The organism is Sinorhizobium psoraleae (genome assembly GCF_013283645.1).
Taxonomy (GTDB): domain Bacteria; phylum Pseudomonadota; class Alphaproteobacteria; order Rhizobiales; family Rhizobiaceae; genus Sinorhizobium; species Sinorhizobium psoraleae.
Window position 1 is genome coordinate 276,852 of sequence record NZ_JABEKV010000003.1, and the last position, 115,343, is coordinate 392,194.

Here is a 115,343-nt window from a genome sequence, read left to right on the forward strand (position 1 = left end):
CTTCTGGGTCCGGCGCTTCCTGAGAATCGCGCCGCTCTACTATGTCCTCCTGGCTGTTGCCTTCATGCTCGGCGCTTGGCTGTTCGAGTCGAGAATGGTCATCGACGCCTTCCTCGAAAGAACGCCGCAGTCACCCCAGCGCTACCTCGACAACGGCGTGAGAAACGGGCTGATGCATGTCAGCTTTCTTTTCGGCCTCTCTCCCGACTACGCCTACCGGACTCCCCTGCCGGACTGGAGCATAGGGCTTGAAATGCAGTTCTATGCGGCCTTTCCCTTCATCATGCTCTTGCTCAAGAAAGGCGGTTGGCTGAAAGGCGCGCTCTTCACGGCCGTTATTGCCCTCGCGATTGTGTCGACGTTGAGCCTGTTCGGCGTTCACTTTCCGATGCCGGCCTTCCTGCCGTTGAAGATGCATATCTTTCTCAGCGGAATGCTGTTGGCGCTTAGTCTTCACGCGGACGGGCCGAAGGCTGTTCTCCATGGCGGCGCTGCCATGGCGCTCGCTCTGCTGCCGATCGGCGGCGATATGACGATGACGAAAATGCTGATGCGGGTCATGCTCGTCGCCGTCTTCTTCGCGCTGCTCTATCATCGGCTTGCCGGCGATGGTTTGGGCGCGCGGCTTCGCGCGGTTTCCTCGTCCCTCGGAAACAGGTTTTTTCATTGGCTCGGGGAACTTTCGTTCGGGGCCTATCTCTGGCACCTCATCTTTCTGCAGCCGATTGCTGCCTATTTCATCGGCGCCTTCGGCGACACGATGACAGCGCCTGTGCGGTTCGCCGTGGTTACCGCCATTCTGGTGCCGTTGGTTTACACCGCTGCCTGCATGACTTTCTTCGCAGTCGAAAAACCTGGCCAGAGGCTCGCCAAGCGTTTGATCGACAGGCGAAAGCCTCAGCCGGTCGGGGCATGATCCTTCGAAGGAGAGCCGTCAGACGTTCTCAGGCGTAAACGTTGGAAACCGGCCGGAGACCGCGACAGGCGGAGGCACCGCGGCCGTGCGCGATCGCCAGCCGTTCAGGTGCTATTGATCATTCCGTTCATCCCGTTCGGGTAAAAGCCACCCTTCGTCGCGCCCTCCTGATCAGTGAGATACACGATGCGCAACACCTCTTGCGGGGTCCGGGTAAAGGCTATCGCATCCGGCGTCGAAGGAACGATATTGGCCGTGCCGTCCATCTGGATGCCTTGATCCTTATCTTCCGATCCATCGATTTTGTCACGAGCATCAGAAACTGCATTCGCCGCTTTCCAGGCTTGCTCGCCCATTCTGTAGAGCGTGGATCGGGCCATCCCCATGTGATAGGCCTCCACAGCCAGGATACCGGCGGCAGCGGCCAGAAAATCCTTGTTCTTCAATACTGTCGCCGCGCCGGCATAGGCGGTAACGCCGACGTCTTCGAACAGCATCCCGCCAAGCACAAAGTTCATCTCGTTACCGAATGGATCAAAGTTCTCGCCGAGGCCCGCCGCTTTTGCGACCGCTGTAAAGCCCGCATCGAAATCGATGGCCGGTCTGGGCACCGCCTGGTCTCCGAGAGTCTTGCGATAGAATCGGACATGAGCGAGTTCGTTTTCCGCCACCTCGCGCATGAACTCACCGATGGCGGGCGTATCGAAGGAAACCTGGCTGCCACCGGTTACAGGGCCAGCTTCCGCGCCCGCATCAGAATCATCGATCCCTTTCCCGGTCGTTCCTCGCAGGTAATATTCGGCTTCCATGTACTCCAGGTTGAGCGCGAACTGGAAAATATCCTCGTCCATAACGCCGCCCGGCTCGTCGGCACGCGAAACCGGCGCGAGGCCTGCGCTCGAGGCGAGCGTCGCTCCAAGGCCCAACTGCAAGAGGAGACGGCGCGGAAGAAAAAGTGAAGGCACCGGACGGATCATGGCTTTCTCCTTGAAGCCCGCCCGGCGTCAGTTTTGGCGCCTCGATCACGCGGGCCAATTAACGTCCAACATCATCAAAGACCAAATGTTCCGGACCTCAATGTTCTGGAAATGCCGGAGCTTTTTAGGCCGGCCGTTTGGGTTCGAAAGCGGCCGTTCAGCGCGCCCTTGGCATAGTTTTGAGACATTTGTTATTCTGGCGAAGTAGATCCCCTCATCCACCTGCCGGTGCCTTCTCCCGTAAGCGAGAGATCTAGCGCCGCGCGTCTTACCAGACGCGCAAAGGTCGGCGTCGCACTTTGAAATGCTGCATGTCTCCGTCCTTGAATCGAGGTCGATTCAAGGAGACATGCAGTAGGATGAGTGGCTTAGCCCTGAACCGCTCAAATCATAAGGACTTCTGGTTCTCCACAAAGGTCGCGTGCCATTTCGCCAGCATCGACACCGCTTCCTTGAGGAAGGCCGGGTGGGTGCCCGGCAGGAACTCTATTCTTGGGGCTTTTCCGTCAAGCCTCAGCCGTGCGAAGACACGGCCCGCCTCGTCTCTTAGTTCCTCAGGCTTCTCCGGCTCCGGCTTGTCGCTCTGCGACAGGCGATTGAAGACGAGCTGGAAACGCTGGTCGGTGTCTGCGGCGCGGAACTGCGGCGAACCGACTTCCTCGTCCGCCAGCCCGCGGGCCTCTTCCCTTTCGAGTAGCGTGGCAATCGCCGTCCACCGCTCGCGTCCGGCTTTCGGCGCCGGGCCGATCGCCCGCACTAGATGATGCGGTACGCTGTCGGCCACCTGCAGCAGGCGCGACAGCTCGCTCTTCTGCACGGCAAGCGCGTCGCCGATCACCTTGCGGTCGAATCCGCGCGCGGCGAGCGTCGCGGCGAAAAGCGCGCGCTCGATGAAGGAAAGATTGCGCCGCTCCGCGTTTTCCTTGCCTTGGGCGAGCACCAGTTCGTCGTCGGAAAGGGGCCGGACGATCGCTTTCACCTGGAACTCGAGCCGGCGCACCGCCTTCAGCCGGCGATGGCCGTAGGCAGTCTGGTAATGGCCATGCTTTTCCGGGTGCGGCCGCACGAGGATCGGCGATTGCTGGCCGTTCTCGCGGATACTTTCGACGAGCGCCAGAAAGTCGGGATCGTCCACTTCGCCGTCGGTCAACCGGTCCTCGACGAAGGAGGCCTCAACCAGGATAGGATCGAGCGCAACCACCCGCTCGCCTTGCGTGAGAGCCTCCCGCAACACGCGTGCTTCTTCCGCCTCGCGGGTAATGTTGCCGAGCGAAAGCCCCATGGCCCGGACCGCTCCGGATGCCGCGCGTGGCGCATCGGCAGCCGTCTGCCGGTTGACAGGTGTCAACTCGCTCGGGCTGGTCTGTTCCGAAGGTGCCGCAGGAGCACCACCTGCAAACAGCGCCCGCAATTCGTTTTTCCTGTTGTTGCCAGCCATGTCTTAGCGCCCCCAGGCCGCATGAATGAGAGCCTCGATTTCGCCGTTGACGGCGTTCAACGATTCGATGGCCCGGTCGTAAGTCGCGCGGGTAAAATTCTCCCGGCCCACCTCGTAGAGCGTCTGTTTCGTCAGGCCGGCATCCGAGATCGCCGTCGATTTCACCATGGCGGACGTCAGCACCCGATCGCCAAAGAGAGAGCGCATGAAGCCGACGATCTGCGCCTGCGGCCCGTCATTAGGCTCGAAGCGTGTGACGAGATAACGCAGGAAATCGAAGTTGAGCTCGCCGCCAGCCTCGCGCACGACGCTGAGGAGGTCCGAGGTCATGTAGAGGAACTGGTTCATCGAGGCGACGTCGAGCATCTGCGGATGCACGGTGACGATGACCGAAGTCGAAGCGCAGAGCGCCGAAAGCGTCAGGTAGCCAAGTTGCGGCGGGCAGTCGATGACGACGACGTCGTACTCGTCGGCAACGGTCGCAAGCGCCGTCTGAACGCGGGCGAAGAAGAGCGGTCCGGCATCCGCGCCGCTCTGGCGTGCGCTCAGCGCCTGCGGCGTCGTATGCTCGAACTCCTGCAGTTCGAGATTGCCCGGCACGAGATCGAGCCCGTCGAAATAGGTCTTGCGGATGATGTCCCTGAGCGGCCGCGCCTCGGAATCATAGCGGATGGCGCCGTAGAGCGTGTCGTTGCCGGTCAGGTCCAGTTCCGGCTGGTAGCCGAACAGCGCCGAAAGCGAGGCCTGCGGGTCGAGATCGACCGCGAGAACCCGATGGCCGGTCAGGGCGAGATACTGGGCGAGATGGACCGACGAGGTCGTCTTGCCGGAGCCTCCCTTGAAGTTGGTGACGGAAACGACCTGCAGATGCTCGCCCTTCGCGCTGTCGCGCCACTTCAGGTAGCTGCGCGCCTTGGCGCCGTTGCCCTTGACCAGCGCCTGGTCGGCAAGATGACGACGAAGCGCGTTGATGTCGGAAAGCGAATAGGAGCGCCGCCCGCCCGCACCGGTGTCGGGCTGGGGGCCCTCGCCTGCCAGCGACAATTGCCGAAGATAACCGTCGGAAACGCCGATCAGCTTGGCGGCCTCGCCGGACGTGAAGCTGCGGAGCGTCTTCATCGCCGTCGGCGCGAACAGACGGTCGCGCATCGCTTTCAACTGCTCGGAAAGCGCGCGTGCATCCGCCGCGATCGCCTCGTCCGCCGGTCGCCGATATGACGTTCCGCTCAAGCCCCCCGCTTCTCCGGCCGCCGCCGTCGATCCCGCCATATCCATTCCCAAATGCCCTCTCTCGCGTTTCGCATCGCATTTACGGCAGCAATCAACCGGCAACAGCATCCGTTCGACGGTCGCGCAAATGCGCCCGCAACGTCTTCTAACAGGCCGGCCGCTGAACTACGCTGAAATGCGGAATATGCGATCTATTCCGTTAGAAGGTGATTCATCCTCTGATTCGCGTCAAGCCATTTTGGGGAAATGGTGAGAGCTTCACCGGTTTGGTGGGGCGCGACCATAGAGGAGCAGCATCACGATGATGACGACACCGTAAACGATCTGGCGGCCCGCTTCCGGCATTTGCATCACCGAGAGGATCGATTGCAGGAGCGTGATCAGGATGACGCCGGCGACCGTGCCCAGATAGGAGCCACGCCCGCCAAGGATTGAGGTGCCGCCGAGCACGACGGCCGCGATTGCCGGCAGCAGATAGGCGTCACCCATCGCTTGCGCCGCCTTCGATGCATAGCCAGCGAGCAGCACGCCGCCGAAGGCGCTGAGCGCGCCCGAAATCGCAAAGGCGATCATGACGATGCGGCGCGTATCAACACCCGAAAGATAGGCTGCGCGTTCGCTGTTGCCGATCCCGTAAACGGCTCGGCCGAAGGAGGTGCGCGTGAACAGGAACACCATCATGGCGCTGATCGCCGCCCAGACGATGATGGCGTTCGGCAGGCCAGGAATGACGAATCCCGTGGCGAGCCAGCGTATGGCCGGCGGTGCCGAATCCTGCGGCGAGAAGCCGCCGGTGTAAACGACCATCAACCCTTGAGCGACGACATTGCTCGCAAGCGTCACGATCATCGACGGGATGCGCAGATAGGCGACGCCGAAGCCGTTGACGACTCCGAAGGCAGCCCCGCAGAGCACGCCAATGGGAATGGCGATGATCGGTCCCACGCCACCGAAGCCTGCGGCCGCGCAGGCCATCATCGCTCCGGTCGTCATCACCCAGGGAACCGAAAGATCGATATGGCCGAGAAGGATCACGACCATCATGCCGGCGGCCACCACCCCGAGGAACGAAGCGACCTTGAGTTGCTGCAGGAGGTAGTTGAGCGACAGGAAGTTGCTGGAATAAAGGCTGCTTAAGAAGAGCAGCAGCAGGATGCAGCCGAAAGCGGTGAGCACGGCCGGATCGGCCCGGCGAAGAAATGCCGGCAGGCGGGCCCTGATCGAGATGCGGTTCTCTGAAGTCTCGCTCATAGGAACCAGTCCAGACGGTTGCGCACCCGCAGCAGAGCCAGGGAACCGATACTCACGGCGATCATCAGGACGACGCCCTGGAGCAACGGTTGCCATAGCGGATCGACGTCGAAGACGAACAGCATATCACCGGTCGTTCGGGCGGCGAAAGCGCCGAAGATCGCGCCGATGGCACTGCCCCGGCCGCCATAGAGCGAGACCCCGCCGAGCACGACCGCCGCGATCGACCAGAGCGTGTAGCCGCTGCCGCTGGCATAGGCTGCCTCGCCGGTATAGGTGAAGAAGGTCAGGAACAGTCCGCCCATCGCGGCGAGCAGGCCCGCGAGCGTGTAGGCCGCAAACTTGCCGCGCCGGATCGGCATGCCGGACATGAAGGCCGCCTGCTCGGACGAGCCCGCCGCAAAGGCTGCCCGCCCGATCTTAGATCGCCGGAAGGGCAGCCAGACGAGCAGGACGGCGGCTGCCAGCAGCACCAGGCTCGATGGGATCACGCCAAAAAGACGGCCCGTAAGCGCGTCTGCAAGGTCCTCGTTGACGGAGCCGCCGGGAAAGGGTCGCAGCAGCAGCGCAAGGCCGAAATAAATAGCCCCGGTCGCGATCGTCGCGACGATCGGCTGCAGCCGCCCGTAGATCACCAGGAGCCCGTTAATGGCGCCGCAGACCATGCCTGCGACGAGGACGGCCACGACACCCAGGGCGGTCGGCAACGGTTCGCCGACGACGAGCCAGGATGCCAGGCAATTGGTCAGCACGAAGATCATGCCCACGGACAGATCGATGCCCGAGGTGATCACGACCAATGTCTGGGCCATGGCGACGAAAGCAAAGAGCGCCCCCTTGTTGGCGGCGGTCTGGGCCACGTTGGCAGTCAGGCCGGCCGGGTGGTTGGCGATATAGACGGTAAACATCAGCAGAAAGATCGCGAGCCCCATCAGCGTGCCGCGCTGTTCGTTCAACCAATAGCGCCACTCGCTCATGCCGTCGTTCCCTCTTGATCACTATCGACGTTGAGAGCGCTCGCGATCAGCGCGTGCTCGGTGATGCCTTGGCCTTCAAGCTCGCGGACGATGCGGCCGTCATAGAGAACCAGAACCCGGTCGCAGCAACCGATCAGCTCGTCATAGTCCGTCGAATAGAACAGGATCGCCGCGCCGGCATCGGCCAGCCGGCGCAGAAGCTGGTACATCTCCTGCTTCGTGCCGACATCGATGCCGCGTGTCGGGTCGTTCAAGAGGACGATGCGCGGCTTGCGCATCAGCCACTTGGCAATGACCACCTTCTGCTGATTGCCGCCAGACAGCGCCCCGACCGGTATGTCGAGGCCGGCAGTCTTGATCGCGAGCAGCCGCACCATTTCATCGATCAATTGTTCTTCTGACGTACGATCGATGATCCCGCCCCGCGAAACACGGTCGAGCGCCGCGAAGGACAGGTTTTCCCGCACCGTCATCGGCAGCATCAGCCCCTCGGTCTTGCGGTCTTCCGGGATCAGCGCCATGGCGCTGCGCGAAGAGCGCGCGGCAGCCGGGCTGCCGATCGCCATGGGCGTGCCATCGATGAGCACGGACCCGGTCGTTCCGCGCAGCACCCCAAAAAGGGCGAGCAGCAGGTTGCGCTGACCCTGCCCGTCCAATCCGCCGAGGCCCACCACCTCTCCCTCGCCGACCGACAGAGAGATGTCGCGCAGCCGGGCGCCCCAGCCGAGATTCCGGCATTCGAGGATGGGCGGCTTCGACGACGGCGCACGCTGCGGCTTAGGCGGGAAGACGTTACTGTATTCGCGCCCGATCATCATTTCGACGACTTCGTCGTTGGTGCGGGTGCCGGCGCGAAAGCTCGCGACATTGCGGCCGTTGCGGAACACGGTGCAGGTGTCGGCGAGTTCGGCGATCTCGTGCATGCGGTGCGAGATATAGAGCAGGGCCAGACCTTCTGAACGCAGGCGTTTCAGCACCGCGAACACCTTGGCGACATCGCCGGCCGTCAGCGCCGAAGTCGCTTCGTCGAGGATCAGGATGCGTGGCTTTGATGCCAGCGCCTTGGCGATCTCGACCATCTGCCGGCGGGAGAGTGGCAGGTCCTTCACCGCCGCACGCGGATGAATGTCCTCCGCGCCGGCCCGCGCCAGCGCCTCTTCCGCAAGCGCCCGCTGGGCCCGCCGGTCGATCATGCCGAAGCGGCACGGAGGATGGGAGATGGCGATGTTGTCGGCGACGCTGAGATCAGGCACCAGGGACAGTTCCTGGAAGACGCAGGCAATGCCTGCCGCGGAAGCCGCGGCCGGCGAGCGGAACACGACGTCCCGGCCATCGAGCAGCATCCGCCCTTCGTCCGGCGCCACCACGCCCGCCATGATCTTGATCAGCGTCGACTTGCCTGCACCGTTCTCGCCAAGAATTGCATGAATATGGCCCGATTCAACGTCGAGCTCGGCATTTTCCAGGGCGCGCACGCCGCCATAACGCTTGGACACGCCTTCCATCCGGAAGAGCGGGGACGTCGCCTGTGTCTCTGCCGTTGTCATCCGTCGCCTCGGCTGCCGGTTTGTCACACATGCCGCGTGCGGGCGCACGCGGCATGTAGTTCAGGAACGCCCACCGCGACCTACTGATTTTCCTTCGTCTGCCCCATGATCTCCTGGGCGGTGAAGTTGATGCCGCAGGTCGGGAAGGCGTTGCCGACGAAGAAATTGTCCGACTGGTCGGGATAGAAGTCCTGGCCTTCCTTGAAGTTCGGATCTTCGACGATCGCCAAAGGAAGCTTGATCGATTGCGGCACCACCTGCCCTTCCAGCGCGGCGATCGCCGTCTTGATGGCAACCGCGACCTGGGCCGGGCCGGTGCCCGCCGACGAGCACTTCAATCCCTCGCCGGCATGCTTGGCGCAGAACTTGCGGAAGCCGTTCTCCGTCTCGCCGCCGAACGGAACGAAGGGATGGCCGGCATCGATCATCGCCTGCACGACGCCGGTGTCGCCACCCTGCGCGGTAATGCCGTCGAATTTCTTGTGAACGGCAATCGCATCGGCCGTCGCCTTTTGTGCGGTCGGATCGTCCCACTTGCCCAACACCTCGACGACGTCCCACTTCTTGCCCGTGGCGGCAAATGTCTCGTGAATGCCGTTATGACGGTCGGTGTCGACCGACGTGCCGGCAACGCCGCGCACTTCCAGGATCTTGCCGCCCTCAGGCAGGTGCTTGGCAAGCCAATTCGCCCAGAGCACACCGAGCCCCTTCTGGTCGACGTTGACGTTGATCGCGTCTTCGGTGTCGAGAATATTGTCGAAGGCGACCAGGACCACGCCGGCTTCCTTGGCGCGCTTGATGACTGGTCCGAAGGCGGTGGGGTTTTGGGCATTGACGACGATCGCGTCATAGCCGGAATCGATGAAGTTGTTGATCGCCGAAATCTGCGCCGGCACATCCTCGCCGGTAGAAACCACCTTGAATTCCTTGAGCTTGGCAGCGACGTCCGGCTGCGCCGCATAGGCCTTGGCGGTCTGGATCATCTGAATGCGCCAGGTATTGGCGATATAGCCGTTGGCAAGCGCGATCCGATAGGGTCCGTCCTTTTTTGGAAACTTGAAGAATTTGGTTTCGGCCGTCCACGGTACGAAACAATCCGGTTCGGCCGCGGGGCCGCTGACGACCTCGGGTTCGGCATGCGCAGTCATGGACAGAAGTGCAAGTGCAGCGGCCGCGAGAATGCCGCTGACGAATGTTCTGGTCATCGAATTCCCTCCCATTTTGTTGAAATGCCGGGACAAGGCATCGAAACAGGGGGCCGTTAGAGCATCCCGCTTTGGGTGGAATCACGAAAAGCGGACGGGAATGCACTAGAATCAACGTGCTGGAGCGCTCGTTGTGCGTCCACTACAGCGCCGTGCGCCTTATCAGACGCACAAAGGACGCTGTAGCGCTTGAGTTGCTGCATGTTTTCGCCCCTAAATCGACTACGGCTTAAGGAAACATGCGGTGGAACCCACAAGACTCCAGACGTCGAGCATTCGACACAGACAACGTCTGCGCTGATTGCCGATCCGGCATGACATGTCGATACGCGAGTCCGGTGACGTCAGACAGGTCTCCTCCCGAAACGTCACAGGCAGGAATGGTAGCGCTACCAACTGGCAAAGTAAAGCGTCGCATTCTGGCCGCATTGCGCTCAGATCGCGGGGATCGCCGCGCGCATCGTGCTCTCGCGTATCTTCAACTCGAAGCCGAGATCCACGATTGTTCGATGCGGCCGCTCGCCTGCAATGGCGACCCGTGCCATGGCAATGGCGCGCCGGCCGATCTCGTATCGGGGGGTCCGCACGCTGGTGATGGAGGGCGACGCGACCTCCATCATTTCGAGATCGTTGAAGCCGGCTATGGCGATTTGCGCCGGGATCTTCAGACTTGCGCGATGGCAGGCGAAAAGCACCCCCAATGCCAGGTCGTCGTTGTTGCAGATGACCGCGTCGATATCCGGGGTCTTTTCGAGCGCCTTGTGAAACAGGCCGGCACCCATCGACACGCTCGAGGGCAAAATGGTCGTCGTCACGAGCGCTGCGTCGAAACGGCCGGCCTCGCGCATCACCGTCTCATAGCCTGCGAGGCGCCGCCGCGAACGCGGGTCCATGCGCGCGCCGAGAAACCCTATGCGCTTGCAGCCGACATCGACCAGGTGCCGCGCCACCGCCTTGCCCGCCTCCAGGTGGGAAAAGCCGATCATCATGTCGATCGGGTCCGGCCCGATTTCCATGATTTGCACGACCGGGCAACCTGCCTCTTCCAGCATCTGCCGCGTCGTCGGGGCCTGATCGATGCCGGAAACGATCAACGCGGACGGGCGCTGGCCGAGAAAGACCCTCAGCAGCCGCTCTTCCTCCTGTTCGGAATAATGCGTGTTGCCGAACTGGATCTGCAGCGGGCAATCCCCCAGGCCGTCGTGGATGCCGCGCAAGACCTCGGAAAAGACATTGTTCGTCAGCGACGGAACGAGCACGCCGATGACGTCGGCCCGTGCCGACGCCAGCGCACGCGCACTCGGGTTCGGCACGTAGCCCAGCTCGTCGACGGCCGCGGCTATGCGCTGGCGCAGTTCCGGCGATACGCGCTCCGGATCCCGCAGCGCGCGGGAGACCGTGATGCTGCCGACGCCGGCGAGACCCGCAACGTCCGCAAGGGTCGGACGGCCGCTGCCCCGGCGCGATCGATTCCTGACTTCGCTGTCGTTTGACGCCACACCCCGCCTCAATTCGGCCACCGGCGCTGCGCGCCGCTGCTTGTTATATCTGCTCGGCGCGAGGAAATTGCCGCTCCCTCACCCGACCATCTTACGGTGCGTCGTATGAAATGAAAGAACTCTCAGTCGTACAGGCATCGGCCGAAGACAGACGGACGCACAACGAAACAGCGCGGCACGACAGCCGCGCTGTTTGCGCAATCAAGCCTCGGCGCTGTCACTCAGCGTGAAGCCGCTGATTGAAGCGGTCAACAAAAGTTTCGACCGAACCGCGACCGAAGCGCCTCAGGCGGCGCCTGACCAGAACGGACATGACGCGGGCCGCGGTGGAAAAGGTCATCTCGTCAAGCGGTCCGCGGCCGCTCCATGGCTTGCTCAGCCGGTCGGTGACGATACCGATCATGTTGGCAGGCATGATATCAGTGCAAGGTTTCATCCAGTCGAAGACGTCGCTGATCGGCAGCATGTTGCCTTCATAGGAAACCATCGGTTCAGGCATCCCCTCATCCCAGTCTTCATAGGCCTCGAGTGCCTCTCGAAACAGATTCTGCAGGGTGATCGGGGCGTGCCCTTCGTAAAGGGCGGGCAGGAAATTCGTCATTAGGGTCTCCTCCGATTGGGTAGGCCGGAAACGCGAAATGGCCAATTCCGTCAGCGGTAACGGATTGTGATGTTCCTTCATAAAGCGTGCGGCGGCAGTATGGTTCAAAGCAACAGGCAGCGCAACACAATCGATTAAAACACTGTATTTTTTGCCGTACTCCGAAGGCAAAGCATCCTTCGAGAAGCGGGCAAGCGGCTGAATTCCTGGAATATTTTACCCCTGTGGAAAACAATTACACGGTCAAATGCCGGCGTGCCTCCGCCGTATCCAGCGTTTCCGCCGGCCCCTCATGCACGAAGGCACCGCGATCCATGATGTAGACGTGGTCGGCGAGATCGCGGCAGAAGTCGAGATATTGCTCGACGAGCAGGATCGCCATGCCGGTCGAATCCCGCAGGTATTTGATCGCCCGGCCGATGTCCTTGATGATCGACGGCTGGATGCCCTCGGTCGGCTCGTCGAGCACGAGGATTTTTGGACGCGTGACAAGCGCGCGACCGATGGCAAGCTGCTGCTGCTGGCCGCCGGAAAGATCGCCGCCGCGCCGGCCGAGCATGGCTTGCAGCACCGGGAACAGGCTGAAGATGTCCTCTGGGATCGAGCGGTCGGCCCGCTTCAGCGGCGCATAGCCGGTTTCGAGATTCTCCCTGACCGTGAGCAGGGGAAAAATCTCCCGCCCCTGCGGCACGTAGCCGACGCCGAGCTTCGCCCGGCGAAAGGGCGCCAAGCCGTCGAGCGGGGCGCCGTTGAAGGCGATCGCGCCGCTGGTCACCGGATGCTGGCCGGTGATCGCCCTGAGCAGGCTCGACTTGCCGACGCCGTTGCGCCCCAGCACGCAGGTGATCTTTCCCATCTCGGCCTTGATCGAGACGTTGCGCAAGGCCTGCGCGGCGCCGTAGTGAAGGCTGACGTTTTCGACGGTCAACATGGTCCAGATTCCTTCCGCTCGCCTCGCTCATCGGCCGAGATAGTTTTCGATCACCTTCGGATCGCTGCTGACGAAGTCGATCGAGCCCTCCGCCAGCACCGAGCCCTCGGCAAGGCAGGTCACCTTGACGCCGAGATCACGAATGAAGCCCATGTCGTGCTCGACGACGACGACCGAGCGCGTCCTGGCGATTTCCTTGAGCAGCACGGCCGTCTCGGCCGTCTCCGCATCGGTCATGCCGGCGACCGGCTCGTCGACGAGCAGCAGTTCCGGTTCCTGCGCAAGCAGCATGCCGATCTCCAGCCATTGCTTCTGGCCGTGCGAGAGGTTGGCGGCGATATCGTCGCGCCGCGCCGTCAGGCGCACGGTCGAAAGGATTTCCTCGATACGGGACCTATCCTCCGTCGTCAGGCGGTAGAACAGTGTCGCGAAGACGCCGCGGCTGCGGTTCAGCGCCAGTTCCAGATTGTCCCAGACGGTGTGGATTTCGAACACCGTCGGTTTCTGGAACTTGCGGCCGATGCCGAGCTGGGCGATTTCTGCCTCGTCCCTTCGGGTAAGATCGATATCGCCCTTGAAGAAGACCTCCCCTTCGTCGGGTCGGGTCTTGCCCGTGATGATGTCCATCATCGTCGTCTTGCCGGCGCCGTTCGGACCAATGATTGCTCTCAGCTCGCCCGGTTCGACCACAAAAGAAAGCGAATTCAGCGCCTTGAAGCCGTCGAAGGAGACGGAGACGCCGTCGAGATAGAGCAGGCTCCTGGGTTTCTTCTCATTCATGACGATCACTCCGCAGCCATCGGTTCTGCAGCCGGCAGGCCTGCCTCTTTGGCACTTACTCTTTCTTTCCGCGCGGCCTCGCGATAGGAGCGGCGTCGGGCAAGGTGGTGCTGTGCCGTGCCGACAATGCCCTTCGGCATGAGCAGCGTGACGAGCACGAAGAGCCCGCCAAGCGCGAAGAGCCAGAATTCCGGGAAGGCCGCGGTGAAGATGCTTTTTCCTCCATTGACGAGGATGGCGCCGATGATCGGGCCGATCAACGTGCCGCGCCCGCCGACCGCCGTCCAGATGACCACCTCGATCGAATTGCCGGGTTCGAACTCGCCGGGATTGATGATCCCGACCTGCGGCACGTAGAGCGCGCCGGCGACGCCGGCCATCATCGCCGAAACCGTAAAGGCGAAGAGCTTCAGGTGCTCGACGCGGTAGCCGAGAAAGCGGGTGCGGCTTTCCGCATCGCGCAGCGCCACCAGGACCTTGCCGAACTTGGAGCGCACGATCCCTGATGTGACGACAAGCGAAACGGCGAGGGCCAGTGCGGAGGCGGCAAAAAGCACGGCGCGGGTTCCGGCCGCCTGGATGTTGAAGCCGAGAATATCCTTGAAGTCCGTCAGCCCGTTGTTGCCGCCGAAACCCATGTCGTTCCTAAAGAAGGCGAGCAGCAGCGCGTAGGTCATCGCCTGGGTGATGATCGACAGATAGACGCCGTTGACCCGCGAGCGGAAGGCGAACCAGCCGAAGACGAAGGCGAGCAGGCCCGGCACGACGACGACCATCAGCGCCGCGAACCAGAACATGTCGAAGCCGTACCAGAACCACGGCAGCTCATTCCAGTTCAGGAAAACCATGAAATCCGGCAGGAGCGGATTGCCATAGGAGCCGCGGGCGCCGATCTGGCGCATCAGGTACATGCCCATGGCATAGCCGCCGAGCGCGAAGAAGGCGGCGTGCCCGAGCGAGAGAATGCCGCAAAAACCCCAGACGAGATCGAGCGCCAGCGCCAGCAGCGCGTAGGTCAGATATTTTCCGAACAGCGAGACCAGATAGGTCGGCACGTGCAGCGGGTGATCCGGCGTCGTCAGGAGATTGAGCGCCGGAATGACAAGCGCGAGGCCGAGCAGGATCGCGACGGCGATGATGATCGTGCGATCGAGAGACTTGATGAGGAAAGAGGTGATCATGCTTCCACCGCCCGGCCCTTGAGTGCAAACAGCCCGCGCGGCCGCTTCTGGATGAAGAGGATGATCAGCACGAGCACGAGGATCTTGCCGAGCACGGCGCCGGCATAGGGCTCGATGAATTTATTGAGGATGCCAAGCGAGAAGGCACCGACGAGCGTGCCCCAGAGATTGCCGACGCCGCCGAAGACCACGACCATGAAGCTGTCGATGATGTAGCCCTGGCCGAGGTTCGGCGAGACGTTGTCGATCTGCGAGAGCGCCACGCCCGCCATGCCGGCGATGCCGGAGCCGAGCGCAAAAGTCAGCGCATCGACCACGGGCGTGCGTATGCCTATCGAGGAGGCCATGCGCCGGTTCTGCGTGACCGCGCGCATCTGCAAGCCCATCGGTGTTTTCTTCAGGAGGAACAGGAGACCGGCAAAGACGGTGAGCGCGAAAACAATGATCCAGAGACGGTTCCAGGTGACCGTCAACCCGCCGAGGTCGAAGGCACCGGACATCCACGACGGATTGCCGACCTCCCGGTTGGTGGGACCGAAGATCGAACGCACCGCCTGCTGCAGGATCAGCGATATGCCCCAGGTGGCAAGCAGCGTTTCAAGCGGGCGACCGTAGAGGAAACGGATGACGCCTCGCTCTATCGCCAGTCCGACGGCACCGGTCACCAGGAAGGCGAGCGGCAGCGCGATCGCCAGCGACCAGTCGAAAAGACCGGGAAAGGACGTGCGGATGATCTCCTGCACGAGAAAGGTCGTATAGGCGCCGAGCATCACCATCTCGCCATGCGCCATGTTGATGATGCCCATGACGCCGAAGGTGATCGCAAGGCCGATTGCGGCGAGCAGCAGCACCGAGCCGAGGGAGAGCCCGTACCAGATGTTCTGGCCGGCAGCCCAGAGCGCCTGGCTTTGCTCGATGCTGGCGAGCGCCGCCTCGATATCCGCCTTCAACGTCTCGTCGGCCGTGCCTAGGGCGGTCGAGAGAATGGAAAGCGCCTCGCGGCTGCCGCCTTGCTTCAGAATTTGAACGGCCTGTCGCTTCTCCTCGCCGGGACGGTCGGAGGTGAGGATCGCCGTCGCGCGCGCCTCTTCGAGCAAAACACGGATAGCCGCATCCTTCTCGGAGGCGAGCGCGTTTTCGATGGTCGGGAGCGCATCCGCGTTGGGTGCCTGCTTGATAGACTGCGCGGCCTTGAAGCGCTGATCGCGATCGGGGCTCAGCAGCGTCAGGCCGCCGAGCGCGGTGCGCACGGCACGGCGCACGCTGTTGTTCACCTTGATCTTCTGCAGCGCCCCCTTCGGCGCCTCGCCGGCGCTCTCGCCGGAAAGCGGATCGGTCAGCGTCAGGTTCGCCCCGTCTTCACGCGTCAGGAATACCTGGCCGTCGGCCTTGCGGGCATAGAGGTTGCCGTCGCCCAGCGCTTCGAGGACCGGCACTATCTTGGGATCGCCGCTCTTTGCGAGTGCCGCGATATGTTCGTCCATGTTGGAGAGCTTCGCCGTGCCGAGCGCGTTCACCAGGTCGCGCAACGACTCGTGCGCCCTCAGTCCCGCGGTCGGGGTCGCGGTCAACAGGATCAGGGCCACAAGCACGGTTTGTAAGATGCGATACATTCGCCCCTCGCACGGTTTCCGCGTCGGTTCGCGGCGCGGCATCGGTGAAAATGCCCCTCCGTCCGAATGGACGCTTTCGGACGGAGGGTATTTCGATCTATCGGTTCGTCATGAAAACGGCGTTGTCGAAGAAGGCCGATATGGTCTTTTCCGAGAACAAGTGCTTCGTCATGAAATCAGGAACCCTTGCCGCCGCATTTTCCCGTGGCGATGTTGAAGTTGCCGCAGGACATCGGCGCCCGCCAGTCGGCGATAAGATCCTTCGAATCCGGCAGGTAGTCCGACCACTCGTCGCCGACGACCAGGCCGGGCGTCTCCCAAACGGTTTCGAACTGACCGTCCGACTGGATTTCGCCGATCAGCACCGGCTTGGTGATGTGGTGGTTCGGCATCATGGTGGAATAGCCGCCGGAAAGGTTCGGCACGGAAATGCCGACCATGGCGTCAAGCACGGCGTCGGTGTCGGTGGTGCCGGCCTTTTCGACCGCCTTCAGCCACATGTTGAAGCCGATATAGTGGGCTTCCATGGGGTCGTTGGTCACCCGCTTGTCGTTCTTGGTATAGGCCTTCCAGGTCTTGATGAATTCGGCATTGGCCGGATTGTCGACCGATTGGAAGTAGTTCCAGGCGGCAAGGTGGCCGACGAGCGGGCCTGTGTCGAGGCCGGCGAGTTCTTCCTCGCCGACCGAGAAGGCGACGACCGGAATATCTTCGGCCTTGATGCCCTGATTGGCGAGCTCCTTGTAGAACGGCACGTTGGCGTCGCCGTTGATCGTCGAGACGACGGCGGTCTTCTTGCCGGCCGAGCCGAACTTCTTGATGTCGGAAACGATCGTCTGCCAGTCGGAATGACCGAAGGGCGTGTAGTTGATCATGATGTCCTCGGGCTTCACGCCCTTGGAGATCAGATAGGCTTCGAGGATCTTGTTGGTGGTGCGCGGATAGACGTAGTCCGTGCCGGCGAGCACCCAGCGCTCGACCTCTTCGTTCTCCATCAGATAGTCGACGGCTGGGACCGCCTGCTGGTTCGGCGCCGCGCCGGTGTAGAAGACGTTGCGCTGGCTTTCCTCACCCTCGTACTGGACCGGGTAGAAGAGGATAGAGTTCAGTTCTTCGAAAACCGGCAGCACGGATTTGCGCGACACGGACGTCCAGCAGCCGAAGACGGCCGAAACCTTGTCGACGGAGATCAGCTCGCGGGCTTTTTCGGCAAAGAGCGGCCAATCGGAAGCGGGGTCGACGACGACCGCCTCCAGCTTCTTGCCGAGAATCCCGCCCTTCTTGTTCTGCTCATCGATCAGCATGAGCATGGCGTCCTTGAGCGTCGTTTCGGAGATCGCCATGGTGCCGGAAAGCGAATGAAGAATACCGACCTTGATCGTGTCGTCCGCCGCAAAGGCGCCATTGAACGCGGTCGTCGAAAGGGCGGCAGCAAGGAATGCGCCGCAAACGCGTGCCCTGATAGTCATCGGATTGAACCCCTCTTGTTCTGGTCGCGCAACGGGACGGTCGTTCTCCTTGGCCGTTGCTTGAGGGATCATCGACGAGTGGAGCTGCCCTGCACATACGTCATTCTACGTAGGTGCAGGGGGGAAGAAGGAAGTCGTGGCAATTCCGACGCAGGAGGTGTCTGCCGCGGATCGCCACCGTGGCAGACACGAGAAATGTGAGGGCAAGCGGTGGTTCGGACCACTCACAAAAAGCTCGTCACCGCCGGTGGCCGGTCCCAGGCATCGTTTCGCCCGTCCTCGTAGATGATCGGGGCATTCGCCAGCTCCTCGTCGGTGGCATCGTCGAGGCAGGCGATATTCACCGCGTGGAACGGGCCGCCCAGCATCTCGAAATCGGCGCTGGCGAACGGGTGGACGCCGCAGTGCCGGCAGAAAACGTGGTGGATCGAGCGCTCGCCGAAGCGATATTCGGTGAGGGCCTCCTCACCGGAAAGCAAGGAGAAATCCTCAGGCGTGACGAAGACTTTCCAGAATCGCGTCTTCAGACAAAACGAGCAGTTGCAGCGGAATGTCGACGTCCACCACACGCCGGGCCGCGCCGGCGTCGAGCGCTCCCTTTCCGGCGCAAGGTCGAGATTTGCGGAAAAGCGTACTGCCTGGCATTGGCAGCTCCCGTGATAGGTCTTCTTCATTCCATGGCCTCCTTCTGGGCAAAGACATAGGCAAGAAGCCGGTCCATGCACTCGCCCCAACCCTCCATGTGAGAATCGCGGCTTTCGACGGTCGGGAATGGTGCCTGGTGGAAAGTAAGCCGCGTGCCGCTCTCGACCTCGTCGAAGGTGACCGTAATCAGTGTGTCCATCGCGTCCTCCTCTTCCCAGGCGAAAGTGAACACGATGCGGCTCGCCGGCACGATCTCCCGGTAGGTGCCGTGCGCCCAATAGTCCTGCCCTTCCGGCGAGCGGATGCAGCTGCGCCAGGTGCCGCCTTCACGGAAATCCGCGGTGATGCTGGGGACGGTGAAGTCCTTCGGACCCCACCAACGCGCCAGATGTTCGGTTGCGGTCCAGACCTTGAAGACAAGGCTGCGAGGCGCGGCGAAAACGCGCGTGATGGTAAGGGCAATCTCTTGCTTGCGGGACGGGGCATTCATCGGCTTCTCCCTTCGTTAGCAGCTCTGGCGTCAGTCATGACCGGATTTGCCGTTGCGCTGGAGTTCATGGAGATAGCTGTCGAGCCGGTCGAAGCTGCCCTCCCAGAACTGGCGGTAGCGCTCGACCCAGTCGGCAATTTCCTTCAGCGGCGCCGCCTCCAGCCGGCACGGGCGCCATTGGGCGTTGCGGCCCCGCGATATCAGCCCCGCGCGCTCCAGCACCTTCAGATGTTTGGAGACGGCAGGCAGACTCATGTCGAACGGGGCCGCCAGCTCGTTCACCGTCGCCTCGCCGGCGGCAAGGCGGGCGATAATGGCGCGGCGGGTCGGGTCCGCCAATGCCGACAAGGTGCTGCTCAACCGGTCCATACTTATTTAACTCAGCAGTTAATTAACCTAACGGTTTATTGCAGGAGAGCAGCCTGCTGTCAAGGGCGGCGCTATCACCGACGCCGATCCTGGAGGCGGCGATGTTTTCCGCAATGCAGCAATTTCGCGAGCCGTCCGTCTGTGTTACCAAAGCAAGACGGCGCTGCCGGGAACAGACAAACGACACGAGGCACCATGGCGGCACGCCAGCGCATCATTCCCGTTCGACGAGAATACAATCGCTGGGTCGCCAACCAGACGCTCGAAGACTACGCCCTGCGCTTCACAGCGAAAAGCGCGCGGCGCTTTTCCTCCGAGCGCATCTCGCAGACGGCGATCGGCGCGATTTCCTTCCTTGCACTGGAAGCGATCGGCGGCGCGATCACCATGTCCTACGGCACGACGAACGCGATCGTCGCGATCCTGGTCGCGAGCGTGATGATCCTGCTCGTTGGCCTGCCGATCAGCCGCTATGCCATCCGCCACGGCGTCGACATCGACCTTCTGACCCGGGGTGCCAGTTTCGGCTATATCGGCTCGACGATTACGTCGCTGATCTACGCAAGCTTCACCTTCATTCTCTTCGCGATCGAGGCGTCGATCATGTCCGGGGCACTGGAGCTTGCCCTCGGGATCCCGCTGTGGATCGGCTATATCGTCAGCGCTGTCGTGGTTATCCCGCTCGTGACACACGGTGTCCGCCTCATCAGCAGGTTCCAGCTGATGACGCAGCCCTTCTGGATCGTGCTGAACATCCTGCCCTTCGCCTTCATCGCGTTCGCCGATTGGGAAAAAGTGGGGCTCTGGCTTGCCTATTCCGGCATCCACCACACCTCCGGTCCGTCCGGCACCGTCGCGCCGTTCAATCTCCTCGAATTCGGCGCCGCCTCCGCTGTGATCTTCGCGCTGATGGCGCAGATTGGCGAACAGGTCGACTTTCTCCGCTTCCTGCCGCCGGACGGCCAGAGGAAGCTGCATCACCGCATCGCCGTCTTTCTCGCAGGCTCCGGCTGGGTGATCGTCGGCGCGCCGAAGCTGCTGGCCGGTTCGTTTCTCGTCGTGCTGGCGCTCAGCGCCGGCGTACCCTCGACGCGCGCCGCCGATCCGGCGCAGATGTACTACACCGCCTTCGGCTACATCTTTCCGTCGGATACGGCCGCACTCCTGCTGATGGTCGCCTTCGTCGTCATCTCGCAACTGAAGATCAACGTGATGAACGCCTATGCCGGGTCGCTCGCCTGGTCCAATTTCTTCTCGCGGCTGACCCACAGCCATCCCGGCCGCGTCGTCTGGCTGGTCTTCAACGTCGCGATCGCGCTCCTGCTGATGGAACTCGGCATCTATCGCCTGCTCGAGGAAACGCTCGGAATCTTCTCGATCATCGCCATGGCCTGGCTCTGCACGATTTCGGCCGATCTCTTCGTCAACAAGCCGCTGGCCTTGTCACCACCCGGCATCGAGTTCAAGCGCGCCCATCTTTACGACATCAATCCCGTCGGCCTCGGCACCATGGGTATCTCGGCGATCCTCGCGCTGACAGCCCATTTCGGCGCCTTCGGCGATATCGCCGCCTCGCTTGCCCCCTATATCGCGCTCGTCACCGCCTTCATCGTCTCGCCGCTGATCGCCTGGTGGACGGAGGGCAAATTCTATCTCGCCCGCAAGCCACGCAAGAGCTGGTTTCGCGAAAGCGAGATCACCTGCTCGATCTGCGAGCACCCGTTCGAGCCGGAAGACATGGCCTGGTGTCCGGCCTATGCCGCGCCGATCTGCTCGCTCTGCTGCTCGCTCGACAGCCGCTGTCACGACATGTGCAAGCCGAAAGCGCGGCTGAACACCCAGATCGCGACGGTCGCAAAGGCGATCCTGCCCGAGGCGGTGACCCAAAAACTCGCCACGAGGCTCGGCCGCTACGCGATCTCCGCCGTCCTCTCGATCACAGGCATCGGCATCATTCTTGCGATGATCGCCCATCAGACGACCGCCGCCTCGCCCGAGACCGCCGCCGTCGTCGAGCGGACAGTGGCGATCGTCTTCTTCGTCTTCGCCATCTTTGCCGGCGTCGTCTCATGGTTCTATGTGCTCGCCCACGACAGCCGCGTGGTCGCGGAGGAAGAGTCCTCCCGCCAGAACACGCTGCTCCTGAAGGAGATCGCCGCGCACAAGAAGACCGACGCGGCGCTTCAGAACGCCAAGGAGGCGGCGGAAGCGGCAAACCGGGCGAAGAGCCGCTATGTCGTGGGCTTGAGCCACGAACTGCGCACGCCGCTCAATGCCGTGCTCGGCTATGCGCAGATCCTCGAACGCGACGAGACCATACCGCCGTCAAGGCAGGGGGCGATCAAGGTAATCAAGCGGAGCGCCGATCACCTCTCGGGTCTCATCGACGGCCTGCTCGATATCTCCAAGATCGAGGCCGGCAAGCTGCAGGTCTATTCCAACGAGATCAACATTCACGATTTCCTCGACCAGATCGTCGATATGTTCCGCCCGCAAGCGCAGGCCAAGGGCATTGCCTTCGAACACAACCGCGTGGCGTCACTGCCGCGATACGTGCGCGCGGACGAGAAGCGGCTCCGACAGATCCTCGTCAATCTCCTGTCGAATGCGCTGAAGTTCACCGAACGCGGCCGCATCCGCTTCGACGTCGGCTACCGCAACCAGGTTGCCACCTTCACGATCGAGGATAGCGGCCGCGGCATCAGCGACAAGGACCTGCCGCGAATCTTCGATCCGTTCCAGCGCGGCGAGGCTGAACATCGCATGCCCGGGCTCGGGCTTGGCCTGACCATCACGCGCCTCCTGACGCAGACGCTCGGCGGCGAAATCTCCGTGACCAGCGAAAAGGACAAGGGCACAGCCTTCAGGATCCGCCTGATGCTCTCCGCCGTCGACCGGCCAGCGGCGCTCAACGACCCGGTGCGCCGAATCCGATCCTACAAGGGCGCCCGCCGCACCGTTGTCGTCGTCGACGACAACGCGGATCATCGCGATCTGATGCGCGAAGTGCTGGTCCCGCTCGATTTCGTGGTGCTGGCGGCGGCAGGCGGCCAGGAGTGCCTGACGCTCATCGAAGACATCAAACCCGACCTGTTCCTGATCGACATCTCCATGCCGGGCATGAACGGCTGGGAACTGGTGACGCAATTGCGTGAAAGCGGCCAGACGGCACCGGCGATCATGCTGTCGGCCAATATCGGCGATGGATCGACCGCCGGCGCCGCAGGCGGCCACAACGACACGCTCGCCAAGCCCTTTGGCGTCCGCCAGCTCATCGACAAGCTGGCGATCCATCTCGGCCTCGAATGGATCCATGAGGACGATGGCAAGAACGCCAACGGCAGCACCGATCCTGTGACCAATCCCGGACACCACCACGTGGAGGAGTTGATCCGGCTCGGCGAAATCGGCTACGTCAGGGGCATCGAGGCGAAGCTGACGGAGATTGCCCTGAACCCGGAGAACCAGGCCTTTGCCGAGGCGGTACGCGCCTATGTGCGGGCCTTCGACCTCTCGGGCTACGACGCCTTCCTGAAACGGCTGACGGCAGAGGAGGCCGGCACACGTGGCTGACCCCGCCAATCCTCGCGATATCGTTCTGCTGGTCGACGATTCGCCGGAGGCCCTGGGCTTCCTGACTGAAGCACTGGAACAGTCCGGCTTCTCCGTGCTGATCGCCACGTCCGGCAACGCCGCCTTGAATATTGCCGACCGCATCACCCCCGACATTATCCTGCTCGATGCCGTGATGCCTGGCATGGACGGTTTCGACACCTGCGTCAGGCTCAAGGCGAACGCCTCCGTCTCCCAGGTTCCGGTGGTCTTCATGACCGGGCTCACCGAGACGGAGCACGTGGTGCGTGCACTTGAGGCGGGCGGCGTCGACTATCTCACCAAGCCGATCAATATCGATGAACTGAGGGCCCGCATCCGCGTCCACCTCTCCAATGCGCGTTCCGCCCAGAGCGCGCGGGTTGCGCTCGATGCGGCCGGGCGCCACCTGCTTGCCGTGCGCGGCGACGGCGGCGTCCGCTGGTCGACGCCGCAGGCGACGCGCCTCGTCAATGCCGCCACAGGCAGCGACGACGGCCTTGCGGTCGTCACCGCGCGCATCGCCGAATGGATGCTGCAGCGCGAAAAGCATGGCTCCGGTCAGGCCAGCTTCACACTACAGCAGGCGGGGCAGACGGGCTTGCAGATTTCCTATCTCGGCGCCGTTGGCTCCAACGAATATCTCTTCCGCCTGACCGCCGAGAACGGCATGAGCGACGACGAGATGTTGCGCCAGCATTTCCTGCTGACGCAGCGCGAATCCGAGGTGCTGCTGTGGATCGCCAAGGGCAAATCCAATCGCGACATCGGCGAGATCCTCGGCTTGAGCGCCCGCACCGTCACCAAGCATCTCGAACAGATCTACGTGAAGCTCGGCGTCGAAAACCGAGCCTCCGCGGCGGTCAAGGCGACGCAGGTCCTGCACGGGATCTGATGGCGGCCAGCAGCCGCGATTTTCCAAAAAAGAGCGCGGTCTGCGAAAACAGACCGCGCCAAACTGCACTTGCGTGCAGGCTTGCCCGGGAGGCAACTTATTCGGCGGGCTGGACGACCGCCGGGATGGTTTCGACGGCAGGTGTTTCACCGCCGAGCACGGCAGCAAGCTGCCCGCGGTCCAGTTCGCCTTCCCACTTCGCCACGACGATAGTGGCGACCGCATTGCCGATGAAGTTGGTGATCGCCCGGCATTCCGACATGAAACGGTCGATGCCGAGGATCAAGGCCATGCCGGCGACGGGCACGGCCGGAACGACGGAGAGCGTTGCGGCGAGCGTGATGAAGCCAGCGCCGGTGATGCCGGCAGCCCCCTTCGAGCTCAGCATGGCGACGAGCAGCAGCAGGATCTGGTCGCCGAAGGAGAGCGGAATATCGGTCGCCTGCGCGATGAAGAGCGCGGCAAGCGTCATGTAGATGTTCGTGCCGTCGAGGTTGAAGGAATAACCGGTCGGGATGACGAGGCCGACGACCGAACGCTTGCAGCCCGCCTTCTCCATCTTGTTCATCAGGCCCGGCAGCGCCGCTTCCGAGGAGGACGTTCCGAGCACGAGCAGCAGTTCTTCCTTGATGTAGCGGATGAGCGCGACGATCGAGAAGCCGTTGTAGCGTGCGACCGCGCCGAGCACGAGGAAGACGAAGAGGAAGGAGGTGAGATAAAAGGTACCGATAAGCATGGCGAGGTTGGCGATCGACGCCACGCCGTACTTGCCAATGGTGAAGGCCATGGCGCCAAACGCGCCGATCGGGGCGGCCTTCATCAGGATCGCCACCAGGCGGAAGATCGGCAGCGTCAGGGCATGGAGGAAGTCGACTACCGGCTGGCCCTTGTCGCCGACCATGGCGAGCGCGATGCCGAACAGCACCGATATGAACAGCACCTGCAGGATGTCGCCGTCGGCGAAGGCCGCGACAAGCGTCGTCGGAATGATGTTCATGAGGAAGCCGGTGATCGACTGCTCATGTGCCTTTTCCGTATAGGTCGTGACCGCCTTCATATCGAGCGAGGCGGGGTCGATATGCATGCCGGAGCCAGGCTGGACCACATTCGCGACCACGAGACCGACGACGAGCGCGAGCGTGGAGAAGGTCAGGAAGTAGATCATCGCCTTGCCGGCGACGCGCCCGACCTTGGCAAGATCGGTCATGCCCGCAATACCGGTCGCGACCGTCAGGAAGATGACCGGCGCGATGATCATCTTGACGAGCCTGATGAAGGCGTCGCCGAGAGGTTTGAGCTCCGTGCCGATATCCGGATAGAAATGCCCGAGCAGAATGCCTGCGGCGATCGCCGCGAGGACCTGGACATAAAGATGCCGATACAGGGGTGTCTTGCCGCGGACCTCCGCGGAATGTTCGATGATCATGATATCCTCCACGAGGGCCCAGTCCGGCAACGCGCCGGGCCTCCCAGGCCATTTTCCGAAGAACGACAGCACCCGGCTGCCATGCGGAGGTAATTGCAACGGGCGTGCCAGATTCGGCGCGCACGAATAACGTCTTGATTCTTAACCCGTTTATATTTGACCCTTGGAGAACTCACGCCTGGATGAGCGGAAATCCGCACAGACGAATTGGCACGCTGAGCGAAAAGATGCACAATGCCGCGATGACTGTTCCCGACAAAAATGAGCTCGGCATTCTTCAGCGTCGCGCCCGGAGACTCTGGCTCGCCTTTACAGTGGTAGCGCTCGCGCTCCTCTCGCTCGGCTTCCTGGCGGCCGGCAAGTACGGCCGCTCGGAGGCGCTCCGTGTCTTGGCCGACCAGAGCCAGATCGACGCCAGCCTCAAGGCGGCGCTGTTGCGCGCCGTCGTCGAAAAACAGCGCGCGCTGCCGCTGGTGCTCGCCGACGACACGGCGATCCGTCAGTCGCTCCTGTCGCCCGACGCGCGCTCGCTCGACCAGATCAACCGCAAGCTGGAGGAGCTTGCCGCAAGTGCCGGCGCCGCGGTCGTTTATCTGATCAGGCTGGACGGCATCGCGGTCGCCGCCAGCAATTGGCGGGAGCCGACGAGCTTCGTCGGCAGCAACTATGGCTTTCGCGACTATTTCCGGCTGGCTATCCGCGATGGCAACGCGGAGCATTTCGCCATGGGGTCGGTCAGCAAGCGCCCGGGCCTCTATATTTCCCGCCGGATCGACGGACCGGCGGGCCCGCTCGGCGTCATCGTTGCCAAACTCGAATTCGACGGCGTCGAAGCGGATTGGGCAAGCGCGGGCAAGCCGGCCTATGTCACCGACCGCCGCGGCATCGTCCTCATCACCAACCTGCCGTCCTGGCGCTTCATGACGACGAAGCAAATTCCCGACGAGAGGCTGGCGGCGATCCGCGAAAGCCTGCAGTTCGGCGACGCGCCTCTGTTGCCGCTGCCGTTCCGGCAAGTCGAAGCCGAGGCCGACGGCTCCTCCACCCTCAGCGTGCTGCTCCCTGGCAGCCGCCCCGAGATGTTCCTGCGTGTCGAGACGATGGTGCCATCGACGAATTGGCGGCTGGAACAATTGTCGCCGCTGACCGCCACGCTGTCCGGGGGCGCACGCGAAACAAGGCTGCAGATGCTCGCGATTCTGGTGCCGCTGTTGGCGCTTGCGGCCTTTCTCATGCGCCGGCGCCAGTTGGTCGCCTTGCGTTCGGCGGCCGAACGCGCGGCACGCAACGAGCTCGAGGCGCGTGTCGAGGAGCGGACGCGCGATCTCACCATGGCCCGCGATCGCCTTCAGACGGAAATCGCCGACCATCGGCAGACGACCGAAAAATTGCAGGCGGTTCAGCAGGACCTCGTGCAGGCCAATCGGCTGGCGATCCTGGGGCAGGTCGCCGCCGGCGTTGCGCATGAAATCAATCAGCCCGTCGCGACGATCCGCGCCTATGCGGATAACGCCCGCACCTTCCTCGATCGCGGCCAAAGCGCGACAGCGGCGGAAAACCTGACCAGCATCGCGGAACTTACCGAGCGCGTCGGCACAATCACCGACGAGCTGCGCCGCTTCGCCCGAAAGGGAAACTTCGTCGCCGAGCCGACCGAAATGCGGGATGTCATCGAAGGGGCCATGCTCTTGCTTCGCAGCCGCTTTGCCGGCCGCATGGATACGATCAAGATCTCTCTTCCTCCGAACGGCCTGCAGGTCATGGGCAACCGCATCCGTCTGGAACAGGTGGTGATCAATCTTCTCCAGAACGCGCTGGAAGCACTCGGCGACGCCGAGAACGGCGAGATCAAGGTACGCTGCACAGAGACCGACGGCCGCATCGAGCTGGCGGTTGCCGACAACGGCCCCGGTATTCCGGAGCATGTTCGCGATGAGCTTTTCACACCCTTCAACACGTCGAAGGACGAGGGGCTCGGCCTCGGGCTGGCGATCTCCAAGGAAATCGTCGCCGACTATGGCGGCGACATCGCGGTCGAGACCAGCACGTCCGGAACGACGTTCACAGTCCATTTGAAGAAGGCTCAAGCGCAATGAGCGACGCCGCTTCCGTTTTCCTGATCGACGACGACCGCGACCTGCGCAAGGCGATGCAGCAGACCCTGGAGCTTGCTGGCTTTGCCGTCTTCCCCTTCGCCAGCGCGGTCGAAGCCCTTGGCGCCCTCAGCCCCGAATTCGACGGCGTCATTATCAGCGACATCCGCATGCCGGGTCTCGACGGGCTGGCCTTCTTCCAGAAGGTGGCGGCGCTGGATCCGGACCTTCCCGTCATTCTGGTCACCGGGCATGGGGACATTCCGATGGCGGTCCAGGCCATCCAGGATGGGGTCTATGATTTCATCGCTAAGCCCTTTGCCGCCGATCGGCTCGTCCAGAGCGCGCGGCGCGCCGAGGAGAAACGCCGCCTGGTAATGGAAAACCGTGCGCTGAGACGCGCGGCGGAAGCGGCCTCCGACAGCCTGCCGCTGATCGGCCAGACGCCTGTCATGGAGCGGTTGCGGCAGACGTTGAAACACATTGCCGACACCGATGTCGATGTGCTGGTCGCGGGCGAGACCGGCAGCGGCAAGGAAGTGGTCGCGACGCTCCTGCACCAATGGAGCCGGCGCAGGACCGGCAATTTCGTGGCGCTGAACTGCGGCGCGCTCCCGGAAACGGTGATCGAGAGTGAACTCTTCGGCCACGAGCCGGGCGCCTTCACCGGAGCCGTCAAGAAGAGGATCGGTCGGATCGAGCATGCAAGCGGCGGCACGCTGTTCCTCGACGAGATCGAGGCGATGCCACCGGCGACCCAGGTCAAGATGCTGCGCGTTCTGGAGGCGCGCGAAATCAACCCGCTCGGCACCAACGAGACACGCCCGGTCGACATCCGGGTCGTTGCCGCCGCCAAGGTGGACCTTGGCGATCCCGCCGAGCGCGGCGACTTCCGCGAGGATCTCTACTACCGGCTGAACGTCGTGACGCTTTCGATTCCGCCGCTGCGCGAACGACGCGAGGACATTCCGCTGCTCTTCTCGCATTTCCTGACGCGCGCCGCGGAACGTTTCGAACGCGACGTCCCGTCGATCTCCCCGGCTGTCCAGCATCACCTCATGTCACATTCCTGGCCCGGAAACGTGCGCGAACTGTCGCATTTCGCCGAGCGCGTGGCGCTCGGGGTGGAGGGAAATCTCGGCAACCCGGTCCCGCCGGCAGCGGAGGCCGGCGCATCGCTTCCCGAACGGCTGGAACGCTACGAGGCCGAGATCTTGAAAGAAGCCCTGACGGCGCATCGGGGCGACGTCAAGGAAACGCTTGAAGCGCTCGGCATTCCCCGCAAGACCTTCTACGACAAGCTGCAACGCCACGGGATCAACCGGGCGGATTATGCCGGGCGAACATTGGCCAAGGATGGTGAATTCTAGACTACGATGATCTGGGGTCGGGTCGACCTAAGATCATAATCGTGATCGAATCTAATAAGCTGGAGCGGGATAGGGGTGGAAACACACACTTTTCCGCATCCCGCTCCAGTGGCCGAGCTTACCGCAATATCGGTCCCATCGTTTCGGCGCGCGGCTTCACGCGCGTGAGTTCGGTCGCGCCGAACGGCAACGGCGACAGCGGTCTCTTCGTGACCTTGCCGTCGGCGATGGCGAGCACGTTGTCGTAGAATTGTTTGCCCGTCTTGGATTTCGGCGGGACGGCGGCGTGCATGATGCTGATGACGATTACACCGGGGCACTCATCCTTGATTGTTTGATGGAACGTGATCGCCGCCTCGCCGTCGAGGGCGCTGGTCGGCTCGTCCAGGAACAGCAGACCCGGACGATGCAGGAGGATGCGCGCAAGCACGAGCTTCTGTTTCTGGCCGCCGGAAAGAAGCTGGTCCCAGGTTTGCGTCCCACGCCCCTCCCCGGCGAGATCACCGGCGAAATCGAAAAGGCCGGCCCTGGAGAGCGCCGCTGCGACTTCCCGGTCGTTATGGGCATCGCCCTCTTCGGGCAGGCAGATCAGTTCCTTCAATGATATTGGCGGCAGCTTGACCTCCTGCGCGGCGAAAAGCGTCCGCACGTGTCTGGGCAGTGCGACCGAGCCGCGGCCATGCGGCCACAGACCATTGATCGCCTTGAGCAGGGAAGACTTGCCGCTGCCGGATCTACCGACGAGAAGTGTCCATTCGCCTGGGTTGAAGTGAAGGTAGCCTGTCGCAAGGAAGGGCAAGTCGGCGCCCGGGTGCATCAGTTCGAGGCGCTGGATGGTCAAGCCAATCTCGCGATTCTGCCGGACGCAGCTTAGCTCCGACCGGCCGGTGCGGGCATAGAATGCGCACGGCTGCTGCACGTCCTCTATCGCCTTTGCGAGATCGGTGATGCGCCCTGCATTGGCCCTGAGCCGGGCTATGTCTGGCATGACATGAATGAACCACGAGCAATCGTTGATGATGGCATTAGCGAGCTCCGCCCCTGTCACATAGCCGCGCAGGCTGATCTTGCTCTCGGCATAGGGCAGCAGACCGGGCGCATAGGCGATGACGCGCGAGCCGATGAAATTATAGACGAGCTCGAAGCCCATATAGCAAGCCGTCAGAATGTTCAGGCTCGACCAGGTTTGGTCGATTTCGCGATAGCGCCGGCTGTGGATGCGCTTCTGCACTCCCTCACCTCGCGAGGCCGCGACATGGAAGCTGCGGTGGAGCAGCGTTGTGAGCTCGCGGCGGTAGCTGCCTTCGGCCGATTGCATTCTGACGTCCAGCCGCTGCTGAATTGCACCGATCTTGACTGCGAGAAACGTGCTGATGGGAACATAGGCCGCGACGGCGGCAAGTGTCAGACAGGCGCTGCCGTAACTGCCAAGGAATTCCAGTCCGCCAACCTCGGTGGAGCTTTCGATGATTCTCCCACCAACGAAGAAAAGCGACAGGGTGACGCCGCCGATGCCCATCGCCAGTCCGATGGCCCCGCCGGTCATGCCCTTGATCGACTCCTGGATGCGCTGGTCTATGTTATCCGGCATCCCTCCGGCCATCGGAGTCGCCTCGGACGCGCCGCGCAGCAAGTGAAGATGTGTATGGTTGCGGCTGAGCAATGCGTCGTTAAAGCGCTCGTCAAGCCAGGCGCGCCATTTGCGATGCAGCATCGTCGAGAGGAAGTGCCGGACCGCGGTGAACCCGGCTTCCTTCAGCAGGACGATCGAGACCATCGTCGCCGCGCTTGCGAGAATGGAACGGAGTGTCGTCGGATTCTGCGGATGGTGGAGAAAGGCAATCGCATTGACGAGTTCGCCCGAGGCATCGGCAAACCAAACGCTCGACAGCGCCGAAAACGCCGTCAGCACGACGATGATCGCCGCCAGGGCCCAAGCTTCCCGCCACCTGTCGGAGAACCAATAGGCCCACATCAGACCCCAAAAGCTCCGCATTTGCGACACGGGAGTAAGCTGCGGTTGCTTCTTCCGCTTGCGGCTCCGCCAATGCGAGGCCTTCTCTCCGAGCTCTGGAATCAGGACACTCTCCTTATTCAGTACAGCTAATATTCACTAGACTGCACAGAAGCGCACCGATGCCGAACGGTTTTCCACAAGAATAGCCTTAGGCGCATTCGTGATCCGATTTAGCGCGCGCCGAATAAGAACCGCCCGCCGAAGCTCAAAAAACCATCTTGACGCCACGCCGATAACCGGCACTATTTGCACCATTCACCAGGGGGGTCCCGGCAAGGGGCTGAGATACTGCTAAAGCGCGCAGTGACCCGTTGAACCTGATCCAGTTCATACTGGCGTAGGGACGGTGCGGACGTGCGACAGCCAGGATTCCGATTTTCGCGATCCATCGGCGTAGCGTCTTTTCATCCTTCCGGCTTCAGAACTGGGTCTCCAACGCATAAACTTTGGAGCCTCACGATGAACATTATCAATCCGCCGCGCACGACGCCCTCGGTCACGCAGGGTCCGCTTCCCGCCTCGCAGAAAGTCTACAAGGCCGGCGAGATCCATCCGCAGATCCGTGTGCCGATGCGCGAGATCGCGCTGCATCCGACGTCCGGTGAGCCGCCGGTCACCGTCTATGATTCTTCCGGCCCCTATACGCTCGACGATGCGGATATCCGCATTGATCGGGGCCTGCCGCAGCTTCGCCGCGACTGGATCCTTGGACGCGGTGACGTCGAGGCCTATCAGGGTCGCAGCGTCAAGGCGGAGGACAACGGCTTTGCGACGGGCGAAAAGCTGACCCCTGAATTTCCCGTTCGCCGGGAACCCTGGCGGGCAAAGGCGGGACAGGCGGTCACGCAGCTCGCCTATGCCCGCGCCGGCATCATCACGCCGGAAATGGAGTTCATTGCGATCCGCGAGAATCTCGGCCGCAAGGCGGCGAAGGAGGCGCTGACGCGCGACGGCGAAAGCTTCGGCGCTTCGGTCCCCGATTTCGTCACGCCCGAATTCGTTCGCCAGGAAGTGGCAGTTGGTCGGGCAATCATTCCGGCCAACATCAACCATCCGGAATCCGAACCGATGATCATCGGCCGCAATTTCCTGGTGAAGATCAACGCCAATATCGGCAATTCCGCCGTCACCTCGTCGATGGCCGAGGAAGTGGAGAAGATGGTCTGGGCGACGCGCTGGGGCGCGGACACCGTCATGGACCTTTCGACCGGCCGCAACATCCACAACATCCGCGAATGGATTATCCGCAATTCGCCCGTGCCGATCGGCACCGTCCCCCTCTATCAGGCGCTCGAGAAGGTGAACGGCATCGCCGAGGATTTGACCTGGGAGGTCTATCGCGACACGCTGATCGAGCAGGCCGAGCAGGGCGTCGACTATTTCACCATCCATGCCGGCGTGCGGCTGCACTACATTCCGCTGACCGTCAACCGCGTCACCGGCATCGTCTCGCGCGGCGGTTCGATCATGGCCAAATGGTGCCTGCATCACCACCGCGAGAGCTTCCTCTACGAGCATTTCGAAGAGATCTGCGACATCTGCCGCGCCTATGATGTCTCCTTCTCGCTCGGCGACGGCTTGCGTCCCGGCTCGATCGCCGATGCCAACGACGCCGCGCAGTTCGCGGAACTCGAAACGCTAGGTGAACTGACGAAGATCGCCTGGGCAAAGGACTGCCAGGTGATGATCGAAGGCCCCGGCCACGTGCCGATGCACAAGATCAAGGAAAACATGGACAAGCAGCTTGCCGTCTGCGGCGAGGCGCCCTTCTACACGCTGGGGCCGCTGACGACCGATATCGCGCCCGGCTACGACCACATCACCTCGGGCATTGGCGCGGCGATGATCGGCTGGTTCGGCACCGCGATGCTCTGCTACGTGACGCCGAAGGAGCATCTGGGGCTGCCCGACCGCGACGACGTGAAGACGGGTGTCATCACCTACAAGATCGCGGCGCATGCCGCCGACCTCGCCAAGGGTCATCCGGCGGCCCGCATTCGCGACGACGCGCTTTCCCGCGCGCGTTTCGAATTCCGCTGGGAAGACCAGTTCAATCTATCGCTCGATCCGGAAACCGCGCGCAGCTTCCACGACGAAACCCTGCCGAAGGAAGCACATAAGGTCGCACATTTCTGCTCCATGTGCGGCCCGAAATTCTGTTCGATGCGGATTTCCCACGACATCCGCGCCGAAGCGCAAAAGGAGGGCCTCGAGGCGATGGCAGCCAAATACCGCGATGGCGGCGATCTTTATATGCCGGTCGGCGAAGAAGCGCAGCCAGGAGAATAGGATGACGGTATTGATCAAGGGAGCCGGGGTCGCCGGGCTCGCCGCCGCCTTCGAACTCAGCCGCCGCGGGATCGCGGTGGAGGTGTTGGACGCGGCGGAAACCGTCAGAACCGGCGCATCCAGCTATGCCGGCGGCATGATCGCGCCCTATTGCGAACGCGAAGCGGCCGATGAAGCAGTGCTGACACTCGGGCTTTCCGCCGCCGACTGGTGGGAGGAGGCTGCCCCCGGCGAAGTGTTCCGCAAGGGCACATTGGTGATCGCCGCAGGACGGGACAGCGGTGAGCTCGACCGCTTCGCCGCCCGCACCCGCGGATACGAATGGGTCGGCGGCAACACGATCGGAGAACTCGAACCGGACCTTGCGGGCCGGTTCGACCGCGCGCTGTTCTTTCCCGAAGAAGCCCATCTCGATCCGCGAAAGGCAATGGACGGCCTTTATGCCGCGCTCGTCGAGAGAGGCGTCCGCTTCCATCTCGGGAGCACCGACCTGCCGTCCGATACGTCCTTCTCGGCAGTGGTCGAATGCACAGGCGCGGCGGCGATCGCCGCTACGCCCGGCCTCCGTGGTGTGCGGGGTGAGATGCTCTTTCTGGAAACATCTGAGATCAGCCTCTCAAGGCCTGTCCGCCTGCTTCATCCGCGGCACCCGCTCTATATCGTGCCGCGTGACAACCATCGTTTCATGGTCGGCGCGACCATGATCGAAACCGATGATGACGGACCGATCACCGCCCGCTCGGTAATGGAGTTCCTGAACGCCGCTTACGCCGTACATCCTGCGTTCGGCGAGGCTCGCGTCGTGGAGATGGGCGTCGGTGTCCGGCCTGCCTTTGCAGACAACCTGCCACGCGTGCTCGACCGCGACGACGGCTTCGCGATCGCCGGCATGTACCGCCACGGCTTCTTGCTTGCGCCCGCCATGGCACGGCAGCTCGCAGAAAAGCTCTGCGGAGCGGAACATCCGCCATTCTCCCCCAATCCTTCTTTCCGACAGGGAGCAAGCCAATGACCTACATCGTCAACGGCGAGACCTTGGAGAGCAGCGCAAAGACGCTGTCGGAGCTGCTGCTGGCGCTCGAATACGAGGGCGATTGGCTCGCAACCGCCGTCAACGGCGAACTCGTTCACCGGACCGAGAGAGCGCGCCATCGGCTCAATGACCGCGACCGGATCGAAATTCTCTCGCCGATGAAGGGAGGCTGAACATGCTGACATTATACGGACAGGAACTCGGCTCGCGCATGCTGCTCGGTACGGCGCGATACCCCTCCCCCGCCATCCTCGCCGATGCCGTTCGGCAGGCGGGCACCGAGGTCGTCACGGTATCGCTCCGACGTGAGACGGCCGGCGGCCGGCAGGGCGGCGCCTTCTTCGAACTCATTCGCGAGCTTGGTGTGCGCGTTTTGCCGAACACTGCCGGCTGCCACGCGGTGTCGGAAGCTGTGCTGACGGCGAAGATGGCGCGCGAGGTCTTCGGCACGAACTGGATCAAGCTGGAGGTCATCGGCCATCACGACACACTTCAGCCGGACGTCTTCGGGCTCGTCGAGGCGGCGCGCATCCTTGCCGGCGAAGGTTTTGAGGTCTTCCCCTATACGACCGACGATCTTGTCGTTGCCGAACGGCTGGTCGAGGCGGGCTGCAAGGTGCTGATGCCCTGGTGCGCGCCGATCGGCAGCGCCATGGGGCCGCAGAACATCGGGGCACTTAGAGCCATGCGCGCGCATTTTCCCGATGTGCCCCTGATCGTCGATGCCGGCATCGGCCGGCCCTCGCATGCCACGACCGTAATGGAGCTCGGCTACGACGCGGTGCTGCTCAACACCGCCGTTGCCGGCGCGGGAAAGCCGGCGCTGATGGCCTCAGCCTTTGCGAAGGCGATCGATGCCGGCCGCGCCGCCTTCGAGGCGGGCATGCTCGAACCGCGCGACATGGCTGTTCCCTCGACTCCCGTCATCGGAAAGGCAGTCTTCTCATGAAGCTCGATCCCTTCTATCTCATCGTCGACAGTGCGGCCTGGATCGAGCGCCTCGTGCCGCTCGGCGTAAAGCTGGTGCAACTTCGGATCAAGGATCGCCCCGAACCGGATCTCAGAAGCGAGATCCGCCGCGCCAGGGGGGTCTGCGCCGCCCATGGCTGCCAGTTGATCGTCAACGACTATTGGCAGATCGCAATCGAGGAAGGCTGCGACTTCGTTCATCTCGGTCAGGAGGACCTCGCCGGGGCCGATGTCGCGGCGATCCGCACGGCCGGGCTCAAGCTCGGCCTCAGCACCCACGACGAAACCGAACTGGAAACCGCGCTCGCCGCCCAGCCTGACTATGTGGCGCTCGGGCCGATCTATCCGACGATCCTCAAGAAGATGAAATGGCAGCCGCAGGGACTTTCCCGCATTTCCGCCTGGCGCGAGCGCGTACGGCCGCTTCCGCTGGTCGCGATCGGCGGATTGAACACCGACAGGCTCGAAGGCGTCTTCGCCCACGGAGCAGACAGTGCGGCCGTCGTCACCGACATCACGCTGAATGCCGACCCGGAAGGCCGGACGCGGGAATGGATCGAAAAGACCGCGCGCTGGCGCTGAGCCCGACTACTGCATGAATCCTTAAATCAGAGATCACGCCGCGCGATCTGCGCCTTCAGCGGAAGTCAGCTTCGGATTCTGAGCGTAAACCAGTCCAGGCTGGACGATCCATTCCCCAGTCTGGAGCGACTGGACATCGAAACGGCCTCGCTGGTCGCGCGGTGCAACACCGACGAACCGATACCGAAGCCCATCACCGTCGACGACAGTCTCGCGGATCGGACGGCCGGCGAGATGCCCGATGACTCGTCCTTCGAAGTGCACATTCGCCAGGATGAAATACTCAATTGGCAGATTTCGGCTGGTCTTCCAGGTGATCCTGAAGCCATTCTTGATCTTCATCGTCTCTTAACTCACTGCAAACATCGGCCGCCATGGTTGGCCGATACTCGCATCCGGGTCGGGCGAGCGGTCCCGCTTGACGCAACAACTATGGAATTCTGAAGGCAACGCTGCGTGAAAACGTTATCCCGTTCCATGTCACCTGACCCGAAGTCGCATAGGAAATCGATACGGAACTCATGCCAAAGACATAAGGAACGCATAAGTTCCCGGCATGCCTGTTCCGGTCACCTTCCTTTCGCGTGCCTATTCGGTAAGAGCGACCGTCTGGCGGACGCTTTTCCGCCTCATCCCTGTGCCTGTCACAGGGATCCAGCAGCGCCGCGTCTGCGGCGCGGAAGAGTCTTTTCAGACCAAGGACTTGGGCTGGCTGGATTCCTGTGACAAGCACAGGAATGAGGTTGGGAGGAGACGCTTTGCCGTGACCGCGACCGATGAGGTCGCGGATATGTTGGCGCGCTGACGGTCTTCCGTAAGCTATAGATTTGCCAAGATAGTTGCCCAATCTAACATCTTGCAGCCGCGTCCGCCGGCGCGGAATTGCCGGAAAACGCGAAGACGTCGATCGGCTCGTCGAGCCCCCTTACCGGATAGGAGCCGAGATTTTCCAACTCGCCCTGGCATTTCGCCATTTCGACGAAGGCCCTGGAGAGCAGGACGGGCCGCTTGATCACCTTCGTCAGGCTTTCGAGGCGGGAAGCGATGTTCACGGCCGGCCCGATCACCGTGAAGTCGAGGCGTTTGCGTGAGCCTATATTGCCATACATCACGTCGCCCACATGGACGCCGATGCCGTAGCCGAGCGGTTCGTGGCCCTTTTTCAGGTTCTCCTCGTTCAGCCTGGCAAACGCCGCCTGTGCTTCGCCGATTGCGCTCAGAAGCTTGTTGCAGGCCATCGGGTCGCTCAGCGGGAAAATCGCCAGCAGGCCATCGCCCATGAACTTGAGTATCTCGCCGCCATGCCGCTCGATCGGTTCGCACATCGCGTCGAAATAGCCATTCAACAGCTCGATCACGTCGTCCCGCGGCCAGAGGTCGGACAGTTTCGTGAAGTCGCGGAGATCGCAGATCAGGATCGCGGCACCGACGGTCACCCCGCTGCCGCGCGTCGTCGCGCCGGCCAGGATCTGTTCGCTTGCATGCGGACCGACATAGGTTTCCAGAAGCGTCCGGGCGAAGCGGTTCTTCAATCTGATCTCGCTGACAAGCGCCAGTGCCGGCAGGAGATCGGCGAAGACTGCCATGTCGTCCTCGCTGAAGCCGCCCGGCCTGTCGCTTGCGAAGCTCACCGCATGCCGCTTGCCGAGCGTGTGCTCGACCGGCCAGATGAAATAGTCGGTAAGACCGCTGGCGCGCAGTTCGTCATAGAGGGGGTATTGCGGCCCCTCTGCCGCGGGGTCGTCGAGGTGCGCCCGCACCTCCGGCGCGCCGTTGTTGAACTCGTGCAGCGGACTGTTCAGATATTGCTCGGTATCCTCGATGCCGTATTCATAGGTCTGGAGCTCCGCCTCCGCCAGCCCTTTCCGCCAGAGGATGCGCGCGCCGATCCATTGCGGATGGTGGATCCTGAAATGAAGCGTCGCCCGCGCGACCGGCACGCCGGCCACCACCAGCCGTTCGCACATTTCCACGAAGATGTTGTCGATGAAACGCTCGCCGCGCGTCTCGTTGATCAGCCAGTCGAGGACTTTCCGCCCTCGCTTCGGCCGGGTTCCGTCGTCCTGGCGTGCCTCGGCGAGACCTGGATTCAATAGCGACTGCATTGCGACACTCCGTCATCGCCGGCAGCGACCTTGCGTCCTTTTGGATGCACACAGGCCGCTGTGGCATTTCCAATCGCCGCATGCTCCTCCCTCCAATCGACACCGATTTGAGCGAACATGCAGGATATACATTCGGGTAATGTGGCGCACCGCGGCACGATTTTTAAGGGGCGGTTGTGGAAAAGCCCCGGAACGATTGTCCCGGGGCTTTCTTGCCGCCTGACCGGGAGAAAAAATCAGGCGGCCTGAACCTTTTTCGAAACACGCGCCCATTCCGGAATCCAGTCTCGGTGGGCTGCGAGCAGGTCGTCGACAAGCGACCAGATCTGATCGAGGTCGAGTTCGGCGGCCGTATGCGGATCCATCATCGCCGCGTGATAGAGATGCTCGCGGTTCTCGGTGACAAGCGCCTGAACCGTCAGTTCTTGGACGTTGATGTTTGTGCGGATCAGCGCCGTGAGTTGCGGCGGCAGCGCGCCGATATAGGTCGGCTGGATGCCCGAGGCATCGACGAGACAGGGGACTTCCGCGGCGCAGTTTTCCGGAAGCGAGGTGATGCAGCCGTTGTTCCTGAGGTTGCCGTAGATGACTGAAGGTTCGCCGGTCCAGACCGAGTTCATGATCGATGAGGCATATTCATGGCTCTCGGCGACCTCGATCGTCTCGGCCTCCTTGTAGGCGGCCGCCTGCCCCTTCCAGCGCTCGATCTGCTCGATGCAGCGCTTCGGATATTCGTCGAGCGGAATGCCGAACTTTTCGATAAGATCCGGGCGGCCGTCCTTGATGAAATAGGGCGTGTACTCGGCGAAATGCTCCGAACTCTCGGTAACGAAATAGCCAAGCCGCGTCAGCATCTCGTAGCGCACCTTGTTCGGGCAGCGCGGGTTCCAGTGGCTGGGCTTCGGGAAGCGCCCTTCGCGATAGCCGCGGATCAGATCCGGATAGAGATCGCGATAGCTGCCGTCCTTCTGGCGGTGCTCGAACTTGAGATAGAAGGCCATGTGGTTGATGCCGGCTGCACGGTAGCGGATTTCCTCGACCGGGATGTCGAGGTCGCGGGCAAGCTCGAAGGCCGTGCCCTGCACCGAATGGCAGAGGCCCACCTGCTTTATCGTCGGGTACTTTTCTGCGATCGCCCAGGTGTTGATCGCCATCGGGTTGACGTATTGCAACAGGATCGCCTCGGGGCAGACCTCAAGCATATCCTCGCAAATCTTCCAAAGGTGCGGCACTGTACGAAGGCCGCGCATGATGCCGCCGACGCCGAGCGTGTCGGCGATCGTCTGGCGCAACCCGTATTTCTTCGGCACTTCGAAGTCGGTGACGGTGCAGGGCTCGTAACCGCCGATCTGGAAGGCGACGACGACGAAATCCGCCCCTTCGAGCGCCTTCAACTGGTTCGAGTGCGTTTCGATCCTGGCTTTCACGCCGAGCGAGCGCACGAGCTTGCCGGCGACGATCTCGCTTTCCGCGAGCCGCTCAGGGTTCACGTCCATCAGCGCGATGGTGGCGGCTGAAAGCGCCGGGCGCTGCAAGACGTCGCCGATGATGTTCTTCATGAAGACGGTGGAGCCGGCGCCGATGAAGGTGATCTTGGGTTGCCTGTTCATGGGATACCTCTGTTTGAAGGTCATGCGGCCACATCGAAGGCGGCCCGGACGAGCCGTTCGGTGTAGGCGGTCTTGGGATTGGAAAGGATTTCGTTCACTGGCCCCTCTTCGACGATCTTGCCGTGCTGCATGACCACCACGCGATGGCAGAGCGCGCGCACGACCTTGAGGTCGTGGGAGATGAAGAGATAGCTCAGGCCCCGCTCGTCCTGGAGCTTGCGCAACAGGTCGATGATCTGGGCCTGCACCGAGAGATCCAGCGCCGAGGTCGGCTCGTCGAGCAGGATGAACTCCGGCTCCAGCGCGATCGCCCGTGCAATCGCGATGCGCTGGCGCTGGCCGCCGGAAAATTCGTGCGGAAAGCGCGACAGGATATTGGCCGGCATCCCGGCGCTGACGAGCGCGTCCTCGACGCGCGCCAACCGGTCCTGCCGGTTCTCGCCGATGCCGTTGACGACGAGTCCTTCCTCGATGATCTGCCCGACCGACATGCGCGGGTTGAGCGAGGCGAACGGGTCCTGGAAGACGACCTGAATCCGCGAGCGAAGCGGCCGCATCGCCTTGCGGTCCTTGCCATGGATAGGCTGACCATCAAAGTAGATCTCGCCACTGTCGGTGTTGATGAGGCGGATCAGCGCCTGGCCGAAGGTGGTCTTGCCCGAGCCGGACTCGCCGACGAGACCGAGCGTTTCGTGCCGTCGCAGGTGGAGGTTCAGGCTGTCGACCGCGACGAGCTCCTTCAGCTCCGGCCTGAAGAAGCCGCCCTTCTTGAGCATGAAGGAGACGCGGACGCTGCGGCCGTCGAGCATGATCGGCGCATTGTCCGGCAGCGGATTGGCCGCGCCCGAAGGTTCGGACGCAAGCAGCCGGCGGGTGTAGGCGTGGAGCGGGTTGGCGAAGAGCGCGGCCGTCGTGTTGTGCTCCTTCACCTCGCCGTATTGCATGACGTAGACATAGTCCGAGAACTGCCGGACGACCGTCAGGTCGTGGGTGATCAGGATCACGGCCATGCCGAGTTCCTTCTGCAGCTTGCGGATCAGATTCAAGATCTGCGCCTGCACGGTAACGTCGAGCGCCGTCGTCGGCTCGTCGGCGATCAGTACGTCCGGGTCGTTGGCGAGCGCCATGGCGATCATCACGCGCTGGCGCTGGCCGCCGGAAAGCTGGTGCGGATATTGGTTCAGCCGCGCCTCCGGATCCGGTATCTGCACGTGTCGCAGGAGCTCCAGTGCCCGTTCGTTCGCCGCGCGACGGCTCATCCGGCGATGGGCGCGGATCGCCTCAATGATCTGGCTGCCGATCGTGTAAACGGGATTGAGCGAACTCATCGGTTCCTGGAAGATCATCGAGATCCGATCGCCGCGAAGCGCACGCCGCTGCTTTTTCGAGAACTTCAGGACGTCGCGGCCGTCATATTCTATGCGCGCCTGCGGAGCGATCGTCGCACGCTTGGACAAAAGCCCCATGACAGTCCGTGCCGTCACCGACTTTCCGGAGCCGGACTCTCCGACGATCGCCACCGTCTCGCCGCGGTAGAGCTGGAAGGAGACGTCTTTCACCGCTTCGACGGTGCCATGCTCGACCTTGAAGGTGACCGCAACCTTGCGGGCATCGATGACCGGCCGCGTATCCTTGGTGTGGCGGTCGCGCCTTTCTTCAGGAGCCGGGGCAATAGTCTCTGTCGTCGCCATTGGCGTGCTCCTCAATAGGGGTCGATTGCGTCGCGCAGGCCATCACCGAGCGCGTTGAAGGCGAAGACGGTGACGAGCACGAAGGCGACGGGCGAGAGAATCCAGGGATAGGAACCGATCGCCGAGTAGTTCGCCGTGTCCTGCAACATCAGCCCCCAGGAGATCAGCGGCGGTTTCACCGCAAATCCGAGGAAGCCGAGGAAGGATTCGAGCAGCACGACCTGCGGGATCGACAGCGTCACCGCGACGATGACGTGGCTCATCACGTTCGGGAAGATATGCTGGAAGATGATGCGCCGGTCGGTCGCACCGATCGCGATCGCCGCGCGGACATAGTCGATCCGCGCGAGCGCCAGCGTCTTGCCGCGGACCTCACGCGACATCTGCGCCCAGCCGAGCGCCGACATCACGACGATGACAAAGGCGAGGAAGACGCTGGTCGGCGCTGTCACCGGGATCAGCGAGGCGAGCGCCAGATAGAGCGGCAGTTGCGGAAAGGCGAGCACGAGTTCGACAAAGCGCTGCACCCACGCGTCGAAGCGGCCGCCGAAATAGCCGGATACCATGCCGACGGTCGTGCCGACCACGGTGACGATGAAGACGACGATGAGCGCGATCATCAGCGAGATGCGCGAGCCATGAAGAATGCGCGAGAGCACGTCGCGGCCGAACTTGTCGGTGCCGAGGAAATGGACTGCCGTCCCGTCGACCGCGCCGAAAAGATGGCGCTCCGCCGGGATGAGCCCCAGAAGGCGGTAGGGCGCGCCCTTGACGAAAAAGCCGAGGATCTGCGGATTGTCGTAATCCGGGCCGATCACCGGTTGGAAGGTGATCGGATCGAGTTCTTCCGTCTCGCGCACCGGATAGCTGCGCGGCGGGAAGACGAAATTGCCGTCCTTGTCGTGAAAGCTGATCGCCTGCGGCGGTGCAAAGCCTACGCCGGTCGCCTTCGGATCGACGGGCGACAGGAAATCGGCGAAGAGCGCCATGAGAACCAGCAGGCTGACGAGGATCAGGCCGAGTAGACCGGTCCAGGACCGCTTGAGGCGGCGCCAGACGAGAGCCGAATAGCTTTCATTGTGGTGCTTTTCCTTCGGTTGCTCCTTCGGCTGCGTGGCAACCGGAATGGTGCTGTGCGCTTCCATGGTCATGCGTAGGCCCCCCCTCCCATGCGCACCCTCGGATCGAGCGCGGCAAGCAGCAGGTCGGCGATGATGTTGCCGACGATCAGCGTCGCCGACAGAACCAGCATGAAGGTGGCGGTCACATAGACGTCGCCCACCCACATCGAACCGACGATCGCCGGGCCGACGGTCGGCAGAGCGAAGATGATCGCCGTTTCGATCTCGCCGGTCAGCATGTAGGGAAGCACGACACCCTGATACATGATCAGCGGATGCAGCGCGTTCGGAACGGCATGCCGCATGACGACGGCGCCCTCGCTCAGGCCCTTGGCGCGCGCCGTCTCGACATATTGCGCGTTCAGCGTGTCGAGCAGGTTACCGCGCATGACGCGCATGTTGTAGGCAAGCCCGCCGAAGGTCGCGATCGCAACGACCGGCCAGACATGCTTCACCAGATCGACGAACTTGTCCCACGACCAGGGGGCCCCGCCGTAGCGGGCGGAATTGAAGCTGTTGATCTCGCTGACATTGAAATGGAAGACGAGGACATAGACGATAATCAGCGCCATCAGGAAGCGCGGCACCGTCATGCCGAGAAACGACACGGTCGAAAGCAGGCTATCGACCCAGGAATATTGCCGCGTCGCGGCAAGGATGCCGAAGGATATGCCGATGATCGATGCCAGAAAGTGGCACACCAGCGCCAGCGCCAGCGTGCGCGGCAGGCGCTCGCCGACGACGTCGGCAACCGGCTTGTTGTAATAAAGGCTGTGGCCGAAATCGCCTCGGGTCACGATGCCCGTCATCCAGTTGACGTACTGGATCGGCAACGGCTGATCGAGTCCGTGCTCCTTACGATAGGCCTGCGCCTGCGCGTCGGCTTCCTCGAAGGACGCCCCGCCCTGGTTGATCAGCTGCGAGCGGATGTAGTCGCTGTAGTCGCCGGGCGGCGCCTGGATGATGGCAAAGGTCGCCACGCTCAGGACAAGCAATACCGGAATGGCAGAGGCGATGCGGACAAGCAGAAACCTGAACATGCCGTTTCCTTCTGTCGTTCTTCGCGCGGGACGCCGGTGTTTCGGGCGTCCCGGGCGCATTGAAAGGACGCTCATTCTTCCGGCTTCACGACTGAAGCCGGAAGGATGGTTCGGGGCTCAGTTGCTCGGGCCGCTATCGCCGGGCTTGCCGGGAAGCTGCTGCGGATAGAGCTCGTAGTCGCCCTGCTTGTCGGTTGCGACGAAGACCCGCTCGCGGATGATCGTGTCTTCGGCCCAGTTGAACATGAAGATCGGAGCGCCGGTCGGAATGTTCGAGAAGCGCTTGTTGATGATCAACGCGCCCGGATATTCCGTCAGGCCGACCGTGTCGACATTGGTGGTCGATACCTTTTGGAACTGCTTCATCAACGCCGCCCGCTCATCATTGTCGTTGCTGGCGATGAACTTGTTGACGAGATCGACGAGCTCCTGCTCATAGGGCATCAGGTCGACAGTGCCGCTTTCTGGGGCACGGTGGTGCCAACTCGTGCGCGGACCGGTCGGCGCAAGCTGCGTCGTGTTCTGCACCACCGACGTCAATTCCTGGTCGTTGCGGCGGATGAGCCAGTCGAAGCGGCCGGCATATTGCGTTGCGTCGCGCTTGGTGCCGTCGACGGCGTTGAGCACGACCTTGAGACCGAGCTGCTCCATCTGCCCGACCAGACCTTCGGCGAGATTGCGGTCGGTGCCGTAGTCGGAATTGACGAGCAGCACGATCTGCACGTCCACGCCGTCCGCGGTTCCTTCCGGGAAGTTGACGAAGCCGTTGCCATCCGTGTCCGAGAGCCCGGCCTTTTCGAGCAACGCCTTGGCGCCTTCGATGTCGAAGGGATAGTAGATCGTCGACTGGCGGTCGTAGAAGCTCGTGCCGGAGGAAAGCCCGCCCGGATAGATCGCCGTGAATGGGCCCTTGACCAGGGCTTCGCCGAGCTTCTTGCGGTCGATCGCCATCGTGACCGCCTTGCGGAAGTCGAGATTGCGGTTGAGCTCGCGCACCGCCTGGGCCCGCGCATCCGGTTCACCCCAGCCGTTGGCCGAATAGTTCATGCGCAGATTGTAGCCGATGACGCGGGGACCGAAGGCAAGGCGCGCAGGCGCTGCCTCGTCGGCTGCGCGTTTCAGCGACTCGACGAAATTTTCCGGCTGCTCCAGGTTCGAGAAATCGCCCGAACCGGCAATCGCCTGCACATCGCGGTCGGCCCAGGTCGAAAGCTTGTAATGCAATTCGTTGAGATAGGGCAGCTGATTGCCGGCCTCGTCCACCTTCCAGTAATAGGGATTGCGGCGCAGCACGATGATATCGTCGGCCCGATAAGCGACCGGAACCCAGGCGCCCATCACCGGAATGTTCAGGTATTCCGCCGGAAAGCCGTTCTTGTACTGGTCGTAGGTCGTGCCGGCATATTTCGGGTGCTTGGTCTTCAGGATATGCGACGGACCGGGGCAGAAGGTGCCGTAGGCCATGGCGTAGAGATGCTGGCGCGGAAAGGCGTCCTTGAAGGTCCATTCGACCGTGTACTTGTCGATCTGCTTGAGCGTGGTCCCCTCGCCGAATGTCTCCGGTGTGGCGCCGTTCAACGGCGAAACATTCGGATCGACGACATTGTCGTCCCAGTAGAACATGACGTCCTCGGCGTCGAAGGGATCGCCATCCGACCATTTCGCGCCCTCGACGAGATGCATGGTGAGCTTGTGGCCGTCCTCGGACCACTCCCAGCCTTTCGCAAGGTTCGGCAGCGGCTCCACGTCGGCAGCTTCGACCTGGAAGAGCGGTGCGGTGCGCGTCAGGCATTCCGACATGCCGATGTCGATGCCGCCCCAGCCCTGGGTCTGGCCCGCGCTGTAGTTCCAGCCTTCCGGACGCCCGCCGATGACATGGCGCAGCACGTCGCCATAGACACCGACGCCGTCGGGCATGTTGCCGGTCTTGAAGACCATCGGTTCCTTCGGCAGCCGCTCGGCAACCGGCGGCAGCTTGCCGGGCTTCACGAATTTCTCCGTGACCCAGTCCGGCTCGTGATATTCCGGCAGCGCCTTGAACTCCAGCAGCGCGTCGCGCGGGACATAGGTGATCTTGCCTTGGGCCGGGAACGGCGGCTGCTCGGGCACGACGGTCGGTTCCGATGCGAATGCCTGCACGGCGAAAGCGGAAATGCCGATGAGCAGACTCGCCGTTGATGTCAGTCGGTGGGTTTTCATGGCCTTAAAGTTCTCCCTCCTAATTTGCCAACCCGGGACGGGTGGCACTCCTCCTGCGCCACAGGCGCCCTCGTCTCCTCACGCGGATGCCTTTCACGCCGTCATTTCAACGCGCGGGCAATTTGCCCGCCGGTAACCTCCTCGGGCATGGCATCGCCCCTCACCCTAGCCCTCTCCCCGCAGGCGGGGAGAGGGATTTAAGCGGTCGCCGCGAGTCCCCTTCGCCCCGCCTGCGGGGAGAAGGTGGCCGACAGGCCGGATGAGGGGCCATCCCGGGGATGGCGACCTATCCCGCAACCCGCAGCTTCGCCGCCTCCTTTTCGGTGCGGATCTCCTCGATCGAGCGTACCTCGCGGCGCGCAGCACCCTTCCAGTCGCGGGTCTTGACCGTTGCGCGGGCGAGCCGCTCCTTCGCCGCATCGACCGCGTGGGCGTATTGCGGCAGCCATTCGGCCTGGGCGACGATCATCTCGTCGACCATCTGCCACACCTCCTCCGGCGTGCAGATGGCGCCGACGAGCGGATCGTGCAGCACCGCGAGCTTCAAAAGATCGATGTCGCCGGATATCGCCGCGTGGACCGACATGCGCTGGACGTTGATCGACGAGATGCAGGTGGCGGCACAGGCTTCCGGCAGCGTGATCCCCGACACCATGTTGATGCCGAAGCGGTCGACGAAGCCGGGCGATTCGATGATCGCATCCGCCGGCAGGTTGGTGATGACACCATTGTTCTTGACGTTGAAGTGACCGCGATAGACGCGGCCCGTCTCGAGCGCTTCGAGGATATGGCTCGCATGCTCGTTCGAGCGCTTCGCCGGATCGATCGGCTTGCCGGCGGAAGCCAAGAGCTGTGGATATTCCGTTTCGAACCAGTTGCGGGTCTCGGTCGAATAACGCAGATAGCCGCCGGTCTCGCCATGGATCCAGTCCGACATGTCGATCCATTTGGTGATCTCGTCCGGACGCTTGCGGTACCAGGGCAGGTATTCGGAGAGGTGGCCGTTGCTTTCCGTCGAATAGACGCCGAAGCGCTTCAACACGTCGATCCTGAGCTTTTCCTGCTTCGAGAACACCGGATGGGCCTCGAAGGCCGCGACGAGCTCGTCCTTGCCGACCTTGCGGCCGCCCAAGCGCACGTCGATGAACCAGGTCTGATGGTTGATGCCCGAGCAGATGTAGTCGAGCTCGCCGTCGTTAGCGCCAAGGATCTCGGCGATCTGCTCGGCCCCGTGCTGGACGCCGTGGCATAGACCGACGGTATCGACCTTGCCGTATTCGATCGCGGCCCAGGTATTCATCGCCATCGGGTTGGCGTAGTTCAGGAATTTCGCGCCCGGCTCAGCGACCTCGCGGATGTCCTTGCAGAAGTCGAGGATGACAGGAATGTTGCGCTGGCCGTAGAGAATGCCGCCGGCGCAGATCGTATCGCCGACACACTGGTCCACGCCGTATTTCAGCGGAATGCGGATGTCATCGGCATAGGCGCCGAGCCCGCCCACCCGAACGCAGCTGATGATGTAGCGCGCGCCTTCGAGCGCCCTGCGACGATCGGTGGTGGCGGTCACCCGCGTCGGCAGGCTGTTCGCCTCGACGATCCGGTCGAGGATCGTCCTGATCATGCCGAGGTTGTGCTCGCTCAGATCGGTGAGCGCGAATTCGACGTCCTGGAGCTCCGGCACGGAAAGAATGTCGGTGAAGAGCTTCTTGGTGAAGCCGATGCTGCCGGCACCGATAATGGCGATCTTGAAGCGGCTCATGGTCGTCTCGTCCCTCCTCGTCCCTGCAGAATTCGCGCTATAAGGGTAAAATCAATTCATCGAACTGGCCCGGGTCGCAAAATGCGACCGCTCCTCTCCCAAGCCCCTTCCCGCTGCAGAAAAGCGGCCGTCTTGCGCGATCTGTGGTCATTATGTGTATAATCGACCGCACGACTAGAGAGGTATTGTGCTTTCATGGGTAATTCTGTGCTGCAAGATTTGATCGACCACGGCCCGGTGATGCGGACCGTTTCGCTGCCGCGGGGAAGACAGAGCCTGCACACCATGCCGACCAGCACCGGCTATGAGATCCGGACCGACGCGACCTACAATTGGGACGGACGAAAGCGCGGCCAGACGCCGTTCACCGTGCTGCAGCACACGATCGGCGGCGCCGGCAACCTGCGCTACGAAAACCGCAGCTATCGTTTGCGCGAGGGCGAGACATTGCTCCTGCTCGTGCCGCACAATCATCGCTACTGGCTGGAGGACGGCGGGCGTTGGGAATTCTTCTGGATATCGATGAACGGAGAAGAGGCGCTGCGCATCCATCGCGCGATCCTGGCGGTCACCGGTCCGGTGTTGAAGCTGCAGCCCGAAACGATCGAGCATCTCGCCGATTGCAGCCTGCGGCTGATCACCGGCGGCGAGACGCCGGGCCGTGCCTCGGCGATCGCCTACGAGGCGGCGATGGCGCTCTATGACGACGTTTTCGGGTCGCATCCGGTCTTCAGCCAGGAATACCGGACCATGCATCACGTCATCGATCACATCATGGCGAACCTTGAAAAGCCGCTGCCGGTCGAGGAACTGGCAAAGGTCTCGGGGCTCAGCCGGGCGCATTTTTCCCGCGTCTTCGCGGCGAGCGAGGGCATGCCGCCAGCCGAATTCGTTCTGCAGAAGCGGCTGCAGCGGGCGGTGAAACTTCTCACCAAGACCGCGGACCTGCCGGTCAAGGAAGTGGCAATCATGTCCGGCTTCGAAGACCCCAACTATTTTGCCAAGGTCTTCCGCCGCGTCTTCGGCGCAAGCCCCACCGAGTTCCGCACCACCGGCATGTATGCGAGCGTGCCCGCAAAAGCTCAGAAGGTAAGCGAGTCTGTGACCACGCTCGCTGCTGCTTGTGACTGAACGCGGTGCGTTGCCGCTCGCAAGCAGGCAAATGGGGGTCGCTCTCGCCGCGAGGAGGCGGCCGCCTGAGGAACAAAGCATAGCGTTCCCTGTTGGATGCGAAGGTCCGGCCCACGGCACGGGCTGATGACACCCGCGAGGAACAAACATGCCCGACGCACCGGATTCAAGCAGCTACTGGAACGCGACCTGCGACGCTCCGGATTTTCCCCGTCTGGAGCAGGATACCACCGCCGATGTCGTCATTGTCGGCGGCGGCATCGTCGGCGTCACGACGGCGCGCCTCCTCAAGGACAAGGGCTTGCGGGTCGTCCTGCTGGAAGCTCGCAGAGTGGGCCGGCAGGTGACGGGCAAGTCAACCGCCAAGATGACCTCCCAGCACGGGCTCATCTATCAGACACTGGAGCAGAAGTTCGATGCGGACCATGCTCGCCTCTATGGCGAGGCGCAGCAGAGCGCCATCGAAAGGATCCGCAGTCTCGCCCGCGAGCATTCGATCGATTGCGACATCGAGGAGAAGTCGGCCTTCGTCTATACCCGCGAGGAAAAGTCGGTCGATCGTATAGAGGCGGAGGCAGAAGTGGCGCGGCGCCTCGGCCTGCCGGCCGTCCTCACCCGCGACACAGGACTGCCATTCGAAGTATCGAGCGCGATACGCTTCGATGGCCAGGCGCAATTCCACCCGACGAGATATGTAGCGGGCCTGGCGCAAACGATCCCCGGCGATGGCTGTCATGTCTTCGAAAACAGCCCGGTCACGGATTGGGAGCCGACGCGCGTGGTCACGCGGACGGGTAGCGTCGGCGCACGCCATGTCATCATGGCGACCCATCTCCCGCTCGGCCAGATCGGAGGCTTCTACACCGCGGCTCATCCCTATGCCGAGCCCGTTGCCGCCGCGCGTATCCAGAGCCCGCCGCCGGGCATGTATATCAGTGTCGATCAGCCCGGCCACTCGATCCGCACCCACAGGCGGGAAAACGGAGAGGTTTACGCGATCGTCGCCGGCGAAAGCTTCAAACCGGGCCATACCGACGATGAGCGTCGATACATGGCGGATCTGCAGCGGTGGCTGCGTGAAAACTTCGATTCGGGACCCATCGAGTACCAATGGATCAACGAGGATTACTCGTCTGTCGACAAGCTGCCTTTCGTCGGCTGGTCAGCAACCAAAGATGGCTACCTTGTCGCGACCGGGTTCGCCGCCTGGGGGGATTTCAAACGGAACCGCTGCCGCGATGATCCTGGCGGAGCTTGCGGCAGGCAATCACCACCCCTGGCTGTCGCTGTTCGATGCCAAACGTACGACAGTCTTCGGCGGAGCCGCGCAGTATGTAAAGGAGAACGCGATGGTCGGCGCCCACCTGGTGGGCGGCTACCTGTCTCGCAAGCTGCATTCCTTTGACGAGCTTCCGCCAGGGCAGGCCGCAATCATGCGGATCGACGGCAAACATGTTGCCGCCTACAAGGACGATGAGGGCCGCGTGCACAGCGTGTCGGCCGTATGCCCGCACATGGGCTGCATCGTGGGCTGGAATGAGACCGACCGCACCTGGGACTGTCCCTGCCACGGATCGCGTTTCGGTCTCGATGGAGAAGTCATGCACGGACCCGCCACCGCGCCCCTTGGCTCCGCCAGCACCGGCTGAGCGAGCCGTCCGGCTGCAGCCAAGCGCATCCGCATCCGATTTCAACGGTTTAAGCTTGCCTCGCGGGCAAGTTTCCAAAACTGCCGCTTGCAAATGACGCAGCGTTAGTAAAAATTTACTTGTGCGCTCGCGCCGAGATCGCGGTCCCCACGCTTGCCGCGTGGCATCGACCGATGATCCCTGATAATCGTGGGCGGCTGAGACGAGGACAAGTGCAACATGGTTACGATAAAGGAAATCGCTTCGGCGGTCGGCGTATCATCGGCGACCGTTTCGCGGGTCTTGAACTACGATCCGACGCTGTCGATTTCCACCAGCAAGCGCCAGGCGATCATCGAGACCGCCGAGGCGCTCAATTATGCAACGCCGCGCAACCGCAGCCGCGCCGCAGCCCAAGGCGTCGGCACCGGATTGAAGATTGCGCTCGTGCATTTCCTCGATCCCGCCCAGGAACTCGCCGATCCCTATTATGTCGGCGTCAGGCTCGGCATCGAAAGCCGCTGCCAGGCGTTGAAGAGCGAGGTGGTCAAGGTCTTCCTGACCGGGAGCCCTCCCGAGGCGGCAATGCTGGAGGGAGCCTCGGGCGTGGTGGCCGTCGGCCACTATTATGGCGACGAACTCGACTGGCTGCGCCGCCACGCCCGCCATCTCGTCTTTGCCGATTATGCACCTGTCGGAGACGTCGATGACGCCGTGTTGAGCGACGTTTCCCTCGCCATGAGCCGGCTGCTGACAGCCATCCACGGCATGGGCTATCGCCGCATCGGCTTCATCGGCTGGATCGACGCCTTCTACGGTCCCGACAACATCCATGCGGAACGTCGGTGCCGCACCTATATCGACTGGATGACCAAGGCCGGGCTCTATGATCCGGAATTGTGCATGGTGGAACGAATGACACCGGACAGCGGCTATACGCTCGCCAAGGCGATGCTGTCGAAGCCCAGTCCGCCGAAGATCCTCATCACCTGCAACGACAACATGGCGCTCGGCGCCTACAGAGCGATCCACGAGATGGGCCTCAGGATCCCGCAGGACCTCGCCGTAGCGAGCTTCAACGACATTCCCGTCGCCCAGTTTCTGGGTCCTCCGCTCTCCACCGTGAAGATCCCGGCGGAATTGATCGGCGAGACGGCGGTCGACCTGCTTCTTGAGCGCCTTTCAGGGCGCGAGATCGCCAAAAAGGTGGTTCTCGGAACCGAGATCATCTGGCGCGGCAGCACGCCGGCACCGGCCGCCGCCGCGGCTGAGTGAAAAACCGAGGTAAAAATTTACTGAAAATATTGCCTCGCTCCCGATTTTGAGAAATACTCCGCGACGAGACAGGGAGGACTGTCTCGGGGAACACAAATTCCGGGAGGAAACAATGGACAATCTGGCGCGTGCCTATCTGCCACGCATCGCCGGCCTTGCGCTGGCGAGCGTGAGCTTCCTGGCGGTGACTGCCGCGGAGGCGAAGGAAATCACCATCTGGTGCTGGGATCCGAACTTCAATGTCGCGATCATGAAGGAGGCCGGCGCCCGCTACACGAAGACTCATCCTGACGTCACCTTCAACGTCGTCGATTTCGCCAAGACCGACGTCGAGCAGAAGCTCCAGACGGGCCTTGCCTCCGGCACCGCCGATGCGCTGCCGGACATCGTTCTGATCGAGGACTACGGCGCGCAGAAATATCTGCAATCCTTCCCCGGCGCCTTCGCAGCCCTCTCCGGCACCGTCGATTACTCCGGCTTCGCTCCCTACAAGGTCGAGGTAATGACCGTTGACGGCCAGGTCTACGGCATGCCCTTCGATTCCGGCGTCACCGGGCTTTATTATCGCAAGGACTACATCGAGGCGGCCGGTTTCAAGCCGGAAGACATGCAGAACCTCACCTGGGACCGCTTCATCGAGATCGGCCAGCAGGTCGAGGCCAAGACCGGCAAGAAGATGATGGGGCTCGACCCGAACGATGCCGGCCTCGTCCGCATCATCATGCAATCGGCCGGGCAATGGTATTTCGACAAGGAAGGCAAGGCCAATATCATCGGCAATCCGGCGCTCAAAGCCGCACTCGAGACCGTCGGCAAGATCATGTCGGCGAACATCTACAAGCCGGCCGCCGGCTGGTCCGACTGGGTCGGAACCTTCACCTCCGGCGACGTCGCGGCGGTCGTCACCGGCGTCTGGATCACCGGCACCGTCAAGGCGCAGCCGGACCAGGCCGGCAAATGGGGCGTCGCTCCTATTCCGAAGCTTGCGATCGATGGCGCAACGCAAGCCTCGAACCTCGGCGGATCGAGCTGGTACGTGCTTGAAAGCTCGGCGGAAAAGGCGGAAGCGATCGATTTCCTCAACGAGATCTACGCCAAGGACGTCGATTTCTATCAGACGATCCTGCAGGATCGCGGCGCCGTAGGCTCGCTGCTCGCCGCGCGCGGCGGCGCGGCTTACGAGGCGGCCGATCCCTTCTTCGGCGGCGAGAAGGTCTGGCAGAACTTCTCCGACTGGCTCGCCAAGGTGCCGTCGGTGAATTACGGCATCTTCACCAACGAGGCGGATACCGCCGTCACCGCACAGCTTCCGGCGCTGACACAGGGAACGCCGGTCGACGACGTTCTCAAGGCGATCGACGCCGAGGTCAGCGCGCAGATCCAGTGAGCGGATGAGCAAGGTGGGCGGGCAATCGCCCACCTTTCCGGCCGCGGCTCGATACGCGGCTGGCAGGTTTTCGTTCGCTACCCATGAGGATGATGATGGTTCCCGCACGCCGCGGCGGCATCGGCCGCTACTACGACGTCAATGGCTGGCTCTTCGTCGCCCCGGTGCTCGGGCTGATCGGCCTTTTCATGATCTATCCGATCGTCTGGTCGCTCTGGATGTCCTTCCAGTCCGGCCGCGGCATGATGATGAAGTTCGTCGGCTTCGGGAACATCGTCCGTCTCTCAAACGACCCGGTGTTCATCAAGGCGCTCACCAACACGATGACCTATTTCGTCGTGCAGGTGCCGATCATGATCGTGCTGGCACTCATCCTTGCATCGATCCTCAACAATCCGCGGCTCGTCGGACGCGGGCTGTTCCGCACGGCGATCTTCCTGCCCTGCGTCAGCTCGCTGGTCGCCTATTCGGTTCTCTTCAAGGGCATGTTCGCGACCGACGGCGTCGTGAACTCGACTCTTGCAGCGATAGGCATCATCTCCTCGCCGATTCCATGGCTGACGCATCCGTTCTGGGCGAAGGTGCTCGTCATCATCGCGATCACCTGGCGCTGGACCGGCTACAACATGATCTTCTATCTCGCTGCGCTCCAGAACATCGACAAGTCGATCTATGAGGTGGCGCGCATCGACGGGGTCCCGGCCTGGGCACGCTTCACCCACATCACCATCCCGCTCCTGAAACCGGTCATCCTCTTCACCACGGTGATCTCGACGATCGGTACGCTGCAGCTCTTCGACGAGGTCTACAATCTCACCGAAGGTCGCGGCGGGCCGTCCAATGCGACGCTGACGCTGTCGCTCTATATCTACAATCTCACCTTCCGCTTCATGCCGAATTTCGGCTACGCGGCGACGGTCTCCTACGTCATCGTCGTTCTCGTCGCGCTTCTCGCCTTCCTGCAGTTCTTTGCAGCCCGGGAGCGCGACAAATGACGAACGGTATCGGACGCGCGGCAGGCGCGCTTCTCACCTACGGCTTCCTGGGGTTGATGGCCTTCCTCTCCGTCTTTCCCTTCGTCTGGATGGTGCTTGGCGCCACCAATACCTCGATCGACATCATCAAGGGAAAGGTGCTGCCGGGCGCCGCGCTCGCAACCAATATCAACACCTTCTTCACCCAGGTGAACGCACCGCTCGTGTTCTGGAATTCCGCGAAGATCGCAATCCTCGCAACGGTGCTGACACTCGCCGTCTCGTCGCTCGCCGGCTACGGCTTCGAGATGTTCCGCTCGCGCCATCGCGAACGCCTCTATCGCGCCATGCTCTTGACGCTGATGATCCCGTTCGCGGCGCTGATGATCCCGCTCTTCATCATGATGGGCCAGATGGGTCTCATCAACACGCACATCGCTGTCGTGCTGCCCTCGATCGGCTCGGCCTTCATCGTCTTTTATTTCCGCCAGAGCACCAAGGCGTTTCCGTCGGAACTGCGCGACGCCGCGAAGGTCGACGGCCTCAAGGAATGGCAGATCTTTCTCTACATCTACGTGCCGGTGATGCGATCCACTTACGCGGCGGCCTTCATCATCGTCTTCATGACGGCCTGGAACAATTATCTCTGGCCGCTGATCGTGCTGCAGTCGAATGAGACGAAGACCATCACGCTGGTCATTTCCTCGCTCGCCTCCGCCTATTACCCCGATTACGGCGTCGTCATGGTCGGAACCATTCTCGCAACGCTTCCGACACTTGCCGTGTTCTTCTTCATGCAACGTCAGTTCGTCCAGGGCATGCTGGGCTCAGTCAAATAGGAATGATGATGCGCTCTGTTACTTCGTTCAACGATTCATGGATCTTTTCCGAGGGCTTTACCGCTGCCGAAGCCGGCACGCTCAAGGCCGGCCAGGCTGTCAGCCTGCCGCACAATGCCGTCGAGCTTCCGTTCAACTATTTCGACGAGACGTCCTATCAGCGCGCCTTCACCTATCAGAAGGTGCTGCCCTGGCGCGCGGAGTTCGCGGGGCGCGAAGTCTCGCTCGTCTTCGATGCGGCGATGGCGGATGCCGTCGTCTATCTGAACGGTGTGGAGATCGTCGCGCACAAGGACGGCTATACGCCGTTCGAGGCGCGGCTGACGGGCAAGCTGCGACAGGGCGACAATCTGATCACGGTCAAGATCGACGGCAGCGAGAATCCGGAGATCCCACCGTTCGGCGGGCGGATCGACTATCTCACCTATGCCGGCATCTATCGCGACGTCTGGCTGAAGATCACCGACGAGGTCTCGATCGCCAATATCAAGATCGAGACCCGCGATGTGCTGAGCGACGGCAAGTCCGTCACCATCCGCAGCGATCTCGCCAACCCACAGGGGCTGACCTTCTCCGGAACGGTGACGGCGCTCTTGAGAGACGCGGAAGGCGAACTCCTGGCCGAGGCGATCGGCGAGACCCGCGGGGAAAGCGTCACGCTCGAAATGAGTGGCCTCACGGGTCTCTCGCTCTGGGATATCGACAATCCCGTGCTTTACCAGGTCGAGGTGCAGCTAAGGACCGATCACGGCCGCGATCTTCTCTCCTCGCATTTCGGTTTTCGCACGGCGGAGTTTACGGTCGACGGCTTCCGGCTGAACGGCCGGCCGCTGAAGATCCGCGGCCTCAACCGCCACCAGTCCTTCCCCTATGTCGGTTATGCCATGGGCCGCAGCGCGCAGGAGCGCGACGCGGAAATCCTGAAACACACGCTCCACTGCAATCTCGTGCGCACCTCGCACTATCCGCAGTCGAAATGGTTCCTCGACCATTGCGACCGCATCGGCCTGCTCGTCTTCGAGGAAATTCCGGGCTGGCAGCATATCGGCGGCAAGGCGTGGAAAGAGGAGGCGATCCAGAACGTCCGCCGGATGGTCGAGCGCGACTGGAACCATCCCTCGATCGTCATCTGGGGCGTGCGCATCAACGAGTCCCAGGATTCGCACGACTTCTACGTCGAGACCAACCGGCTGGCGCGCGAGCTCGACCCGACGCGGCAGACCGGCGGCGTGCGCTATATCACCGATAGCGAATTCCTCGAAGACGTCTATACGATGAACGATTTCATCCTCGGCAACGAGGAACTGCCCGGGTCGAACCGGCCACGCACGGCACTTCGCCCGCAACAGGAGTGCACCGGACTTGATCGCAAGGTGCCCTATCTCATCACCGAGTTCGGCGGCCATATGTTCCCGACGAAGATCTACGATCAGGAGCAGCGTCAGGCCGAACATGTCCGCCGGCACCTCGAAGTGCTGAATGCTGCCCATGGCGATCCCGGCATTTCGGGCGCGATCGGCTGGTGCATGTTCGACTACAACACCCACAAGGATTTCGGCTCCGGCGACCGCATCTGCTATCACGGCGTCATGGACATGTTCCGCGAGCCGAAGTTCGCGGCTTACGTCTATGCAAGCCAATGCGATCCGTCCGAAGAAGTCGTGATGAAGCCGGTCACCTTCTGGGCGCGCGGCGAGCGCAACATCGGCGGCGTGCTGCCGCTGATCGTGCTCACCAATTGCGACGAGGTCGAGCTGAAATACGGCTCGCTCACAAAACGCGTCGGACCCGATCGCCAGAACTTCCCGCATCTGCCGCATGCGCCGGTCGTTATCGACCATCGCCACTTCACCAAGGACGAGCTCGGCGTCTGGGGCATGAAATGGGAGGACGCAGAATTCACCGGCTTCATCGCCGGCAAGCCCGCGGCCAGCCTGCGCATGATCGCCGATCCCGTTCCGACGACCTTGCAGGTCGAGGCAGACAGCAGGACGCTACGTGCCGAAGGCCGCGACAGCGTGCGCGTCGTCGTCCGCGCGCTGGATCAGGCCGGCAACGTCCTTCCCTTCCTGAACGATGCCGTCGACATCACGGTTGAGGGCCCGGCGCGGCTCATCGGGCCGGGCAGGATCGTCTTGCAGGGAGGCTCGACCGGCTTCTGGCTGGAGTCGACGGGGAAAGCTGGCGCCATTGACGTCACCGTCGCTTCGTCGCGTCTCGGCTCGGAAAAGCTGGCGCTCTCCGCCGAAGGAGCAGCGAGCGCATGAGTGACCTGCAACTCAGCGACATCCGCAAATCCTATGGCAGTCTGGACGTCATCAAGGGCGTCGATCTCGACATCAAGTCGGGCGAGTTCGTCGTCTTCGTCGGCCCGTCGGGCTGCGGCAAGTCGACCCTCTTGCGCATGATTGCCGGCCTCGAGGAGATCACCTCCGGCGACCTCACGATCGACGGTGCGCGGATGAACGATGTCGATCCGTCGAAGCGCGGCATCGCCATGGTTTTCCAGTCCTATGCGCTCTATCCGCATATGACCGTGCGCGAAAACATGGGATTTGCATTGCGCTTCGCCGGCGTTGCCAAGGCGGAGATTGAACGCCGCGTTGGCGAGGCGGCGAAAATCCTTGAACTGGACCCCCTGCTCGACCGAAAGCCGAAGCAGCTTTCCGGCGGACAGCGCCAGCGCGTGGCGATCGGTCGCGCGATCGTCCGGCATCCGAAGATCTTCCTCTTCGACGAACCGCTTTCCAATCTTGACGCCGAGCTGCGCGTGCATATGCGCATCGAAATCGCGCGGCTCCACAAGACGCTCGCCACCACGATCGTTTACGTCACCCATGATCAGGTCGAGGCGATGACGCTTGCCGACAAGATCGTGGTGATGCGCGGCGGCGCGGTCGAGCAGGTCGGCTCGCCGCTGGAGCTCTATGACGATCCCGCCAATCTCTTCGTCGCCGGCTTCATCGGTTCGCCGAAGATGAACTTCCTCAAGGGGGTGCTGGAAGCTGACGGCAGCGGCCGGACAATTGCCCGGATACCGGATTTTGGTGACGTCACGATACCGGTCGCGGTGGAGGCGGGTGCAGCGGGCGCACCCGTAACCATCGGCATCCGCCCGGAGCATTTCAACGAGACCGGGCCAGCTGCCCTCGATCTCACGATCGACATGCTCGAACATCTCGGCGGCGAGACCTTTGCCTATGCCCGCCAAGGCCAAGGCGATCTCGTCGTGATCGAAACGAAGAATGGCCGCGGCCTCAAATCCGGCGAGCGCATCGCCGCCCGCTTCGATCCGGCCTGCGCTCTGGTGTTCGACGCGAACGGCCAGCGCCTGCGGTAGCGACTCGAAAGCTCGTCCGGACTCAAATCGCCGGAGGGGACGTTGGCGCAGGAGGACACGCCCCCCGTTCTGAGCACCTTGGGCCAGTCCGTGCGTGCGTGTGCCGCTTTGGTCAGATGTTGGGCTAGGACCCATAGCTGCGCACGCGATAGCGGCGACCACGCCGGTATCGCCGCAATCGCCTTGTTCCCGATTTGCGTATAATGTAGATACTTTGTAATTCTAAGTTTGAAGTAAACTGATATATATTTACATCAATTAAGTATTGTTTTCATCAGTTCATATTCTCGTTTCAAAAGTGCATTAATACACGCTATGACTCCTATTCATTATTTAGGGAGAATGGGGCATGGCCACGATCGTCGGCACAATTGAAGATGATACGATACTTGGAACGGAGGAGAAGGACCGCATTTGGGGGCTGACCGGCGCCGACACGATCGATGCGGGCGGCGGTGATGATCTGGTCGATGGCGGCGCGGGAGACGATCTCCTGACGAGCACGAGTGGCTACGACCGGCTCGACGGCGGCGACGGCGACGATGAGATCACCCTGATCGGCACCGGGGGTGCCATCACAGGCGGAGCAGGCTTCGACACTCTGGTGATCGACCTCTCCAGCGTCAGCACCGCCGTCCGGTTCAGCGGCGAGCACGGCCACGGCATCATCGGCTACAATACATCGAACTGGGAACACATCTTCTTCAACCGCATCGAGAGACTGGTGCTGACCACCGGGAGCGGCAACGACCGGATCTTCGGCGCGACCACCGACGACATAATCTCGACCGGTGCCGGAGACGACATCGTGGGCCCTTACGGCACCGACGGAGACGACGGCACCAGCATGTTGGGCGACGACACGATCGCCACTGGCGACGGCGGCGACATCATCGTCGACAGGAGCGGCGCGAACCGTATCTTTGCCGGCAATCACAGCGACAAGATCACGACCACCCTCGCTTCCGCGGTGATCGATGGCGGGGAAGGCTCAGATACGCTCTCGCTTTTCGATGAAGCGAGGAGCGAGGACCTGACTATCGACTTCGCGCGGGGCTTTGCCTCGACCGGCACGCTGATCAGCGGCATCGAGGTCGCCAGCATACATCTCGGCAGTGGCAGCGATACGTTGATCGGCGGAGATCTCGCCTCCCTCTATGCCCATCTCGGCGAGGGCGACAACTACGTTGAAGGCAGCAGCGGCAGGGACCACCTCGTGTCCGGAAGCGGCGACGACGCCCTTTATGGCGGCGCGGGCGACGACATCCTGATCAGCGTCGGTGGCAACGATGTGATGGTGGGCGGCGACGGCAACGATGAGATTCACGACTCGGGAACGAGCATCGACGACGGCGACACGGTGATCAGCGGCGGCAACGGCGACGACCTGATCCTCGTTCGTGCACCCTCTGGCATCATTGACGGCGGGGAGGGTCAGGATACGCTTCACGTCACCTGGTCACTTTCAGAAGCGGTCAACTTCGACGCGGCGGCAGGCATGCTCGGCTCGAGGCTGATCTTCGCCAATATGGAGACGTTTCAGGTGGAGGGCGGCTCCGGCGCCGACACCATCCGCACCCTCGCCGGCAACGACCAGCTTGCCGGCCTCGATGGCAACGACCGCCTCGACGGCGGGACGGGCAGCGACCTGCTCTGGGGCGGGGCGGGCGACGACGTGATGACAGGGGGCGGCGACGCCGACACTTTCCTGTGGTCGTCTGATACGTCTTCCCGCACGGGCGTCGACCGCATCACCGACTTCGACACCGAAGGCGGCGACATACTGCGCTTCGGCGACTACGCGCCTTCCGTCACGCGCATCGACAGCTTCGCAGACCTCATCGCCGCAGCAACCGAAACGGATGACGGGCTTTACATTGCATTCAACGAGTCCCAGACGTTCGGCCTCTTCCTGGACAACCTCACGCTCTCCGATCTCTCGGCGAACGACGTCATCTTCGCCTAGGTTCTATTGCATGTTTCCTTAAATCCTAGCCGATTCAAGGATAAAAACATGCAGCAATTCAAGGTGCTACAGCGTCCTTTGCGCGTCTGATAAGACGCGCGGCGCTGTAGTCAGGCTTGCGCGCCGGCGCCCATCGCCGGCCAACACCGGCGTAAGCGCGCCGCCTGCGGGCCGTTCCATCCGGTTGGATCGCGCGCGCAACCGGCACCGTCCGATTATTGCGTTTCCCGGTTGTGCTCGCGCCAAATATCCAGCAGCAGCAGCATAACCGTGAAGATAACTGGTCCGATGACGACGCCCGCCGGGCCGAATACGATGATGCCGCCGATCATGCCGATGAAGGCCACCACGGTGTGCAGTTTCAGGCGGTCTCCGACGAGGATCGGATAAAGCAGATTGTCCACCGTCGCGACGACGCCTGCACCCCACGCCACAAGGACCAGCGCCTTCTCCCATTCGCCGCTCAGCGCGAGAGACAGCGCGGCCGGGACCCAGACTATGAAGGCTCCGAGAACCGGCATTATCGCAAGCAGGCCCATTATCATGCCCCAGACCAGCGGCGACGGCAGGCCAAGAAGCCAGAAAATAAGACCACCCAAGGTGCCCTGCACGGCAGCGACGGCAAAGGTTCCGAAGATGACGGCGTAAACGGTGCTGCTCACGCAAAGGAACAGCCTGTTCATCTCTTCGGGCGCAAGAGGCGAGGAATTCTTGAGCATGGACAGCGCTTCGCGTCCGTCGCGCAGCAAATAAAACAGAAAGTAGAAGGTCAGGACGACATTGATGATCTGGGCCACCGAGCCGCGCACGAACAGTGCGCTGTAATTGGTGAGCAAAGTGGCGGCGTTGCCGGCAAGGCCGGCGAGATCGAGTTGCGTCTCCATCCATAGGAGAACCGGCGCGATCCGCGGATAGCTGGCAAGCGCCTCGCGCCAGTTGCCGGACCTCAGGGCGTCGGCGACGATCTGCGCACCCCTCGCCGCCTCATTCACCAACCGTTCCGCCACGAAGGTAATGGGCACGACAACGATAAAAGCGGCGACTACCACGGTCGTCGCGGCCGCGAGTCCCGGATAGCGGAGATCCTTCAGGACACGCCGGTGAAGCGGATGGAACATGATTGCGAGGACCAGCGCCCATGTCAGGGCCGGCAAAAAGGAGACCGCGAGCAGATAACAAACGACTGCTCCGACCGCGAACGCGATCAGGAGCACGACCGCTCGCGAACGCCGCGTCGTCAGCAACCGATCCGGAGCTATCGTTGCCTGCACCGAAACATTCTTCGCCATCGCGTGAGACCGCTCCGTTTCCGGCAGTTTGGTGCCATGGCAACGGACTTGTCAAAATTTTCCTGTCTGGCGGTCGGGCACCTGCGTTCACTGGGCCTGACCGGGTGGCGGATCTGCGCCGTGCTGCATGCTCGCCATGGTCCAATCAGCGTCGCTCGTCGGACGAGCCCCGTTTATTGGACCAACTGAACCACCGTACGGGTCCTCAGGTGAGCGATTACGCGCTTCTCGTTGACGACGGCATAAGCATACCGCTTGTCCTGGGGAACGGGGGTCAGAAGAACCGTTTCAGGCACCGGCTTGCCGACCACTATCTCTTCCTTAAGGACCAGCGGACTTGGCGGAAGCGGCTGGGCCTCAACATATTCTATGACCTTTGGCGGCGGTGGATCTATTGCCGCGCCGACCATCGCTCCCGCAACCCCTCCAACGGCGGCGCCGACCGGGCCGCCAACAACCGCACCAGCGACGGCTCCGCCAGCCGCGCCGGTCACGGTGCCTTTTTCAGATGTGTCGTGCGCTGCGACGGGAACAGCAATCAAACCAAGTCCGAGACTCAGGGCGATGGCACTCTTGATGATGACACCTTTCATCAGAGGTCCTCCAGTTATTCATCCCTTCCACAGAACAACCCGTTGCGTTGAAGAGATGTTCCAGCGCTCCTCGCCGAAGACGGCCGAAAAAGGGAGTATCAGACCTTAGTCCGATGCGGCACAGCCAGAGGTCCTAGGCCCGTTGCGGAATGTTCCTCACGGCGCATATTGCTGTAGTTGAGCGCCTACGGCGGGTTCCCCCAACACCGCAGCGGGCGCGCGCGAGGGTCCCAGAGCAACGCCCCAATAGTCCCTTCTGCCCTGTTCTGGGACCTTCATCTCTGCTTCGTCAAAAAAGCGGAACCCGGGCGCGCCGACGAGGTTTGATCGTCGGCGGAGGTTACCGCATGCGCGAGATTTGCGTTCTCGGCTTCATGGTGCTGATCGTAGTGCTCACGGCATTCGTGTTCGCGATGCTCTCCCCGTTGGGTTGACCGATCGGCGAAATTTCAGCCGGCGCGCAGTCTGCTCTCCACACGGCCCGTCATAAGCCAACCCTCAGCGCGCACCCATCCGCAAGGCGCCGTCGAGGCGGATGACCTCGCCGTTCAGCATGTCGTTCTCGCAGATATGCCGCACCAGCGCGGCATATTCCGCCGGGCGGCCGAGGCGTGGCGGGAACGGCACGCTCTTGCCGAGCGAGTCCTGCACTTCCTGCGGCATGCCGGCCATCATCGGCGTTTCGAAAACTCCCGGCGCGATCGAGACGACGCGGATGCCGAAGCGTGCGAGTTCGCGCGCGATCGGCAACGTCATCGCCACCACGCCGCCCTTCGATGCCGAATAGGCGGCCTGGCCGATCTGCCCGTCGAATGCAGCAACCGAGGCCGTGTTGATGATTACGCCGCGGGCGCCGTCGCCATCCGGCTCTTCCTTCGCGATTGCCGCGGCGGCCAGGCGGATCATGTTGAAGGTGCCGATGAGGTTGATGCCGATCGCCCGCGTGAAACTTTCGAGACGATGCGGCCCGTCGCGCCCGAGCACCTTTTCGCCAGGCGCAACGCCGGCGCAGTTCACCAGCCCGTGGAGATGTCCGAAGCTCTCGAGCGCCACAGCGACGGCCGCCTCGCCCTCCGCTTCGCTTGTCACGTCGGTCGGCGCAAAACGCGCCTTCTCGCCAAGCTCGGCCGCAATCGCGGAGCCCGCGTCGACATTGACATCGGCAATGACGACGGAGGCGCCATCGGCGACAAGGGCGCGTGCGACGGCCGCCCCGAGACCCGATCCGCCGCCGGTCACCAGAAAGACCTTGTCCCGGATCAGCATGGCCGCGCTCCTTTGGGCCGTGGGGCCGATTTCTCTTGCATCGTCTCATCCTCCCGTATCGCGCTGCGCTGCGAATCCTACTGTTTCCTTAAATCGGAGCCGATTTAAGGACAAGAACATGGAGCAATACAAAGGGGGACAGCGTCCTTTGCATGTCTGATAAGACGCGTGCGGCGCTGCGGGGGGACTACAACCAGACGTGCCGTCGGAGGACCGAGGGGAGCGGACCGTCACGCTCCGGTTCGCGCCACGATCGGCACGTAATCTTCCAGCTCCGGCGCAGGAAACTTGAGCGTCGCGCCGATCTCCGCCGAGCGGTAGAGTCCCATCAGGATCTCCACCACGGCGAGGCCGTCCTCGAAGGTCTCGATCGGCTTTTGCCCCTTGCGGAAGCATTCGACCATGTGCCGGTTTTCATCCGTGTAGCCGTAGACGCCGGCCTCGTCCTCCAACACCGGCATCAGCCCCTGCTCGGCATTCTGCTTCTCAACGAGATCTTCGCCCTCCGAGCCACTCACGGCGCGCGACATGAAGATCTTCAAGCCGGTGCCGAGCGAGTTGTATTCCAGCGCATATTCCGGGCCGAGAAGTTCGAGCTGGATGCGTAAGCCGGCGCCGACATAGGCCCAGGACGTCGTCGCCTCAATCATCAGTTCGTTGCCGTCTTCGTCCTCGAGCGTGACAGTTGCGCGAGCGAAGTCTTCGGATGGGCGGTTGCGATAGTCGACGTCCTTGCCGAACCGCTGACTCAGTTGCTCCGCATAATTGGGGCGGGTCCATTTCAGGTTTGCGACCGTGCCATTGACCGTCTTGACCTTGAGCGAACAGCGCGGCGCGCCGGGCGCAGTCAGGAGATGGCGCGCCACCTCGACGCTGTGGCACATCATGTCGGATAGCACGCCGCCGCCCTGTTTGTCGCCCTGCCAGAACCAGGGCTCATGCGGGCCGGAATGTTCTTCCGCAGCGCGTGCGAGATAGGGACGGCCGGCGGCAGAGGCCGCGCGGCGCCAGATGATCTCCTTCCCGCGCAGAACCGGTGTGCAGAAAACCTGATTTTCCAGATAGCCGTGGTTGAGACCGGCGTCCTCGGCAAGCCGCAGCATTTCGCGGGCTTCTGCGACCGTGCGTGCCAACGGTTTTTCGCAGGCGACGGCAAAGATCTTGCTGCGCCCCGCCGCGACCGCCGCGTGGAGTGCCCGCATCACGTCGAGCCGCGTGTAGTTCGGCGAAAGGATCCAGATCGCGTCGACGTCCTCGGCGCAGAGCAGCGAGTCGAGGCTTTCATGCGTGCGGCATTTGCCAAGCCCGAGCGTTTCGACTTCCTTTGCCAGGCGCGCGCGATTTTCCGCGCTGCGGCTATAGACGCCCGTGACCTCCACATTGCGGACTCCGATCATCGACTTCAGGTGAAAATGGGCGATGAAGCCGGTTCCGACGAATCCCACCCGCAGCGTCTGCCTTGGCAGCTCAGTCATTCTCTCCTCCCCACTGTGTGTTGCGGAACCAGATGCGGCGCATCACAGTTCGCGCGTATTTGTTATCCCTGCGGCGGAGCCGTGCTGCCCCGGATGTGCAAGACCGTTGGCAGGATGATCGGCTCGTCGCAATCGATCTCGGCGCCGGACAGGATCTTAAGAAGCAATTCCATGGCGGCGTGCCCGATCTCGGCGCGTGGCTGGCTGACGGTCGTCAGCGGCGGATAGAACGCCTTGCTCAGGTAAAGATCGTCGAAACCGACGACCGACACGTCGCCCGGCACGTCGCGCCCCATGCGCCGCAGCTCGTACGCGGCTCCATAGGCCATCTCGTCATTGGCGACGAAGAGCGCGGTCGGCGGCTCCGGCAGGGTGAAAAGCGCGCGGCAGCACTCCTGCCCGCTTTCGAGCAGGTAGTCACCGCGGACCTCGTAGGCATCCGGGACATCGAGCCCGGCGTCGCGCATGGCCTGGCGATAGCCTTCGCGACGGTGAAGGCTCATCAGTTCCGGAACCGGCCCGCTAATATGGGCGATGCGCCGATGACCAAGGGAGATGAGGTGCTCCACCGCTTCACGCGCGGCGCCGGCATTGTCCACCTGCACATGCGGCAGGCCCGCGCCCTCGATGATCTCGAGCGCCACGACGACGGGCACGCGGCTCGGGGCACCGCTCCAGTTTCCGCCGGCCGTCGGCAGCTTGCCGGTCATCAGGATCATGCCGTCGGCATGGCCGTCGCGCAGCATGTGAAAATACTCGGTCTCGCGGGCCGGATCATTCTCGGTATTGCCCATCAGAACCGAATAGCCGGCTTCGCGCGCCGTCGCCTCCACGCCTTTCAGGATGTCGAGATAGAAGGGATTGCCGACGTCGCGGACCACCAGCAGCACCGACATTGACTTGCGGGTCCTGAGATTGCGGGCGCTGACATTCGGCCGGTAGTTGAGCTCGCGCGCCAGATCATGGATGCGCTGGCGCGTCTCGGCGGTGACCAGTGTCGAGTCGCTCAGCGCGCGCGACACGGTCGCGACCGATACGCCCGCCCGCTTGGCGATATCCTTGATCTTCGGCCGCTCTCTCATGCACGCATCGCCCGACCCCGACCATAGAACATCATCAGCAGGAGCAGCGTCGCTCCGAACACCATCTGCCGTCCTGATTCGTCAATATTCACGGTGGTGAGAATGCTCTGGAGGATGACGAGCAGGATCGCGCCGGCCATGGTGCCGGTATAGCCGCCCTTGCCGCCGGCGAGCGACGTTCCGCCGAAGACGACCGCGATGATCGACGAGAGCGTGTACTGCTCGCCGACATTGGCGAAGGACGAGCCGGAGTAGCCAAGCAGGCACATGCCGGCAATCGCCGCGAACATGCCGGAGATCATGAACAGCGCGATGCGCATCAGCCGGACTGGAACACCCGCCATGTAGGCCGCATGCTCGTTCGAGCCGATGGCATAGATGCGATGGCCGAAAACCGTGCGGTGGAGCATGAAGGCCATGAGCACGCCGATCGCGATCCACAGCCAGATGATGCCCGGAATGCCGAAGAAGAACGGCTGCGTGACGAAGCCCGAAAGGCCCGGCGCGGCGCGGCCGGAGGGTATGCCCATGCGGATGACGACCAGCAGGCCCTGGAGAACACCAAGCATGCCGAGCGTCATGACGAGGGGCGGGATGCGCAGGAGTGTCACGCCCAGCCCGTTGAGAAGACCGAAGAACGCACCGGCAGCGAGGCAGGCGAGGATAGCCGGCAAAATACCGCCGTCGGCTCCGTTCATGACGTTGCCCGCGATGATCGCCGAAAGCGAAACGACGCCGCCAACCGAAAGGTCGATACCCTCGCGCCCGCCGAGAATGACGACGTTCTGGCCGGCCGCGACGATGCCGAGCAGCGATGCGACGATCAGCAGCCTCAGGATCTGTCCGCCGGAGGCGAAGCCCGGCGACAGCGTTTCGCGAGGTAAAGAAGAGCCGCGATCAGCACCAGGGCGATGATGAGCGGCTCACGCACGAAGGTAAGGATCCGGGTCATGCGCGCGCCCTCCTGCCCGCCAGCACGCCTGCCATCAGCACGACGAGAATGGCGAGACCCTGGACGAAATTCTGCCATTCGGAGGGCGTGCCCATGAAGAAGACGACCGAGTTGATGAGGCCGATCGTCAGCGCCCCGAGCAGCGAGCCGACCACCGTGCCCCAACCGCCGGAAAGCGCGCTGCCGCCCAGCACCACGGCGGCGACGCTGTAGAGCGTCATCTTGCCGCCGACCAACGGGTCGCCGCTTGCCGTGTCACCGGTGATGCAGAAGGCGGCAAGTGCCGAGAAAAGCCCACAGAGCAGATAGCCCTTGATGCGTGCCGACACGACCGGGAGCCCGGTCTGGTAGGCCGCCTGCTGATCATCGCCGACCGCAAGCAATTGCGTGACGAGGCGCGTGCGGCTGAGCACCAGGAGGAGGACGACCAGCACCGCCAGGATATAGAAGACAAAGGGCACGCCGAGCAGCCGGCCGCCATAGGTCCGCCAGAACAGCGCCGGCGCCGGCGTGCCGGCGACAGGAAGGATGTAAAGGGCGAACCCGGTGAAGAATATGCTCGTAGCGAAAGTCGCAACGATCGCCTGCAGCCGCAGCGCGGCGACGACGATGCCGTTCACAAGGCCGCAGGCGAGCCCCAGCAGAAGGCCAAGGGCGAGCGCCAGCAGCACGGCGCCGGCACCGCCGCCCCATCGCTCCATCAAAACGACGATCGCGACGTTGACGAGCGACAGGATCGAGCCGGCGGAGAGATCGATATCGCCGGCATAGACGACGTAGGTCTGCGCGATCGCGAGCATGATCAGCGCCATGTAGGTGCTGAGAAGCCCCGTCAGCGAACGGTAGCTGAGGCTGTTGGGCGAGAAGACGCCGTTGAGCAGCAGGAGCGCGGCGACGATCACCAGTGCCGGCAGAAAGGGATAGCGCTCCAGAAGCTTCCGGATGCCGCCGGCGCGCGCTCTCGGAGTGACTGTGACATCTGCCATCACGCGGCCTCGTAAGCGGCTTGATAAAGATTGTAGCGCGTGCGGTCGGCGCCCGTCAGCTCGCGGCTCACCGAGCCACCGTTGAAGACCAGGATGCGGTTGGCGTTGCCCAACAGTTCGGCGTCTTCGGATGAATAGAGCAGGATGCCAAGGCCCTCGGCCGCCAGCTGACGGATCAGCGCGAAAAGGTCGGCCTTTGCCGAAAGGTCGATGCCCTTGGTCGGGTCGTCGAGCAGCAGGACATTCGGCCGGTCGATCAGCCAGCGGGCGATGATCACCTTCTGCTGGTTGCCGCCGGAAAGCGAACTGATCGGATGGAACAGGCTCGCAAACTTAGTGTGCATGCTTTCGAGCGCCGGCGTCACCTTGTCGCGCAGCTTGGAAGGCCTCGCGATCATCAGACGATCACGCAGGTAATGGATCGGCGTGACGTTCTCAATGATCGGCCTGCCGCTAATGACGCCGTCGCGGCCGCGATCGCCGGAAACGTAAGCGCAGCCCCGCCGGATGGCTTCGCGCGGGCTCAAGGCGTCAAGGCGGTTGTCGCCGATCAACACCTCGCCGGACGAGATCGAGCCGGCGCCGAAGATCGCCCGGAGCAGCGCCGACTGGCCCTGGCCGTGGAGGCCGCCGAAGCCGAGGATTTCGCCTTTGGCGACATCGAAACTCACATTGCGGAAGCCGGCACCGGAGAGATCGCGGACAGTCATCGCCGTTCCGTCGGCGAGGTCGACGACAGCCGGGGCAGACGATTGCGAAGCCGGCATGTCGCCGGAGCCGCCGACCATCAGGCGGATAACCGAGGCAGCATCCGTCTCGGCAAGATTGAGCGTCGTGATCGTCTCGCCATCGCGAATGATCGTCACCCGATCGCCGATCGCCTTGATCTCGTCCATGCGGTGGGAAATGAAGATGACGCCCCGGTCCTGCCGCTTCAGATCGCGCAGGATCTCAAAGAAACGATCGACCTGGGCCCGGTCGAGCGCGGAAGTCGGCTCGTCGAAGATGAGAATCGGCGCCTCGCTCGCCAGCGCCTTCATGATCTCCACGAGTTGCCGCTGGTCGGGACGCAGGTTGCCGACAAGAGCGTCGGCGGAAAATCCTTCCCCGGCTACGTTTTCGAAGAGCCTGATGTAGCGCGCCGCACGCTGCTTGAGCAAAACCCGGTCGACGAACAGATGGGACTTGATCGGCAGGGCGGCAAGACAGATGTTTTCCTCGACCGAGCGGTGAGCCGCAAGGCTCAGCTCCTGATAGAAGATGCCGATCCCGTGTCCGCGCGCCGAGCGCGGCCCGGTGATCGTGATCGGCCTGTTGTCGATGAGGATCTTTCCGGCGTCCGGCCGCACGCTGCCTGCAATGATCTTGCAAAGCGTGCTCTTGCCCGATCCGTTCGAGCCCATGAGCACATGAACCTCGCCGGCCATGACCTCCAGATCGCCGCGGCGTAGCGCCAAGGTGGCGCCGTAAGCCTTGCTTACACCGCTCAGTCTCAGTTTCGACATGGAACTTCGTCCGTTACGGTGCGAAGGCATGCGCGGGCCGATCCTCGGCCCGCGCTACCATCGGACACGCTCACTTGAAGAGGGCTTCCGCGTCTTCGATCGAAAGCGAGCTGGTATAGGAATAGTAGCCCGGCTTGCCTTCGAGCTGCTTTGCAGCATCGCCCAGGTTCTTGCTGTCGATGAACGGAATCGGCAGGTAGAGGGCGTTGCCGTACTGGCCGGCCTTTGCCGGCTCCTTCAGTTCCTTGCCCTGCAGCATCAGCACCGCGACATTCAGCGCGCTCGCCATCACGCCCGGCGGGTTGACGGTCGCGCCGGAATTCAGCTTGTCCTTGACCCAGAGATCGATGAAGTCCTTGCGGATTTCGCCCGTTGCCGCGATCTGGCCGGTCTTGCCGGCGTCCATGATCGACTTCCAGGCGCCGGCGGCCATGCCGTCCTGAACCACGACACCGTTCACGTCGGGATAGGTGGCAAGGATGTTCTGCATCGCCTGCTGGCCCTGGGCCTGATCCCAGTTGGCGTTGACTTCGTTGACGATCTGGATGTCCGGATAGTCCTTGAAGACCTGCTTGTATCCCGCCACGCGCATCTCGTTGGCCGGATGGCCGGCAACACCGTTGATGGCGACGACCTTACCCTTGCCGCCCAGCGTCTCGGCAAGCCATTTCGCGCCGGCGGCACCCCAGGCGGTCTGGTCGATGCCGACATAGATCGCGTCCGGAGACGAGACTTCCGCGTCCGTCGCGATGACAAGGATTCCGGCTTCCTTCGCCTGGGCGAAGATCGGATCGAACGCGGTCGGGCTGTTGGGGTTGACGATGATGGCGTTCACGCCTTCGGCGATGAAATTGCGGATGTGGGCGATCTGCCCGGGCACGTCAACATTCGCGCTCTGGACCGAGACCTCGACGTCAACGCCCTTTTCCTTCCACTTTTCCGCAGCGGCCTTGGCCTCGTCGATCATCTGGGTGCGCCATTCACTGCCGACCCAGCCGTTCGAGAGACCGATCTTGAAGGTCTCTGCGTTGACTGCCTATGCCGAGATGACGATGGACGCAACTGTGCTGAGCGCTACCGCGATAAGTTTCCTCATAAGATCCTCCCAAATCTTGCGGAGACATGAAGCCAGAAAATGTAATCGATTTCAATGGTGATTTGGCGACCTACACTGCGTCGTGTGGCGGACAAATGGCCGCGAAAAAACGTCCCGCGCCACCAACGGCGACGCCGGCGGTTTCATTCGTTTCCAAAAGTCAGATGTCGACTTGCAGCAGGATCCTCCCAATGCGGCGCTATCCGCTTGGCCCTGCAGCCACCGCGCGTTTCAGACCACGACGTTGCCGACGATGTCGCTTTCGCAGAAAACGAGGTTCGGCGAATAGCCTTGCGCAAGGAACTGTTGGCGGTCGCTTTCGGCGACGACGAAGACGGCCGAGCGCGCGATCTCATTTGACCCAAGCTCCGGAGCCGGGGAGACGACGGCGACGTCCTGGCGCAGGCCGAGCTCGCGCAACAGGCCCTCAAGCGACGGCGGGCTGTCGACGCCATGCAGGATCACGCGGTTGACTTCGGCAGCCGCATTGATCTGCCAGGCAAGCGTCTGTACGGCCACCATCAGCGGCAAGGAAGCCTTCAGCTGCCGGGCGACCGGATGGTGCTCGAACCCGGCAAGCGCCATTCGCGTGTAGATTTCATAGGCCTTGACGTAGTCCTTCTTGGCTGCCCACATCCGCATCGCAACGGCCATGCGCATGCAGGTGAACTGCTTGATCGACGTGTCCTGTGCCGCACGACGATCGGGTGTCATGCGCACGGCTCCACGCTTCACTCCGACGTGAAGGAAATATTCCAGACCACCACGGTAACGGTCCCAGGCGGTCAGCAGTTCGTCGTGGCCGGCTTGCGGGCGGTCCCGCCCGATCTTCGATTGGACGACCTGCCTGTAGAAAGGCTTCTTCAGAAACGCGACGCCGCCGCTTTCGAGAAAATGCGCGAGGTTGGAAAAAGCCCAATAGGCGAAGTGACGCGGCAGCCACGCAACGCGCAGCGCGGCGGTACGGTAGATTCCGATTTCCGGAAAGATATGCCGCTCGACGATGAAGGCGAAAAGCCGTTCGAATTGATCCTTGTCGAATTTGATGTCGGCATCGATTTGGTAGAAGAGGTCCGTATCTCTTCCTTCGATCTCGTTATGGACGAACCACGGCGCAAAGCAGGCGGACAGTTCCGGATTCCTGTCGAGGTAGGCGATAGCCTCGGTAAGGCCATCGATCGCGAGCATGTCGTCGTCTGCGAGATAGACCGCATATTCGCCTGCCGCGTGGCGGAAGGCGCTGGCGAGATTTGCGTCGACGCCGCGGTTCTCCAGGTTGCGGAAATAGCGGATCGGCAGCCCTTTGCCGGCGAAGGTTTCGACAACGTCCCGAGTATCGTCCGTGGACGCGTTGTCGGAAACGACGACCTCGAAGCTGAACGGGATGCGGTAGAGGTCGACGAAGCGGCCGAGCGCATTCTCCAGAAAGCGGGCCCGGTTGTAAGTTGGGATGCAGATGCTGAGCTTCACGGGATCCACTGCGTATTCCTCTAAAGCAAGTCCAGGAAAAGTGTGTAACGGTTGTCCGTCCGGAATTGCGCAATTCCAAAGAGTTCGCTCGAATGGCGACTGGACGCCACCGAGAGGCCGCTGCTCCCGAAGTCCCGCGCAGCCTGCGCAAGACTGAGAACCAATGAGCACACTTATTCCGTTGCGATCTTGTGTGAGGCTTGCCCGGTCGCGGTTCGTGCGGGAGCGACGGCGCCGACGGCCTGGCACATCGACGCGGCCAACACGATCGTCGATCCACGCTCGGGACTATCGATCGCCGCGTGCAGCTTCGCGCCAGCAGTGGCGGCAAAGCCGACGGCTTCTATTGCCCCTTGAGAACAAGGCTGCCGGATGCTCAGAGCTCACGCCCGGGATTTGACCACCGTGGCGGCGCCCTCCGACATCAGGGCGGCGAGCGAGCGAACGAGCGTGTCCCGGAACGCCTGATCCGACGACAGATCGTCGCCGAACACCTCGGCGATGCCAAGGAAAGCGCCCACGATCTCTTCTGCCCGATGCAGCGGTTGCGTCATCCCGGCGATCCGGGCGGCCAGAGGATCGCGGACGTCGATCGGATTGCCTTTTTCGTCGATGCCGCGCGCATAGCGCATCCAGGCGGCAACGCCGAGCGCAAGGCGGTCATAGGAGGATTTGGTCGCGATGCGCTCGCGGATGGTTCCGAGCAGCCTCTGCGGCAGTTTCTGCGAGCCGTCCATGGCGATCTGCCATGTCCGGTGGCGCAGCGCCGGATTGCGGAAACGTTGAAGCAATGCCCGGCGATAGGCGGCGAGATCGAAACCCGGCAGCGCCGGCAAGGTCGGCGAGACCTCCTCGATCATCAATCCCTCGACCAGCGCCTCCATGCCCGGCAGCGCCATGGCTTCGGCGACCGTCTCCGCGCCGGCGAGATAGCCGAGATAGGCGAGCGTCGAATGGCTTCCGTTCAAGAGCCTGAGCTTCATCATCTCGAAGACGGCGACGTCGTCGACGAAAACGACACCGGCATTTTCCCAGGCCGGACGGCCAAGCGGAAAGTCGTCTTCCACGACCCATTGCCGGAACGGTTCGGTCACGATCGGCCAGGCATCGTCAACGCCGATCGCCGCGGAAATCTCCGACCGGTCGCTTTCCGTCGTCGCCGGGACGATCCGGTCCACCATGGTCGACGGCGAGGCAACCTGCCCGACCACGCGGCCGAGGGCCGGATCGCGCAGTTCTGCAAAGCGCGTGACGACGTTTTTCAGCACGTGGCCATTGGACGGAAGATTGTCGCAGGAGAGCAGCGTGAACGGGGGCACGCCGGCGGCCGCCCGACGGGCAAGCGCCTCCACGATGAAGCCGACCGCCGACTTCGGTCGTGCGGGGTTCCTGAGATCGTGGACGACGTCGGGATGATTTTCGTCGAGCCTGCCGGTTGCCGGATTGTGGCAATAGCCTTTCTCGGTGATCGTCAGCGAAACGATCCGCGTCGCCGGGTCGGCCATGCGGTCGAGAACGGCTTCCGGGTTCTCCGGCGCGCAGAGGAGCTCGACGACACTGCCGATCACCTGCAGTTCCTCGCCCTCACCATCCTGGACCCTGAGCGTATAGAGCCCGTCCTGCGGCGCGAGCGCATCGCGCGTCTCGGGGCTGCGCAGAGAGACGCCGCAAATCCCCCAAGCCGGGTCCTGTGCAAGCACCGCGTCGGTGAAGGCGGCCTGGTGCGCCCGGTGGAACGCGCCGATGCCGAGGTGGACGATACCGACGGCAAGCCGGGCGTGGTCGTATTCCGGCCGTTTGACGGTAGCCGGCAACCGGTCGAGTGTCTGTCGTGAGAGCCGCATCATGAAGCCTGCTGTTGTTCTGCCCGCGTGACGATCTGCGTCGGGCTGACGAATTGTGGTGCGAGAAGTTTCACCCCGAATCGGCACCGATTCCAGGGCAACATGCAGCAGCGGCTCACAAGCGGTACGCCCGCTTGGCAAGTCCGTAGGCAAGTTCCTGCGCGAGGTCGCGGGCCTCCTCCTCGTCGAGGCGGTGGTCCGCGACGAGGCGGGCGAGATAGGCGCAATCCACCCGGCGTGCCATGTCGTGCCGCGCCGGGATCGACAGATATGCGCGGGTATCGTCGTTGAAGCCAACGGTGTTGTAGAAGCCGCAGGTCTCCGTGGTCGTCTCGCGGAACCGGCGCATGCCTTCCGGACTGTCGAAGAACCACCAGGCGGGACCTAGCCTCAGCGCCGGATAATGGCCGGCGAGCGGCGCCAGTTCGCGCGAATAGGCGGTCTCGTCGAGCGTGAAGAGGATGATCGTCAGCGAGGCGTCGTTCCCGACCGCATCGAGCAGCGGTTTCAGCGCGTGCACATAGTCGGTCGCTTTCGGGATATCGGCGCCCTTGTCCGGCCCGAAATTCGTAAACAGCGACGGATTGTGGTTACGGTAGGAACCGGGATGGATCTGCATGACGAGGCCATCGTCCTGGCTCATGCGCGCCATTTCCGTCAGCATCTGGCCGCGGAAGGCCTCGGCCTCCGCCGGTCCGGCCCTGCCGGACAGGACCTTATCGAACAGATCTGCTGCGTCGGCTTGCGAAAGGTTTTCCGTACGCGCGGTCGCATGGCCATGGTCCGTCGCGGTGGCGCCGCGGGCCTTGAAGAAGGCGCGGCGGGCACGATGCGCGTTGAGATAGCCGGTCCACGTCGCGGGCTCGCCAGTGATCGCGAGCAGCTTCCCGACATTCTCGGCAAAGCCGAGTGCCTCGGCATCCACGACGGCGTCCGGCCGATAGGTGGGCACGACACGGCCATGCCATCCCGAACTGCGCACAGCATCGTGATGCGCGAGATCATCCAGCGCGCCGTCGGTCGTGGCGATCACCTCGATTCCGAACTTGTCATAGAGCGCGCGCGGCCGCATGGCCGGTGTCGCGATCGCCTCCGCGATGCGATCGTAAAGGGCGTCTGCGTTGCCCGGCCCCAGCCGCTCCGTGATGCCGAAGACGGTTTCCAGCGAATGCTCGAACCACAACCTCGTGGGCGTGCCGGCAAAGAGATGGAAATGCTCGGCGAAAAGCCGCCAGATGGCGCGGCCATCGAGGGCGACACTGCTGCCGTCGCGCCTCTTGACCCCGAGGTCTTCCAGCCTGACGCCCTGCGAATAGAGCATCCGCGTCGCATAATGATCCGGAGTGATAAAGAGCGCCGCGGGATCCGGAAAGGCCTGATCCTCCGCATACCAGGACGGGTCGGTATGGCCGTGCGGCGAAATGATCTTCAGGCCGGCAACGGCGGCATAGAGCCGCCGGGCGACGGTCCGAGCCTCCGGCTCCACCGGAAACAACCGATCGGGATGCAATGCCATTTCCGCGCCTCCCCCTGCGTCCATATTGGCAACATGGATGAATTGATATACTAGTATCCAAAGCCGAGTCAACCAATGGAATTTGCTCCATGTCGCAACGCCAACGCCCGGGCGTGTCGTCGCCGTCTTTTGCGATGCCTGGCGGCGTCAAGGTTCGCCGGGTGACGACGGCATCGGCGATCTACGAACAGCTCTATGCCGCGATCCTTTCGCTGCAGATGAAGCCGGGCGTCGCGCTGCAGGAGAAACGCATCTCCGAGGAATTCGGTGTCAGCCGGACGCCGGTGCGCGAGGCGCTTCTGAGGCTGGCCGAAGCCGGTCTGGTTGAAATCTTCCCGCAATCCGGGACCTTCGTGTCGCGAATTCCGGTCTCCGCCATTCCCGAAGCCGTTGTCATCCGCAAATCGCTCGAGCGCACGACTGTGGAACATGCCGCTGAAATCGCGACCACTGACGATATTACCAGGCTCGACGCGATCATCGCCCGCCAGCGCGTCCACGCGGCGCACAACGAGCCCTCGCTATTTCACGAGCAGGACGAGGCCTTCCACGAGGCTATTTCGGCAATCGCCGGCTATCCGGGCATCTGGACCATCCTGAAGACCGTGAAGCTGCAAATCGACCGCACCCGCCGTCTGACGCTGCCGGTGCCTGGCCGCATGGATAGCGTCATCGAGGAGCATATGACGATCCGCGACGCGATCGCGGCGCATGAACCCGACCGCGCCCGCGACGCGATGATGCATCACTTGAGCGCCGTCATTCCGGATATCGACGAGTTACGGCTTCTCTATCCGGGCTATTTCAGCTGAACACCGGGCCACGGACGACTATTTCCGGATTTCGCGCGATGGCGGAAGAGAGTGGGAGTCGAACCCACCAAAGGCCGTCTCTCGACCCCTCCCGGATTTGAAGTCCGGACGCCCCACCGGGGACGAATCTCCTCCTGAAACACCCTTGTTGTCACTGACACCATTCGACAAATTGCCGAAAAGGTCCAGACGGTTGCGATTGAGGCGGCGCATATCCCCGCGTCTGAGCGTGACGCTGTGGCGATCGAAGAAGTCGAGGATCTGGATCGCAACCTTGCGGCCGTTTTCGAGACGATCGCGAAACTGCATCGCGGTGAACCAACCCTTGTCGGCGGCCGTGCTTATCTCCACGATAACCGCGACCATCTCCGCGACCACTTCGCGTAGGAAGAAATGATCGTGCGCCACCTCGTGCACCTTGCCCATGCGGCTGCCGAGCTTCAAGAGCCGGCGCACCTGCGCCTCGGGCATCGCCAGCAATCCCGCGATATCGCGCACGCGCGGCGGGCGAAACCGCTCAGCTCCGTCGAGCAAAGGCTCGATATCATGCCAGAGCCTTTCATCGGCCAAAGCCATCGTTACCCGATGGTCGGCAAGGCGGACCCAGGCTCCTTCGAGCGCGATCTCGCCCGATCGAGCGAGTACTTGCAAAGCCGCCCGAAAAGCCGGCACCGGCAATCGAAGCTCCGCCAGCGTGCGCAGCCGCTCGACGCCTATTCCCAGAAGGTCCGGATTATCCGCGTGGAAGGTCTTGAGTCTTGCGAGGATGCCGCTGCGAAATTTTTCCCAACTCGTCTCGGACGTGGCGAGCGTCGCCGCATCCAGCGGCAGCTGTACGATCCTCAACGATTGGGCCAATGCGCCGGCTTCTGTTTCGGCAATCGCCCGGTCGCGTGCAAAGGCGCCGATGTCGACATAAAACGGTGGCACGGCAAGCAAGGCCTCGATCGCCTGTTTCGGATCGGTGAGCGACAGGGCTTCGAGTTGCGCCAGCCGCTCCGCCGTGCGCCGCTTGCGCGCCGGCGCGCGCAGATCCAGGAAGCGGCCGCCGCCGATCGTGCGCCGGGCAGAGGTGTCGCGAACAACGTACCGGTCTCCGGCCGCCGCCGCGATCGGCCGCTCCAGCACGAGCTGGACGAGCGTGCGCGCTCCAGGCACTGCCGGCTCGTCAGCCAGAAGGACAATGCGGGCTCCGACTTCGACTGAGGCGTGATGAAGCCGCACCGGGAACCAGTGGCCGATCGGCTTCGGCTCCGAGGCGAGTACTCGCAACGTCGCATCGATCCGGCCAGTCGGTGCATGCAGGCTTCGGTCGCAGACCATGTCGCCGCGCCCAACTGCCGTCTTCGTGATGCCGGGGCCGGCGAGATTCAACGCGCAGCGATCGCCCGCGCGGCCACTTTCACTTGGCCGGTTCTGCGCGTGGATCGATCGCACCCGCGCGTCGAGGCCGGAAGGGCTGCTGGTGACGCGGTCTTCCACCGCCACTTGTCCCGAAAGCACGGTTCCGGTGACCACCGTGCCAACCCCTTGAATGGTGAAGGAACGGTCAACGGCCAGCCGGAAGCGGCCCGATGTCCGTCGTCGTGTGAAGCAGCGTGCCGCACCGACGATTTCGTCGCGAAGCCATGCCACCCCCCTGCCCGATATGGTCGAAACCGGGATCATGGGGGCATCGGCAAGTGCCGAACCCGCAAGTTCGTCTCGCATCTGACGTTCGACTTCTTGAAGGCGATCTTCCGTCACGAGATCGGCCTTGGTGATGGCGACGATGCCGTTTTCGATGCCGAGAAGATCGACGATGGCAAAATGCTCGCGCGTCTGCGGCATGACGCCGTCGTCGGCCGCGACCACCAGCAGGACGAAATCGATGCCGCCGGCGCCCGCAAGCATGGTGTGAATGAATTTCTCATGGCCGGGTACGTCGACAAAGCCGATGGTCTCCGCGCCCTCGACCGGCATGTAGGCAAAGCCGAGGTCGATCGAAATGCCGCGATCCTTTTCCTCCTTCAGCCGATCGGTGTCGATGCCGGTCAGCGCGCGTACGAGCGACGTCTTGCCATGATCGATATGACCGGCAGTGCCGACGATCACTGTTCATTCCTTTCGCTTGCAGGCTGTGACGGGTCCGCCGTTTCGGACAGCGGCATTGCGGCGCGACGCTCCGCCTCTGCCAGTTCCTCCGCGTCGAGCGCGGCGCGTACGACGTCGAAGAATGGCGCGGCCAGCGCGCTGCCGCCTCCCCGCGCCCTCAAGAGCCAAGCGAAGGCTTCGATCGGATCGCGGGCGATGCCGCTTCCCAGATGATAGGCTGCGCCAAGCATCGCCTGCCCGTCGGCGTCACCCGCACGCGCGCCGCGTCCCCACCAGTAGACCGCCTCGATCGGATCGCGCGCGACCGCGATGGCATTGTGGTAGAGCATCCCGAGCCGCGTCATCGACGCGGCCGAACCGTTCTCGGAGGCGGCGAGCGCCCAGCGGTGGGCTTCCACAAAATCGGGCTCGATGAGATCGCCCTCGAGCAGCATCCAGCTCAGCATGTCCTGAGCCTCGGCGTCGTTCTGTTCGGCCGCCTTGCGGTAAAGCGCTGCGGCCCTTTGATAATCCGGTGTGATCCCCTCGCCCTTGAACAGGAGGGAGGCGAAGTTGCGCTGGCCGACCGGATCGCCCGCCTCGGCGGACAAGCTCAGCCAGCGATAAGCCAGGTCGGCGTCCCGCGGCACACCCAATCCGCCGGCAAAACAGGCGCCGATATTGTTCTGCGCCCGCGCGTCTCCAGCCCGCGCCAAGGGTTCCCAGATCGCGAGGGCGGTCTCAAAGTCGCCATTGCGGGCGGCGGCGAGCGCCTTGGGCATGGAGGCCTCGCCGGACGCATCGCTCTCGGTCGGCTTTCGCGAGAAACGGCTGAAAAGGCTCACGACGAAGGTCCTCCACCCGGCGGCTCGAGATGTTCGAGATTGGCAACGAAGCCCTCTTCGTCCTCGAGGCAGCGCAAGTCGAGGACCAGTGACCCGCGTTCTATGCGGCCGATGACCGGCATCGGAAGACGCCTGAGTGCCGCGGCCAGCTCGGCGAGAATGCGGCCGCTGCCCGATAGCGGCGCCAAGGCGAGCCCCGCGCTCGGCACGGTGGAGAGCGGCAGTGCGCCGGAGCCGATCTGGCTTTCGCAGGCAATGACCGAAACGTTGAAGGCGCCCTTTACCGTGCGCTCCACCAAGGGCGCCAGCCGTGCGGCCTGCTCGCTGATGTCGGCCTTCGGACGCGCGAGCAGCCGCATCGTCGGAAGACGTTCGCTCAAGCGATCCGGGTCGCGGTAGAGCCGCAGCGTCGCTTCCAGCGCCGCAAGACGGATCTTGTCGACCCGCAGCGCGCGTTTCATCGGATTCCTGTTGATCTTGTCGATGAAGGCGCTGCGCCCGACGATGAAGCCGGCCTGCGGTCCGCCAAGGAGCTTGTCGCCGGAAAAGGTGACGATATCCGCGCCATCGACGATCGCTTCGCTGACGGTCGGCTCGTGCGCAAGCCCGAAGCGTTCAAGATCGGTGAGCGTGCCGGAGCCGAGATCGTTTACGAGCGGAAGCCCACACTCGTGGGCGATGCCAGCGAGCTCGCGCGCCCCCACCTCTTTGGTGAAGCCTTCGATGCGATAGTTGGAGGCGTGGACCTTCATCATCAGGCCCGTATCGGGTCCGATGGCGTCGCGATAATCCCGGGCATGGGTGCGGTTCGTGGTGCCGACCTCGACGAGGCGGACACCGGAGCGTATCATGATGTCCGGCATGCGGAACGCGCCGCCGATCTCGATCAGTTCGCCGCGCGAGACGATCGCTTCCCTGCCCGCCGCAAGACTGTTCAGCACCAGAAGCACGGCCGCGGCATTGTTGTTAACGACGGTCGCATCCTCCGCACCGGTCAGTTCGCAAACGAGAGCGCGCAGGTGATCATCCCTTTCACCGCGCTTGCCGCTTTCGAGGTCGAATTCGAGCGCCACCGCCTCGCGCATCGCCTCCGTCGCGGCGTCGATCGCCGCCTCAGCCAGCAAGGCGCGGCCGAGATTGGTGTGGAGCACGGTCCCCGTCAGATTGAAGAGAGGGCGGAGCGTCGATCGATCATTCGTCTCAAGCGCCGCGACGGCGGCAGTCGCGATGGCATCCGAGGAAGGGATGTCTCCGCCTTCACGCACCTCATTCCGGATCGCGGCCAGGACGTTCCGCAAGGCTTCGAGTACGGGTTGCCGTCCGAAGCATTCGATCGCTTCGACGACAGCGGCCGATCGGAGAAGCTCGTCCACTGACGGGATGTCACGCAATCTGACATTGGCATCCATTACAGCCCTCCCTACAGCGCCGCGCGTCTCAGAAGCCGGCCAGAAGCGGCGCAAAACCGCCACGGTGATAAAGGCCTTCGCGCATCAGGAGATCGAGGCTCAGGCTCGCAACATCATCGGCAATCGGTTCTGCCGCCGGCTCCCTGGTCTGGTAGAAAATCTTCGTCCAGCCATGGCACTCGTCGCAGGTCTCCGCCTTGACGATCCCGCCGTGGTCTTCGATCTCCCGGTAGGAGATCCCCTTCGTGGAGCCGCAAAGCACGCATTTGACCCGGACATAGTGCCACAAGGTGCAGCAAAGAGAGCAGGAACAGAACCGTGCCCCGTGCGAGCCCGGCCAGCCGACGACCATGGATGATACCGGCCGACCGCCGCATGACGGGCAAACGCCGTCGGCGACCGGCGTGAGCTTCTTCTCGTCGAGAAGCGACGCGAGCCGGGCGAAATGCACCTGCAGTGCTGCCCAGACAAAGATATGCTCCGCGATCGCGTCCGCGGGCAAGGAGCCGGAGAGAACGGTATCGGCCATGGCAAGACGTGCTTTCGGATCGGCCGCAACGACGCGCGCGAGCGCATCGGCGGCCGGGGCCGGTTTCTCGATTGCGTCAGCGGCGGCGAACAGGCGATCGAATATCATGTTGATCGTTTCGCCGCCCTCCATTCCATGGCGATGGAGCGGCGGCATTTCGAACTCACGCGCGCGTAGGACCGCCCCGGCGTCGGGGGGTTCGGCGAGCGGAAGATCGGCCTGGATATCGTGTTGGACTACAGCGAGCGCGGCTACGAAATTGAGATAGGGGGCAAGGTCGCTCGCTTCAGCCAGTTGACGCAGGCGGTGCGACCGGACGGAAAAAAGCGAAGCGGGATCGGGAAGGCGCGCAAAAGGCGGCGACGAAACATCTCCAATTGCAGTGGGATCCGGCGCTGCGGCGTCTTTGCGTTTCATCACACTCCCTCACGAACCCGACGGGCCACGTGATCTAATCCCTTGCAGCGCCGCGCGTCTCGAGACGCGCAAGGTCGCCGCAACCTTTGAACCGCTCCTACTCGGCTGCGGTCCGCTTTTCGTCTTTCGCAGGCGGTTTGGCGACCAGTTCGCGCAGCCACTTGCGGTGATACCGCCACGCCCAACCGCCGGTCACGGAACCACGTACCATCCCGCGTATCGTACCCTTTACCCAGATCGCTGCATAGACATGGGTGATCCAGACGCTGATCGCGAGGACGGCGGCGATCGCGTGCACGAGAAGGGCCCAACGCTTCTGCTCGATTGTCGTGTAAGTCGCGAAATACTCATCCCATATGACGATGCCGGACGTGATCAGCACGACGATCAGGATCGACATGGACCAGAAGACCAGCTTCTGCCCGGCATTGTACTTGCCGATTTCAGGCAGGCGCTCGTCATGCGCGGCGAGCACATCGCGTACGCGCGCGAGCCAGGTGCCATCCTCGCGCTTCCAGAGATTGAGCTTCCAGAAACGCAGGAACAGGCCGAGAAAGCTGAAGAACAGGACGACGCCGATCCACGGGTGAATGGCGCGAACCAGCTGGCCGCCACCGAACAGCGCGGACAGGAAGAAAAGCCGCGGGTGGAAAAGAGACAGGCCGGAAAGCGCAAGCAGCACCAGGCTTCCGGCGGTGATCCAGTGATTGATCCGCGCGGCGCCGGTATAGCGGTCGACGGTGACGGGCTTGCCGGCATGAACGCTGTCGCCTTTGCCAACGTCATATTCCGTGTTCGTACTCATGAGGAACGATCTCCCGTCAACCTCTCGGCAGCCTCCTCGTCCTCTTCAGAGACGCGGTTGGGGCCGTTGACCATGTAATGCAGGAAACCGGTGACCGCCGCGACGCCCATCACGGCGAGACCGGCATATTTGGTGACCCCCTTCCAGGCCTCGACGACCGGGCTGATCGTCGGATTGTTGGCCAGACCGGCATAGATCTCCGGCTTGTCGGCATGGTGCAGCACATACATCACGTGCGTGCCGCCGACGCCCGGCGGGTCATAAAGACCCGCATTGGTAAAGCCGCGGGATTTGAGATCGGTGATCCGCCCTTCCGCATGTTTCTTCATCTCTTCCTTGGTGCCGTAGACGATCGCTTGCGTCGGGCAGGCCTTGGCGCAGGCGGGCCCCTGGCCGACTGCGATGCGATCGGAGCACAGCGTGCATTTGTAGGCGGTGTGGTCGACCTCGGAAATCCGCGGGATGTTGAAAGGGCATCCCTTGATGCAATAGCCGCAGCCGATGCAGTTCTCGTGGACGAAATCGACGATACCGTTCGAATATTGCACGATGGCACCGGGTGCGGGGCACGCCTTGAGACAGCCCGGGTCCTCGCAATGCATGCAGCCATCCTTGCGGATCAGCCACTCAAGATTGTTGGTCTCGGGGTTCTCCCATTCGGTGAACCGCATCAGCGTGAACATGTCCGGCGTCAGATCGTGCGGATTTTCATAGACGCCGGTATTGGTCTCGAGCGCGGGATGGGTGTCGTTCCATTCGATGCAGGCCGATTGGCAGGCCTTGCAGCCAATGCATTTCGAGACGTCGATGAGCTTGGCCACCTCGGTCTGGCGCTCGGCGGGCGGCGTCACGGTCGACGCCGACCGCCGCATCAGGTCCTTTTCACCGAACTTCGGACCTTGCGGGGCGGTGGTGGGATTTGGGACGGGCGGGAACATGGCTCTGGCCTCCTACGCCACCGGCCCGGCAATGGGCTCTATGTTGACCAGGAACGCCTTGTATTCCGGCGTTTCGATGTTGGCGTCGCCGACGAACGGCGTCAGCGAGTTCGGGCCGAAGCCCTTCTTCGCCGCCCCGGTGAACCCCCAATGCAACGGTATGCCCACCACATGGATCGGTTTGCCGTCGCAGACCAGCGGCTTGATCCGCTTGGTGACGACCGCCTTCGCCTGGATCGATCCGCGTTTCGACCAAACGCGCACCCAGCCGCCCTTGGTGATGCCTTTCTCCGCCGCCAGTTCTTCCGATATCTCGACGAAGAACTCCGGCTGCAGCACGGCATTCACCCGGACATGCTTGGTCCAGTAGTGGAAATGCTCCGTCAGGCGGTAGGAGGTCGCCGCATAGGGGAACTCTGCCGAAGCGGGCTCGGCAAACTGCTCGAAATCGCCGGCAAAGACCCGCGCCGCGGGATTGCCGCGCACGTTCGGTGCGACGAGATTGCCGATCGGGGATTCGAACGGCTCGTAGTGCGCCGGGAACGGCCCGTCTCGCATCATGCCCCTGGTGAAGAGACGCGATACGCCTTCCGGGTTCATGATGAACGGCCCGACATCCGTGGGCTTCGCCGTCGGAGCGATATCGGGCACGTCGTACCCCGCCCATTTCGCGCCGTCCCATTCGATCAGCTTGCGGCTCAGATCCCATGCCTTGCCGTTCACGTCCGCCGAGGCCCGGTTATAGAGAATACGGCGGTTGGCAGGCCAGGAGAACGCCCATTTGGAATAGGCGCCGGTCTCGTCCGGGTCCGACGTGTCGCGCCGGGCCATGTTGTTGCCGTTCTCGTTGAAGCAGCCGGCATAGATCCAGCAGCCACTCGAGGTCGAGCCGTCGTCGCGGAGCGCCGCGAAGGCCGGTATCAGCTTGCCGGCCTCGGCCACGACCTTTGTCGGGTCGGCGGTATCGTAGACGGTTGCAAGCGCCTTGCCGTTGATCTCCTTGGCAAGCTCTTCGGCGGTCGGCTCTCCGGGATCGGCATAGGCCCAGTCGAGATTGAGGATCGGATCCGCGAACTTTCCGCCTTCCTTGCGGTAGAGTTCCTTCAGACGCACATGGATCTGCGCCATGATCCAGTTGTCGGTCATCGCTTCGCCGGGAGGCGTGCCGCCCGGCCAATGCCACTGCAGCCAGCGGCTGGAGTTGGTGAGCGATCCTTCGTCTTCGGCAAAACAGGTGGAGGGCAGCTGGATGACCTCCGTCTGGATCTGTGACGAATCGACGTCGTTGTATTCGCCGTGGTTCTCCCAGAACCGCGCCGTCTCGGTGTCGAGCGGGTCCATGGTGACGAGATATTTGAGCTTCGACAGCGCGTCTGTAAGCTTCTTACGGTTCGGGGCCGCAAGCAGCGGATTGAAGCCCTGACACATGTAACCCGTCATCTTGCCCTGGTTCATGAGCTCGAAAGCGCGCAGGACGTCGTAGCCGGGCAGATCGAGCTTCGGCAGCCAATCATAGGCGAAGTTGTTTTCCGGCGTCGCCGCCGCACCCCACATCGCCTTCTGGAAGCTGACGAAGAACTTCCTGTAGTTCTGCCAATAGCTCATCTGGTTGGGTCTGAGCGGCTTGAAGCCGCGCGTCGACATGTAGGTTTCGAGATCGATCTCCTTTTCTGTCGGCAGCGTCAGGTAGCCGGGCAGCAGGTTCGACATCAGCCCGATGTCGGTCAGGCCCTGAATGTTCGAATGGCCGCGCAGCGCATTCATGCCGCCGCCACGCAACCCGATATTGCCGAGGATCAGCTGCAGCATCGCCATGGCGCGAATGTTCTGCGAACCCTTGGAATGCTGCGTCCAGCCGAGCGCGTACATCGAGGTCATCACCTTTGTCGGCGACGAGCATTCCGCGATCATTTCGGCAACCTTCAGGAACTTGTCCTTCGGCGTGCCGCATATGCGCTCCACCATTTCGGGCGTGTAGACGGAGACATGCTGCTTCAGCAGGTTCCATACGCAACGTGGGTTCGCCAGCGTCTCGTCGACGACGGCATAGCCGTCGGGACCGATGTCATAGTCCCAGGTCGACTTGTCGTAGTCGCGCTTTGCCTCATCATAGCCCGTGAACAGCCCGTCCTTGTACTCGAAGCCGTCCTTGACGATGTAGCTGGCATTGGTGAACGCCTTGACATAGTCCCACTGCACCTTGTCGTTCTGGATGCACTGGTTGATCACGCCGAGCAGGAAGGCGATGTCCGTACCCTGGCGGATCGGCGCATAAAGATCAGCCACCGACGCAGACCGGGTAAAGCGCGGATCGACCACGATCAGCTTCGCGCCGCGATTGGCCTTCGCCTCAGTGACCCACTTGAATCCGCAAGGATGCGCTTCGGCGGCATTGCCGCCCATGATGACCACGAGGTCGGTGTTCTTGATGTCCGTCCAGGAGTTGGTCATTGCGCCGCGGCCGAATGTTGGAGCCAAACTGGCTACCGTAGGGCCGTGTCAGACACGCGCTTGGTTGTCGAAGACCAGCATCCCGGCGCTGCGGACGACCTTGTAGGTCTCCCATGCCGTTTCGTTCGTTGTCGCGGAGGCCGCGAGGAAGCCGGTCGTCGTCCACCGGTTCACCGGCACGCCCGCCTCGTTTCTCTCGACGAAATTGGCGTCGCGGTCGTCCTTCATCAGCCGGACGATCCGATCGAGGGCCTCATCCCAGCTGACCCGCTCGAACTTGTCAGAACCGGGCTTGCGGATCATCGGATATTTCAGCCGCGTTTCGGACTTGACGAAATCGAGCAGCGCCGCGCCCTTCGGACAGAGCGTACCGCGATTGGTCGGATGATCGGTGTCACCCTCGATATGGATGATTTCCGCCTTCTCGCCCTTCGTCCGGTCACCCTTCGAATACATGATCACGCCGCAGGCGACGGAACAGTAGGGACAGGTGTTGCGGGTTTCGGTCGTGCTCACGAGCTTGAAGGCACGGATCGCTTCGGCATGCGCGGCTTCGATTTCACCGAAGCCTAATGATCCGAGCGCCGTGGCCGCCGCTCCGGCACCGACGGCGCCCAGGAATTGGCGCCGCGAGAGTTCCATGTTCATAGCATGACACCTCCCTGAAACCGGCCTTGCCGACAAGGGCGTGCCGGAGAATTTGGGTCCGCCTTTTGACGAGAAAGACGTAAAATCGGCGTTGCAAGTTTAAATCTTAATCCTCCCTATCCTGTTGTCAAATCGATAAGAACTACAAATCACGAACATGATATTCCACTTACATCTAAATTGAGACGCGCGTGTATTAAGCGCCGCGAACACAATCGGAGCGGACCAATGCCTTAGCATTTTCTCTCACATCTTCGTGAACACCACTTGATCGTTGCTGGCGAGTGCTCCCCGGCAAATTGACGCTCTCGCCCGGATCAACCATAGTAGCACCATGGGCTTGCACGCCGCTCCCGAGGCTCGGGGCATTGCGCAGTCACGATCGCCATGGGGCGCCGCCGAAGCGGTGGGCCATTCCGGCCTGCGCCCGACGCATCTCCGGTTTTCCGCGAAATTTCCATCCGGGCTGCTGCACTGCGCGTCCGGCCAGACGCAACAGTACACGACAGTAATGCAATTGGCTTTGGCGGATGCCTTTTTTGCCCCCATCCCTGTGCTTGTCACAGGGATCCAGCAGCGCCGCGTCTGCGGCGCGGAAGGGTTCTTTCAGCCCAAGGACTTGGGCTGGCTGGATTCCTGTGACAGGCACAGGAATGAGGGCAGGAGGAGATGCGTTACCGTACCCCAACCAATGAGGCAGAAGCTGACTACTGCCGTGTACTGTGGTCAGGCGCGCAAACGTCGCTGTATCGCTTTGAATTGCTGTATCAATTTGCCCTTGTTCGGCTCCGGTCCAATTCACACAATCGTGCCGCGTCGCGCGCGGTCCATACGAAAATCGGGAGGCAACCATGGATAACGCGACCATGCCGCGCCTGACGGCGCTTGCCCATGGCGGCGGCTGCGGCTGCAAGCTGGCGCCATCGGTCCTGCAGCAACTGCTGGCCGATCAGCCGGCGGGCAGCCCCTTTGCCCGCCTCATCGTCGGTACCGAGACTGGCGACGATGCCGCCGTCTGGCAGCTCGACGATGAGACCTGCGTGATCGCCACCACCGATTTCTTCATGCCGATGGTCGACGACCCCTTCGACTTCGGCAGGATCGCCGCAGCCAACGCCATATCCGACGTCTATGCCATGGGCGGAAAACCGATCATGGCGCTCGCCATTCTCGGCATGCCGATCGAAAAGATGCCGGCCGAACTGGTGCGCGAGATCCTGAAGGGCGGCAGCGCGATCTGCGCCGAGGCCGGCATTCCGGTCGCCGGCGGCCACTCGATCGATTCCCCCGAGCCGATCTACGGCTTGGCGGTTATAGGCACTGGCTCGACCGCCAATATCAGGCGCAACAGCGGCGCGCGCGCCGGCGATGCGCTGATCCTGACGAAGGCGCTCGGCGTCGGGATCTATTCGGCGGCCTTCAAGAAAGGCGCGCTGCCAGCGGATGCCTATGCCGAACTCATCCAGTCGACGACGCTCCTGAACCGCATCGGCGCCGAGCTCGCCAAGCAGTCTCCCGTCCATGCCGTCACCGATGTCACCGGCTTCGGCATTCTCGGCCACGCACTCGAGATGGCGCGAGGGTCGAAGAAGCGGATAGCGATCGATGCCGACGCCATTGCGCTCTTTTCCCATTGCGCCGAACTCGCAGAGCAAGGCTTCGTGACCGGCGCATCGCACCGCAACTGGGCAAGCTACGGCATGGACATCGCCTTGCCGGAGGATCTTCCGATATGGCGGCGCCACGTCCTCACCGATCCCCAGACCTCCGGCGGGCTGCTCGTATCATCCCGCGCCGATCAGGCGGACGCACTGCTCGACGAGATCGTGGCCGCAGGCTATCCCGCAGCGCGGATCATCGGGGCGGTAGAGGAAGGCGAACCGGGTTTGCGCGTCACGGCTTGACCGCGGCTTGTTGAGGAAATATTGCTCGATGTCGGCGATGTTCGCCAAGACAGCGGCGATCGCCCACGACTTCGAAGGCCGCTACCAGCTGCCGGTGGCGAGCGCGAAGGGTGACCATTCGGCAAAATCGTAGCGGATCGACAGCGCGTCCGGCCGCCAGACGATACGGCGCGGATGGAAACGCCAGTAGCGCTCTGCCCCCTCGAGAGGGTTGGCAGGGTGATCGAACATAAGCTCGGCCGCGCCGGTCATCTGCAGCAGGCCACCCGTCGAGAAGTCCGCGAAGACCAGTCCGGCTCGCGGATTAAGCGCGATATTGCCGAGCGTGTTGAAGAAGCGGTTGCCGATGAAATCCGGGACCGTCAGCCAGCCGTCCTCGCCGACATCGACGAATCCCGTGCGGCCGCCGCGATGGGAAACGTCCACCTGCCGGCCGGCGGGAAGGTCCGCATAGGTGGCGACGAAGAAGGTGTCCGCTTGCCGGATCAGGGTGCGGGCGGGTGCGTCGAGCTCTGAGCTCCAGGTGGGGGCTACCGCCGGCGGCTCCGACGGATCGCGGACGAATTGCACCTGGCGGAGCTGGATGTATTTCGGGCAGTTGCCGAAGCTCTGGCCGACGCTCAAATCGAACCCTCGCGGGTGCCGGCTGAGGATGCCGTTCAGCCGGTTACGGCGGCGGGTGGCGAGATCGATACCGAGGAGGGCGAGCGAGGCGCCATCCTCCATGCCCGCCTCAGCCGGGTCCGCCGGCTCCCTGGCGAGCTCGACGGTGAGCCGGTGAGCGTCCGGTGCATGGAGGAAGCCCGGACGCCCCGCCCGGAGCGTTGCCCACACGTCGCCGTCCTGGTCGACCGCCCCGAGCACCACCATCGGCAGCAGGGGATAGAATTCGCGGTGCTGGTCGATCAGATGATCGCGCAGAACCCGGCGACCGATCTCGTCCATGCGCGCTTCCACACCGGACCGCGTCTGCAGCGCAAGCTCGCCCGCATGCCAGGGCGAAGGATCGAGGAGACGGCTGTCCATGTTTGTGACTCCCTAGATCACGATGATTTTGGGTCGAATCGACCCAAAATCATAAACGTGATCGATTCTAATAAGTTAGAGCGGGATGCGGGCGGAAAACCGCGCACACTTTTCCTCATCCCGCTCTAGGCGGCCAGACCGACAGGCGTCTTCTGGAACTCGACAAACCCCGGCAACGCCTCGATGCGGCCCAGCCAGGCGCGGATGTTGGCATAGGGCTGAAGGTCCACGTCGCCTTCCGGCGCGCTTGCCACGTAGCTGTAAAGCGCGACATCGGCGATTGTCGGCCCGTCGGCCGCAATCCAGCTCCGGCCCGCAAGCGCCGCCTCGATCAGCGTCAGGATCGCGTGGGCGCGGGGAATGACCTCTTCCGGCCGATAGGGCGCCTTGAACACATTGATGAGGCGCGCCTGCGCCGGGCCATGGGCGATCTGGCCTGCGGCGACCGAAAGCCAGCGCTGAACGGCGGCCGCGCCCTCGGGGTCTTCGGGCAGCCAGTCCGTGCGTCCCGTCTTCTTAGCGAGATAGATCAGTATGGCGTTGGAGTCCGAGATGATCGTACCGCCGTCATCGAGCACCGGAACCTGGCCGAACGGGTTGAGCGCGAGGAACTGCGGCTCCTTGTGCTCCTTCCTGCCGAGATCGACGAGCACGAGCTCGTGCTCGATTCCGATCAGCGAGAGAAAGAGCCGGGCACGATGTGCATGGCCGGACAGCGGGTGATGGTAGAGCTTCATGTCTGTCTCCTGAGGAATAGAACGGCATCAAGATGATTGTTAAACGCGACGTTGATAAGCGCCCAGAAAGACACTAGACCATTTCACCGGACGCAATAATGCGCACGGAGCAGCAAGGCGATGGATCGCTGGCAGGCAATGCGGATCTTCGTGCAGGTGGTGGAAAGCGGCGGGTTTGCGCATGCCGCCAAGATGCTGCACATGAGCCCGCCATCGGTGACGCGGGCGATTGCGAGGCTGGAGGAGATGATCGGCACGCGGCTGCTCGTCCGCACGACCCGTTCGCTAAAGCTGACGGCGGCGGGCGAAGGCTACGCGGCCGATTGCCGGCGCATTCTGGCGGAGATTGCCGAGGCGGAGGCCAATGCGGCGGGCAGCTTCACGCATCCGGCGGGGTTGCTCACGGTGACGGCGCCCGCCCTTTTCGGGCGCATCCACGTGCTCCCCGTCGTCCTCGATTTTCTCGATCGCTACCCTGCCATGCAGGTGAAGACCATCTTCGTCGACCGGGTGACCAACCTGGTCGAGGAAGGATTGGATGTCGCCGTGCGCATCGCGGCGCTTCCCGCCTCGGGTCTCATCGCTCGCCGCGTCGGTTCGGTCAGGCAGGTTCTCTGCGGCTCGCCGGATTATTTCGCCCGCTTCGGCGAGCCGACGGAACCGCAGGATCTTGCTCATCATCGTATCATCGGCCGCGAGGGTCTTTTCGGCCATTCGGAATGGCTCTTCGGCCGTGACAACAGCATTCGCGTTCCGATCAGTCCCCGCCTCATCGTCAACACCAATGACGCGGCCATCTCTGCCGCGGTCGCCGGTTGGGGGCTGTCGCGCTTTCAGTCATACCAGGTGGCGCAGGAGATAGAGGCCGGCCGGCTCAAGGTGGCGCTTGCCGACTACGAGCGGGCGCCGGTTCCGATCCACATCGTGCACGCGGAGGGGCGCATGGTTTCCGCCCGGGTGCGTGCGTTCGTGGATTTCGCGGCCGAGCGCCTTCGGCGCCGCGCGGGCGTGAACGCCGAGGCTTGAAGACTAATGCATGTCGCCCAAAAGTGTGCAGCGGTTTTGGGACAACGACATGCACAAAAGCAATGGCCTAAAGCGCGTCGCATGAGTCTGATTGAACGCGACACGCTTTAGAGGCGGGCAAGGCAAGCCGCGCCTCCGGCCAGCAGTCCGCCTCACGCTTTTCCGTAACCGCCCCCGGTCGGTGTCACGACGATGAAGGCCTCGCCTGCTTCCAGAACCGTGTGAGCGCAGCCGGCCAGTTCCTCGATCCTGCCGTCATTGCGCCGAACGCTGTTGCGGCCGAGTTCGCCCGGCTCTCCGCCCTTCAGCCCGGAGGGCGCGACGCGGCGGTGGCCGGAGAGAATGGCGAAGTCCAACCGTTCGCGCGCGCGGATGGTGCGCGCGGTGCCATTGCCGGCCGACCATTTGCCGCGGCCGCCGGAAGCTTCGCGAATATGGAAATCCTCCAGCACCACCGGGAACCGCGTTTCGAGAATTTCCGGATCGGTGAGCCGCGAATTGGTCATGTGGGTGTGGACCGCGTCGGCGCCGCTATAGCCGGGACCCGCGGGAGCGCCCGAGCAGATCGTTTCGTAATACTGGTAGTTCGCATTGCCGAAGGTCAGGTTGTTCATCGTCCCTTGCGCGGCGGCCTGCGCCTCGACGGCGCCGAACAGGCAATTGGTCACCGCCTGGCTGACCTCGACATTGCCGGCGACGACCGCCGCCGGATAGCGCGGCGTCAGCATCGTGCCTTCCGGGATAATGATGCGGATCGGGCGTAAGCAGCCGGCATTCATCGGAATATCGGCTTCGACCAGAACCCGGAAGACATAGAGGACCGCCGCGCGCGTCACCGGCGCCGGCGCGTTGAAATTGTCCGAACGCTGCTCCGACGTGCCGGTGAAATCGACCGTCGCCTCGCGCTTCTCGCGATCGACGGAAATCTTCACGACGATCCGGCAGCCCTGATCCATTTCGTATGAGAACGCGCCGTCGCGCAACTGGTCGAGCACGCGGCGCACGCTCTCGGCGGCGTTGTCCTGGACGTGCCCCATATAGGCTTCGACCACGTCCTCGCCGAACTGGGCGATCATCTTCTTCAGTTCCGCGACACCCTTCTCGTTGGCCGCGACCTGCGCCTTGAGGTCGTTGACGTTCTGCAGGATGTTGCGCACCGGATAGCGTGCGCCGCTCAGAAGCTTCTCCAGTTTCTCCTCGCAGAACCGGCCGCGGTCGATGAGCTTGAAGTTGTCGATATAGACGCCTTCCTCCTCGATATTGGTCGCAAGCGGCGACATCGATCCCGGCGAAATCCCGCCGATATCCGCGTGATGGCCGCGGCTTGCGACCCAGAAGCGGATCTCGCGACCGGCATCGTCGAACACCGGCGTGCACACCGTCAGGTCCGGCAGATGCGTGCCGCCGTTATAGGGCGCGTTGATCAGGAACACGTCGCCCGGATGAATGACCGGGTTTTCCCGGATCGCGGTGGCGACGGAGGCGTCCATGGATCCCAGGTGCACCGGCATGTGCGGCGCGTTGGCGACGAGATTGCCGTTGTTGTCGAAAACCGCGCAGGAAAAGTCGAGCCGTTCCTTGATGTTGACCGAATAGGCGGTGTTCTGCAGCGTGACGCCCATCTGTTCGGCGATCGACATGAAGAGGTTGTTGAAAATCTCCAGCATCACCGGATCGGCCTTGGTGCCGATGGCGGTGCGCTCGGGCAGCGGCTTGATGCGCGTGAGAACGATATGATCCTTCGCCGTCAGCTCCGCCTGCCAGCCGTCTTCCACGACGATCGTCTGGTTGGCTTCGATGACGATTGCCGGGCCTGCCAGCCTTTGCCCCGGCTCGATCTCGGAGCGCAGCACCACCGGCGCGTCGTGGAATGCACCTTGCGAATAAAAGCGGGTTCGCCGTCCGAGATCAGGCGCACCGGAGGTGACGGCAAGACCGTCCGCTTCCATCTGCGCCGCACCGCCGCCGACCGTCTCGACCTCGACCGCATCGATCACCAGCGCCTTGTTCTCGGCGATGAAGCCGAAGCGGCGTTTGTGCAGGAGTTCGAACTCGCGACGCAGTCGCGCGGCGTCGTCGTGCTCCGGAAAATGCGCCTCGACGGCGAGCGCGGTATCCGTGCCGGCATAACGGATATGAGCGCGAAGATGGGTGCGGACGAGATCCCGCGCGATGGCCTGCGCCTTAAGCTCCGCAAGGCACTCTTCCTGCAATTCACGGCCGAGCCCCGCCATTGCCGGCGGCGCCTGGTCATCGAGCGTTACGCCGAGCGCCTTCTGCCGCGTCGCGCGAATGTCCGCGAGCCCCATGCCATAGGCCGATAGCAGCCCCGACATCGGGTGGACGAGAATGTTCTTCATGCCGAGCGCATCCGCCACCAGGCAGGCATGCTGGCCGCCGGCGCCGCCGAAGCAGCTCAACGCATAGCGCGTCACGTCGTAACCGCGCTGGACGGAAATCTTCTTGATCGCCTCGACCATGTTGGCAACCGCAATGCGGATGAAGCCGTCGGCGACCTCTTCCGCGCTGCGCCCGTCGCCGATCTCCTTCGCCAGCGCCGCGAAGCGTGTCCGCACGGTCTCGACGTCGAGCCGTTCGTTCTGCTCCGGCCCGAACAGCGCCGGAAAGAATTCCGGCATCAGCTTGCCGAGCATCACGTTGGCGTCGGTCACGGCGAGCGGGCCGCCGTTGCGGTAGCAGGCAGGGCCTGGATTGGCACCGGCCGAATCCGGGCCGACGCGAAAACGCTCGCCGTCGAAATGGAGGATCGAACCGCCGCCGGCGGCGACCGTGTGGATCAGCATCATCGGCGCCCGCACGCGCACGCCGGCAACCTCGGTCTCGAAGGCGCGCTCGTATTCGCCGTCGAAATGGGCGACGTCAGTCGAGGTTCCGCCCATGTCGAAACCGATGATCCGGTCGAAGCCGGCCGCCTCCCCGGTCTTCGCAAGGCCGACGACGCCGCCGGCCGGACCGGAAAGAATCGCATCCTTGCCCTGGAACATGTCCGCCGCCGTCAGGCCGCCTGACGACATCATGAACATGATGCGCGCCCCGGACCGCACGACGTCGAGTTCGTCGGAGACCTGCGCGACGTAGCGGCCGAGCACCGGCGAGAGATAGGCGTCGATGACGGTGGTGTCGCCGCGCCCGACATACTTGACGAGCGGCGAGACCTCGTGGCTGACCGAAACCTGCTCGAAGCCCATCGCGCGAGCGAGGCGCGCCACCAGCGCCTCGTGGTCGGGATATCTGTAGGCGTGCATGAAGACGATGGCGATCGCCCGGTAGCCTTTCGCCTTCAGGTCTTCGAGGGCATGCCGCGCATCATCCTCGCTCAAGGGTCGCTCGATCGCACCGTCGGCGAGCACGCGCTCGTCGAGTTCAACGATGTCCTGGTAGAGCGCTTCCGGCTTGATGATCTCGGTCGCAAAAATCTTCTTGCGCTCCTGGTAGCCTATCCTCAGCGCATCGCGGAAACCGCGCGTGGTGATCAGCGCCAGTCGCTCGCCCTTGCGTTCGAGAAGCGCATTGGTGGCAACGGTCGTGCCCATCCGCACCTCGCCGATGAGGCCGGCCGGTATCACGTCGCCCGCTGGAAGCCCAAGAAGCTGCCGGATGCCGTGCACCGCCGCGTCGCGGTAAGCCTCGGGATTTTCGGAAAGAACCTTGCGCGCGTGGAGCGCGCCGGCGGGATCGCGGCCGATAACGTCGGTGAAGGTGCCGCCGCGATCCACCCAGAAGTCCCAGGTCCCGGTTCCGCTCATCTTCACTCCCTTCGCTTCCCGCATCCGCTTCTACAGCGCCGCGCGTCTAGTCAGACGCGCAAAGGACGCTGGAGCACTCTGAAGTGCTCACTGAAAGCGGATAAGATGCTCAAGATCAATCCGAAATCGTCGCGCGATAAGGCGAGGAAGCACTTCACATTCGTCATTCAGCGGCAAGGGAGCGGTATGCGCCGTTGTTGCTCGGCATGACCGGGGCCGGGATGGGCCCCGCGATAGCCGAGGAGCGTGGCCCTGTCGGTCGCTACGCGATCGATCCGTGCCTTGCGGTTTGCCAGCGGCAGCGTCCGCTGACCGTCTCTCCTTGCCGCGATCGAAACCGGCTCAGCGAGCGCCCCAGGTGTCGGTCAGCCGGTAACCCTCGGGCCAGGGATCGGAAGGATCGAGCATGTGCTGATGAATGCCGGTGATCCAGGCGCGGCCCGAGATTTCCGGCAGGATCGCCGGCCGGTCGCCGACCTCGGTCGTGCCGACGATACGGCCTGTGAAGGTCGAGCCTATCAGCGATACCGCCGTCAGCCTGTCCTCCGGACCCATCTCGCCGCGGGCGTGCAACACGGCCATGCGTGCCGAAAGCGCGGTGCCGGTCGGCGAGCGGTCGACCTTGCCCGGCTGGATCGCGACGGCCGCACCGGCGCGCAGGCCCTCCGCCGTGCGCTCCACGGGTCCCGCGAAGAGGCAGAAGGAGAAATGCTGCCAGTCAGGATTTTCGGGGTGGTGAAAGCCGAACTGCGCATTGGCGGCATTGGTGATTTTCACGCCGAGGCGAGCGATATCATGGGCCTCATCCGACTTGAGGCTGAAGCCCATTGCGGCAGCATCGACGATAACGAAGCTGTCGCCGCCATAGGCGGTGTCGACGGTCAGCGTGCCGATGCCCGCGACCTCAAGTTTTGCGTCCAACCGCTCCGCAAAGCTCGGCAGGTTCTGCACGAAGATGCGTTCGGCCTTGCCGTTGCGGCATTCGGCACGGACGCGCACGAGACCGCCCGGTGCTTCGAGCGTGATCTCCGTCACCGGCTCATGCATCGGGAGGATGCCGCTGTCGAGGAGCACAGTGGAGACACAGATCGAATTCGAACCGGACATGGGCGGCGTGTCTTCCGGTTCCATGATGATGAAGGCGGCATCGGCCTCCGGGTGCTTTGGCGGAACCAGCAGATTGACGTGGCGGAAGACACCGCCGCGCGGTTCGTTGAGGACGAAGTTGCGCAACGTCTGGTCGCGCGCGATCCAGCGGCTCTGTTCCCAGATCGTCTCGCCCGGCGGAGGCGCAACGCCGCCGACGATCACATCGCCCACCTCGCCTTCGGCGTGAGCTGAGATGACATGAATGGTTTTCGTGCTGCGCATCGCGAACTCCTTTCAGGATAACCAGTCCGGCAGCCGTGCCGGGACGCGTCCGGTCAGAGCCGCGGTGACGCAGTCGGCGAGGCTGCCGAAGCGCACGGTGCGGCCGGAGAGACCGGGACCGTAATGGGCGTATTTGCCTGAATTGGTGATCAGCGCGCGGGTCTTGGTCGGGAAGACCGGCTCGGAAATCGAGCACCAGCAGAGGTCCGGCAGAACCTGCACGCCGCTCATCTCGAGCCGGGCGAGCGTACCCTCGCTGCGCGCCTCGGCGATGACCTGGTGCGCGGCCGTGACGATCACCGCGACCTCGGGATGCCGCATGCGCCCTGCGAGCGCATCGGCTAGCGCGCGACATTCGCCGAGCGAGGCATGCGGGCTGCCGATCGCGACGAGTTCCACTTGGTCCGGTCCGTCGTTCAAGCTCGACCATGCGGCGGCCATGTCGGCATGGGAGATGTTCGCGTGGTCCGCGTCTTCGGCCGCTGCACCGTCCGCCTCGGGCGTGACGCCCTCCACATGCAGCATCGGCGCGGCGGAGGTGGTGCCGAAAGCGGCGCAGAGCGCCTTGAGGTCGTCGCGCGTGGGCTGCCCCGCGGCGAGCCCGCGCAGGAGCGGTATACGATCCGGCGCCACGCGACCGGCGAGATAACCGACCAGCGGCCAGAATGCATCGTCCACGTCTTCCGGCAGGTCGACGTCGATCACCCGTCGGGCCTTCCTGTGTTCGTCCAGATAGACGCCGGAGCGCGGTGCACGTCCGGTCAGCGCGATGCAAAGGTCGAGAAAATCGGGATGCTTCGCCGTCCGTGCGCCGAGCACGCTATTGGCGAAGATCACGGCATTGGATTCCGCCCAGGCAATGGATTCGCCGGCGCGCGGTGCACTGTCGAGCAGATAGGGCGAACAGGTGAAGGTCGGACGACAGCCCATGCGGACATAGGCGTCGGCCAATCGCGCCGCCGGGTCGCCGAAGGCGGCCGGCACCCCCTGCGCCTGCCAATTCGCGCGGTCGACCGAAATGGCGTTCATGGTCGTCGGCACGCGGACCTCAGCCCCCATCTCCGCCATCTTCTCGGCGAAAGTCAGGTTGGCGGGGCTCGCATAGATGCAGCCGTCGATATGGCCCTGCACCACGTCCACCAGCCCTTCTGCCCCCTGCTGCGCCGCCATGGCGCAGATGATGCGCATGGCCTGCTGGACCGCGACGCCGTCGGTGCCATCCAGCATGGCGCGATCGGCCTCGGAAAGATCGAGCGCAGCCGTGGCCGGTGGTTCGACCGTGATCGTCAGATCATCCGCCTCGATCGCCGTCTCGCTGATCCGCGCTGTCTTTGCTTGCGAAAGCGTTTCAAAGGCCTTGCGCGAGATCCGCAATACCGGCAGCGGCTTGCCGAACATTTCGGCGGCAATCAGCGCGCCGAGGGTCAGGACGTCCTCGGCTTCGCAGAATACCAGCGCGGCCGGGGCGCGACCCGTCAACGCTAGGTCGAGCAGTACCCCCGAGCCGGTGCAAGAGCCGCGGCTCGACGGCATCAGCAGGATGCCGCCGGTCAGACCGTTGCCGTGCAGTGGATGGTGCACATCAATTACCCGGCCGGTCGCCGGATCGACCCCGCCCCAGAAGCTCAGCGCCTCCACAGTGGCGACGATCGGGCCACGGGCGGCGCCGCCCAGAATGCTGCGAGCCGAGATCGATTGGGTCATTTTACGACAAATCCATGAGCAAAGGGGTCACGGTCGTCGATGAAGATCGTGTTGATGCCGGTCATCCGCGCCCATCCGGCGATGGAAGGAATGATGGCATCGCGGTCCGCGACCTTGGTCGCGGCCTCGACACGGCCCTTGAACAGTGAGCCGATGATCGATTCATGCACGAACTCGTCGCCGACCTTGAGCTTGCCTTTGGCGGCGAGCTGCGCCATGCGGGCCGAGGTGCCGGTACCGCAGGGCGAACGGTCGATGGCCTTTTCGCCGTAGAACACGGCGTTGCGCGCATGCGCCTCAGCCTGCGTCGGCTTGCCCGTCCACTGAATATGGCTGAGGCCCCGGATCTCCGGATGCTCGGGGTGGACGAATTCATATTTGGCGTTCAATGCCGCGCGCAGCTTCGGGCTCCAGCCGACGAGTTCGCCGGCCGTATGATCGGCCATGTCGCGGAAGTTCCTTTGCGGCTCGACGATGGCATAAAAGTTGCCGCCATAGGCAACGTCGACGACGATTTCACCCAGGCCCTCGACTTCGGCGGTCAATCCCTCGGCATAGAGAAACCCGGGCACGTTGGTCAGGCGTACCTCCTCGACGAACCGGCCCTCCTGTCGATAGGTGATGTCCACCTTGCCGGCCGGTGCGTCGATCGACAGCTTGCCGGGTTCGCGCGGGGTGATCAGCCCGTTCTCGATCGCCATGGTGATGGTGCCGATCGTGCCGTGACCGCACATCGGCAGACAGCCGGAGGTCTCGATGAAGAGCACCGCGACGTCGCAGTCCGGTCGCGTCGGCGGATAGAGGATCGAGCCCGACATCATGTCGTGCCCGCGCGGCTCGAACATCAGGCCCGTGCGGATCCAGTCGAACTCCCTGAGGAAGTGGGCGCGCTTCTCCAGCATGTTGGCCCCCTCCAGTCTCGGCCCGCCGCCGGAAACGAGGCGGACCGGATTGCCGCAGGTGTGGCCGTCGATGCAGGAGAAGGTGTAGGTGGCCATGGTCGGTGCCCTGTCAGAATCTTTGTGGCGAGAAGGATTGAATGTCGATGGCCGGCCTCTGGCCGGTCAAGAGATCGGCGACGAGCCGGGCGGTCCCCGCCGATTGCGTCAATCCGAGGTGACCGTGGCCGAAGGCGTAGATCACATGCGGCGTGGCGCGGGCGCGGCCGATCGCCGGCAGGCTGTCGGGCAGTGACGGGCGGAAGCCCATCCATTGCACGCCACCTTCGCTTTTCAGCCCCGGCAGGAAGGTCTGCGCCTTCTTCAGCATGGCTTCCGCGCGACGGAAGTTTGGCGGCAACGTCAAGCCACCGAGTTCCACGGCACCGCCGACCCTGATGCCGGTCGAAAGCCGCGTGACGACGAAGCCATGGCCGCCGAAGGTGACCTGGGTCCGCAGGTCGAAGGCGTTCGAGGGAAGCGTGGTATTGTAACCGCGCTCGGTCTCGAGCGGAATGCGCTCGCCAAGGGTGCGGGCGATACGGTGCGAGAAGGCGCCGGCCGCAAGCACCACGTGGCGGGCACGCCGCGTCTTGCCATCCGCCGCAGTCAGTTCGACCCCGCCCTCGACCGGCCTCAGTGCCACGATCTCGGCGCGTTCGACCGCACCGCCCCGGGCGCCGAAATGGTCCGCGAGCGCCAGCGTGTAGAGCTTCGGATCGGCGATCGAATACCAGCCGGGCGTGAAGGTCCCATGGGTGAAGCGCGGTGCAAGGCCGGGCTGGATCTCGCGCATGGCCGAGGCGTCGAGGTGACGGAACTCGATGCCGTGCTCCGCCCGCGCCTTCCAGCCGGGCAGCGAAGCCTTCAGTTCGGCCTCGCTTTCATAGACCTGAAGATTGCCTTCCTTGCGCAGCATCGGCAAGGTTCCGGTCGCCGCGAGGAAGGGCTCCAGCTCCGCCTTCGACAGGTCCATCATCGCCGTTTGTGCTGCCGTCGAATGCGCCACCCGCTTCGGCGAGCAGGCGCGCCAGAAGCGGAACATCCACGGTGCGATCTGTGCGGCGTAGGCGGGCGGAACGGTCAGCGGCCCGAGCGGGTCGAGCAGCCACTTCGGCGCCTTCTTGAGGATACCGGGCGAGGCGAGCGGCAGGATGTCGGTGAAGGCGAAAGCCCCGGCATTGCCCGCCGAGGCTCCGGCAGCAGGGCCCTCGCGATCGAGTACGGTGACCGAAAGCCCCCGTGCCTGGGCCGCGATTGCGGCGGAAAGGCCGACAACGCCGGCGCCGATGACGATGAGGTCAGGCTGAGCTGCATCCTTCATGATCGCCTCAGTGCGTCGCTGCGAGAAACTTCTGCAGTTCGGGATCCTTCGGTGCACCGAAGAGCGCTTCCGGCGGCGCGATTTCCGCCATCACGCCCTTCTGGAAGAAGGCCACCCGGTCGGACACCTCGCGGGCGAACTTCATCTCGTGCGTGACGCAGATCATCGTCATGCCCTCGGAGGCGAGCATGCGCAGCGTATCGAGAACTTCGCCGACAAGCTGGGGATCGAGCGCCGAGGTCACTTCGTCGAACAGCATGTATTCCGGCGACATGGCGAGCGCGCGGGCGATTGCCATGCGCTGCTGCTGGCCGCCCGACATGCGGGCCGGATAGACCGAGAGCTTCTCGCCAAGGCCTACATGGGTGAGCTGCTTGACGGCAATCTCCTCGGCCTTCTCCTTGGAAAGGCCAAGCACCTTGCGCGGCGCCAGCATGACGTTCTCGAGAACGGTCAGGTGCGGAAAGGCGTTCCACTGCTGAAAGACGATGCCGATCTTGCGGCGCAGTTTGTTGAGGTCGGTCGTCTTGGCGTGGACCTCGGTACCGTCGACCATGATGCGGCCCGCATCGATCGGCTCGAGGCCGTTGATGCAGGTGAGCAGCGTCGATTTCCCGGAGCCGGAGCCGCCGATGACCGTCACGACTTCACCCTTCTCGACGGTGAGGTCGATGCCTTTGAGAACCTCCAGCGAGCCGAAGGATTTGCGGACGTTCTGGATCTCAATCATTGGACCACCGTTTTTCAAGATAACCGCCGAGCCGGGCGATTGGGAAGCTGATGAGGAAATAGATGGCACCGCAGATCATGAGGATGAGCAGCGGTTCCTGCAGGCGGGTGACGAGCACCTGCGAGGCGCGCAGCAGTTCGATCAGCCCAAGCCAGAGCACGAGCGCGGAGTCCTTCATGACGCCGAGCGTCAGACCGATCCAGGACGGCAGCGAAACGCGGGTGGCGAGCGGCGCCACGATGTAGCGCATGTCCTGCCACCAGGTCATGCCGAGCGACCGGGCGGAGCGCCGTGTCGTCGGGGGCACCGAGGCGATGCCGCCGCGCACGATCTCGGTGCAATAGGCGGCCGTATAGAGCGACAGCACCACGCAGGACGTCGTGAACGGAGGCCAGCCGAGCTTGGCGATCGACTGGAAGGCGTTGCCGAGGACGAGCTGGATCAGCAGCGGCACCGAGCGGAAGACGTCGAGCAGGAAGGTGAGCGGCGCCGACCAGTAAGGGCCGACCTGGTTGCGCACGACGCCGAAGATGACACCGAGCACGGTGCCGGCCGCGACCGAGACGGCCGTGACCGCGAGCGTCATCAGAGCACCCTGTGCGAGAAAGCCAAGGTCACTTAGGGTGAGGGCGGTATTGAACATCTCTCACCTCTCTCAGTAGCGGAACAGGCGCGAGGCGAGCGCACGCGCCGCCAGCGTCACGGCCTTGGCGATGACGTAGTAGATCACGGCGGCAAGGGCGAAGAATTCGAAGGTGCGGAACGACCGCGCGTTCAGCTCCTGGGTGACGCCAGCGAGATCGGAATTCATGCCGACAGTGACGCCGAGCGACGTCATCAGGATCGCCCAGACCATCTGGTTGGTGGCGGGCAGGAATGCAACGCGCAGCATCTGCGGCAGGACGATGTAGCGGAAGGCCTGCACTGGGGTCATCCCGAGCGAGCGACCGGCGCGCGTCTGGGTGTCCGGAATGGCCTTGAGCGCACCGCGGAAATTCTCCGCAAGGTAGCCGGCATTGTTGAAGGCGATCCCGACGAGCAGCGCCGTATAGGGGCTCAGATGGATGCCGAAATTGCCGAGGCCGAAATGGGCCATGTAAATCTGGAACAGTGCCGGGGTGTTGCGGGCGATCTCGACCCAGGTCGCGGCAATGCCACCAAGGACGCGGTTCCCGGACAGGCGGCAGGCCGTCAACGCGAGCGCGAGTGCGAGGCCGATGACCATCGACAGCAGCGCCACCTGCAAGGTGATCAGCGCTCCGTCGAGCATCTGCGGCAGGGCCTTCAGCGCCTGATTCCAATGGAAGGTATAACTGAACATTTTTCGTCTCACCCCTTCGGAAACGAATAGCGGCGCGAGGCTACAGCGCCGAGCGTCTTATGAGACGCGCAAAGGACGCTGTAGCACTTTGAATTGCTGCATGTTTCTTCCTTAAATCAGCTACGATTCAAGGAAACATGCAGTAGGCCTCGCGCCGCAAGAGAAGCGGCTTGATCAGCGATAGACGCCGTTGACCGTCAGCTCCGGCACCTCGCCGCCAACCCACTTTTCGTAGAGTTCCTTGTAGCGGCCGGTGCGAACCTGCTGATTGATGAACAGGTTGAGGTAGTTGATGAGGCCGTATTCTTCGCGGTTGGTGAAGAGCGCCACATAATCGGTGTCGAACGGCGCCTTGCCAACAACGGAGATACCGGCGAACTTGCCGGTCTTCACATTGGCCTGGGCGACAGTCGAGGTCGACACGGTGGCGTCGATCTGCCCCTGGCTCAGCGCAAGGAAGACGTCAGCCTGCGTCTGGTAGGGGCGGAACTCACCGGCGCCCCAGGCCTTGACCTGGTTTTCCAGTGCGATCGCTTCGAACGTGCCTGCCGTTGCGCCGACGACCTTGCCCTTCATGTCTTCGAAGGACTTGATGCCCGTCTTGTCGTTGGCGGTGACGGCCATCTCGAAGGCGAAGTACGGCATCGTCATGCCAACGGTCTTGGCGCGCTCCAGCGTGTCCGATGTCGAGGCAACGCCGACATCAACACGGCCCGACATGAGAGCAGGGATGCGCTCCGGGAACGGGGTTTCCACGATCTCTGCCGTTACGCCGAGTGCCTTGGCAAGGTCATTGCAATAGTCGACGTCGAAGCCGATCGGATTGTTGCTCTCGTCGCGAGAACCCATCGGTGGGAAGTCGAGCACAACGGCACAGCGCAGCGTGCCAGAGCCAATGATGTCATCAAGTTTGTCGGCATGGGCCGGGCTGGTCAGAGCTGTGGCCGCAACGAGGCCGAACGCGAGCACCGAGGTCTTCATTATCTCTCTCTCCCTGAAATGGTGTGCCGTCTTACGGCGGCGGACTATTCCGCATTGAAGCGCACAAATCAATTGCAAAAATACAAGAAAAATACAAAAAGTATATAGCCGTGCTCCCGCACGCAATTAAAGGAAGCTTTCCCTTGTGGAAAAGCTCCTTTTATTGCTTGCGTGCCGTTTGGATCAGCCGAGGAAATCCTCCGGCAGCAGGCCCTCCGGCATGTTCTGATAGGCCACCGGACGCAGGAAACGTCGAATCGACAGGGTGCCGACGCTGGTTGCCCCGAAATTGGTCGAGGCGGGATAGGGTCCGCCATGCACCATGGAATCGACCACTTCAACCCCGGTCGGGAAGCCGTCGACCAGCACCCGCCCCGCCTTACGCTCAAGTACCGGGCGCAGGCGCCGGGCCGCGTCCAGGTCGGCGGAATCCATGTGGATGGTCGCGGTCAGTTGTCCCTCGAACCCGTGCGCGAGTTGCTCCATCTCCTCGAGCGAGCCCACCCGGACCACGAGCCCCAGAGGTCCGAAGACCTCCTCGCCGAGCGCATGATCTGAGAGGAACTGCGCGCCGGTCGTCTCGAAGAGGTTGGGCGAGGCGGTGCGATCGGACGACTGAGTGACGAGCAACGGCTTGACGGCGTTGCGGCTGGCAAAGCGCGCCTGCCCGTCATGATAGGCTTTGGCGATGCCGTCGGTCAGCATCGTCTGCGGCGCGACCTTGGCGAGCGCCTCGACAGTGGCTGTCGTGAAGCGGTCCGCGGCGGCACCACTGACGACCACTGCGATGCCTGGATTGGTGCAGAACTGGCCGGCGCCCATGGTCAGCGAACCGGCCCAGCCTTGGCCGAGCGTCTCCGCGCGGGCATTCAGGGCTTCCGGCAGCAGGAACATCGGGTTGACCGAGCCGAGTTCGCCGAAGAACGGGATCGGCTCGGGTCGTGCGGCGCAGAGATCGAAGAGCGCACGGCCACCAGCCAGCGAACCGGTGAAGCCGACGGCCTTGATCAGTGGGTGCTGCACCAGGGCATGGCCGACTTCGCGGCTACCGCCCTGGATCAGCGAGAACACGCCGGGGTGGACGCCGGTCTTGCGGATGGCTGCCTCGATCGCCTGGGCGACGATTTCACCGGTGCCTGGATGCGCCGAATGGCCCTTCACGACCACGGGGCAGCCTGCGGCGAGCGCCGCAGCGGTGTCGCCGCCGGCTGTCGAGAAGGCGAGCGGGAAGTTCGAGGCGCCGAAGACGGCGACCGGACCGATCGGCCGCTGGATGAGCCGAATCTCCGGGCGCGGCGCCGGCTGGCGGTCCGGCATCGCCGCGTCGAAGCGGCGGTCCAGGTGCTCGCCCTTTTCGATGTGGTCGGCGAACAACCGAAGCTGCCCGGTGGTCCGGCCGCGTTCACCCTGCAGACGGGCCTCGGGCAGACCGGTCTCCTGGCTGCCGATCTCGGTGATGGCATCGGCACGGACTTCGATCTCGTCGGCAATGGCGCGCAGGAAGGCCGCGCGCTCCGCCCGCGAGGAATAGCCAAAGCTCCAGAAGGCTTCCTCGGCCGCCTCGCAGGCCCGGTTCACCAGTTCGACGGTGCCTATGGCAAAGTGATGCACCGGGCCGTGGGCCGGGGCGGAGCCGAATGTGCCCGCGCCGTCGAGCCATTGGCCGGCGACGAGGTGTTTTCCTTTTGGGGTAAAGACCATCTGACGTTCCTTTCTCAAAAAATCGGTGCTTCGGCAAAGATCAACCCGCGAACGAATTGCACTTGTCGAAACTTTGTATACTGTTTGTATGCACGACATCAACCGTTCCGCCCGCCCGTAGCGACTAGAGGCAATGCCATGAGCGAAACCACAACCCTTCCCATCAGTGCTCTGCACGAGCGCGTCGAGGCGATCTTCCGCAAGGCGGGGCTCAATAGCGTTCAAGCTGGGGCGCTTGCTCGCGTCATCGTCGCCGGCGAGCGTGACGCCTGCAAATCGCACGGTATCTATCGCATCGAAGGGGCTCTGCGAACAGTGAAGGCGGGCAAGGTGAAGCCGGACGCCGTGCCGGAACTCCAAAAGCAGGAGGGGTCGGCCATTATCAAGGTGAACGCCAAGGGCGGCTTCGCCAATCCGGCCTTCGAGCTCGGCCTGCCTGTCCTGACCGAACGTGCCCGGGCGCTCGGCCTCGCCGCACTCGTCATCAATGATTGCACGCATTTCTCGGCGCTTTGGCCTGAAGTCGAAGGACTGACGGGCGAAGGGCTCGCCGGCCTCGTCATGTGCCCGAGCTATGCGACCGTGGCGCCGACCGGCGGCAACAAGCCGCTGCTCGGTACCAATCCCTTCGCCTTCGGCTGGCCGCGCGAAGGCAAGCCGCCCTACGTCTTCGACTTCGCGACCTCGGTCGCGGCGCGCGGCGAGATCGAGTTGCACCGGAGAGCCGGAAAGCCCTTGCCGGAGGGTTGGGCGATTGATGCCGAAGGCAAGCCGACGACCGATCCTGAAGCGGCGCTCGCCGGCGCAATGTTGCCGTTCGGCGGCCACAAGGGCTCGGCGATTGGAACGATGATCGAGCTTCTCGCGGGCATCATGATCGGCGACCTGACAAGCCCTGAAGTGCTTGATTACCTCGGCACGACCACCTTGGCGCCGTTCCACGGCGAACTCATCATCGCCTTCTCGCCGGAGGCCTTCGCGGCCGGACGGCCGGGCAATCCCTTTGCCCGCGCGGAGGTTCTGTTTGAGGCGATCGTCGGTCAGGGGGCCCGCCTTCCCTCGCAGCGGCGCTTCCTGGCGCGCGCCAGGTCCGAGGCAGAGGGCGTCGTCTTGACACAGGCCGAGATCGACCAGATCGACCGACTGCTCGCCCTGGGGCTGGACGCCGTCGCGTAAGATAAGGCGTCTGCACGTCTACTGCGCGGCGCGTCCAATCGGACGCTTTGAATTGCTGCACGATGGTCGATTCGAAATCGAAGGCACCAACGAGAAAAGGCCCTCCGATCGGAGGGCCTTCTGTTTTGGGGGCCGATGCGGCGATCAGGCTTTGTACTTCTGTACGGCGCCCGGAAGCTTGCTCCACTCGGCATACCAGGTGTTGAAGAGCTTGAATTGCGCTTCGACATAACCGCGCTGGCTTTCCGACAGCACGTCGGTCTCGTTGAAGTGCAGCGTGTATTCCTTGTCGCCCTTCAGCACCATCATGTACTTGAAGTAGAGAACCAGATCCGGCCCTTCGTCGAATGAGGAAAGCACGGCAAGCGCCTGCTCCAGTTCCAGTGCGCGCTGGCGTGCATCGACGTCGCCCTCGGCGGCTGCCTGCGACAGGTTGCACATATGGATGACTTCCTTCGGCAGCACGCAGCCGATGCCGGTGATGGCGCCGGTTGCGCCGCAGTTGACGAAACCGTGGAACACGGCGGTGTCGACGCCGATCATCAATGAGACGCCATCGTCACGGCTGGTAATGTTCTCGGCCGCATAGCGCATGTCGGCGGCGCCCCCGAACTCTTTGAAACCGACGAGGTTCGGATGCTCGGCGCGCAGGGCGAAGAACAGGTCGGCGCGGGTGGCGAAACCATAATAGGGGCTGTTGTAGATGACCGCCGGCAGATCCGGAGCGGCCGAGAGAATGGCCTTGAAGTGGTTCTTCTGGGCGGCGACGACCGAGCCACGCGAAAGCACGCGCGGGATGACCATCAGGCCCTGGGCACCGACCTTCTGGGCGTGGGCGGCGTGGGCGACAGCGGACGCGGTGTTGACGGCCCCGGTGCCGACAATGACCGGGATGCCGGCCTTGACCAGACGCTCGACGCCTTCCATGCGCTGTGCGTCGGTCAGAAGCGGCCAGTCACCCATCGAGCCGCAATAGACGACAGCGGACATGCCCTGCGCGATCAGCTCCTTGCCCTTCCGCACGAGGGCGTCGAAATCGGGGGTGCGGTCGTCCTTGCAGGGGGTCATCAAGGCGGGGATGACGCCGGAGAAAATCTTCGCCTTCATTTGAAACTCCTCTTGTCTTGTCGCGGGGCCACGGGCGTGCCCTTTGGTGCCGCTTCCGTGCCCTTGAAGCGAACAATAGCGTCTTGTATTTTATTTGTCGACAAGAAAAATACAGGCCGCTACAGGTCAATGTCGAGCTTGTTGTTTCGGGTGAACAGTTTCTGCACCTGCTCGACGATCTGCTCGGCATGCGCCTTGCCGAGACGATCGGCCGCCTCCACATCGCGCGCTTCGATCGCCGCGATGATTTCCGCGTGCTCGTCGACGAAGCGCTGTGGGAACTGTTCCTCATAGGACTGGTAGTAGAGGCGGAGAATCCGCCGCCCTTCATCGAGCAACCGGCGGAACAGGCCGGTGAAATAGGGGTTGCGGCCGGCCTCGGCGATTGCCGCATGAAAAGCTGCATTGGTGGCGATCATGGCCAGTGCGTCGCGCGACTGGACGGCCGCCGCATAATCTTCGTGGAAGCCGCGGATCACCGGCAGGTCTTCCGGGCGGTGGTTCTGCGCCGCGAGCCGGGTCGTCACCCGGTACATCAGCACCAGTGCCTCGAAGAATGTGTGAAGGTTGAGGAAATCGATGTTCGACACCATCGTCGATCGATTCGGCAACGTGTCGATCAGCCCCTCTCCTGCCAGCCGCACCAGTGCCTCACGGATCGGCGTGCGGGAGAGCTTGAAGCGCTCGGCCAGTTGCACCTCGTCGATTGGGCTGCCGGGCGGCAGGACAAGATCAAGGATCTCGTCGCGAAGAAGGTCGTAGACCATCTTCACGCCGGAGCCCCGCTTGCGTTCCGGGAGGGAATTGTTGTCGGTGTCGGTCATTTGGCAAAATCCTCTTGTCGACAAAAGGAATACTTTCCCCAGACAACAGGATCAACAATTTCCGGGCGGTGCATGGCGCAGCTCAACAAGAAGTGGATATCGGGCTTGCTGCCGCGCGCCGACACTGCCACTCGTAAAGAGCGAGTCCTTCGACGCTTATGGGAGGAGAGGAGCTCTGCAAGCGGCGACTGGCATGACGGGTTGCGGAAGCGTGACTCGACGTGCTCTGGCCATGGCACCGGTGCTGGCGCGACCCGTGCCTTAGCTTTTCCGTTCGTCCGGCAATATCGCGGCTCCGATCTTGATGGCTTCCTCCATGCGGGCCTGCGATCGGCACGCGTGCGACCAACAGACCACCGCGACAGTCGTGTTTTCCGTGAGTTCATGGTGCCGCGCGACAGACCGATGCGCCGCGCCAAGGAAACGATCGGGGCACGAGCATCGCTACCGCGCGGGTGCGATCTATGGAGCCGGCCGAGCACGCTCGTACACCGCGTCAACGCTGGGGCCGATTAGATCAACGGGCACATCCAGCACGAATGCGATGCTCGCCCCGGCATGGAAGAGCAGGGCGGGCCTTTGCGACGCGGTGACGGATCCGCCGGAGGAAGCCGCCGAAGCCGCGCCCCTCCGTTCGCAGACCGTCAAAGCCGGTCGAGCCGCAGCATCGACGTGTTGCCGACCCAGGCCTCGCGCCATCGACGCGTCGTTTTTTCAACCAGGGCCTCGTCGCCGCGTGCACGGTAGACCTCGCTCAGGCCGAACAATGCCCAGCCATTGTTCGGAGCAAGATCGAGGCTCTCGAGAAAGGCCTTCTCCGCGCCATCGAGATCGCCGACGCGGAGCAGCGCCGCCCCGAGCGACTGCCCGAGCGGGTAATACCAATGGCGCGGCTCCATATAGGAAAGGCGATCCTCCACTTTCTTGGCATCTGCGAATGCGCGGGCGGCAGCCGGCCAATCATCGCCCGCTTGGGCGATACGCGCCGTGAGGACGTGCCCGGTTATTTCCAACACGTCGGCAGCGGGCATTCCGCCGGCCTCCAACTCGCTCCAGTCGGACGATCGCGCGATCTCGGCAATCGCCGCCCCTTCGACCCGAGCAGCCCCAAGATCACCACGCGCAGCCTGGGCCACCCCGCGCATATAATGCCAGGCCGCGTCAACAAACGGGAAGGCGCCAGTGGGACGCGCGACCCCGAGGATCGTTTCAGGATCGCTGAACTGGGCATGCGCGAAGAGGGGCGCGGCCTTGATCGGCTGAACGAAGGCAGGTGCGGCGCGCGCGAGCTCGTCCGAAATCACCCCGGAGAGCTTCTGCGCCGCCTCGATTGCAGTCGGTCCGTCGCCGGCCATCTGCGCCGAAACCAGCAGGAAGTGGATATTGTGCGGATAGTAGCCGCCTGCATAGAGCCCCTCGGGCGCCACGGCTTTGAAGAAAGACTCATCCGTCGCGACCGCACGGCGGTTGACCGCAAGCGAATCCGCGTAGCGTCCGACGCGGTAGTAGATGTGAGAGGGCATGTGAACGAGATGACCGGCATCGATCTCCATCTTCGCCAGGCGATCGGCGTGTAGCTCCGCCCGCTCGGGCGTCGTCGAGGCCTCGACAGCATGGATGTAGAGATGGATCGCACCGACATGGTTCGCGTTGCGCGCCAGCACCCGTTCAAGCGTCGAGATGATCTCCGCAGTCCTTCCCTTCGGCTTTGCGCCGCCGTCGGTCCAGTAGTCCCAGGGGCTGAGATCCATCAACGCCTCTGCATAAAGAACGGCAATATCGTCGTCGTTCGGAAACTTACCGGCGACTTCGGCCATGGCATCTGCATAGGCTTGGTCAAGAACTGTACGTTCGGTATCCGGAGCATAGCGATGGGCCAGGGCGGCGATTAACGCCTGCTCACGCGGAGATGCGTTCGGCGCCAGGGCCGTGGCCTGTGCCACCGCCGCCATTGCCGCAGCATTTGCATCGGGATCCATCGGTGCGTTGATGTTCGGACCGAGCACGAGCGCCTCTCCCCAGAAACAGATCGAGCAAGATGGATCAAGTTTCTGTGCTTGCCTGAAACTGCGTGCAGCTTCGGCATGGTTGAACCCGAAACTCAGCATCATCGCCTGATCGATATAAGCCTGCGCTCCTTCGTTCGCCGTAGAGGCGGAGGAGCGATGACCGGTCAGATTTGCCCACAGAGGAACTTGGGCACCATCGGCAACCGGCGTCGGAAGCTGGTTGCCGCCGAACTGTTTCAGTTCCGTGTTCTTTGCCAGGTGGTACTTCGCATCATGGGCAAGTGTCGGGCCGGCGGCGATCAGAATCGCTGCGGACAGGGCGCCGGAGAGAAGGTGCGTTTTCATGGTCATTCTCATCTGCTTTCGATCGGAGGGAGACCGTGGCACTCGGCCGCTTCACGCGCCCTTGTGCCAGTTGCTGGCTCGTGCAGAGCCGACGAGGTGTTCAACTTCGAAACGCGTTACGCCGATGTCCTTGAGGATGTGATCCGGCATCTCATGCAAGGCGCAGCCGCGTGCCCGACTGATCCGCCTCCGACGGCGGATTGTCTCGGCAATCTGTGCAGCGTGGCTCAAGAAGGCTGGGCTTCGCGCTGCTGCCAGAAGGGCCGATGGATTAATGCTGAAGGAGGTCTTGGACATGGTGCTTTCCTTCTTGATCTGAGTGTCCAGCAGTCAGTTGACACTCGCCAATGCGGCCGTCTGCGACGGGTTCACCGCTTTATCGTTCCTGATGCGATGGCCAGCGTACGTTCAGCCCGCACGCGCGATCGATCTGTCAGTGGAAATACACCGGCTCTGCCAGTGCGGCAGTTCCGGAAGTAACTGGAAGCAGCCTTTGCGCCGCTTCAGCATCACGCGGACACACGCATGCTGCGGTCCGGAATAATCGAATCCGGGCCATGTGGCCCATGATGATGCGCTCGAATGATTCGCGTCGCTCGCCAAGGCGCGTGGGGCCAACTGGCGACATTCGATCGCAAGCTGTCAGCAACGGCGGTCACAAGGGGCAATTCTGCCTTGCACCTGATCACCACAAACAGGGTGTGAGTTCACGTCGATACATTATGGGATCCTCTTGGAACGAGAATGCGTTTTTGCCTCGCAACTGGGTGGTTGCGGCAAGGGTGCTCCCGAACCGAGAGCGCAACTAATTTCGTCCGATGGTCCTTTGTCTATCCAACACCGCCCACCCCCGCCTAGGAGCGTGCTTTCTCGTCGGACTGCTCAGGATATGCCTCCCAGCCAAAGACGCTGCGACCGTCCCATTCGGGGGACCGGCGGAACTCCCCGGCGACAATTTCTTTTAGATCTGGGCCTGTAACGTATTTCTCCAGCTGCCTCGCCTGATCGTCCAAGCGTCTCAGCGCCTGCAGTTCCTCATCGCGACCCAGCCGCGCTTTGGTCACAGCCGATTTCATTACGCGGATCGTCTGATCGTAGATTTTGAGTGGCACGGGAAGCGGGTGGCGATCCTTGCCGCCGTGCGCAAGGGAGAACCGCGCGGGATCGGCAAAGCGGTAGGGGGCGCCATGCACCACTTCTGCCACCATCGCGAGCGCGTTGACCGTCCGCGCACCGACGCCTGGCACGAGCAGGAGCTGTTCGAAATCTTCCGGTCCGCGATCGGCCGCCGCAGCAAGCGTTGCATGCAACCGCTTCATGTTGATGTTTTCCTCTCGCACCTCATGATGTGCCGGCATTACAAGGTGCGGCAGCAGGGGTTGCGCGAGTTCCTTCGCTTTGACCTCCCGGTCCATCGCGAATACCTCCCGGACAATTCGATCGGGCCCGTGAGAGGTTAAAAGGTCAAGCTGACTACGTCGCGACGCAGCGGCACGCCTGTCGGCGAGATTGACGATTTCACCTTGGCGCCTTCCTTCTATCGCTGCATGGGGAGAATCGACGAAACTGGAAACGCCTTCTGATAGCCAGTGATAGCGCCGAGCCTGTCGCTTATCGCCATTCATGCCTTGCTGCACGACCACCCATTTGCCGTCGTCGGCCACGATGAAACTGTGCAGGTAAAGGTGGAAACCATCTTGAACCGCCGCGCTGTCGACCTTTGCGACGAGCCGGCTGGTAGTTGCGAGACCGCCGCCGTCGATGCCGACGCGGTTACCGATGTCTATCAATTCGTCTGGTGTCTGCCTCGAGTTTCGCCCACGTCCTCCGCAAACATGAATACCCAATTCCCGCGAAAGAGGTGCGAGGCCGCGCTTCAAAGCGCCAATGACACTGGTTGTGATTCCGGAAGAGTGCCAATCCATCCCCATGACGCAGCCCAAGGACTGAAACCAGAAAGGGTGCGCCAAACGCCGGAGAAACTCGTCGCGGCCATATTCGATCACGATCGCCTCAGTGATGACCGCACCAAGCTTCGTCATACGATCGCCCAGCCACCGGGGAACCTTGCCACCATGAAGCGGGAGATCCGCACTGCCTGCTCTTTGAACCATCCGTTCCTTATAAACCGGCAGTCGGAGTTATGACAGGGAGAAGTTCTCCAAATGTTCTCTTTTGCGCGGATTTGTTAGGGGCGAAACATCCAAGTACACGCGTTGGGCAAAGGCGAACCATTATCGACGTATTGCGCGACGATCAGGCCTCTGCGTTTCCTACGAGTCGAACCGCTTGACAGGACCGGGCAAAGAGCGGAAAACACCGCGCATGGGGGTTGCGATCACCCCACGAGGCGACAGCCGAAGCATCGCGTCCAATCAACCGCTCACACGGAGGACGCGTCATATGTCGTCACTGCTTGAAATTTCCCCCGAGAAACTTGCCCGCCTGATCGGCACCCCCAGGTGCCCCGCGCTCATCGATATCCGGATCGACGAGGATTTCGGCGCTGATCCGCGTTTGGTGCCCGGCTCCATGCGGCGCGATTATCGCAATGTACAGGAGTGGGTTGCGGAGCTCGATCGCGACTCAGCGGTGATCATCTGTCATCGCGGCAAGAAACTCAGCTACGGTGTCGCTGCCTGGCTTCGCCACTATGGCATTGCCGCCGACGTGCTCGAAGGCGGCTTCGAAGCCTGGGCTGAGCTTGGCTATCCGGCCGTACCCGCTTCCGCGATACCGGAGCGGGATACGAGCGGACGCACCGTCTGGGTGACAAGGGCGCGGCCGAAGATCGACCGCATCGCCTGCCCTTGGCTGATCCGCCGCTTCGTCGATCCGCAGGCAGTCTTCCTGTTCGTGTCGCCTGCCGAGGTCGAGGTGGTCGGCGAGCGCTTCGCCGCGACGCCCTTCGACATAGATGCCCCGATCCGCTGGAGCCACAAGGGCGAGCTTTGCACCTTCGACGTCATGGTCGAGGAATTCGGTCTTTCCACCGAACCGTTGCAGCGGCTCGCCATGATCGTGCGCGGCGCGGACACCGCCCGCCTCGATCTCGCTCCGGAAGCGCCCGGTCTTTTGGCGGCATCACTCGGTCTGTCGCGTATGTATGCCGACGATCTTGAGCAACTGGAGGCCGGGATGCTGCTCTACGACGCCTTTTACCGCTGGTGCCGGGATGCTACCGACGAAACGCATAACTGGCCATCGCCGAAAAAGGATTCGTAAATGACCGAAACTGCAAACAGGGCCGCGCCGGGAGCGGCGCGGCAGGAATACGCCCACGGGATTCCGTTCGGCGAGGCCGTACGGGTCTGGGCAAGAATTGCGGCTTTGAGTTTCGGCGGTCCTGCCGGCCAGATTGCGGTGATGCATCGCATCCTCGTCGACGAAAAACGCTGGATCGGCGAGCACCGTTTTCTGCATGCCCTGAACTACTGCATGCTGCTGCCGGGACCGGAGGCGCAGCAGCTTGCGGTCTACATCGGCTGGCTCCTGCACCGTACCGCCGGCGGCCTCGTTGCCGGCACGCTGTTCGTGCTGCCGGGTTTCCTCTCCATTCTCGGCTTGAGCTATATCTACGCAGCCTTTGGCAATGTCACCGTCGTCGAAGGGCTGTTCTTCGGCCTGAAGGCGGCTGTGCTCGCCGTTGTCATTCATGCCGTATTCCGGATCGGTGCCAGGGCACTCAAGAACCGACTGATGATCGGCATCGCGGCGGCCGCTTTCGTCGCCATTTTCTTCTTCCGCGTCCCATTCCCGCTGATCATCCTGGCCGCGGGTATATTCGGCTATGTCGGCGGCCGGTCCGGTTCGCCGCTCTTCCGGATTGGCGGCGGTCACAAGGCGGGATCCGGTCCTGTCCTGAAGGACGAAGATTCGCTGCTCGGAGAGGAAACTCCGGCCCATGCCCGTCCGAACCTTTCCTGGTCGCTGCGTGTCTCGGCGGCGTTCTTCGCGCTCTGGCTCGTTCCGTTGATGCTGCTTACCGCCTTCCTCGGCGTGGACAATATCTTTACCCAGATCGGGCTGTTCTTCAGCCAGATGGCCGTCGTCACCTTCGGCGGAGCTTATGCCGTGCTCGCCTATGTCGCCCAGGAAGCGGTTCAGCACTACGGCTGGCTGAAGCCCGGCGAGATGCTCGACGGCCTCGGAATGGCCGAAACGACGCCTGGCCCTTTGATCATGGTTGTCCAGTTCGTCGGCTTCATGGGGGCCTACCGTGATCCGGGCTCGCTGAACCCGATGACGGCGGCGACGCTTGCGGCTATCCTGACGACCTGGGTGACCTTCGTTCCCTGCTTCCTTTGGATTTTCCTCGGAGCGCCTTTCATCGAGCGCCTTCGCAACAACGTGGCGCTGACCGGCGCAATGTCGGCAATCACCGCCGCGGTCGTCGGGGTGATCCTCAACCTCGCCGTCTGGTTCGGGCTGCACACGCTGTTTGCAGAGGTGGTGACGTGGAGGCTCGGTTGGTTCGCGCTCGATGTCCCCGATCTATCCTCACTGGTGCTGCCATCGCTCGTGCTCACAGCGGCGGCCGCCATCGCAATCTTCCGTTTCCAAGCTTCGATCATCGCGACGCTGCTTGCCTGCGCCGTCGCCGGACTCGTTTGGACAGTCGGAGCAAATGCCTTGATCTAGGTTGGGCGTCATTCGACGATTGACGTCGCTGTGTTGTTCAGTTCGATTGAGACTCCTGGGCGCCTTCCGGTTTTGAAAGCCGCAAGGCCGTCTGCCAAAGATCGGCATCGACGCATACCGCCCGCTTTCGTCCGGAGTGTCCGGGAAGCCTTACGCCGGCGGCTTCATGGGATGCGGTCAAACCGTTGACGGCATCGCAAAAGTGCCCGGCGGAGAAATGGCCGGGATCGATGGCAATCAGGAATTGCCCGACGCGCGGCGGGCCGCCCTCGTCGTTTCCAAAGGCGCTCGCCTCTGTGCTCAGCGCCGAACCGGTCAGGGCGGCGGCAAGGATTTCCACGAGAAGGGCGATATTGGCACCCTTGTGCCCGCCAGCCGGCAGAAGGGAACCTTCCAGGCCGGTGGCCGCGTCGGTCGTCGGCTTCCCATGCTTGTCCTGTGCCCAGCCGGTCGGGATCGCCTCTCCGCGATTGCGGCGCAGGATCATCTCCGTCTTGGTGACGGCGCTCATGCTCTGGTCGACGACAATGGGAGGAGCCCCTTCTGTCGAAGGTATGGCGAAGGCAAGCGGATTCGTGCCGAAGAGCGCCTCCGTCGCGCCGGGCGGCGCGACGGAGGCGGGCGCATTCGACAGGCAGATGCCGATCAGGCCGGCATCGGCGAGCGGGAGGACGTGATGGCCGAGCGCGAGGCAATTGTACGAGTTGCGCACTGCCATGGCCGCGACGCCGGCGCCTCGTGCGGCGCCGATCAGGGCCGGCATGCCGGCGGCAATGGCAGGATGCGCGAAGCCGTACCGTGCGTCGACCGCGACCGTGGCACCGCGTGTCGTCACGTCTGGAACGGCTTCTCCATCGACCTTGCCGACCGTCAAATGCCTGCAGAAAATCGGCAGATAGTAGAGGCCGCAGACGCGATTGCCGTCCGCCTCCGCCCTGGCGATCGCCTGCGCCACGGGCAGCGCATTATCGACAGTCGCGCCATGGCCTGTCAGCACCGACAGGCAAACCGCCTCGATCGTCTCCCGGGATGTTTCGACCGTGGTCATCGGCTTGCCGTGTAGCGTCTTTCACCTTTGGCGACGAGGTCGTCGGCAAGTTGGAAACCGAGACCCTGTTTCGTGAAGGCATCGAGCCAGCCGTTCCTGGGCGCCAGGTCAGGCGAGGAGACGATATCCTTCTGGACGAGCTGCCACATGATCTGGTTGCCATCGTCGAGATTGGGGATGGCTAGCCCGATGTGGTGCTCGGCGCAGGTGGTA

Annotated in this window: 89 protein-coding genes, 1 tRNA gene, 3 pseudogenes and 1 riboswitch (2 of these 94 cut by a window edge); of the genes and pseudogenes, 27 read left to right on the top strand and 66 right to left on the bottom strand. The window is 63.0% G+C overall.

What is annotated here, in order from left to right; all coding sequences use genetic code 11:
• Positions 1-916, top strand: the 3' portion of a protein-coding gene (locus ILFOPFJJ_RS17190) for an acyltransferase family protein (RefSeq protein ID WP_173511783.1). It extends 239 nt beyond the left edge of the window; the window shows 916 of its 1,155 coding nt (coding positions 240-1,155); the start codon falls outside the window, past its left edge; its stop codon occupies positions 914-916.
• A gap of 104 nt (positions 917-1,020) precedes the next feature.
• Here the strand turns inward: ILFOPFJJ_RS17190 and ILFOPFJJ_RS17195 are convergent, their stop codons facing one another.
• The 17 genes from ILFOPFJJ_RS17195 to ILFOPFJJ_RS17275 all read right to left on the bottom strand — a co-directional run bounded on the left by ILFOPFJJ_RS17195 (position 1,021) and on the right by ILFOPFJJ_RS17275 (position 19,119).
• Positions 1,021-1,893 (bottom strand): ferritin-like domain-containing protein, encoded by an 873-nt coding sequence (locus ILFOPFJJ_RS17195; RefSeq protein ID WP_173511784.1) that lies wholly within the window; start codon positions 1,891-1,893, stop codon positions 1,021-1,023.
• Between the two features lie 388 nt (positions 1,894-2,281).
• Complete coding sequence (gene repB / locus ILFOPFJJ_RS17200; protein ID WP_173511785.1) at positions 2,282-3,331, bottom strand: plasmid partitioning protein RepB; 1,050 nt, start codon at positions 3,329-3,331, stop codon at positions 2,282-2,284.
• Positions 3,332-3,334: 3 nt separating this feature from the next.
• Positions 3,335-4,606, bottom strand: a complete 1,272-nt coding sequence (gene repA, locus ILFOPFJJ_RS17205) for a plasmid partitioning protein RepA (protein ID WP_376741426.1) — start codon at positions 4,604-4,606, stop codon at positions 3,335-3,337.
• 213 nt (positions 4,607-4,819) lie between these two features.
• Positions 4,820-5,812: an ABC transporter permease gene (locus tag ILFOPFJJ_RS17210; protein WP_173511787.1), complete on the bottom strand. Its 993-nt coding sequence runs from the start codon at positions 5,810-5,812 to the stop codon at positions 4,820-4,822.
• A complete protein-coding gene (locus tag ILFOPFJJ_RS17215) occupies positions 5,809-6,789 on the bottom strand; it encodes an ABC transporter permease (protein WP_173511788.1) in 981 nt (326 codons plus the stop codon). Before ILFOPFJJ_RS17215 ends, ILFOPFJJ_RS17210 begins: the two co-directional genes overlap by 4 nt.
• Complete coding sequence (locus tag ILFOPFJJ_RS17220) at positions 6,786-8,336, bottom strand: sugar ABC transporter ATP-binding protein (RefSeq protein ID WP_173511789.1); 1,551 nt, start codon at positions 8,334-8,336, stop codon at positions 6,786-6,788. The genes ILFOPFJJ_RS17215 and ILFOPFJJ_RS17220 overlap by 4 nt, the downstream gene beginning before the upstream one ends.
• Positions 8,337-8,416: 80 nt before the next feature.
• The gene (locus tag ILFOPFJJ_RS17225) at positions 8,417-9,541 is read right to left on the bottom strand and encodes a sugar ABC transporter substrate-binding protein (RefSeq protein ID WP_173511790.1); all 1,125 of its coding nucleotides are present in this window, start codon (positions 9,539-9,541) and stop codon (positions 8,417-8,419) included.
• Positions 9,542-9,975: 434 nt separating this feature from the next.
• On the bottom strand, positions 9,976-11,040 hold the full coding sequence (gene gntR / locus ILFOPFJJ_RS17230) for an HTH-type transcriptional regulator GntR (protein WP_173511791.1): 1,065 nt from the start codon (positions 11,038-11,040) through the stop codon (positions 9,976-9,978).
• 217 nt (positions 11,041-11,257) lie between these two features.
• Positions 11,258-11,641: a BRA0787 family protein gene (locus ILFOPFJJ_RS17235; protein ID WP_173512479.1), complete on the bottom strand. Its 384-nt coding sequence runs from the start codon at positions 11,639-11,641 to the stop codon at positions 11,258-11,260.
• 235 nt (positions 11,642-11,876) lie between these two features.
• Positions 11,877-12,572 (bottom strand): urea ABC transporter ATP-binding subunit UrtE, encoded by a 696-nt coding sequence (gene urtE / locus ILFOPFJJ_RS17240; RefSeq protein ID WP_173511792.1) that lies wholly within the window; start codon positions 12,570-12,572, stop codon positions 11,877-11,879.
• A 27-nt stretch (positions 12,573-12,599) separates the two neighbouring features.
• Positions 12,600-13,352 carry an urea ABC transporter ATP-binding protein UrtD gene (gene urtD, locus ILFOPFJJ_RS17245; protein ID WP_173511793.1) on the bottom strand — a complete coding sequence of 251 codons (753 nt, stop codon included), beginning with the start codon at positions 13,350-13,352 and terminating at the stop codon, positions 12,600-12,602.
• Positions 13,353-13,357: 5 nt separating this feature from the next.
• On the bottom strand, positions 13,358-14,533 hold the full coding sequence (gene urtC, locus ILFOPFJJ_RS17250; RefSeq protein WP_173511794.1) for an urea ABC transporter permease subunit UrtC: 1,176 nt from the start codon (positions 14,531-14,533) through the stop codon (positions 13,358-13,360).
• Entirely contained in the window at positions 14,530-16,146 is a 1,617-nt protein-coding gene (gene urtB / locus ILFOPFJJ_RS17255) for an urea ABC transporter permease subunit UrtB (RefSeq protein WP_173511795.1), read from the bottom strand. Before urtB ends, urtC begins: the two co-directional genes overlap by 4 nt.
• A gap of 176 nt (positions 16,147-16,322) precedes the next feature.
• The gene (gene urtA, locus ILFOPFJJ_RS17260; RefSeq protein WP_173511796.1) at positions 16,323-17,615 is read right to left on the bottom strand and encodes an urea ABC transporter substrate-binding protein; all 1,293 of its coding nucleotides are present in this window, start codon (positions 17,613-17,615) and stop codon (positions 16,323-16,325) included.
• 224 nt (positions 17,616-17,839) lie between these two features.
• Positions 17,840-18,289, bottom strand: coding sequence for a GFA family protein (locus ILFOPFJJ_RS17265; RefSeq protein ID WP_173511797.1), 450 nt, complete (start codon positions 18,287-18,289; stop codon positions 17,840-17,842).
• Complete coding sequence (locus ILFOPFJJ_RS17270; protein WP_173511798.1) at positions 18,286-18,750, bottom strand: SRPBCC family protein; 465 nt, start codon at positions 18,748-18,750, stop codon at positions 18,286-18,288. Before ILFOPFJJ_RS17270 ends, ILFOPFJJ_RS17265 begins: the two co-directional genes overlap by 4 nt.
• Before the next feature lie 30 nt (positions 18,751-18,780).
• Positions 18,781-19,119: an ArsR/SmtB family transcription factor gene (locus ILFOPFJJ_RS17275; RefSeq protein ID WP_173511799.1), complete on the bottom strand. Its 339-nt coding sequence runs from the start codon at positions 19,117-19,119 to the stop codon at positions 18,781-18,783.
• Positions 19,120-19,314: 195 nt separating this feature from the next.
• Between ILFOPFJJ_RS17275 and ILFOPFJJ_RS17280 the strand changes: the two genes are divergently transcribed.
• Positions 19,315-22,692, top strand: coding sequence for a hybrid sensor histidine kinase/response regulator (locus ILFOPFJJ_RS17280; protein WP_173511800.1), 3,378 nt, complete (start codon positions 19,315-19,317; stop codon positions 22,690-22,692).
• Positions 22,685-23,605, top strand: a complete 921-nt coding sequence (locus ILFOPFJJ_RS17285; protein WP_173511801.1) for a response regulator — start codon at positions 22,685-22,687, stop codon at positions 23,603-23,605. The genes ILFOPFJJ_RS17280 and ILFOPFJJ_RS17285 overlap by 8 nt, the downstream gene beginning before the upstream one ends.
• A 97-nt stretch (positions 23,606-23,702) precedes the next feature.
• Here ILFOPFJJ_RS17285 and ILFOPFJJ_RS17290 read toward each other — a convergent pair whose 3' ends face one another.
• Positions 23,703-25,031, bottom strand: coding sequence for a dicarboxylate/amino acid:cation symporter (locus ILFOPFJJ_RS17290; protein WP_173511802.1), 1,329 nt, complete (start codon positions 25,029-25,031; stop codon positions 23,703-23,705).
• 227 nt (positions 25,032-25,258) lie between these two features.
• Here ILFOPFJJ_RS17290 and ILFOPFJJ_RS17295 point away from each other — a divergent pair, with 227 nt between their 5' ends.
• Together ILFOPFJJ_RS17295 and ILFOPFJJ_RS17300 are read left to right on the top strand one after the other, a co-directional pair.
• Complete coding sequence (locus ILFOPFJJ_RS17295; RefSeq protein WP_173512480.1) at positions 25,259-27,127, top strand: sensor histidine kinase; 1,869 nt, start codon at positions 25,259-25,261, stop codon at positions 27,125-27,127.
• Entirely contained in the window at positions 27,124-28,494 is a 1,371-nt protein-coding gene (locus tag ILFOPFJJ_RS17300) for a sigma-54-dependent transcriptional regulator (RefSeq protein ID WP_173511803.1), read from the top strand. The genes ILFOPFJJ_RS17295 and ILFOPFJJ_RS17300 overlap by 4 nt, the downstream gene beginning before the upstream one ends.
• A gap of 118 nt (positions 28,495-28,612) precedes the next feature.
• Here ILFOPFJJ_RS17300 and ILFOPFJJ_RS17305 read toward each other — a convergent pair whose 3' ends face one another.
• Positions 28,613-30,490, bottom strand: coding sequence for an ABC transporter ATP-binding protein/permease (locus ILFOPFJJ_RS17305; RefSeq protein WP_173511804.1), 1,878 nt, complete (start codon positions 30,488-30,490; stop codon positions 28,613-28,615).
• A gap of 271 nt (positions 30,491-30,761) precedes the next feature.
• A riboswitch (TPP riboswitch) is annotated at positions 30,762-30,873 on the top strand.
• Between the two features lie 97 nt (positions 30,874-30,970).
• On the opposite strand from ILFOPFJJ_RS17305, the gene thiC reads away from it, so the two are divergent.
• From thiC to ILFOPFJJ_RS17330, 5 genes are read left to right on the top strand one after another with little or no spacing between them, the layout of a single operon-like run.
• On the top strand, positions 30,971-32,800 hold the full coding sequence (gene thiC, locus ILFOPFJJ_RS17310; RefSeq protein ID WP_173511805.1) for a phosphomethylpyrimidine synthase ThiC: 1,830 nt from the start codon (positions 30,971-30,973) through the stop codon (positions 32,798-32,800).
• 1 nt (position 32,801) lies between these two features.
• Complete coding sequence (gene thiO / locus ILFOPFJJ_RS17315; RefSeq protein WP_173511806.1) at positions 32,802-33,812, top strand: glycine oxidase ThiO; 1,011 nt, start codon at positions 32,802-32,804, stop codon at positions 33,810-33,812.
• Positions 33,809-34,006, top strand: coding sequence for a sulfur carrier protein ThiS (gene thiS, locus ILFOPFJJ_RS17320; protein WP_173511807.1), 198 nt, complete (start codon positions 33,809-33,811; stop codon positions 34,004-34,006). Before thiO ends, thiS begins: the two co-directional genes overlap by 4 nt.
• A 2-nt stretch (positions 34,007-34,008) precedes the next feature.
• The gene (locus tag ILFOPFJJ_RS17325; RefSeq protein WP_173511808.1) at positions 34,009-34,782 is read left to right on the top strand and encodes a thiazole synthase; all 774 of its coding nucleotides are present in this window, start codon (positions 34,009-34,011) and stop codon (positions 34,780-34,782) included.
• A complete protein-coding gene (locus ILFOPFJJ_RS17330) occupies positions 34,779-35,384 on the top strand; it encodes a thiamine phosphate synthase (RefSeq protein ID WP_173511809.1) in 606 nt (201 codons plus the stop codon). Before ILFOPFJJ_RS17325 ends, ILFOPFJJ_RS17330 begins: the two co-directional genes overlap by 4 nt.
• Positions 35,385-35,417: 33 nt before the next feature.
• On the opposite strand, the gene ILFOPFJJ_RS17335 is transcribed toward ILFOPFJJ_RS17330, so the two are convergent.
• From ILFOPFJJ_RS17335 to ILFOPFJJ_RS17370, 8 genes are all read right to left on the bottom strand, one after another.
• On the bottom strand, positions 35,418-35,726 hold the full coding sequence (locus ILFOPFJJ_RS17335; protein ID WP_173511810.1) for a hypothetical protein: 309 nt from the start codon (positions 35,724-35,726) through the stop codon (positions 35,418-35,420).
• Between the two features lie 506 nt (positions 35,727-36,232).
• Positions 36,233-37,489, bottom strand: coding sequence for an adenylate/guanylate cyclase domain-containing protein (locus ILFOPFJJ_RS17340; protein WP_173511811.1), 1,257 nt, complete (start codon positions 37,487-37,489; stop codon positions 36,233-36,235).
• A 236-nt stretch (positions 37,490-37,725) separates the two neighbouring features.
• Complete coding sequence (locus ILFOPFJJ_RS17345; RefSeq protein ID WP_173511812.1) at positions 37,726-39,099, bottom strand: alpha-glucosidase/alpha-galactosidase; 1,374 nt, start codon at positions 39,097-39,099, stop codon at positions 37,726-37,728.
• A 20-nt stretch (positions 39,100-39,119) separates the two neighbouring features.
• Positions 39,120-40,790 carry an ABC transporter ATP-binding protein gene (locus tag ILFOPFJJ_RS17350; protein WP_173511813.1) on the bottom strand — a complete coding sequence of 557 codons (1,671 nt, stop codon included), beginning with the start codon at positions 40,788-40,790 and terminating at the stop codon, positions 39,120-39,122.
• A gap of 11 nt (positions 40,791-40,801) precedes the next feature.
• A complete protein-coding gene (locus ILFOPFJJ_RS17355; RefSeq protein ID WP_173511814.1) occupies positions 40,802-41,941 on the bottom strand; it encodes an ABC transporter permease in 1,140 nt (379 codons plus the stop codon).
• On the bottom strand, positions 41,938-42,951 hold the full coding sequence (locus tag ILFOPFJJ_RS17360) for an ABC transporter permease (RefSeq protein WP_173511815.1): 1,014 nt from the start codon (positions 42,949-42,951) through the stop codon (positions 41,938-41,940). The genes ILFOPFJJ_RS17355 and ILFOPFJJ_RS17360 overlap by 4 nt, the downstream gene beginning before the upstream one ends.
• A gap of 117 nt (positions 42,952-43,068) precedes the next feature.
• A complete protein-coding gene (locus tag ILFOPFJJ_RS17365; protein ID WP_173511816.1) occupies positions 43,069-45,150 on the bottom strand; it encodes an ABC transporter substrate-binding protein in 2,082 nt (693 codons plus the stop codon).
• A 286-nt stretch (positions 45,151-45,436) separates the two neighbouring features.
• A complete protein-coding gene (locus ILFOPFJJ_RS17370; RefSeq protein WP_173511817.1) occupies positions 45,437-46,909 on the bottom strand; it encodes an alpha-glucosidase/alpha-galactosidase in 1,473 nt (490 codons plus the stop codon).
• Between the two features lie 195 nt (positions 46,910-47,104).
• Between ILFOPFJJ_RS17370 and ILFOPFJJ_RS17375 the strand changes: the two genes are divergently transcribed.
• The 10 genes from ILFOPFJJ_RS17375 to ILFOPFJJ_RS17420 all read left to right on the top strand — a co-directional run bounded on the left by ILFOPFJJ_RS17375 (position 47,105) and on the right by ILFOPFJJ_RS17420 (position 59,449).
• Entirely contained in the window at positions 47,105-48,040 is a 936-nt protein-coding gene (locus ILFOPFJJ_RS17375; protein ID WP_173511818.1) for an AraC family transcriptional regulator, read from the top strand.
• Between the two features lie 148 nt (positions 48,041-48,188).
• Entirely contained in the window at positions 48,189-49,445 is a 1,257-nt protein-coding gene (locus tag ILFOPFJJ_RS17380; RefSeq protein ID WP_173511819.1) for an NAD(P)/FAD-dependent oxidoreductase, read from the top strand.
• Positions 49,390-49,689, top strand: a complete 300-nt coding sequence (locus tag ILFOPFJJ_RS17385) for a Rieske (2Fe-2S) protein (RefSeq protein WP_173511820.1) — start codon at positions 49,390-49,392, stop codon at positions 49,687-49,689. The genes ILFOPFJJ_RS17380 and ILFOPFJJ_RS17385 overlap by 56 nt, the downstream gene beginning before the upstream one ends.
• A gap of 219 nt (positions 49,690-49,908) precedes the next feature.
• Positions 49,909-50,943: a LacI family DNA-binding transcriptional regulator gene (locus ILFOPFJJ_RS17390; protein ID WP_173511821.1), complete on the top strand. Its 1,035-nt coding sequence runs from the start codon at positions 49,909-49,911 to the stop codon at positions 50,941-50,943.
• 112 nt (positions 50,944-51,055) lie between these two features.
• Complete coding sequence (locus ILFOPFJJ_RS17395; RefSeq protein ID WP_173511822.1) at positions 51,056-52,330, top strand: ABC transporter substrate-binding protein; 1,275 nt, start codon at positions 51,056-51,058, stop codon at positions 52,328-52,330.
• A 95-nt stretch (positions 52,331-52,425) separates the two neighbouring features.
• Positions 52,426-53,325, top strand: a complete 900-nt coding sequence (locus ILFOPFJJ_RS17400; RefSeq protein WP_173511823.1) for a carbohydrate ABC transporter permease — start codon at positions 52,426-52,428, stop codon at positions 53,323-53,325.
• Positions 53,322-54,143 carry a carbohydrate ABC transporter permease gene (locus ILFOPFJJ_RS17405; RefSeq protein ID WP_173511824.1) on the top strand — a complete coding sequence of 274 codons (822 nt, stop codon included), beginning with the start codon at positions 53,322-53,324 and terminating at the stop codon, positions 54,141-54,143. Before ILFOPFJJ_RS17400 ends, ILFOPFJJ_RS17405 begins: the two co-directional genes overlap by 4 nt.
• An 8-nt stretch (positions 54,144-54,151) precedes the next feature.
• Positions 54,152-56,410, top strand: a complete 2,259-nt coding sequence (locus ILFOPFJJ_RS17410) for a glycoside hydrolase family 2 protein (protein WP_173511825.1) — start codon at positions 54,152-54,154, stop codon at positions 56,408-56,410.
• Positions 56,407-57,483 carry an ABC transporter ATP-binding protein gene (locus tag ILFOPFJJ_RS17415; RefSeq protein ID WP_173511826.1) on the top strand — a complete coding sequence of 359 codons (1,077 nt, stop codon included), beginning with the start codon at positions 56,407-56,409 and terminating at the stop codon, positions 57,481-57,483. Before ILFOPFJJ_RS17410 ends, ILFOPFJJ_RS17415 begins: the two co-directional genes overlap by 4 nt.
• A gap of 349 nt (positions 57,484-57,832) precedes the next feature.
• Positions 57,833-59,449, top strand: coding sequence for an SMc04171 family calcium-binding repeat protein (locus tag ILFOPFJJ_RS17420; RefSeq protein WP_173511827.1), 1,617 nt, complete (start codon positions 57,833-57,835; stop codon positions 59,447-59,449).
• A 215-nt stretch (positions 59,450-59,664) separates the two neighbouring features.
• Here ILFOPFJJ_RS17420 and ILFOPFJJ_RS17425 read toward each other — a convergent pair whose 3' ends face one another.
• The 12 genes and pseudogenes from ILFOPFJJ_RS17425 to uxaC form a co-directional block, all read right to left on the bottom strand.
• On the bottom strand, positions 59,665-60,738 hold the full coding sequence (locus ILFOPFJJ_RS17425; protein WP_173511828.1) for an AI-2E family transporter: 1,074 nt from the start codon (positions 60,736-60,738) through the stop codon (positions 59,665-59,667).
• Positions 60,739-60,911: 173 nt separating this feature from the next.
• Entirely contained in the window at positions 60,912-61,331 is a 420-nt protein-coding gene (locus ILFOPFJJ_RS17430) for a DUF1236 domain-containing protein (protein WP_173511829.1), read from the bottom strand.
• 498 nt (positions 61,332-61,829) lie between these two features.
• Complete coding sequence (locus tag ILFOPFJJ_RS17435; RefSeq protein ID WP_173511830.1) at positions 61,830-62,597, bottom strand: 3-hydroxyacyl-CoA dehydrogenase; 768 nt, start codon at positions 62,595-62,597, stop codon at positions 61,830-61,832.
• 230 nt (positions 62,598-62,827) lie between these two features.
• Positions 62,828-64,072 carry a Gfo/Idh/MocA family protein gene (locus tag ILFOPFJJ_RS17440; protein WP_173511831.1) on the bottom strand — a complete coding sequence of 415 codons (1,245 nt, stop codon included), beginning with the start codon at positions 64,070-64,072 and terminating at the stop codon, positions 62,828-62,830.
• Positions 64,073-64,134: 62 nt separating this feature from the next.
• Entirely contained in the window at positions 64,135-65,154 is a 1,020-nt protein-coding gene (locus tag ILFOPFJJ_RS17445; RefSeq protein WP_173511832.1) for a LacI family DNA-binding transcriptional regulator, read from the bottom strand.
• Positions 65,151-66,106: pseudogene (locus tag ILFOPFJJ_RS17450) on the bottom strand (ABC transporter permease). The gene ILFOPFJJ_RS17445 and the pseudogene ILFOPFJJ_RS17450 overlap by 4 nt, the downstream one beginning before the upstream one ends.
• Entirely contained in the window at positions 66,103-67,092 is a 990-nt protein-coding gene (locus ILFOPFJJ_RS17455; RefSeq protein WP_173511833.1) for an ABC transporter permease, read from the bottom strand. Before ILFOPFJJ_RS17455 ends, ILFOPFJJ_RS17450 begins: the two are co-directional and overlap by 4 nt.
• Positions 67,092-68,597 carry a sugar ABC transporter ATP-binding protein gene (locus ILFOPFJJ_RS17460; protein ID WP_173511834.1) on the bottom strand — a complete coding sequence of 502 codons (1,506 nt, stop codon included), beginning with the start codon at positions 68,595-68,597 and terminating at the stop codon, positions 67,092-67,094. Before ILFOPFJJ_RS17460 ends, ILFOPFJJ_RS17455 begins: the two co-directional genes overlap by 1 nt.
• Positions 68,598-68,667: 70 nt before the next feature.
• The gene (locus tag ILFOPFJJ_RS17465; RefSeq protein WP_312032725.1) at positions 68,668-69,609 is read right to left on the bottom strand and encodes an ABC transporter substrate-binding protein; all 942 of its coding nucleotides are present in this window, start codon (positions 69,607-69,609) and stop codon (positions 68,668-68,670) included.
• Between the two features lie 315 nt (positions 69,610-69,924).
• Positions 69,925-71,172 carry a glycosyltransferase family 2 protein gene (locus tag ILFOPFJJ_RS17470; RefSeq protein WP_173511835.1) on the bottom strand — a complete coding sequence of 416 codons (1,248 nt, stop codon included), beginning with the start codon at positions 71,170-71,172 and terminating at the stop codon, positions 69,925-69,927.
• Between the two features lie 374 nt (positions 71,173-71,546).
• Complete coding sequence (locus tag ILFOPFJJ_RS17475) at positions 71,547-73,007, bottom strand: mannitol dehydrogenase family protein (protein WP_173512481.1); 1,461 nt, start codon at positions 73,005-73,007, stop codon at positions 71,547-71,549.
• Positions 73,008-73,122: 115 nt separating this feature from the next.
• The gene (uxaC, locus tag ILFOPFJJ_RS17480; protein ID WP_173511836.1) at positions 73,123-74,523 is read right to left on the bottom strand and encodes a glucuronate isomerase; all 1,401 of its coding nucleotides are present in this window, start codon (positions 74,521-74,523) and stop codon (positions 73,123-73,125) included.
• Between the two features lie 89 nt (positions 74,524-74,612).
• Here uxaC and ILFOPFJJ_RS17485 point away from each other — a divergent pair, with 89 nt between their 5' ends.
• On the top strand, positions 74,613-75,335 hold the full coding sequence (locus ILFOPFJJ_RS17485; RefSeq protein ID WP_173511837.1) for a GntR family transcriptional regulator: 723 nt from the start codon (positions 74,613-74,615) through the stop codon (positions 75,333-75,335).
• 39 nt (positions 75,336-75,374) lie between these two features.
• Here the strand turns inward: ILFOPFJJ_RS17485 and ILFOPFJJ_RS17490 are convergent.
• The 8 genes and pseudogenes from ILFOPFJJ_RS17490 to fdnG form a co-directional block, all read right to left on the bottom strand.
• Positions 75,375-75,470: transfer RNA gene (locus tag ILFOPFJJ_RS17490), tRNA-Sec, on the bottom strand.
• A gap of 123 nt (positions 75,471-75,593) precedes the next feature.
• A pseudogene (gene selB, locus ILFOPFJJ_RS17495) lies at positions 75,594-77,429 on the bottom strand (selenocysteine-specific translation elongation factor); the annotation flags it as partial.
• On the bottom strand, positions 77,426-78,190 hold the full coding sequence (locus ILFOPFJJ_RS17500; protein ID WP_173512482.1) for a tetratricopeptide repeat protein: 765 nt from the start codon (positions 78,188-78,190) through the stop codon (positions 77,426-77,428). The gene ILFOPFJJ_RS17500 and the pseudogene selB, both read right to left, overlap by 4 nt.
• A 59-nt stretch (positions 78,191-78,249) precedes the next feature.
• Positions 78,250-79,662 (bottom strand): L-seryl-tRNA(Sec) selenium transferase, encoded by a 1,413-nt coding sequence (selA, locus tag ILFOPFJJ_RS17505; protein ID WP_173511838.1) that lies wholly within the window; start codon positions 79,660-79,662, stop codon positions 78,250-78,252.
• A gap of 28 nt (positions 79,663-79,690) precedes the next feature.
• Entirely contained in the window at positions 79,691-80,608 is a 918-nt protein-coding gene (gene fdhE / locus ILFOPFJJ_RS17510) for a formate dehydrogenase accessory protein FdhE (protein ID WP_173511839.1), read from the bottom strand.
• 97 nt (positions 80,609-80,705) lie between these two features.
• Positions 80,706-81,413, bottom strand: a complete 708-nt coding sequence (locus ILFOPFJJ_RS17515; protein ID WP_173511840.1) for a formate dehydrogenase subunit gamma — start codon at positions 81,411-81,413, stop codon at positions 80,706-80,708.
• Positions 81,410-82,351, bottom strand: coding sequence for a formate dehydrogenase subunit beta (fdxH, locus tag ILFOPFJJ_RS17520; protein ID WP_173511841.1), 942 nt, complete (start codon positions 82,349-82,351; stop codon positions 81,410-81,412). Before fdxH ends, ILFOPFJJ_RS17515 begins: the two co-directional genes overlap by 4 nt.
• 12 nt (positions 82,352-82,363) lie before the next feature.
• Complete coding sequence (gene fdnG / locus ILFOPFJJ_RS17525; protein WP_210267477.1) at positions 82,364-85,450, bottom strand: formate dehydrogenase-N subunit alpha; 3,087 nt, start codon at positions 85,448-85,450, stop codon at positions 82,364-82,366.
• Positions 85,451-86,301: 851 nt separating this feature from the next.
• Between fdnG and selD the strand changes: the two genes are divergently transcribed.
• Positions 86,302-87,354, top strand: coding sequence for a selenide, water dikinase SelD (gene selD, locus ILFOPFJJ_RS17530; RefSeq protein WP_173511842.1), 1,053 nt, complete (start codon positions 86,302-86,304; stop codon positions 87,352-87,354).
• Positions 87,355-87,435: 81 nt separating this feature from the next.
• Here the strand turns inward: selD and ILFOPFJJ_RS17535 are convergent, their stop codons facing one another.
• On the bottom strand, positions 87,436-88,380 hold the full coding sequence (locus tag ILFOPFJJ_RS17535; RefSeq protein WP_173511843.1) for a pyridoxamine 5'-phosphate oxidase family protein: 945 nt from the start codon (positions 88,378-88,380) through the stop codon (positions 87,436-87,438).
• A 125-nt stretch (positions 88,381-88,505) separates the two neighbouring features.
• A complete protein-coding gene (locus ILFOPFJJ_RS17540) occupies positions 88,506-89,117 on the bottom strand; it encodes a glutathione S-transferase family protein (RefSeq protein WP_173511844.1) in 612 nt (203 codons plus the stop codon).
• A gap of 120 nt (positions 89,118-89,237) precedes the next feature.
• Between ILFOPFJJ_RS17540 and ILFOPFJJ_RS17545 the strand changes: the two genes are divergently transcribed.
• Entirely contained in the window at positions 89,238-90,143 is a 906-nt protein-coding gene (locus tag ILFOPFJJ_RS17545) for a LysR family transcriptional regulator (RefSeq protein ID WP_173511845.1), read from the top strand.
• 152 nt (positions 90,144-90,295) lie between these two features.
• Here the strand turns inward: ILFOPFJJ_RS17545 and ILFOPFJJ_RS17550 are convergent, their stop codons facing one another.
• The 10 genes from ILFOPFJJ_RS17550 to ILFOPFJJ_RS17595 all read right to left on the bottom strand — a co-directional run bounded on the left by ILFOPFJJ_RS17550 (position 90,296) and on the right by ILFOPFJJ_RS17595 (position 103,980).
• A complete protein-coding gene (locus ILFOPFJJ_RS17550) occupies positions 90,296-93,910 on the bottom strand; it encodes a hydantoinase B/oxoprolinase family protein (RefSeq protein WP_173511846.1) in 3,615 nt (1,204 codons plus the stop codon).
• 342 nt (positions 93,911-94,252) lie between these two features.
• The gene (locus ILFOPFJJ_RS17555; RefSeq protein WP_173511847.1) at positions 94,253-95,281 is read right to left on the bottom strand and encodes a trans-3-hydroxy-L-proline dehydratase; all 1,029 of its coding nucleotides are present in this window, start codon (positions 95,279-95,281) and stop codon (positions 94,253-94,255) included.
• 12 nt (positions 95,282-95,293) lie between these two features.
• Positions 95,294-96,985, bottom strand: coding sequence for a cis-3-hydroxy-L-proline dehydratase (lhpI, locus tag ILFOPFJJ_RS17560; RefSeq protein ID WP_173511848.1), 1,692 nt, complete (start codon positions 96,983-96,985; stop codon positions 95,294-95,296).
• The gene (locus tag ILFOPFJJ_RS17565; RefSeq protein ID WP_173511849.1) at positions 96,982-97,983 is read right to left on the bottom strand and encodes a 4-hydroxyproline epimerase; all 1,002 of its coding nucleotides are present in this window, start codon (positions 97,981-97,983) and stop codon (positions 96,982-96,984) included. Before ILFOPFJJ_RS17565 ends, lhpI begins: the two co-directional genes overlap by 4 nt.
• A gap of 13 nt (positions 97,984-97,996) precedes the next feature.
• On the bottom strand, positions 97,997-99,247 hold the full coding sequence (locus ILFOPFJJ_RS17570; RefSeq protein ID WP_173511850.1) for an NAD(P)/FAD-dependent oxidoreductase: 1,251 nt from the start codon (positions 99,245-99,247) through the stop codon (positions 97,997-97,999).
• Between the two features lie 7 nt (positions 99,248-99,254).
• Positions 99,255-99,977 carry an amino acid ABC transporter ATP-binding protein gene (locus tag ILFOPFJJ_RS17575; protein ID WP_173511851.1) on the bottom strand — a complete coding sequence of 241 codons (723 nt, stop codon included), beginning with the start codon at positions 99,975-99,977 and terminating at the stop codon, positions 99,255-99,257.
• On the bottom strand, positions 99,970-100,620 hold the full coding sequence (locus ILFOPFJJ_RS17580; protein WP_173511852.1) for an amino acid ABC transporter permease: 651 nt from the start codon (positions 100,618-100,620) through the stop codon (positions 99,970-99,972). The genes ILFOPFJJ_RS17575 and ILFOPFJJ_RS17580 overlap by 8 nt, the downstream gene beginning before the upstream one ends.
• Before the next feature lie 12 nt (positions 100,621-100,632).
• Positions 100,633-101,298 carry an amino acid ABC transporter permease gene (locus ILFOPFJJ_RS17585; protein WP_173511853.1) on the bottom strand — a complete coding sequence of 222 codons (666 nt, stop codon included), beginning with the start codon at positions 101,296-101,298 and terminating at the stop codon, positions 100,633-100,635.
• 174 nt (positions 101,299-101,472) lie between these two features.
• On the bottom strand, positions 101,473-102,279 hold the full coding sequence (locus ILFOPFJJ_RS17590) for an ABC transporter substrate-binding protein (RefSeq protein ID WP_173511854.1): 807 nt from the start codon (positions 102,277-102,279) through the stop codon (positions 101,473-101,475).
• A 183-nt stretch (positions 102,280-102,462) separates the two neighbouring features.
• Positions 102,463-103,980 (bottom strand): aldehyde dehydrogenase (NADP(+)), encoded by a 1,518-nt coding sequence (locus ILFOPFJJ_RS17595; RefSeq protein ID WP_173511855.1) that lies wholly within the window; start codon positions 103,978-103,980, stop codon positions 102,463-102,465.
• Positions 103,981-104,118: 138 nt separating this feature from the next.
• Between ILFOPFJJ_RS17595 and ILFOPFJJ_RS17600 the strand changes: the two genes are divergently transcribed.
• Entirely contained in the window at positions 104,119-105,156 is a 1,038-nt protein-coding gene (locus ILFOPFJJ_RS17600) for an Ldh family oxidoreductase (protein ID WP_173511856.1), read from the top strand.
• 144 nt (positions 105,157-105,300) lie between these two features.
• On the opposite strand, the gene ILFOPFJJ_RS17605 is transcribed toward ILFOPFJJ_RS17600, so the two are convergent.
• From ILFOPFJJ_RS17605 to ILFOPFJJ_RS17620, 4 genes are all read right to left on the bottom strand, one after another.
• Complete coding sequence (locus ILFOPFJJ_RS17605) at positions 105,301-106,263, bottom strand: dihydrodipicolinate synthase family protein (RefSeq protein WP_173511857.1); 963 nt, start codon at positions 106,261-106,263, stop codon at positions 105,301-105,303.
• Positions 106,264-106,382: 119 nt separating this feature from the next.
• Positions 106,383-107,087: a GntR family transcriptional regulator gene (locus ILFOPFJJ_RS17610; RefSeq protein ID WP_173511858.1), complete on the bottom strand. Its 705-nt coding sequence runs from the start codon at positions 107,085-107,087 to the stop codon at positions 106,383-106,385.
• Between the two features lie 644 nt (positions 107,088-107,731).
• Positions 107,732-109,453 (bottom strand): tetratricopeptide repeat protein, encoded by a 1,722-nt coding sequence (locus ILFOPFJJ_RS17615; RefSeq protein ID WP_173511859.1) that lies wholly within the window; start codon positions 109,451-109,453, stop codon positions 107,732-107,734.
• A 39-nt stretch (positions 109,454-109,492) separates the two neighbouring features.
• Positions 109,493-109,738 (bottom strand): DUF1127 domain-containing protein, encoded by a 246-nt coding sequence (locus ILFOPFJJ_RS17620; RefSeq protein WP_173511860.1) that lies wholly within the window; start codon positions 109,736-109,738, stop codon positions 109,493-109,495.
• Positions 109,739-110,053: 315 nt separating this feature from the next.
• Here ILFOPFJJ_RS17620 and ILFOPFJJ_RS36485 point away from each other — a divergent pair.
• Positions 110,054-110,146 (top strand): annotated as a pseudogene (locus tag ILFOPFJJ_RS36485) (TA system VapC family ribonuclease toxin); the annotation flags it as partial.
• Positions 110,147-110,295: 149 nt separating this feature from the next.
• Here the strand turns inward: ILFOPFJJ_RS36485 and ILFOPFJJ_RS17625 are convergent.
• Positions 110,296-111,555: a DUF763 domain-containing protein gene (locus ILFOPFJJ_RS17625; RefSeq protein ID WP_173511861.1), complete on the bottom strand. Its 1,260-nt coding sequence runs from the start codon at positions 111,553-111,555 to the stop codon at positions 110,296-110,298.
• A 289-nt stretch (positions 111,556-111,844) separates the two neighbouring features.
• On the opposite strand from ILFOPFJJ_RS17625, the gene ILFOPFJJ_RS17630 reads away from it, so the two are divergent.
• A complete protein-coding gene (locus ILFOPFJJ_RS17630) occupies positions 111,845-112,666 on the top strand; it encodes a chromate resistance protein ChrB domain-containing protein (protein WP_173511862.1) in 822 nt (273 codons plus the stop codon).
• The gene (gene chrA / locus ILFOPFJJ_RS17635; RefSeq protein ID WP_173511863.1) at positions 112,667-114,082 is read left to right on the top strand and encodes a chromate efflux transporter; all 1,416 of its coding nucleotides are present in this window, start codon (positions 112,667-112,669) and stop codon (positions 114,080-114,082) included.
• Between the two features lie 37 nt (positions 114,083-114,119).
• Here chrA and ILFOPFJJ_RS17640 read toward each other — a convergent pair whose 3' ends face one another.
• Both ILFOPFJJ_RS17640 and ILFOPFJJ_RS17645 read right to left on the bottom strand, forming a co-directional pair.
• Positions 114,120-115,130, bottom strand: coding sequence for an Ldh family oxidoreductase (locus tag ILFOPFJJ_RS17640; RefSeq protein ID WP_173511864.1), 1,011 nt, complete (start codon positions 115,128-115,130; stop codon positions 114,120-114,122).
• On the bottom strand, positions 115,127-115,343 hold the 3' end of the coding sequence (locus ILFOPFJJ_RS17645; RefSeq protein WP_173511865.1) for a mandelate racemase/muconate lactonizing enzyme family protein. 908 nt of this gene lie beyond the right edge of the window; 217 of the gene's 1,125 nt are visible here — the last part of the coding sequence; the start codon falls outside the window, past its right edge — the gene reads right to left on this strand; it ends in the stop codon at positions 115,127-115,129. Before ILFOPFJJ_RS17645 ends, ILFOPFJJ_RS17640 begins: the two co-directional genes overlap by 4 nt.

What these genes read in the sequence shown, in the direction of transcription:
- urtD (WP_173511793.1), bottom strand. Translation starts at nt 13,352, where the DNA reads ATGAATGAGAAGAAACCCAGGAGCCTGCTCTATCTCGACGGCGTCTCC.
- fdxH (WP_173511841.1), bottom strand. Translation starts at nt 82,351, where the DNA reads ATGTTCCCGCCCGTCCCAAATCCCACCACCGCCCCGCAAGGTCCGAAG.
- ILFOPFJJ_RS17515 (WP_173511840.1), bottom strand. Translation starts at nt 81,413, where the DNA reads ATGAGTACGAACACGGAATATGACGTTGGCAAAGGCGACAGCGTTCAT.
- ILFOPFJJ_RS17370 (WP_173511817.1), bottom strand. Translation starts at nt 46,909, where the DNA reads ATGAGCCGCTTCAAGATCGCCATTATCGGTGCCGGCAGCATCGGCTTC.
- ILFOPFJJ_RS17415 (WP_173511826.1), top strand. Translation starts at nt 56,407, where the DNA reads ATGAGTGACCTGCAACTCAGCGACATCCGCAAATCCTATGGCAGTCTG.
- ILFOPFJJ_RS17555 (WP_173511847.1), bottom strand. Translation starts at nt 95,281, where the DNA reads ATGCGCAGCACGAAAACCATTCATGTCATCTCAGCTCACGCCGAAGGC.
- ILFOPFJJ_RS17600 (WP_173511856.1), top strand. Translation starts at nt 104,119, where the DNA reads ATGAGCGAAACCACAACCCTTCCCATCAGTGCTCTGCACGAGCGCGTC.
- ILFOPFJJ_RS17550 (WP_173511846.1), bottom strand. Translation starts at nt 93,910, where the DNA reads ATGAGCGGAACCGGGACCTGGGACTTCTGGGTGGATCGCGGCGGCACC.
- ILFOPFJJ_RS17390 (WP_173511821.1), top strand. Translation starts at nt 49,909, where the DNA reads ATGGTTACGATAAAGGAAATCGCTTCGGCGGTCGGCGTATCATCGGCG.
- thiO (WP_173511806.1), top strand. Translation starts at nt 32,802, where the DNA reads ATGACGGTATTGATCAAGGGAGCCGGGGTCGCCGGGCTCGCCGCCGCC.
- ILFOPFJJ_RS17220 (WP_173511789.1), bottom strand. Translation starts at nt 8,336, where the DNA reads ATGACAACGGCAGAGACACAGGCGACGTCCCCGCTCTTCCGGATGGAA.
- ILFOPFJJ_RS17270 (WP_173511798.1), bottom strand. Translation starts at nt 18,750, where the DNA reads ATGAATGCCCCGTCCCGCAAGCAAGAGATTGCCCTTACCATCACGCGC.
- chrA (WP_173511863.1), top strand. Translation starts at nt 112,667, where the DNA reads ATGACCGAAACTGCAAACAGGGCCGCGCCGGGAGCGGCGCGGCAGGAA.
- ILFOPFJJ_RS17575 (WP_173511851.1), bottom strand. Translation starts at nt 99,977, where the DNA reads ATGATTGAGATCCAGAACGTCCGCAAATCCTTCGGCTCGCTGGAGGTT.
- ILFOPFJJ_RS17280 (WP_173511800.1), top strand. Translation starts at nt 19,315, where the DNA reads ATGGCGGCACGCCAGCGCATCATTCCCGTTCGACGAGAATACAATCGC.
- thiC (WP_173511805.1), top strand. Translation starts at nt 30,971, where the DNA reads ATGAACATTATCAATCCGCCGCGCACGACGCCCTCGGTCACGCAGGGT.
- ILFOPFJJ_RS17300 (WP_173511803.1), top strand. Translation starts at nt 27,124, where the DNA reads ATGAGCGACGCCGCTTCCGTTTTCCTGATCGACGACGACCGCGACCTG.
- ILFOPFJJ_RS17365 (WP_173511816.1), bottom strand. Translation starts at nt 45,150, where the DNA reads ATGAAAACCCACCGACTGACATCAACGGCGAGTCTGCTCATCGGCATT.
- ILFOPFJJ_RS17455 (WP_173511833.1), bottom strand. Translation starts at nt 67,092, where the DNA reads ATGGCAGATGTCACAGTCACTCCGAGAGCGCGCGCCGGCGGCATCCGG.
- urtA (WP_173511796.1), bottom strand. Translation starts at nt 17,615, where the DNA reads ATGACTATCAGGGCACGCGTTTGCGGCGCATTCCTTGCTGCCGCCCTT.
- ILFOPFJJ_RS17620 (WP_173511860.1), bottom strand. Translation starts at nt 109,738, where the DNA reads ATGTCCAAGACCTCCTTCAGCATTAATCCATCGGCCCTTCTGGCAGCA.
- repB (WP_173511785.1), bottom strand. Translation starts at nt 3,331, where the DNA reads ATGGCTGGCAACAACAGGAAAAACGAATTGCGGGCGCTGTTTGCAGGT.
- urtE (WP_173511792.1), bottom strand. Translation starts at nt 12,572, where the DNA reads ATGTTGACCGTCGAAAACGTCAGCCTTCACTACGGCGCCGCGCAGGCC.
- ILFOPFJJ_RS17330 (WP_173511809.1), top strand. Translation starts at nt 34,779, where the DNA reads ATGAAGCTCGATCCCTTCTATCTCATCGTCGACAGTGCGGCCTGGATC.
- ILFOPFJJ_RS17610 (WP_173511858.1), bottom strand. Translation starts at nt 107,087, where the DNA reads ATGACCGACACCGACAACAATTCCCTCCCGGAACGCAAGCGGGGCTCC.
- ILFOPFJJ_RS17535 (WP_173511843.1), bottom strand. Translation starts at nt 88,380, where the DNA reads ATGGACAGCCGTCTCCTCGATCCTTCGCCCTGGCATGCGGGCGAGCTT.
- ILFOPFJJ_RS17435 (WP_173511830.1), bottom strand. Translation starts at nt 62,597, where the DNA reads ATGCTGATCCGGGACAAGGTCTTTCTGGTGACCGGCGGCGGATCGGGT.
- ILFOPFJJ_RS17375 (WP_173511818.1), top strand. Translation starts at nt 47,105, where the DNA reads ATGGGTAATTCTGTGCTGCAAGATTTGATCGACCACGGCCCGGTGATG.
- ILFOPFJJ_RS17500 (WP_173512482.1), bottom strand. Translation starts at nt 78,190, where the DNA reads ATGCCCAAGGCGCTCGCCGCCGCCCGCAATGGCGACTTTGAGACCGCC.
- selA (WP_173511838.1), bottom strand. Translation starts at nt 79,662, where the DNA reads ATGGATGCCAATGTCAGATTGCGTGACATCCCGTCAGTGGACGAGCTT.
- ILFOPFJJ_RS17580 (WP_173511852.1), bottom strand. Translation starts at nt 100,620, where the DNA reads ATGTTCAATACCGCCCTCACCCTAAGTGACCTTGGCTTTCTCGCACAG.
- ILFOPFJJ_RS17215 (WP_173511788.1), bottom strand. Translation starts at nt 6,789, where the DNA reads ATGAGCGAGTGGCGCTATTGGTTGAACGAACAGCGCGGCACGCTGATG.
- ILFOPFJJ_RS17640 (WP_173511864.1), bottom strand. Translation starts at nt 115,130, where the DNA reads ATGACCACGGTCGAAACATCCCGGGAGACGATCGAGGCGGTTTGCCTG.
- urtB (WP_173511795.1), bottom strand. Translation starts at nt 16,146, where the DNA reads ATGTATCGCATCTTACAAACCGTGCTTGTGGCCCTGATCCTGTTGACC.
- ILFOPFJJ_RS17355 (WP_173511814.1), bottom strand. Translation starts at nt 41,941, where the DNA reads ATGACCATGGAAGCGCACAGCACCATTCCGGTTGCCACGCAGCCGAAG.
- ILFOPFJJ_RS17615 (WP_173511859.1), bottom strand. Translation starts at nt 109,453, where the DNA reads ATGAGAATGACCATGAAAACGCACCTTCTCTCCGGCGCCCTGTCCGCA.
- ILFOPFJJ_RS17290 (WP_173511802.1), bottom strand. Translation starts at nt 25,031, where the DNA reads ATGATCATCGAACATTCCGCGGAGGTCCGCGGCAAGACACCCCTGTAT.
- ILFOPFJJ_RS17385 (WP_173511820.1), top strand. Translation starts at nt 49,390, where the DNA reads ATGGTCGGCGCCCACCTGGTGGGCGGCTACCTGTCTCGCAAGCTGCAT.
- ILFOPFJJ_RS17275 (WP_173511799.1), bottom strand. Translation starts at nt 19,119, where the DNA reads ATGGACCGGTTGAGCAGCACCTTGTCGGCATTGGCGGACCCGACCCGC.
- ILFOPFJJ_RS17565 (WP_173511849.1), bottom strand. Translation starts at nt 97,983, where the DNA reads ATGGCCACCTACACCTTCTCCTGCATCGACGGCCACACCTGCGGCAAT.
- selD (WP_173511842.1), top strand. Translation starts at nt 86,302, where the DNA reads ATGGATAACGCGACCATGCCGCGCCTGACGGCGCTTGCCCATGGCGGC.
- ILFOPFJJ_RS17625 (WP_173511861.1), bottom strand. Translation starts at nt 111,555, where the DNA reads ATGGTTCAAAGAGCAGGCAGTGCGGATCTCCCGCTTCATGGTGGCAAG.
- lhpI (WP_173511848.1), bottom strand. Translation starts at nt 96,985, where the DNA reads ATGACCCAATCGATCTCGGCTCGCAGCATTCTGGGCGGCGCCGCCCGT.
- ILFOPFJJ_RS17585 (WP_173511853.1), bottom strand. Translation starts at nt 101,298, where the DNA reads ATGTTCAGTTATACCTTCCATTGGAATCAGGCGCTGAAGGCCCTGCCG.
- ILFOPFJJ_RS17440 (WP_173511831.1), bottom strand. Translation starts at nt 64,072, where the DNA reads ATGACTGAGCTGCCAAGGCAGACGCTGCGGGTGGGATTCGTCGGAACC.
- ILFOPFJJ_RS17410 (WP_173511825.1), top strand. Translation starts at nt 54,152, where the DNA reads ATGCGCTCTGTTACTTCGTTCAACGATTCATGGATCTTTTCCGAGGGC.
- ILFOPFJJ_RS17570 (WP_173511850.1), bottom strand. Translation starts at nt 99,247, where the DNA reads ATGAAGGATGCAGCTCAGCCTGACCTCATCGTCATCGGCGCCGGCGTT.
- ILFOPFJJ_RS17305 (WP_173511804.1), bottom strand. Translation starts at nt 30,490, where the DNA reads ATGCGGAGCTTTTGGGGTCTGATGTGGGCCTATTGGTTCTCCGACAGG.
- ILFOPFJJ_RS17630 (WP_173511862.1), top strand. Translation starts at nt 111,845, where the DNA reads ATGTCGTCACTGCTTGAAATTTCCCCCGAGAAACTTGCCCGCCTGATC.
- ILFOPFJJ_RS17195 (WP_173511784.1), bottom strand. Translation starts at nt 1,893, where the DNA reads ATGATCCGTCCGGTGCCTTCACTTTTTCTTCCGCGCCGTCTCCTCTTG.
- ILFOPFJJ_RS17590 (WP_173511854.1), bottom strand. Translation starts at nt 102,279, where the DNA reads ATGAAGACCTCGGTGCTCGCGTTCGGCCTCGTTGCGGCCACAGCTCTG.
- ILFOPFJJ_RS17405 (WP_173511824.1), top strand. Translation starts at nt 53,322, where the DNA reads ATGACGAACGGTATCGGACGCGCGGCAGGCGCGCTTCTCACCTACGGC.
- ILFOPFJJ_RS17235 (WP_173512479.1), bottom strand. Translation starts at nt 11,641, where the DNA reads ATGACGAATTTCCTGCCCGCCCTTTACGAAGGGCACGCCCCGATCACC.
- ILFOPFJJ_RS17595 (WP_173511855.1), bottom strand. Translation starts at nt 103,980, where the DNA reads ATGGTCTTTACCCCAAAAGGAAAACACCTCGTCGCCGGCCAATGGCTC.
- ILFOPFJJ_RS17605 (WP_173511857.1), bottom strand. Translation starts at nt 106,263, where the DNA reads ATGAAGGCGAAGATTTTCTCCGGCGTCATCCCCGCCTTGATGACCCCC.
- ILFOPFJJ_RS17425 (WP_173511828.1), bottom strand. Translation starts at nt 60,738, where the DNA reads ATGGCGAAGAATGTTTCGGTGCAGGCAACGATAGCTCCGGATCGGTTG.
- ILFOPFJJ_RS17460 (WP_173511834.1), bottom strand. Translation starts at nt 68,597, where the DNA reads ATGTCGAAACTGAGACTGAGCGGTGTAAGCAAGGCTTACGGCGCCACC.
- ILFOPFJJ_RS17395 (WP_173511822.1), top strand. Translation starts at nt 51,056, where the DNA reads ATGGACAATCTGGCGCGTGCCTATCTGCCACGCATCGCCGGCCTTGCG.
- thiS (WP_173511807.1), top strand. Translation starts at nt 33,809, where the DNA reads ATGACCTACATCGTCAACGGCGAGACCTTGGAGAGCAGCGCAAAGACG.
- ILFOPFJJ_RS17345 (WP_173511812.1), bottom strand. Translation starts at nt 39,099, where the DNA reads ATGAACAGGCAACCCAAGATCACCTTCATCGGCGCCGGCTCCACCGTC.
- repA (WP_376741426.1), bottom strand. Translation starts at nt 4,606, where the DNA reads ATGGATATGGCGGGATCGACGGCGGCGGCCGGAGAAGCGGGGGGCTTG.
- ILFOPFJJ_RS17225 (WP_173511790.1), bottom strand. Translation starts at nt 9,541, where the DNA reads ATGACCAGAACATTCGTCAGCGGCATTCTCGCGGCCGCTGCACTTGCA.
- ILFOPFJJ_RS17340 (WP_173511811.1), bottom strand. Translation starts at nt 37,489, where the DNA reads ATGCAGTCGCTATTGAATCCAGGTCTCGCCGAGGCACGCCAGGACGAC.
- ILFOPFJJ_RS17295 (WP_173512480.1), top strand. Translation starts at nt 25,259, where the DNA reads ATGCACAATGCCGCGATGACTGTTCCCGACAAAAATGAGCTCGGCATT.
- ILFOPFJJ_RS17350 (WP_173511813.1), bottom strand. Translation starts at nt 40,790, where the DNA reads ATGGCGACGACAGAGACTATTGCCCCGGCTCCTGAAGAAAGGCGCGAC.
- ILFOPFJJ_RS17445 (WP_173511832.1), bottom strand. Translation starts at nt 65,154, where the DNA reads ATGAGAGAGCGGCCGAAGATCAAGGATATCGCCAAGCGGGCGGGCGTA.
- ILFOPFJJ_RS17400 (WP_173511823.1), top strand. Translation starts at nt 52,426, where the DNA reads ATGGTTCCCGCACGCCGCGGCGGCATCGGCCGCTACTACGACGTCAAT.
- fdhE (WP_173511839.1), bottom strand. Translation starts at nt 80,608, where the DNA reads ATGAAACGCAAAGACGCCGCAGCGCCGGATCCCACTGCAATTGGAGAT.
- uxaC (WP_173511836.1), bottom strand. Translation starts at nt 74,523, where the DNA reads ATGGCATTGCATCCCGATCGGTTGTTTCCGGTGGAGCCGGAGGCTCGG.
- ILFOPFJJ_RS17360 (WP_173511815.1), bottom strand. Translation starts at nt 42,951, where the DNA reads ATGTTCAGGTTTCTGCTTGTCCGCATCGCCTCTGCCATTCCGGTATTG.
- urtC (WP_173511794.1), bottom strand. Translation starts at nt 14,533, where the DNA reads ATGATCACCTCTTTCCTCATCAAGTCTCTCGATCGCACGATCATCATC.
- ILFOPFJJ_RS17265 (WP_173511797.1), bottom strand. Translation starts at nt 18,289, where the DNA reads ATGAAGAAGACCTATCACGGGAGCTGCCAATGCCAGGCAGTACGCTTT.
- ILFOPFJJ_RS17210 (WP_173511787.1), bottom strand. Translation starts at nt 5,812, where the DNA reads ATGAGCGAGACTTCAGAGAACCGCATCTCGATCAGGGCCCGCCTGCCG.
- ILFOPFJJ_RS17475 (WP_173512481.1), bottom strand. Translation starts at nt 73,007, where the DNA reads ATGCGGCTCTCACGACAGACACTCGACCGGTTGCCGGCTACCGTCAAA.
- ILFOPFJJ_RS17420 (WP_173511827.1), top strand. Translation starts at nt 57,833, where the DNA reads ATGGCCACGATCGTCGGCACAATTGAAGATGATACGATACTTGGAACG.
- ILFOPFJJ_RS17325 (WP_173511808.1), top strand. Translation starts at nt 34,009, where the DNA reads ATGCTGACATTATACGGACAGGAACTCGGCTCGCGCATGCTGCTCGGT.
- ILFOPFJJ_RS17380 (WP_173511819.1), top strand. Translation starts at nt 48,189, where the DNA reads ATGCCCGACGCACCGGATTCAAGCAGCTACTGGAACGCGACCTGCGAC.
- ILFOPFJJ_RS17485 (WP_173511837.1), top strand. Translation starts at nt 74,613, where the DNA reads ATGTCGCAACGCCAACGCCCGGGCGTGTCGTCGCCGTCTTTTGCGATG.
- ILFOPFJJ_RS17540 (WP_173511844.1), bottom strand. Translation starts at nt 89,117, where the DNA reads ATGAAGCTCTACCATCACCCGCTGTCCGGCCATGCACATCGTGCCCGG.
- ILFOPFJJ_RS17335 (WP_173511810.1), bottom strand. Translation starts at nt 35,726, where the DNA reads ATGAAGATCAAGAATGGCTTCAGGATCACCTGGAAGACCAGCCGAAAT.
- ILFOPFJJ_RS17430 (WP_173511829.1), bottom strand. Translation starts at nt 61,331, where the DNA reads ATGAAAGGTGTCATCATCAAGAGTGCCATCGCCCTGAGTCTCGGACTT.
- ILFOPFJJ_RS17545 (WP_173511845.1), top strand. Translation starts at nt 89,238, where the DNA reads ATGGATCGCTGGCAGGCAATGCGGATCTTCGTGCAGGTGGTGGAAAGC.